This is a genomic window from Arthrobacter sp. D3-18, assembly GCF_054408525.1.
Window position 1 is genome coordinate 1,135,601 of record NZ_CP096440.1, and the last position, 115,343, is coordinate 1,250,943.

A 115,343-nucleotide genomic window follows, 5' to 3' on the forward strand; every position below is an offset into this window, starting at 1 on the left:
GGCGTAGATCACACGCCGGCCACGCCCGAGGTTCCTCCCGGAATCCGGGTCTTCCTGCAAATCAACAAGTTCCGCCGGCTATCCAAGGGGCTTCGTTGGGGGTGGACGACCGGGGGTTCAAGCACCACATCTAGTGGTGTTGAAAGGAACGAATAGAGATGCGAACTCGCTTAGTAGCACCCTTAACAGCAGTGGCACTTTCCGGAGCAATGCTCTTCGGCGCCACAGGCCCCGCCTCCGCTGCCCCGCCGCCCGCGGCCAGCGCTGTTCAGTTGGCCAATGTCACGGCCGTTATCAATGAAACCATTCCCGGAGTCGGCACCTTCGTTGGTTCCTTCACGCCTACACAGTTTGGCACCGAGAACGGCGCGTTGACTGTGACCGGCTTGCTGACGGGTACCTTCACCAGCGTCACTGGGGTGGTGACTCAAATCAGCCAGACAGTGACCACGACGGTCACCGGCGCTGCTACTCAGGCGGCCTGCCAGATCCTTAGCCTCGACCTTGGGCCACTGGACTTGGATGTTCTGGGCCTCGTAGTCGAACTGAACCAGGTGCAGTTGGACATCACGGCAGTTCCGGGGGCAGGAAACCTCTTGGGTAACCTGCTGTGTGCAGTAGCCGGCCTCTTGGATGGCAACGGCCTGACTGGTCTCGCCAATCTGCTGAACCGCCTGCTCGGCCTGTAACGGCAACCTACAGAACAACACCGCAATTCAGAGGCGCCCCCTCGGGGGCGCCTCGCTTTTTTCCCGGTCCTTCTCCTGTGCGGAGTCAGGGGCTTCCACACCACTACGGTGTTCTGCCCGGTGCAGCCCAGTGAGCATCATCATGATGACTCCCACCCACATCACGGCCGTCGCAAGGACAAAGCCCATCAGAACCAGAGCCTGCATGAGCGAATTCTATCCATACCCGTGGCTACAGACTATTCCGACATTCAGCCCGCGAAAAATCAAGGAAAAGAGCCGTCTTAGCAAGTAGCGCGCTCTCGGATGGGGCTAAAAGACGAGTACCGACTACTCGTGCTCGGGCAGTACCCAGAGGTCTTTACTGAATACAGCGGCTCAGGAACGACCACCAATAAACCCCCAATATTTGGCGGTTGCACGAACCGCGGGCCGGGGCCGGACAAGGTACCCAAATACAGTTGTCCGGCCCCTCGCCCTACCACAACAGGCAACGGCCTGGGGGCCCAAACAGAGGGCCTAGACGCGATCGTCCAACTCAGAGTTCCAGATCTGGTCTTCGTGCTCTTGGATGTGCATCCGAATATCCCACGCGCAGGATCGGTTTCTTCCGTCATTAGCTGCCATTTCGCGCGGGCTCGGTGCCGGGCGGGAAGCCTCCCAGTCAACGAGTTCACTGGTCACCCGGAGACTGGTCGCGGAACGGATCATTTTGTCGACCGCGAGCGTGAAGTACACGCCGCTGGAATCCACATCGAAAGGGTAGAGGCCTTGATCTTTGTAGAGGCGTCGGATCACCGCCATCTGCTTCCGGTTCGGGTAGAACGACTTGTACGCTGACGAGTCATCCGCCTGCATCCATTGCAGAATCATGAAAGCTGCTGTGTACTCGCGGACAGCCAACGGTGATCCCAACAACGTGGGCGTGGCCATCACGCTGATGTCGGTGCTTCCAGTCCCACCAGACGACCGTGACGGCAAGGCGAGAATGCCGAGTTCTTCCAGACCTTCACTGAGGGACGCACGGACTGGGTAGCTGCTGTAGCGCTTCAGGATCTCTTCGAATTCTTTTACGGCCAGGTCCCACGGCGTTGGCTTTACGTAGGGCTTGAAGCCTGTCACCGGGAAAATAGCGTCGGGGTTTGGATTGCCGGAGCCCGAGGGGTAGAGGGCATTGCCAATGGCGGGGTCGTCAACGCGTGGAACGCTGATATCGTCGCGCCCGGCCCTTGCCTCAGCCAGTGTGTACTTCTTCCCGCCCGAGCTCTTTCCGTCGTGAAGTAGCTCCACGATGAAAGCCCGTCCGTTGGGAACATAGAAGTCTTCCTCGAAGGGGTCCAGTCCCAGGTTGCGGCAGATGTGGACCAACGTCTCGTGGGGGAAGCAATCAAGGGCACGCGGCGCAGAATATTGCTCGACGTCTTCGAAGTCGTAGGGTTCTCCGCTGTGGTGGAACTTCCATGGTTCAGAGTGATAGAGACTAAGTGACCTCCGATGGCCGGCCTCATCGTAAACCTTAAGATCACGGCCTCCCCAACGCCCCCGAGCCATTTCGTCGGGAATGCGTTTCATGTTCTTCGGCTCGTCGTTCACCTCAATAGTGGGAATTCCATTGCCCTCCGAGAGATGGTGCCGCAGCTGGTAATCGAAATGCGCGTCGCCAGTGGTGTTCTCCATGACAGCAGTCCACTCCGGGTTCGCCGTCTCCAGCAGAAGCCAGCGCGTGCCATACCCCAAGGGCAGTAGTTTGCCGAGAAGTTCGGTCAAAGTGCCTTGGTGCTCGGTGACGCCAATGCCATCACGCGCCTGATAGGGGCTTCGTTGGACCCACTTCCGCCACTCGACGGCGGCCTGGTCCACCGGGCGCTTAACGAACCCGATCTTGTTGGTCACAGGCGCCCATTCGCCACCAAGCAGGAGCTTGGCGGCCAGTTTCTGGGCAGGGCTTTGGCGCGGTGGCATTCTTGGGTTCCTCTCCCGGCGGGTTCTGCCCGTAAAGCGTCCCACAACAGACTTCGCACAGGCGCTATCGCCCCGCGTCGGGGGCTACTTCGCCTGGGAGGCGTACGGCTTCGCGAGCAACGAGGGTGAAGGACGTCGGTTGTTGCCGAGTGTTAGGCTCAGCTCAAATTGGGGTATCTGGGCTGGGGGGATCATGGGAACTTTTCGTGCGTTGCGTTGAAATCAGCGGCTCTTGCCGTGTTGTTGGTGGGCTCAACAGCGGCGGGCGTAGCCCCGGTTACGGCTGAAGAGGGCGACGGTTCCATAGCATCAACCAGTGAGTTTGTGCCGTTGATGCACGGAATGCCCAACGTGGGATCAGAGCTGACAATAGGCAGATTCTTCACGCGTTCCTGCCCCGTGACGGAGGAGGCCCCGCATGGGTTCACCATGGAGTGGCTCAGCAACGGAGTGCCCTTGCCTGCCGAGCGACAAGGCGAATTCCTGAAACTCGTCCCGGGGGATCGCGGTAACCGCATCTCCCTCACTGCACAATCGTCTTGCAGGGAAGGAACGGTCTATCACAGCGCCGAAACACCGCCTATTGCTGCCTCCAACCGGGCCATGGGCTGGACAGGTCGCGGAAACCCTGAGCTCTTAGGCCGCACCGATGACGGTGACCTGGTCCTGTACCCCCGGACGTATGAGTCCACTTGGAGGTTCTGGGATATGTCCTTCGAGGGCCGCTATTACAGCAGCTACTGGGATGAACCGCGGGTAGTCGGAACGGGCTGGGACATCTTTGATGTTGTCTTCTCCCCGGGGGACTTCGACGGCGACGGCAACAACGACGCCATCGGCCGTGACCGCTATGGAAACCTTCACCTGTACCCCGGAGACGGAGATGGAGGCTGGCTGGCGCCCTCCCAGGTCGGCGCAGGCTGGAACATCTTCGATTCCATCGTGGGTCCCGGGGACTTCAACGGGGACGGAAACAACGACGTCCTCGCCCGCGACCGCTATGGAAACCTTCACCTGTACCCCGGCGACGGCGAAGGCGGCTGGCTGGAACCCTCGAAGGTGGGCGCAGGCTGGCAGATCTTCAACAAGATCATCGCTCCCGGGGACACCAACGGCGACGGAGCAGTGGATATTTTCGCCCGGGACCGCAGCGGTGTCCTTCAGCAGTACCCAGCAGACGGGCAGGGGGACTGGAAGTCCCCCGCCGTGGTGGGTGCTGGATGGGGTGCCATGAGCGAGATCAGCGGCGCCGGCGTGTGGGACCGGGACTATGTCGCCTACAATGCCGCCAATCCCGGGCGCGGACCGAGGAATGACGTCATCGCAATAGATCAAGAAGGCGACCTACGGCTGTACAGCGGCGCCTACCCCTACGACACCGGCCTCTACGAAGTTGGCGAAATCGGTGACGGCTGGGACATTTTCAAGGACCTGATCTGATTCCCGCGCACCCCCAAACTACTTAGAAAGTAGTACTCAAGTGAACACCTGGGGGTGACGCGCACGGCGCCTTTTCAGGCGAGGCTTGATACCGGGGGTGCACGGTGTGCCCTTGGAGAGGCACGGTTGAAGAGGTCTGTTAGGAAGTTGCTCGTGGGGGTCACGGCGGTTGGCGCCGTGCTGGCGGTCGGCTTGGCCACCTCCACCGTGGTGAATGCCGTGGCGAGCGAGGGGGAGAGCCACAGGATCGAGTCGTACGGGCGGCGGGTGTCCGTGGACGGTGGCGAGATGAACGTTCTGGTCACTGGGGCCGGGCAGGAGAACGTGGTGCTCTTGCCTGGATTCGGTACGTCGTCGCCCGTCCTGGACTTCGGGCCGCTGGTGACGGACCTCGCCACGGACCATCGGGTGATTGTGGTGGAGCCTTTCGGTTACGGCCTGAGCGATGGCACGGACGAGGAGCGAACCACGGCGAACATCGTGCAAGAGGTTCATGGCGCACTCGAGGCGCTGGACATTGATCGCTATACGCTGATGGGTCACTCCATCGCCGGCCTCTACGGCATAGAATATGCCGCCCGCTACCCGGAGGAGGTGACGGCGTTCGTCGGCATCGATACGAGCGTCCCCGGACAGCCGGGCATGGACACGCAGTTCCCCACGGGTCTGATGTCCGCTGCGAAGAACCTCGGCCTGCTCCGGATAATGAACGCTGCCTCCGCCGCCGGCGGCCTCGCAGACTACACCGACCACGCCCGTGAGCAGATGCAGATGCTCACCAACAAGAACTCGCTCTCACCCACCTACCTCAACGAGATGGGCAACATCAAGACCAACTTCGAGCGCGCACTGGGCACAGGCTTCCCCAAGGACTTGCCGCTGCTGCTGTTCGTGGTCGCGGAGAACGAGAAGACCCCGGAGTGGCTCGAGCTGCACCACCGCCAGGCCGCGAGCGTCACGAACGGCACCGTGGTGCCCCTCCCCGGCGAGCACTATCTCCACCACACGCACGCGGGGGAGATCGCGGATGGGGTCAGGGAATGGGAGGCGGGGCGGTCGTAGCGGAGCGGATAAAGCGGACGACGGCGGTGCTGCCGCAACTTCGGGCAGTGGCGTGTGTGGGCGGACCGCGGAGTCCTTCAACGCGCCACGCTCTAATTACCCCGGCGGGTGGTACTTGCAGATGATCCTGCACCCAGCACGGCGGCTCCGCGACCGCCTAAGCGCCGGGCCGCCGCAGTGTGCACAACGGCGAGGCCTAGCACCAATTAGTCGTTGAAGATTGACTTCAACATGACGTCGCGCCGTAGGTCGTCCTTCCCCATCGGGGAAAGATCCTCACGCATAGCTTCAAGAGTTCGACCAATTGACTGCTTCAACCATTCAGACTGCATCGGTGTGAGCGATCCATCGAATTGCGAAAGCAGGGTCTGCCAGTAGGCCAGCATGTGAACAGTCTCGGGACTCGCCCACAACGCCGCATGGGATCGTAGTTCGGCGTCCTTCCATAGGTCGTCCTTCCGCTGTTCGGGTGTGCGATCACGAGAAAGGAAGCGCTGCAACATGAATGTGGCTATTTCGGAGTAGACCTTTTCTCGACGTTCGAACTCCTTGGACTCGCGATCACGCTTCTTTTGTTCCTGCCAGCTGATGACGCCAAGCGAAGCGATCCAAGCCGTAAGTGCAACGGTTAGCAGCGTCGCTCCTGGGGCAAAAAGATCCTTTCCCCACCCCGTTGTCCAAACGGTGGCAAATCCGAGAACCACCAGAGAAAAACCTAGAGCACCGATTCCCAGACAAATGTGGGCAGGGCGAAGGGTCTTCAGATTCGCAGTCCATCCATTCACAACGCTCCCACCTTTGATTTTTTTCACTAGAAGATCCTATTGGAGCCCAGCCCCGACTGTTTGACGTGTGGAAGTATGCGCCCGCCGTGTTCTTGTCTGTGAGCTTTGCATGGGTTGCTGGTGTTATCAGTGCCCGGTTTGGCGACCGGGGCGTAATGCGCCCTGTATGCGCGCGCAGCGTCATGGTGTTCAATTGGCAAGTACCTTCGATGTTCGCCTAGGTCCTGCACTCAGACTGATGGAACTGGTGGACCTAACGACATCCCATATTGAGGCCGGATCGCCGTTTGTCCCGGGAAGGGTCTAGGATCTGATGTCCAAGAAGAGGTCCTAGACAACCTGAGCGAAGTGCCAGCATTTTTTCGGCAGCCATGGGAAGAGAGTCCGAGGGCAACATCCAGCAGGGTAAACGATGGCGGGCCTTTGACTATGGTGACGGGATAATCATCAATAGCCCTTATTGAGACGCTCTGTGGGAAGCCGCTCAAGGACGGATCGTTGGAAGCTTCATCCTCACAAGAGTTCTATTGACAGTTGACTTAGCGGTGGCGACTGAGACGCCGCAGGATTGGCTGCGGATCGTCCAAGCGACTTCAAAATAATTGAATCCGTCGTTCACCGTCGCTGCCAAGTCCTCAGAGTGGTTCCTGAGTCGGCCCCGAAATTGGGATGACTTGATAGCAACAGGTGTTAGTGCCCGTCGCGTTGCTCATCCGGATCCAAGAACTTGGACTGCTGGGGCGGGAAGACTTACGTGGTTTGGTAGGTCTCGGTGCCGTTGTGCTGGGCAAAGTGTGAGTTAAGCTGCGGGCGAGGCGTTGACGATGACTACTATTAGGCCCAACAAGTTGCTCAAAAGAGCGACGATGGCACCTACTGAGTATCCATATTTCCTTCTGGAAACGTAGTCAGCCGTTGACCTAGTTGCCACCATAACGTCAAGGCCGATAGCTAGCAGGACAACCAAAATTAGAAGGCTCATGTTTAGCCAGGTGGCGCCGTTATTAGATATGGTAAATACCGCTCCCACGATGGGCAGCAGGGTAGCTGGAAAAATCTGAACGGCATCTGCCGCGTATTCGATGTAATCGTTGATCGCTTTGGGTGACAGATGCGGAGGCACCTCGGCATCGGGAGATACGTTCCATCGGTCCCTGTCCTGAGTAATCTGCCCCTGAATGGTTTTGCTTACTCTCGTCACAATTTTCGGGGCAATCAGGATGAAAAAGATTGCGACAATGAACGGGCATGCGGTTGCTATCCAACTCACAGATGTCTCATCCCTGTGGGACTTTGGGCGGTCCCTCGGCATCGACTTGGACACTTACTGTGTCACTGGCAGAGTACGCAAACCCATCAGGTTGGGCGACCAAGACAACACTCACCACGACATCAACCGAGGTTCCTATGCTGGATACCTTGCAAGACCTCATCCCCGCACTTGGCCCACCGCGGCCCGGGCGACTGGGGACATGCATGGAGTCGCTCCATGATGAGAAGTCGCCCAACGGTGTGGAATAGCAGATTTCAGAGGACTCCCAGGTGCCCTTGATGCTAACGATGTATGAATGCAGGCTCCGATTTTTGGCACTGACCTCATGGATGCCTCCCTCTGCCTTTATCGTGTGAGGGGGTGAGCATACGATTGTGCTTTCCAGCCATAGTCCCGATGGCATGTTCGTTGATCTTTCAGAAACCCGTTTCATACCCGCGCCAATCCTTGAACGTCGTTGTTTCGGGTGTCTCCAATTTTGCTCTGGGGCCTGAAGCCGAATCAGCCGATCGATCGTGCCAGAGCTTCGCTAACTCCAGCACGTTGTCCACGACGCTGTGGAAGTCGATATGTGAGGTCCCCGTTAATTCAAGTAAGACGATGAGTTGTTGGGCTGCCTCGCTATGAGAACTTCCGTGTAGGCAGTCAGCTGTGTCTCCGAACCCGACCACAGATGCCCCGTTCGACAATCGTTCCCAAGCCACGCTCCGCGTTTTGGAAACATCCAGCCTGACTAAGTCCCACTTGGAAGGAACGGAGAGTTCTTCGTCTGCGGCCAAGGTCAGTAACTCCCCAAAATCAATCTCAATCACAGTGTTCGGCGTGCAGACAATCGCGTCGGCATCCTGATAGCTAGCAAGCGCAGCCGCAATGCCGATGAATTCCCGTGCTGAGCTGCCCGTAGTCCAATTGACGGTCAGAACTTCTGATGAGAGATCGACGACAGCAAGCTCTTCGCTGTCGAAGATAAGCTGCCGCACAAGACCCTCGGGGCGGTCCAGGTCCTTTACATCTTTTAGTGACATGTCTCCCTCAGTCAAGGTTGCTTAAGAGTGCCAGAGTTCTGGCGAGCACGGAAGAGACTTTGCGATGGCGTTTATCCCGCCTTATACGCCAGCGTTCTCAAAGACCGGCTTTTGGCTTGTCGCTTCACGTGTAGCCGGCCCTTCCTTACCCTGATGCCGGCTAGGAAGGGCCGGAGGGCGTGATGTTAGGGCTGAGCGGTAGGCTCACCGCATACAGCGGGTAGCGGTCTGTCTGCACCCGCCAAAGGAAAATCGTCAGGCAGGGCAAAAGGAGCATCAGCGAGAGGTGATGATTGAGTACGGGACCAAAGCGGGACGAAACTCAGAACGGCACCCAGAATCCGTTGCATGGGACGGGGAGCTTCGTGGACTCTCCAAGCGGTGTACCGGCAGTGGGCCGTGGGTGGTGCGACTGGGGAAGAATTCATTTCGGCAAGGCAACGAGCTATTCATCATCCCTATCGCCGCTGATGCCTTTCGGCTTCACTTCATCTGGCCGCCTGACACCGGCGGCTGACATCGATTTGATGTCTTTCCTTCATGACAAAGGTCGTCCTTAAGCAGACTGGTCACTCCATCGCCGGCCTCTACGGCATCGAATACGCCACCCGCTACCCGGAGGAGGTGACGGCGTTCGTCGGCATCGATACGAGCGTCCCTGGACAGCCGGGCATGGACACACAGTTCCCCACGGGCCTGATGTCCGCCGCGAAGAACCTCGGCCTGCTCCGGATAATGAACGCTGCCTCCGCCGCCAGCGACCTCGCAGACTACACCGACCACGCCCGTGAGCAGATGCAGATGCTCACCAACAAGAACTCCCTCTCACCCACCTACCTCAACGAGATGGGCCACATAAAGAGCAACTTCGAGCGGGCGCTGGGCACGGGCTCCCGAAGGACTTGCCGTTACTGCTGTTCGTAGTCGCGGAACGCGCGCGATACGGGATGAAGCGTACGACGGCGCTGCTACCGCCGACTTTGGCGGTTGGCGCTTGTCCGGGTTCGCGAAGGGAGAGCTCAAGCTCCACAGCGGCAGCAAGGACCGTTGGGTTCCTATGACGATACTAGAGATTCTCGGCTATCTCGCCGGCAGCTATCCGCTCAGCAGTAGTCAAGTAAGCCTGCTCAATGTAGTCCTCAAGATCCTTGGCACCGATACGCCAGATATTCCGCCCACCGAGCTGGAATCCACGCAACTCACCAGACTTCAACAACTGGCGGACAGTAGGAATCCCAACAGCTAGCTCCTCGGCTACCTGCTCGATCGTCAAGAATCTGGGGCGCGCCGCGTCATCAGTCACCTGACAACCATAACTAGAAGAGGACCCTAACCGCGGTATGGCAGCCCGGGAACAACGGCCTTGTCATGACTTCTCTGGCCAGCGGTCGTCGCGGACTGCCATTCATCGGCTCCTTCAAGGCGGATCTGCTGGCGATCGAGCTGGACAAGAACGTTTGGCAAGCAACAACGTTAGAGGCGTCGAAGGCCCCGTTTAAGTCCGCGCCTCCTACGCCAACGACACCTCCGGCTACACCGACCCACGGTGGTGCCCCTCCCCGGCGAGCACTACCTCCATCACACGCACGCGGGGGAGATCGCTGACGGGTTCAGGGAGTGGGAGGCGGGACGGGTGTAGGCCACACCTTCCGGTCACCGGCGAGGCGAGCGTACGCTGAGGCCATGGATTCCGAGGTCAGGACCGTCTCTTTGAACACCGGAATCAGCGTGCCCTGCTTCGTGCAAGGGAATCTTGAGCAGACAGCCGACGACGTCGACGCGCCACTGCTGCTTTTGCATGCGTGGGGTGAATCTTGGCGGAGTTTCGATCGTCTCATTGCCTCGCTTCCTGGGTTTGTGATTGTGGCGCCTGATCTGCGAGGTCATGGGGCGGCGGACAAACCCGAAAGCGGCTACGCTCTTTCCGAAGTTGTTGGGGATGTAGTTGCTCTACTGGAAGCCTTAGGCGTCAACCACGCACACATCGTGGGTTCATCCAGTGGTGGTTATGTTGCACAGCAACTGGCTGTCACTCATCCGGGCTTTCTTGCATCTTTGACGTTGGTAGGCGCACCACTGAGCCTGCATGGCAAGCCACCATTTGCGGACGAATTTGAGCGGTTGACAGATCCAATCTCAGAGAACTGGGTGCGCGAGTCCTTTGCGTGGTACAAAATGCTGCACGCCGTGCCGTCCTCGTACATCGAGGACCGAGTACGAGACGGTCTCGCCATGCCAGCCTCAATTTGGAAGGCTTCGTTGCTCGGATTCTATGAGGCCGTTCCTCCTACGGAGACCGGCGACATTTCCGTCCCAACCCTTATGCTCTGGGGCGCCCACGATCACCTTGTGCCGCGACAGCATCAAGAAACCCTGACTCGCCGTATCAAGGGCGCACGGCTGCAGATATACGAAGGAACCGGTCATCTGGTGCTATGGGAGTGCCCGGAGAGAGTTGCTGAGGATTTGACGAGCTTCCTGGGCGAGCTGATCAGGCGTCCGTAGTTTGAGGACCGTTTGGACATGGCCTTTCAACCGCGTTTCGACTGTACGGTCACCCACGTCGTATACCATCATTGCAACTTGCCCCCGGTCGCTCTCGCGGCCGCGATGACCTGGACTCCTTCACCAGGAAACCCTCTAGCCTAGCCATGCAACAAGTGTTATAACGAATGCCACACGGCTGGCTAGCTCCACGAAGCGATGCTATCGGCTGCGGTCTCTCCCTTCCCCGGGCGTGTGCGCCAGCATAGGACGCAGTTGGTTGGACACTCGGGAGCTTTCTCCCCGTCTCGGATATCTCCATTCCGGGCAGCCGGGCATGGATTCCAGTTCCCGACGGGCCTGATGTTCGCGGCCAAGATTTCGGCCTGGTTCGGCTGATGACCGCTGCCTCGTATGCCAAAGACACCTCCGGCTACACCGACCATGCCCGTGAGCAGATGCAGATGCTCACCAACAAGAACTCCCTGTCACCCACCTACCTCAACGAGATGGGTCACATCAAGACCAACTTCGAACGCGCGCTGGGCGCGGGCTTTCCGAAGGACTTGCCGCTGCTGCTGCTGTTCGTGGTCGACGAGAACAAGCAGACCCCGGAGTGGCTCGAGCTGCAGGACCGTCAGGTTGCGAGCGTAACGAACGGCACGCTCGGGAGATCGCGGAGGGGGTTAGGGAGTGGGAGGCGGGGCGGACGTAAGGCGGACGCGCTCACCGGAGGTCGCTCTCGCGGTCTGCGGTTCGAGCGTTCGACGGCGCGGCCGCGCTGCAGATCCGCCCCGATGGTGGCCGGCTCCAGCGCCTTGACCCAGCTCGTGCTCATCATCGACATAACCACCGACATAACTACTGTCCAATACATGGGCCGTCTGGCTGTAGGACTTGGATATCGCCCACGCAGCCAGCACGGCGGACAGTGCCAGCGTCAAAGCACGGTTATAGCCCCAGGTTGAAAACAGGACGTCCCAGATTCCCTGAATTGATACCAGCACCACCAGTGGAGCCCAACTACCACTAGCTTTGAAAATGGCCACAGCGAACAGAACTATCAACAGGATCGGCATAACAGCGGCAGGCAGGCCACCCTCCACCCAGCCCTCTCCAAGAAGCGAATGAACGGACACTCTGCCGTCCTTACGGACCCAAAGGTTCATGAAGTCAGCCGGGACCATACCCAGGCTATAGGCAATGTCAGCACCTGCACTCATGGTGTCATCGCCAATGGCATTGAGATTTCCCCAACCAAGCCATGGGCGTTCCGCAATGGCAGCAATAGACAGCGGGGGCTCGACGCGCCCCGCTAGGAGGGCTGGCCCGGTATCACCCAACTGAGCAATCGTTCGATTACGCACGGCATCACCAAACAAGCCGGACTCAATCGCTTTGGGGAGCAGTTCAGATAGCCCCCACAGCGCTACTGCGCCAAGGAGCCCTTTGAAGGTCTTGCTAGCTGGCCTGCTGCTACTTCCCCGGATCATAATAATGACTACGACTGCAAAGCAGACGAGCCCGTGGGAGCGGAAGCCGAGGAATAGGCTGGCGCAGCCTATGAGGAATAGAGCTGCCATGGGTACAGAGCGGCGCTGAGTCAGGGTGCAGAGGAACCATACTGCGACGGTGGCGACATAGGGGCCAACCCCGTACTTCCACATGTGCTCAAATGTGTCGGTGTTTGCTGGGCGGAATAGCACGTAAAACAATGCGCTCCCGATGGATGCATAGCCCAGCAATTGGGCAGCCGGTGCCTGACCGTTGGTGAGCTTCACGGCAGCGGTGACAAAAAGTGCCATAGCTGCGTAATGCAGGATGTTGCCACTGGTCTGTTCGCCTTGCAGTTGGGCGCTGACAACCAACGCGCCAACCCCAATAACGGACCACCAAACTATCGACTTCGCGGTCTTAGGCCAGCCCGCAAGCGGCTTCAAGAAGATAGCTGCAGCGGCTGGAATGGCGGCTAGCGAAAATGCAAAGCCATAGACCGGACTGGCAACCATGGCGCCTACCCCCATCAAGCGCCTAGCCAACATACGCGGCTGATGTGCACTGTCGCTTCTCGCCCCGGCAGCACTTTTTCTCAGCCGAGGAAGCTGCAGAAGCGCGAAGGGGAGGAAGAATGCGGCTGCCAAGCCGCCGACAAGCGTGCCGATCCCCAGCAGTGTATCTGTGAGAACGCCCAGAATAGTGAGGACAGCTACTGCGGACACGGCGACCGTAGCCCACAGACTGAATCGCGACATTCCAACGCCCCCAAGATCAGTTGTCCGCCACAATCAAATGAAACGGCTTCGGGCCAATATTATCTCAGCCCAGCTGGGTTACAGAGCCCCTGACCAGAACCTGCCTCACCCACGTCAAGCCTTCAAGTTCTTGCCGAGTGGTGCTGACACATTAGTTCGTGGAGTCACCGTTGCTATAACGTTTGGCTCATGTCGGGGGAAAAGTCGTTAAGAGTCACCAAGAAGCATGCTCATCTGAAGGCGCTCACTGGTCTGAGGATCATCGCCGCAGTCTGGGTTTTCGTGCACCATTTTGACGACGTGATAATTGGGTTGATGCCGGGGCTTTCATTTATGGATCCTCTATTCCATCAAGGCTGGCGAGGAGTGGATCTGTTCTTCATGCTCTCAGGATTTATCCTCGCATATCAGTACATGGACAGGTTCAGCCCAGGGGTGAGGCGGAAGGAGTACTTGCACTTCATCCGGGCTCGCATTGCTCGCATCTATCCTGTGCATTTCCTGACACTGCATACATCCGTCCTGCTCTTCACTGGGGCTGCATTGCTGGGCGTCCCTGTCCAATCTGGCCTTAGCGACAACACGTTCTGGACGTACCTTCAAAACCTGTTCCTAGTACAGGCTTGGTGGGGACATCCACTCAGCTGGAACGGCGTCTCTTGGTCGGTAAGCGCAGAATGGTTCGCATACTTGCTGTTTCCTTTCGCCGCCCTGGCAATCTATAGGGTGCGGTCTAGGCTCCTGGGTTCGATCATTGGGGCTGCTTCACTGGTTGTATTTACGGTTGCCTACCAGTCGGTGAACTCGTCAGCGACCGTCTCTACAGATGGGGACCTTTTCAGGATTGCAGGGTCATTCATCGCAGGGTGCTGCCTATTCAAGATTTATGCACTTACTCCTCAACTTGGTCGATTCTGGTCGTATGCCCCGGCTGCGGCGCTCCTGCTGGTTATCGGGCTTTCCTATTTGCCCGCGGAGACCTCAGTGCTCATGCTGCCGGTCTTTGGCATTCTGATCCTTGGTCTCGCGCGGGGCACGGACGGCATATCGCAACTTCTCTCAACTAAATTCATGGTCCACGGGGGCGCTATCAGCTTTTCGTTCTACATGGTTCATCAGCAAGTGCTGACGGTAGTGAGAAGTGTGGTCCCGGAGTCCTTGTACGGAGGGGGCATGTGGCCGATAGGTGCCTTAGTGATCCTCGGGACGCTGGGCTTCGTTTACCTTGCAGCCCACCTCGTGTTCCTTTTCGTAGAGGAGCCGTGCCGCAAACGCATCCGTGGCGGTCGCAGGACCGAAGAGGCATCGAAACCATCGGAGAATCTCGACGCCAAACGTGAACAGGAGCCGGCGATATAACCGGTGTTGTGCCCTGACAAGGAACACCTGTTCGGCGATGTGGGCTGGTCTGCCGGTAAGGGCTTCCGGAGGATCTGCCGCTACTGCCAGTTCGTCGTCTCTGGGAACTAGAACACCCCGGCCGGCTCGAGCGCGAGCGTCGCCAAGTCGCGAGTGCGCCCATCCGTGGCCTGCAGTACCTCACGCCACGGATACGCCTCTCCCCAAAACAGCCCTACATCGGCACCGCGGTAATCGCCGAGCGCCCCGCAGAGCAGAGTCCATTCCTTCCCGGGGAGCATTCCCGCTGCACCCAAGAAGAGGGAGGTTGCTAAAGGGCTGCGGGGTCGGACGGCACGGCTGTCCTAGTGGGCTGTCAATGCAAGAGCTACGATCGCAATCGTAACGATGAGAAGAATGGCTAGCGCTACAAAAGCACGCCACTTGGGCCCCGTTTTGAGGGGGTTGATGTCTATGTAAGGCAAGTGGTTTCGGGTCCCTTCAAAGAGCAACATTGCTATTTCTGGCGAGTAAATTTTGGGGTGGTACAGCTGTGCCCCAAGGGGATTGTTGGCAGCGGCACGCCCCTGTTTGGGCAACATTCGATTCGGGGCATGCCGCCTGCCTCATCATAAGGCTACTTGGCAAGATTCCAATATGTTTCATGACAATCGCTAAATATCACACGAGTTCCTGAGATCTAGGATCAGTGACCACGGAGACAGACCTTCATGCGCACACTTGGGTAATGAAATCCGAGGTCAGGTGTCGCACTACGTGCGGGAATTGCGGTCCTCTATCACGTCCAAGGACACCTTGAGCCAACGGCCAATGAGTGGCGCCTTGCCATTGCTCTTTTGCAGCCCTGGAGTGAATTCTGGCGAAGTTCCGATCGGATGCTTGGCGTTTCCTCCGTCTTGGTTCAGGACCGCCCTCAGGCTGGACCGCCTTGACCGTTGCCCTTTGGACGCTTCGTTGCGGGGTTACTACGAGGCTATCCCGCCCATGGAAGGGCCGTCATTCAGGCCCGCGATCACCCTGCGGGGTGTCCCTGATCATTTGATATCTCGAAAAACCACGAGGAGACCCTGGGCAGCCGCATCCTCGAATTACAGTCAAGGATCTATAGAGTGACAGGCCATAAAGTGCTTCGGGCGTCCCGGAGCGGGTCGCGGCAAAACTATCACGCGCATAGCTCCTTAAGGGTGCGAGATTTCGTGGATAGTCTGCACTTGCCCTTTTAACCGAGTCTCCTGTGCGCGGTTGCCCGCGTCGTAGAACCACCACTGTATGTTACCCTCTGTAGCCCTTGCGGCAACGATGACTTCTTCCGTTTCGAGTCCTGCGTTGATGACGTATTCCGGCATGTTTCCCCCTATGTGTGCAACGATCACTGATCTCATTATCCTGGTGTCTCCTAGACATTTAGTTGCTTCGCCGAAAGCAATGTCAGTAGCTGCTCAATTCAAACTTGGCCGGCGGCTCGATCCGGGGAGCCTCAGCCTTGGTAAGGAAGCTTGTTATGGCATGCTTAGTAGCCTGCACCCAATTTCGCAATTCAACCGCAGCTTTATAAGGTTTGTTCATGACTCAATGGGGGAACACTGTTAGAAAAGCTGTCATTCCTGCTGCGGGACTGGGGACTCGCTTCCTGCCTGCGACCAAGGCCATGCCAAAAGAGATGCTTCCGGTAGTTGACGCGCCGGCAATCCAGTACGTCGTTGAGGAAGCCGTCAATGCTGGCCTGACAGACGTTCTTATGATCACGGGCCGTAGTAAACGGGCGCTAGAAGACCACTTTGACCGCGCACCCGACCTCGAGCAGACCCTGGAAGCTAAAGGGGACGCGACGCGTTTGGGAGCCGTGCGATACGCCTCTGAACTTGGACCTATCCACTATGTTCGGCAGGGCGAGCCCAAAGGTTTGGGCCACGCTGTTCTGTGCGGCCGTCAGCACGTAGGGGACGAGCCATTCGCAGTTCTTTTGGGGGACGACCTCATCGATGAACGAGACGAACTCCTTACCACCATGATGGACGTACAAGCACGAACCGGCGGTTCGGTTGTAGCCCTAATTGAGGTTGACCCCTCGCAGATCAGCGCCTATGGCTGTGCCGACATCTCAGCAATCGACGACGAGGAGTTTGTGCGTGTGAATAGCTTGGTTGAAAAGCCTGCTGTTCAGGACGCTCCGTCCAACCTTGCTGTCATTGGGCGTTACGTGCTGCACCCGGCGGTTTTTGATGTTCTGGAAGCGACAGAGCGCGGCCGTGGGGGAGAAATTCAGCTGACGGACGCGCTGCAGACTCTGGCTGCCTCTGAGGGCGAGGGCTCAGGCGTTTATGGTGTGGTCTTCCGCGGCCGGCGCTATGACACTGGCGATAAGCTCAGTTACCTCAAGGCCGTGATTACCTTGGCTTCCGAACGGGCGGAATTCGGAGAAGACTTGAAGGCTTGGATGAAGAGTTTCATTGCCTAGGACTGCGATTCTGATCAAGTATGACTGAAACCCAAGCAGTCTGGGTGTAGTGTCCCGACAGGTTGATGTCACGGGGTTGGAATTGACGCAATAAAGAGGACCTTCGGGTGTTGTGTGAAGCTTGTCGAGAGCAAACACAATATCCGGGAGGTCTTCGTGTTTCAGTCTAACGCGGTCCATGCCCTGCTGGCCTGAAGTTGGCTGGCTGCGTTGTGGAGGATCGCTGGCCTTAGCACAGAGCCGCTGACGATGATCATTCCCGTACGTCTACTCGGAAATTCCTGCCCGACGAGAACCAGGAAACCGCCTCGTCATTCATGCGCAGCGCTATCGCGTCATCACTGCTCAAAGTGTGAAGATCCTACAGGTGATGATCGATAACGGATCCTGCTGCGGTCCCGCGCCTTTGCGCGCGTACTGACCAAGGCTGACATCAGCCACAAACGCACCAGGCCCTATCGGCTGCAAACCAAAGGCAATGTCGAACGCGCAAACCGCATCCAATTGGAGGAACGGGTCTACGTCCGGGCCAATACATCAGCAGTCGAGCATCGGAACTGTTACCCGGGCTACGTCGAGCGATACAATCACCACACGCCACACACCGCGCTCAAAGGCGCCCTACCAGCCAGCCGCGTTAAATGTACCTAGGCTTTTGCGAGTTTGAGGCTCCGATGCGAGCAAAGCAGGCGTGCGAGAGCAATCCCGAGGACAGCACCGCACGCATTTGTGACAATGTCTACGAGACTTGAAAACCGGGCAGAGATGAATATCAGTTGCCCAAACTCCATGCACAACGAGGCCAGCAACCCGATCGCGGCGACGTGCCACCAAGGCTTCGTGGGAAGGGCCATGGCAGCAAAAAAACCGAGTGGAATGAACATCGCAACGTTGGCTGAGGCCTCAATGAAATGATAGCCAAACCAGCTGGGCACACCGAGTCCATGGAGATACTTTAGGACAGTAGTAAGCGTGCCAAGTATGGGTTTATCTACGGTTGTAGGCCAGAATCCGATCAGCGCAAGGCCTGCCAAATATGATGTCATGGCTATTTTCCATGGGAGTGGGTTTTTCAAGCTCTCCCCTCAAGAGGTTCGAATAAGTGCCCAAGCACTGATGCCAACGGCCGCCACAGCCATTACGCCAAGTAGCGCATAGTGTGGGAATCCCGGGGGCAACTGAAGTCTCCGCATCCTGGGGATGCGTAGCTCGGAATGCCACCTTCGCCTTCTCCAATGTCGCCCCATGATTCCTATGAATACCATAGCGGCCGTTCTTAGGGAAAAATAAACAAAAAATAAGGGTGGTTTGCCAACAAGAATCTTGTTGGCAAACCACCCTCACGTGGTTCAGGCCTGTTAGGCAGTAACCTCGGTGCCCTTTGCGCGACGGCGAGCTACTACGACGGATGCCGTGCCGGCTGCCAATGCGCCTGCGCCCACGAGGGACCACAGGATAAGACTGGAGTCAGCACCAGTGTTGGCAAGCGGCACACCGCCGGTGTTTGCAAGCCCCGTTCCAGTGCCGGTGGTGGTGCCCGTGTTGGAGAGGGCAGCACCGCCGACAACCACCGTTACCGGTCCGACTGTAACGCCGGAGGAGTTGCCAGTAGCCGTCAGTGCATATGCACCGGGTTCGTTGATGACGATCGACGCGGCGAATGCGCCGTTTCCATCAGCTACTGTTCCCAAAGTGGACGGTGCCAGTGGAATACGTCCTGACACGGAGAGGCTGCCAGCGGAAACGCTGCCGCCGCTGGCTGCAGGCGTGCCCGTCGGTGTGATCGTGATAGTGATACCTTCGCCCGGGGTGAAGCCCGTGCCGCTGAAGATGAATGCTTCACCCGGTGCCACAGAAGCATCGGAAACTGCGACGCTTGTGTTCGGTGCCGGGTAGTTGGCGTTGTTAGCTACGGCCGGTACTGCGCCGAGAAGTGCAATGGAACCTGCGAGCGTAAGTGCTGCAAGAGATTTCCTCATGTGTGTCCCCCCTGAGACCCTAATTGGTACGACGTGGTGTTTGGAGATTTCCGAGACCCTACGAGACCGTAAGAGAAATCTCATGTGCTGCCCAGATAGAACTTACCATTCAATGCATGTAAGCAGCAAAGAAAATCCATACCCGTTACAAAGGATTAACGTGCACGTCTCGTTCTATTCACAGGAAGTCTTGTCTGTGGCCTGGATCACATCATTGACAAGCTGCGTTGTCGGCGTGACTACTAATTCTGGTTGCGCATGCTGGACGATGTGACCGAAATTGAACTCCAAGCTTGTGCTGGCTCCTGGTGCCAACTGGATTGTCGACGTACCGACTGATCTTTGGCCGTGGCGCTGAGCAGCGAACGGAATTTTTTCCCCGTCTTTGACAACCGTGTCAATATTGGATTGCGCGGGGCCATAGGCCACAACGTTCGTCTGCACGGTGCCGGGGGGGACCCCAAACACTCCTCCGCCGGTCACATATGGTGGCAATGATGAGGCGGCGTCCGTTGGCGCTGTGTTGGTACTAGTGACGCGCACGGCGATTTCTCTGTATCCATCCCGTGTGCAATCTTTGACAACCTGCACGCTGCGCTTAATCCAGTAGTCCATTTTTGCCCCGGTGCCGTCGTTGAAGTAGATGCCAAACTGGGCCGGTGAGACGGCGATGCCGGAAACCATACCGCTTAGAGAGTATTGTCCGATGATGCTCTGTTCTTCAGCTGCAGCCGACCACAGGAGCAAACGACGCTCCTTAGCGCCCTTCGTGAGGGCATCCATTAGTTTCTTGGGATCCGTTTTTCCTGATGAGACGGCCCCAAAGATCTCTTTAGCGGCTCCTGCAAAATAGGCATCTTGGAGCTTCGGCTCGTCGATCTGGGCGTAGGCATCCGACAACAACGTTTGAACTACGTTCTTCCCGGTTAGTTCACCCGGCAGGCCGCTGCCGATCTGCTGAACAGTGGGGTCTGTGATTTTCACGGGACCTGTAGCGTCCAAAATAAAGCTCAAAGCGACAGGATCCAGCGATACCACTCCGTCCAACCGCTCGCCCATACTTTTTTCCCACATGGCGTGAGCCGTACTTGCCGTTGTCGCGAAGTCAGGGGTGAGATTGACGTCCTGCATAAATCGGCCCACGCGCGCAGTGTAGATTGCCCGCTGTTCTGCATCGATCGCTATGGGAGGTACAAACGCTCCGAGTGCCGTCGCACTAGTTTGCGCTTCTAGTTTCAGGTTTCCCTTGTTAACGCTAAGTACTGCCAACGCACCAGGTATGCCTCCGGTAGCCCTGGATTCAGCGTTATTCTGCACGAGCAGCAAATATCGTCTCGGCCCGTCGGCACCCAACATCGATGGGGCCACACTGGCAGCATCGGCCGCAGATTCGAGATCTCCGCTGAGCTCAGAAAGTTCATTCCGTGCCTGCACCAAAGGTCCGGACACTTGGGGCAGCAGTGCATCGGAGTCTATTGAATGCAAGCGATTTGACGATTCCCTCACTGCATGGGCAGCTGCTTCTACGCTCGGCGCAGCAGCCTGAAGAGGCTGTAGGTCCATGCCTTCAGGGCCCGGAGTCAACGATTCCCATTTCAGTGACTGAAACGCCTTCACTAGCGGGGCGGCCCCGAGACGCGCGACGTCATCTGCAGAGGTTGCTACCTCGCTAGCAGCCTGAAGATTAGGCCCGAGCCCAGGGACCACAGACGCTACCTTCCACACAGGGTCGTTGGCAGCGTCGCGGGCCGCTCCAGTGTGCTGGACCAACGACTGAACTGTTGCGGCCGCACCAGTGGCGTCGTTGGCAGCCATTTGCGCCTTTAGAGTCGGAAGGAGATCTGTCGCGGCCTCCAGTTCGGACTTCACAGTAGCTGCCTTTGATATCGTCCATGCTGCCGATCCGACCAGGACGATAGAAAGAGCGAGTGTCCAAAGGCCTGCAATTAGGATTCGCCGACGATTACGGCGCTTGGATCTGCTGTGAGTTCCCGTTTTTCGGCTATTTGGACCGGATGCGGCTGTTTCTCCAGTGCCCACTGCCTATGGCCTTCCTAGCCCGCGATACTGCCAGCCGGCAGAACGCCATTTCCCCGAATCCAGAACGTTGCGACCGTCCAGAATACGAGGGGAGGACACAGTGTCTCTCAGGAGATGTGGATCTAGGTCGCGGTATTCCTGCCACTCCGTGAGAAGCAAGACCGCGTCTGCTTTATCAACGGCCGAATCAACGTTTTCTACATACTGAAGTTCAGGAAACCGTCTGGATGCGTTGGGTAGTGCTTTGGGATCCGTCACGGTTACCACCGCTCCCTGCAACTGCAGTTGCGCAGCGATGCTTAGTGCGGGGGAGTCGCGTACGTCGTCGCTTTCAGGCTTGAAGGCAGCCCCCAAGACGGCAATACGCATGCCGAGGAGGCTACCACCGCATAGTTCCCGGGTTAGCTCAACGACCCGGGTGCGACGGCGCATGTTGATGGCATCTACTTCGCGGAGGAATGTCAGAGCCTGGTCGGCACCCAGCTCGCCAGCACGGGCCATAAACGCGCGGATGTCTTTAGGCAGGCAGCCACCTCCGAACCCGATGCCTGCATTGAGGAACTTCCTACCGATTCTGTCGTCCATTCCGATGGCATCGGCCAAGCGTGTCACGTCGGCCCCTGCGGCTTCACAAAGCTCAGCCATAGCGTTGATGAATGAAATTTTAGTAGCGAGGAAGGAATTTGCGGCTGTCTTCACTAGCTCTGCCGTGGGCAGGTCAGTCACGAGGCGCGGTGTTCCACTTGACAGGGGAGCTGCGTAGACCTCGTCAAGGACCGCGACGGCCACGTGATCCTCAGAGCCACCCTCCACGCCATAGACGAATCGATCAGGATGAAGTGTGTCAGATACAGCATGTCCTTCGCGCAAGAACTCTGGATTCCAAACCAAGTGAGCCAATGGCTGTTGTTCAGCTACCAAGTCTGCTAGCCGTGCAGCTGTACCCACGGGAACGGTCGACTTTCCGACGATTATGTCGCCCGGATCCAAATAGGGAAGGAGACTCAGTGTTGCAGCGTCAACATAGGTCAGGTCGGCGCCGTTTTCTCCCTTTTTTTGCGGTGTGCCAACGCAGATAAAATGCACCTCGCTGTCCGCCGCGGCCGCCATGTCTGTCGTGAAGGAGAGTCTTCCCGTCTCTTGGACATCCTGGAGTAAAGACTCGAGCCCGGGTTCATAAAATGGGGCCGTCGCAGCCGAAAGATCGGCGATCTTGCGCTCGTCCACATCAATTCCAACGACTTCATGACCGAGTTTGGCCATGCAGGCGGCATGGACGGCGCCGAGGTAGCCGCAACCTATGACTGAGATACGCATGAAAGAGCCTTCCGATTACCTACACACTTAGGGCGACAGCTTGCCGGCCAGTTGAATTTGATTAGACCGCACCGCTGCTTGTGAAAACGGCCTTGAAAGTCTTGAAGAGAATCAGAACGTCGCCCATCAATGACCAGTTTTCGACGTAGTAGAGGTCAAGCCTGATGCTCTCCTCCCAGGTCAGATTTGAGCGGCCGCTGACCTGCCAAAGCCCGCTCATTCCCGGGCTGACGTAAAGTCGCCTGTGCGCCGCATCGTCATATAGGGCAACTTCTCCATGCCGCTGCGGGCGGGGACCAACCAGGCTCATGCTTCCGCCGAGAACATTCAGCAATTGCGGCAACTCATCGAGGGAGTACTTGCGCAAAACTCGGCCGATCGGAGTGATACGGGGGTCGTTCTCGACTTTGAAGAGGGGCGTGTCCGCCGTACCTTGAGCGTCAAGTAGGGCTTTCAATTCAGCATCGGCATTCGGCTTCATGGAACGGAACTTGAACATATCGAACGTTGTTCCGCGAAGACCAATCCGTTCTTGACGGTAGAAAATAGGACCTGGGCCGCTGAGCCGGACCAGTAAAGCAATGGCCAGAAGCAGAGGAGAGAGTACGAGCAAGAGTGATCCGGCGATCGCAATGTCGAATGTACGCTTTGCTACCCTTTTTCCACCCGTGAGTTTTGGGGTCGACACGTGAATTAGTGGTAGACCGGCGACTGGCTGCGTGTGGATACGAGGACCAGCCACGTCCGTCAGAGCGGGGGCCAAGATCATTCCGATGTCGCGAGCAGATAATTCCCAGCCTAGACGCCTCAAATCCTTGGGGTGAATATTGACGCCGGCGGAGATGGCGACCGCATCAACCTCAGCTTCAAGAATTGCCGTAAGTATCGCGTTGAAGTCGCTACCCACGCCTGTTAAGGGCACGCTTAGGCGTGATGCTGGATCCGAATCATACGAGGCCCCTGGGACATGAGCGGCAACGGGGAGGTACCCAGCATGAGGTGCGCCAAGCAGCGAACGAATGAGGTGCTGGGCAGAATGGGGTCCGCCGATTATCAACACGCGAGACATGCTCTTGCCCCGCTGTCGGTCAAGACTTAGGTGCTGACGAACCAGCCATCTTGCGGCAAGAAGGGTAATCGCGCCTGCCGGGAAAGCCAGGCCGACATAGCCCCTTGCCGTATCTATCTTGAGTGCATAGGAAAAAATGGCAACGAAACCGAACAACCAAGCCGAGGCTGCTATTACACGTTTGTACTCCTCGCTTCCAGAACCGAGGATTTTTGCTTCACGACTTCCCCAAATCTCCAGCATCAGCCACCATGCCACAGCCAAGACAGCTGAAAGAACAATGTAGTCAGTGTCTCTGACGTCTTGGGCACTGAGATCGCTGAAGCCAAAGCGGACGCCAAAAGCGCCAACCACAGCCCACGCGATGACCGCTGCGTCAACGAATCTGAGGCGCCTCGCATATCTACGGCGCCACTGAGGCAGTAGCCCCGTGGCCTGCTGGACAGACATAGTCTCTGACTTGGTCACGCCATCCCCCCATTCAAAAGCCGTTACTTAGTTTCTAACGTGACCGATGTTGCTTCTGTACCAGTCCACGGTCGAACGGATACCAGACACCAGATCAATACTGGCCGTCCAGCCTGACGCAGTCAGTTTGGATACATCGAGCAGTTTGCGTGGAGTGCCGTCCGGCTTCGATTTATCCCAATCAATGGCGCCCGTGTAGCCGACGGCTTCAGCCACAATTGTCGCCAGTTCCGTGATTGTGACGTCCTGCCCGGTTCCTACGTTGACCTGCTCAGGACCGTCATAGTTTTCCAGCAGGTGCAAGCAAGCTGAAGCCATGTCGTCGACATGCAGGAACTCTCTGCGCGGAGAGCCCGAGCCCCAGTTAGTGACTACGGGGGTTCCGGATGCCGCGGCTTCGTCGTAGCGGCGGATCAACGCCGGGAGGACATGCGACCCTGTGGGAGAGAAGTTGTCTCCGGGTCCATACAAATTGGTCGGCATGGCGGAAATCCACGGTAGACCATACTGGCGCCTGATGGCTTGCACGTGCATGATCCCTGCAATTTTGGCTATTGCGTACGCATCGTTTGTGGCTTCCAGATGGCCAGTGAGGAGAGATTCCTCGCGGATCGGCTGCTCGGCGAATTTGGGGTAGATGCACGAGGAACCCAGGAAGAGTAGCCGTTCGGTACCGTGTTCGCGGGCGGCATCCAATACGTTTACCTGGATGCGGAGGTTGTCGCTAAGAAAGTCGACGGGGTATGTACTGTTTGCCAGAATCCCACCAACCTTAGCGGCCGCCAGTACCACATACCGAGGTTTGTTGCTTGCGAAGAACGCAAAAACCGCGTCCCGATCCTTTAGATCAAGCTCTGACGATCCTCGGCCAATAAGGTTTGTAAATCCCTCAGACTCAAGTTTGCGCCAGATTGCCGACCCCACCAGGCCATTGTGCCCGGCGACATAGAACAGAGCCTCGCGGTCCAGAGGACTGGGCTGAAACTCGTTGGAAACAGTCATTAGTGCTTCCAACTCTCAAGATCGACGGAATCGATCCAGTGATTCCCTGCATGCTTGAGAGCCTCAATATCGGCGTCGACCATGATGCGAGCGAGTTCAGGTGTCTGGACTGTTGCCTTCCAACCCAACTTCTCGTGAGCCTTGGAGGCGTCGCCCACCAGAGCATCAACCTCGGTCGGTCGGAGATACCGCTCGTCGAACCGTACGTGCTTCTCCCAATCCAATCCTGCGTGCTCAAAGGCGATCTGAAGGAAGTCCTTAACGGTGTAGTTCCCGCCAGTCGCGAGCACGAAGTCTTCGGGTTCATCTGCCTGAAGCATTCGCCACATGCCTTCGACGTACTCCGCCGCATATCCCCAATCTCGTACGGCGTCAAGATTGCCCATGTAGAGCAGATCCTGACGCCCAGCCTTGATGGCAGCTACGGCACGCGTGATCTTGCGCGTTACGAAAGTCTCGCCACGGCGAGGCGACTCGTGATTGAACAGGATACCGTTGACGGCAAACATCCCATACGCCTCGCGGTAGTTTTTGGTAACCCAGTAGCTATAAACCTTGGCTGCCCCGTAGGGGGAGCGAGGATAGAAGGGAGTGTCCTCATTTTGCGGGGGTGGGGTCGCGCCGAACATTTCAGATGACGAGGCCTGGTAGAACTTGGTTTCGATTCCGGACATCCGAACAGCTTCCAGGAGCCGAATGGACCCGATGCCAGTTGTGTCACCGGTGTGCTCAGGCTCATCAAATGAAACGCGTACATGAGACTGTGCCGCAAGGTTGTAGACCTCGTCAGGACGGATTTCGGCCATCAGAGTCACGAGCCGAGCACCGTCACTAAGATCGCCATAATGCAGAAACAGCTTGGCAGAGGGATCGTGAGGATCAACGTAAAGGTGATCTATGCGAGCAGTGTTGAATGTTGATGCTCGACGAATGAGCCCGTGAACCTCATAGCCCTTTGCGAGAAGAAGTTCCGCGAGGTAGGAGCCATCCTGCCCTGTGATACCCGTAATGAACGCGCGTTTTGTCATTTTTTCCCCATGGTACGTAAGTGATGAATCGCGAGCCCAGCGGCTGCGCGTCGATGCCAGGCTTATATCGCAGTTATCATATGCCGTGGCGTGTGTGACTCGGAAATTTTGAAGGTCATGATGCGAGGGTTACTCGTTGTTGCGAAAGAGCGCCCGTATAGTCTAGGAATCCAATTAACTGACCCAATGAGGATCTGAAACTGCGTAGGATTCCCCAGCGCAGATCCTCAGCGTTGGCTGCCCCAACAGTTCTATGCATTTCGTTCTTGCCGGGCCACACGCTTGTATGCCACACGGATACTGGGGATAACTTGGATGACCAACATGGATGCAGCCATCGCAAGATACGGTGCGGCAGCGCCGAGGTGGGGCACGCTGAACACAATTAGCGTCACGGTGCTGGCGGCAACGAGAATGACACACGCCGCTTGGAACCACAACCCCCTTGTGTCGCTTAGCAGCATGGCACTGGGCTGGTGAACGGCCTGAATGAGTAGATAAGACACGGCACCCACGACGAGGAGGGTTGGGGGCGAAACTTGGCCGTCGGAGAGGATCGTCGCGGCTATTGGAGCGAGACAAAATAGGACTATTGCGAAACTTAGCCCAATAAAAGCAAAGATCACTAAGTGGTGCTTGAAGGCACTTCTTGTGAGGCTGTTCGCGTGCAGATCCTTCCGGTATCTCGCCCATAGATTCTGGCCAACGACACCTGTGATTGCCAGAAGCGGACCTAAGAATTGGGCCACCAACGAGTACTCAGCCACGTTCTGTGGCGTCCCGAAATGGGATAAAAGTACCCTGTGGCTTTGAAAGCCGATGGTCATTCCGACGGAGACAATGAGGAAGGGTGCCGCGGTACGCCAGAGTGAAGACCCTCGCACATCTGGCGAGAACAAGGATGCAAACGGAAGACTTAGTCGCAGCCCATACCGTCGTCGAGCGACCCAGTATCCTAATGCCGCCGTCGCAAGGTAGGCCGTTCCTGGGCCCCAGAAATAAGCGGACGCTGGTGCTCCTAGGATCATGAGCGGTATGTAAATGCACACCTGAACTATGGGCCCAACCATCCCAATGCGGACTACATCGATCATCCGTCCGAGGCCCTGAAGGACACGGCCACCCATTCCAAGCGGGATGGCAAACGCAATACACGCGAAAGTGTAAGCAGTTGCTTCCGGTATCCCGGGGGTATCAGCGAGGTTTCCAAGAAGGCCGTCGAACGAGAAGGCGTAGTACGCCAGGGCAGTTAGGCCGATTACCAGCAGCATAAGGATGACCATGAAGTCTCGCGCTTTTGAGACCGTCCGTCGATACTGTCCGCGTGTTAGCCGCGCAGCCGAGCGATCGGACGTGGCATTTACAATGCTGGCTCCAAGACCAAGATCAGCAAAGGGGAGGAGATTGACCAGCGACGCTACGATGGCAAAAGCCGCGTACGCCGAAGAGCCATGCTGACGTGACAACACGGCTATAGCCAGGACGTTGGCCCCAAAGCCGGCAATCAGTGCAATCAGACGGTAGAGGGCCACGCCGCCGAGATCGATCTCCCTTGCCCGTGCTAACAGAGCTGTCATATACAGTCCCTACTGCCTAATCGGGGCAGGACGCCGAAGGCGCTTCCAGAGCTTCCCCGGCAACAGCTTTGGGGAGGCCGCAACAGAACGAAGGATCCAGAGTGCAGCGCTGGTCTTCTGATTATTTGCCCATGCTGACCTAGCGGCTCTGGTGTAGGCCGCACCTTTGATTTCCGCCATTGTCATGAGCTTCGCGCTTGATCCGGTGGCGGTGGCGTAGTGCGTTCTAATTGCCTCTTTATCCGTGATGGCTGCTATCGGCGCGTGACTGGATTTGCCTGCATAGAGGCGGTATCTCGTTGATGGCTCATCGTGCATTCCAACTTGCCCCACCATGGAGAGGCGGATTATCAGTTCGTAATCTTCGGCATAGCGTGTTTCCAGAGGTGGAATGGAAAGGCTAACTGAACTGTCGAAAGCTGACCGTCGCATAACGGCAGCAGCCGGTGGCCATGGTCCGAAACCGGTGGTGATCAGGTCCTCTGCGGACACGGTCCGGTAGTGACGCTTGAGCAGCTGTTCGCGGCCGTTGGGATCGACTCCGATTACCCGTCCGCCTACGACACAGAGCTCAGGGTTTGACTGCAGCATTCGGAGTGATTCGGTTACGCCGGCAGGTATGAGTTCGTCGTCTGCATCTAGCAGGGCAATGAACTCTGTTGTACTGTGGCTGATTCCGGTGCGGCGGGCCTGGGATGCACCGGCGTTGGATTGCGCAATCACCTCAGCCCCTGCGTCTCGGGCGACGGATGCTGTCGCATCTGTGGACCCGTCGTCAACAACCAGGATTCGGCATCCTTGTATCGAGCGGCAGCTGTCGATTGCTCGACGAACCGTGTCCTGGGAGTTGTATGCAGGTATCACTACGGTGACTTCATTCACGGCGTTCACGCTGCGTTTCCGGTTAATTGCTTGGGTTCAGCCCGACGGAGGGGTCTCCGCAACAGGCGTTCAAGCATTGTGAAGCCAGCAAAGAATACGGACAAGGCGCTGTCGAGTCGGCTCGATCGGGTGACGCGGACATTCGCGACACGTCTAGCACGAATCATGTCCTTATAGTGAGCCCATGCATTTCTGGTGGAACCAGCTCCGAGCGCGTCGAAGTCGCACAGTACTTCAGCCCAGACCTCGGGCAAGGAGCGTATGGAGCACTCCATCATGAACAATTGATCAGCGGTCAGACCAAATTTAGTATCGTAGCCTCCGATCTCCCAGAAGAGCTTGCGCGAGAAAACCGTTGCCTGATGGGGGATAATACGTCCGCCAATTAGAAAACGTGCATGTTCAAAGGGGACTTGCCCCCCAACGCCGATAGAAGCGGATTCTCGAACAATATTACTAAGTCCGTAGCCCCATTCGAATTCATCCTCAATGAACTTAGCGGCGACAAATGAGGCGGATTCTGAAGAGTGAAAAATATCAGAAGAATGTAGGAACCAGAGTAGAGAACCGGTGGCCATATTTGCGCCCTTGTTCATTGCATCGTAGCGACCGTCATCTTTTTCACTTACCCACTTAATAGAACCATCTAGGCTGGCAAGATACTCAGAAGTACCATCGGTTGACCCGCCATCAATGACAATATGTTCGATTTCAGGCCAGGACTGGCCCTTCACGCTGGCAATTGTCTTCTTCAGGCCTTCGATATCGTTAAATGCGATAGTAATAACGCTAATTCTCATTGAGGTTCCTTTCCTGCCATTGGCCGTGCCCGCTGCTGATGCGCTCCTATGGCTGAGTCATATGCGCTCTCCAAGATTCGGCGGGCATCCTCCACGGAGTGTTTTCGAGCGACCGCCTCGGTCATTTCAGTTACGAGGCGCTTGTGGCTCGGATCTGAGAAGAAAGTACTGATGCTCTCGGCTATGCGGTGCGCGGGCTCCGCAACTGTGAAGTAGCCCAGGGAGCTCATAGTGGGGATAGCGCGTGCAATGACAGGTGTGCCAAGGGTGGCGGCCTCAATCGCAGAGATCGGGGCAGCTTCCCACGCCCCGGTATGAACGTAAAGGTGAGAGGCCGCTACTTTACGGCGAGCTTGCTCGGGACTTACCCATCCGCTAACCCTGACTCCGGCCTCAAGCAGTTGCTTCTTCATTTCGGGGTCCCCGTCACCCACCCAAAGGAAGTCAACTTCAGGCCCTACTAACTCGGCAACTTCCGCGAACAGAATGGGATCTTTTTGCCATCCGATTCGCCCCACCATGGTTACGCTGGGGCGTTCGTCTTTCGTAACCTCAGCGTTCATTTTGGGAATCACGTTGGGCACAAAGTGAACCGGCATGCGGGAGTTGAGCAGGGAACCCAGTTCAGCCTCGTGTGGACTGACAGCAACTAAGGTCTGTGCACGCACGGCCAAGACCTTTTCCGCGAGCCTTAGTGACATCTGCCAAACTCGTGACTTGTCGCGGCGCTCGAACGCATAGCAGTGTGGAGAGTAAATTAGGGGGCTCGTTGTAGGCGCCAGTAGACGTGCCAAGCCAGCGAAACTTGAGTGTATATGAACGACGTCCGGGCGTTCACTCTTCACTAGGGCACGAACCGCTAGCAAATAATTAATCAAAGAGCCGCTGTATTCAATAACGCGCGTGTTGGCACCAAACTCACCCGCAGATTCACCTTGTCGTGGCCGCCCGAAAACTATGTGGTTGTCCGACGACAGTAGGTGAGTGTATTTGGATATAGCATTTTGAACACCGCCACCCATGGCCTCTGTGACGTGTAGGACTTTCATGAAGTCTCCGGGGAGGTGGTGATTGGCCGCGGGGATCCGTTTACAACGGAAGAAATGACGTCGAGCAGATCATTCTCCATTAGACGGATCTCAGATTTTTTCGTCTCGATGAGACTCCAAAATGCATCTGGATCTGCAAGTATTCGCTTCATCAGCGCTTCTACTTGGGGCAGCGTCGCATCACGCGCGTTGAGTACAAAGTCATCCAAACCGATGTCTTCATACGCGCCCCACCCTTTTCGTTCATAGCTGAGGTGGATTGCAGGGAAGCCAGCGATCAAAGATGACAATGCGCCGTGGAGCCGGGTGCTAACCACGATGCGCGGCGATTCGTCGGCCAAGACTTCGGCCATGGGTCGGGGAGTGCCGGCGCCTAGGCGCTGAGTTAGGGGAAGATCGTCGTTTCCGCCTCCCGTGGATTGAAGGGCCCACTCGAATCGCTCGGATTTGCTGGCGTCATCGAGAAGGTCGTAGTACCCGCGAGGTGTCGGAAGTTCACGTGCGACAAGAACTGGGTCGTCTGCCAGCTGGGTGGAGACCACTGCGTCCCTGGGTTGACGAGCAAGTTCAAGGACGGCTAAGTCTGGCATTCTCGAAACGGACGCAACGCTTGAGAACTCCGACAGGGACCTGTCATCCCTGACGCAGACGGTCCGGATCTTTGCCAATTGACGCGCTACTGCACGCTTGTAAATTCCGCTAAAAGGCCCAATGCTCTGCGAAAGGTAGATAGCTTTGTGGCCATAGCGGGCAGCCAACTTTAGCTGGCCGTAGTGCGCGCCCCAGCTCTTGATGGCTGGGCCGATGCTACCGCCCCGAAGGTATCCTCCGCCGACTGCTACGATAAGATCCGCTTGTTCTGCCAGGTCTCTGATTTCGCTCGAGGGGCCAAGGAAGCCCGTTGCCAACATTGATGCACGACGGGGAATGTGTGCGGATTTGCTCAGCAAACGATCACGCCACTGGATGTACTCGTCACCGTCAAAAGCGCTTGCCTCTGAAGCAATTACGCGGAAGTCCGCGCTGCCCAACGCGCGCAGTACTGTAGCTTTTGCTAGCTCGACCAGTAGGCCATCACCGGAGTTCTTGGGGCTATAAGCGTGTAGCAAAAGGACTCGTGGTGAGCTAGCTTCCCAGGTAGTCAACAATTGAACTCCTCGTGTTCAGGTTCTGTGATGATTCCAGCGCGTCGTCAAAAGCCTTTACCCGAACGTCAGGTTGTGTTGCGAGCGTGGAGATGATTTTTTCGAACTCAAGCGCATCGCCAAACAGCCACATAGGGCCATTCTTTTCGAGGTCTTGGAATGCCTCGATGCGGCTTCCGATTGTCGCTCGTCCACGCGCGCGGGCTTCCCAAACGACCAACGGATTTAGTTCCCAGCGACTCGGCATAATCACTGCATCGGACCAGTCTAAATGGGATGTCACATCGTCTACGTGGGAAAGGACTTCGAAGGTATGGATGGGATTGAGATTTTTGTGCAGGTCCGTGACGCGCTGCTTTTCTTCGCCATCGCCAAGGCATCGGATATGAACCGGTACATTCACTTTTCCTAAAAGCTCCGGAAGGCGGTCAAGCCCCTTCTGCTTCGAGATTCTGCCTGCAAATACAAGTCGCACTGCTTCAAGGGTGCCGGTCCGAGGCGAAACTGGGGGCTTAGTCGCCAGTTTTATGATGTTGTGTTCGACCTTGACGTTCCGCGAATCCCCGAATCCAAATTCAATCAGTTCGTGCACGGCACGGTTGGAAGGTGCCGTGATCAGTCCGGCGCGCCGAACACCGCGCTTCACTAACACGTCTTCAACCTTGCCCTGCGTCCCGGATGAGTCTGTGGAGGGCAGTTGATGGAAACTCGCTGCGAGGCGTTTACCTGCAAAGGCTCGGGACGGAAGCAGGCCAAGCACGAGATGGCTGCCGCGCATGAGTGAATATATGCTGCTGCTGTCGCGGACGTACCCGCGTATCTGGAGCGCAGCTTTCAGTACTCCCAGCGGATTTCTTGGGAGGCCCAGTTCGACCGTTCTTGCGACCAGTTTCTTAACTGAATCGTGATTGCGGTTTCCTGAAAACAGGATTAGCAACGTCGAGTCTTGGGCCGGAAGCTGACCAAGAATTCCCTCCAAGGCACCTTGAGCACCCCCGCCTTCCAGCCAAGGCACTACGATAAGCGTTCGTACCTCTTTGGGCTGTTGTTTTTGTGCGCTAGGCATGATGGAGTCGCTTTCGTTTCACGTAGTCCCATGGACTAGCCACGCATGAACCTTGTTCGTTCTTGATGTTTTGCCCATGCCACGCGTAGGGCGGATCCGCAGTTAGCTGACGCTGGAACGCTTCGACTCTTGATCTGCGGCTATTGAGCCTTGGGGGCTACTAAGGTCGGAGTTGATGAGCGCTGATGGGAACACTTTGGAGCCTCGCATCGGAGCGGTCTCATCCATCGGGCGGTGGCTTTCGTAGTTCGTGTAGGAGTAGGCGTAAGCATCCGGCCCCTTGGTGGGAAGTCGATTGAGTACGACCCCGAGAATGTTCGCCTCCACGAGTTGCAAAGCAGCTAGCGACTTTGAAAGGTCCTGGGACCTCGTTTTCTGCGCTCCAACCACTACTACTACGCCTCCGGCGTGTTGAGACAAAACTGCCGCATCAGTTACTGGCAGCAACGGCGGCGCATCGATTATCAGCGTATCGAAGACGCTTTCTAGCCGCTCAATGAGGACTTTCATGTCATCGGAGCCCAGCAGTTCACTCGGGTTGGGAGGTATCTGTCCCGAGGCGAGTACGTAGAGGTCGTTTGCACCCCAGGGCTGAAGTAGGTCATTGACATCGGCTGAGCCCACCAATGCTGTTGTTAAGCCAGCGCTTCTCTCTAGGCCGAGATATTCGGCAACCATGGGTCGTCGGAGGTCGGCGTCGATCAGGCACACGCTTTGTCCAGCCTCAGCCAGGGCGATCGCAAGGTTGATTGCGGTCGTGCTCTTTCCCTCGCCGGGAAGGCTGGATGTAACGACGAAACTCTTGGCGTGACCGGAAACGTTCGCGAACTGCAGGTTTGTTCGCAGTTGACGGAAGGACTCCGCCCGAGGGCTTTGAAATGCTGCTTGCGTGAGTAGAGGTTTCTTTTCGGCATCGGCTTCGAATGCAATTCCGCCGAGCAGGGGCTCATCGCAAACCGCCCGAAGGTCGACCTCGCTTTTGATTCTCGTGTCGAGAAGAGACCGAAGAGCGGCAATGCCCAAACCGGAGACCAACCCGGCCAAGAGACCAACGGCAAGATTCAGTTTGGTATTGGGGCCGGAAGGCGAGGTCGGTGCAACTGCAGGCGAGATGACGGAAAGGCTGATCGGGGAAGTTCCTCCAGCCTTCGGTCGTTCAAGGGTGTCGACGGCATTGACAAGACTTGAGGAAATTGCTTGGGCAATGGCCGCAGCCTGAACCGGCGAGGAGTCTGATACTTCGATGTTGATCAGTACGGTGTTGAGATCAGAGGATGTCTTTACCCGCTGGCTGAGTTCCTTGGGAGTGATATCCAAGCCCAGCGTATCAATGACCGGCTGCAAGACTACCGGCGTTGCAACTGTCTTTACGTACGACTGAACACGAGCCTGACTGAAGGTGTTTCCTTGCTGCAGTTCCTGAACGGATCCGGAACTCTGGATGGCAACGAACAATTGAGTTTCGGCTGTGTAGGTTGGCTTCGCTGCTATGGAAACTCCGCCACCCACGGCTAGTCCCGCTAGCGACATGGCAACAACTAATATCCAGTTTCGGCGAAGGATTCTAAGATAGTCGCGAAGATCCAAACCATGGCCCCCTATTTCGCATTTATGAAAACCTGCCGTGAGGCATGTCCCCAGCACGGCATTTCCTGCGGTCCTCATGATTCTACCCGTTGAGGAGCTGGCCTAGCGTTCTCCTGTCGAGGATCACTTTCTGTTACGTACAGAACCGTCACTAGCCGAATAATGACTTTATCTCACACTTTCGTGACTGGCATCACACGAATGTGTCTTGAGTTCCACTAGCTACCCATCCGGAGACTGCCGTGGGATCAGTGCTACGGTGCCGCCTCCAGGGCCTCGGGCAGCTCGGCGTTGTTCCGCATCGCCAGCATGCGATGTGGCGGGTGTTCCTCCGATCCGCCCGTCGGGAAAGGCCAAAGCAGGCTTCCGCGGTTCAGAACACCCCAGAACTCCCCAGGCCACTTAGCACTCAGGCCGCACCCACACATCCAAGAGCCCACCCGTTTCCACCACGTACCGCCACACCCAAGCCGCGGGTGAAAGTTGCGGCTCGGTGCCCACCATGTGCACGTCGGCCGCGACGCATTGCTGCATCAGGGTGCCGGCTCGCTGCACGTGATAGTCGGACGTCACCACAGTCACTGACTTCCACCCTCGCTCCGCTGAAAGATCGCGGAGTCGGGCTGCCTCGCCCCTGGTGTTGAGCGAATCCGGACGGAAGCAGTCCAGGTGAGTGACGCCGTCGTGCTCTTCACAAAACTCGTCCGAACCGGCGTTGGCCGGCAAACCAGTGGTGACAACCACCAAATCTTGGATCGCTAATTGATCCCGCAACGCGAGCCCCACCGGGAGTCGTTCGTTGCTCATGCCGCCCAGGACCACAATGGCGTCGGTTCGCTGGGGAGTGGCGTGGGACGGGTTATGAAAGAGCTGGAAAGCAGCAATGAGCCAGAGGACACCCGATAGGACGCAGGCCACCAGAGTCCAGGCGAGCTTTCTTTTGAACGTCACCGGGTATCTACGTCCTCGAACACCAGGAAGGTTTGGGTGTCCAGGATGCCGTCCATGGATTGCAGTTGATCGAAGATGACACGGCGGAGATGGATGTTGTCGGTGGCGCGGACCAGGAGGATGACGTCGAAGTCGCCGCCCACCAAAGCGATGTGATGAATCTCCGGGATGGCCCGCAGCTGTTCCTTCAGCTCGCGCCACGAGTGCTGCTGAACCTTCAACGTCACATAAGCCGAAGACCGCAGGCCCGCTTTGATGGGATCCACCAGCGCCGTGAACTTGGTCAGCACGCCCTCGCCCGTGAGCCGGGCGATCCGGGTGTAGGCGTGGGCGCGGCTGATGTGGACGTTCTCCGCCACCTGCGTGATGGACATGCGCCCATCGGTGGTCAGCTCGCGGATGATGTCCCGGTCCACACTGTCCAGCGGTACGGCGGTCTGCTCCGCCTCGGCCTCGCTCAATGGCTCTCCAATTCGTCTACAGCACGGGCACGTTACCCAGCTCACAATTGCAATTCGTCTTTCAGAATACCCAGTTTAGGCAAGGGCTTCCATGATTCGGCGGAAAGCTGGATACGAAACAGAGCCGGGGAACATACTGGAAGCACATAGTGGCTAGAGAAGGACGGACCAATGACGATCCACGCAGACCACTCTGCGCCGGAAACGGCTGTAGAGGACCAAGCTGCTGACGTTCGGACAAAATTCGGCATCAGCGTTGAGGACTACATGCTCCCCGCCCGGCACCAGATCCAAATGGTGAACCCGGACGGCACCCTCCGCTCCCATGACGAGCAAGGCACCGAACCCGGCCACGAGTACCCCACGCCCAGCGACGCTGAACTGATGGCCGCTTACGAGCAGCTCGTCGTCGGACGTCGCGTCAACGACCAGAACTCGGCACTCGTCCGGCAGGGCCGCATGGCCGTCTACCCCTCAAGCCACGGCCAGGAAGCCTGCCAGGTTGCAGCTGCCATGTGCCTCAGCGAAGGTGACTGGCTGTTCCCCACCTACCGTGACGCCGTCGCCGTCATGACCCGCGGGGTGGACCCCGTTGAGGTGATGACCATCTTCCGCGGCGACTGGCACGGCGGGTACGACCCCAAAGAGCACAACGTCGGCATCCAGTGCACCCCGCTGACCACCCAGCTGCTGCACGCCGTCGGTGTCGCCCACGCCGCCAAGCTGCGCGGTGAGAACACCGTAGTGATGGCCATGTGCGGCGACGGCGCCACCAGCGAAGGCGACTTCCACGAGGCACTGAACTTCGCCGCCGTCTTCCACCTGCCCGTCATCTTCTTCGTGCAGAACAACAAGTACGCCATCTCCGTACCGCTCAGCCACCAGTCCGTGGCGCCGTCGCTGGCCCACAAGGCTGTTGGCTACGGCATGGCCGGTGAACGCGTTGACGGCAACGACCTCGTCGCGTTGCTCGCCGTGATGGACCGTGCCGTGAAGCTGGCCCGCGAAGGATCCGGGCCGTTGCTCATCGAGGCACACACGTACCGCATGCAGGCCCACACCAACGCCGACGACGCCACCCGCTACCGTCCGGACAGCGAAGTTGCTGAATGGCAGGCCAAGGATCCGCTGACGCGCATGAAGTCGTACCTCACGGACAAGGGACTGCTGGACGAATCCGCTTCGGAGCGCATTGCTTCGCATGCCGAGGCCGTGGCCACCCAGCTCCGCGAAGGCCTGGGGGAGGAAGTCCCGGTGCAGCCGCTGGACCTCTTTAAGTACGTCTTCGACAAGCAAACCCCGCAGCTGAAAGAGCAGTCCGAACTGCTCGCCAGTGAACTCGCCCGCGCCGAAAGCGCTAACACCGGATCGGAGAGCGCAAAATGACCGTCACCACCACCGCCAGCGGCACCACCACAGCCAACGTCAGCGCAGCCACCGCCAGCGCCGCCGCTTCCGCCGCGGCCACTGCCGAAGCCACCGGCCCGCAGAGCCTCACCATGGCCAAAGCGCTCAACACGGCTATGGCCGACGCCATGCGCGCCGACTCCTCCGTCCTGGTATTCGGCGAGGACGTGGGCATGCTGGGCGGCGTCTTCCGCATCACCGACGGCCTCATGGCCGAATTCGGCGAACAACGCTGCTTCGACACCCCGCTGGCCGAATCCGGCATCGTCGGCATGGCCGTGGGTATGGCCATCAACGGCATGCGACCCGTCATCGAAATGCAGTTCGACGCCTTCGCTTACCCGGCCTTCGAACAGATCGTCAGCCACGTAGCCAAAATGCACAACCGCACCAAGGGCAAACTCAAAATGCCCATGGTCATCCGTGTTCCCTACGCCGGCGGCATCGGGGGAGTGGAACACCACTGCGACTCCTCCGAGTCCTACTACGCCCACACCGCCGGCCTGAAGGTCTACACCCCGGCCACCGTGGCCGACGGCTACCGCATGCTCCGCGAAGCCATCGACTCCGATGACCCTGTCATGTTCATGGAACCCAAGAAGCTCTACTGGTCCAAGGACCAAGTGGACCTGGGTGCCCTGCGAGCAGAGCACGACGCCGGCACCTCCACAGAGGGCCGCGCAGCTGTTGCCCGTCCCGGCACGGACGCGACGCTCATCGCCTACGGTCCGTCCGTCCCCACCGCGCTCGCCGCAGCTGCAGCCGCCGCAGAAGAGGGGCGCTCGCTGGAAGTCATCGACGTCCGCACCCTCGTCCCCTTCGACGACGAAACCGTCTGCGCGTCCGTACGCAAGACGGGACGCGCCGTCGTGATCGCCGAAGCCCACGGATTCGCGTCCGTGTCCTCCGAGATCGTGGCCCGCGTCCAGGAACGCGCGTTCCACTACCTCGCAGCTCCGATTCTCCGAGTGACCGGCTTCGACGTCCCGTTCCCGTCTCCCAAGCTGGAGCACTACTACCTGCCAAGCGTCGACCGCATCCTCGACGCCGTCGACGACCTTCAGTGGGAGGACTGACCATGAGCTCAGATTTGCAGGTATTCAAACTGCCCGACCTGGGGGAGGGCCTTACCGAGGCCGAACTCGTCAACTGGCTCGTTGCCGTGGGTGACGAGATTGTGGTTGACCAGCCCATCGCCGAGGTTGAGACCGCCAAGTCCATGGTTGAGGTGCCCTCGCCTTACGCCGGCACCGTTGCCGAGCTGCACGGTGAGGCAGGTCAAACGCTCGACGTCGGCAAGCCGCTGATCTCGATCGCTCGCGCTGGTTCCGCTGCGGGTACGCCCGCTGCCGCTCCTGCTCCGGCTGGTTCTGTGGATCCTTCGCCGGTGTCCTCGGGTCTTGACGCTTCGCCGGCCGTGGAAGCTGCCGCCGAGACGTACCGGACGGAGGAAAAGGCCGGCTCGGGCAACGTGCTGATTGGTTACGGTACGCCTGGGGGAGTATCCGGTGGGCGGACCCGGCCGCGGAAGGCGAGTGGTTCTGCTGATTCTGTTTCTGCTCCGGTTGCCGTTGCTGAGCCGGTGATGGAACCGGCTGTGGCTGGGACGCGTATCCCCGGGAAGCTCAGTGCCGTCATCTCGCCGCTGGTCCGCAAGATGGCACGCGACCACGGTGTTTCCCTCGACGCGATTGAGGGCTCGGGTGCCAGCGGCTTGATCATGCGCCGGGATGTGGAGGCTGCTATTTCTGCGCCGGAGGCACCTGCTGCTCCTTCTGTTCCTGTTCCTGCTCCTGCAGCTGCTGTCTCTGGTGTTGCTGCTCCCGCTTCTGCTGATGCCGGTGCCGTCGATAGCCGGACTGGTTTGGCTGTCTCGGCGCGGACGCCTGTCCGTGGGGTCCGCAAGGCTGTAGCCGCGAATATGACCCGCAGCCGCTCGGAGATTCCGGAAGCAACGGTTTGGGTGGACGTGGACGCGACCGCGCTCCTGGAGATGCGCGCCGAGCTCAAGAAGCGCGCACCGCACGATACCCCCGGTCTGCTGGCCTTCATCGCCCGTTTTGTCACGGCCGGGTTAAAAAAGTACCCGGCCCTGAACACGCGCTTTGAGACTGCTTCGGATGGCTCGCAGGAAATCGTTGGCTTCGACGGCATCAACCTCGGCTTCGCTGCCCAGACCGACCGCGGACTCGTAGTCCCGTCCGTCCGGAACGCGCACCAGCTGAGTGCCCGCGAACTCGACGCAGAGATCCGCCGACTCACCGCCGTCGCGCGTGAGGGTAAGGCGACCCCCACGGAACTGGGCTCAGGCACCTTCACGCTGAACAACTACGGTGTGTTCGGTGTGGACGGCTCGGCCGCGATCATCAACTACCCCGAGGTCGCGATGCTCGGCGTGGGCCGCATCATCGACAAGCCCTGGGTGGTCAACGGTGAGCTGGCCGTCCGCAAGGTCACCGAGCTGACCCTGGCCTTCGACCACCGAGTGTGCGACGGCGAAACCGCTGCCGGCTTCCTCAGGTACGTCGCCGACGCAATCGAGAACCCGGGCGGCGCGCTCGCAGACATGTAACCCCCGACGCTCTCTCACATCCCTAGGGGTTTGGGCGGGTCGCTCGCTCATGTCCCTCGGGTTTGGACCGGACGCTCGCTCACGTCCCGAGGGTTTGGGTGGGTCGCTCGCTCACGTCCCTCGGGCTTGGGCGGGACGCTCGCTCACGTCCCGAGGGTTTGGGCCGGACGCTCGCTCATATCCCTCGGGCTTGGGCCCGACGCTCGCTCATGTCCCTCGGGTTTGGGCGGGTCGCTCGCTCATGTCCCTCGGGTTTGGGCGGGTCGCTCGCTCATGTCCCTCGGGCTTGGGCGGGTCGCTCGCTCAGGTAGCGTCACTCGCCGAGGGTTGACGTAACAATCTTCCTGACTCACCCTCGGTAAGCCCTCCGGTATTGGAGCTTAGGCTTGGCTAACCTAAAGTTCTTGAAGGAGATAGTCCCCAACATCCCCTCCTTCCCCAAGAAAGTAGCCCCCATGAAGTTCCGCAAAAACGCGCTGGCCGGAATCGCACTCGCCGCCACCGCAGCCCTCGGCCTCGCGGCCTGTGGCTCCAACGCCGGCACCGCACCTGCCGCCTCGGAAGACGCCGCTTCAGGCGAAGGCATCACGGTGTACAACGCCCAGCATGAGAGCCTGACCAAGGAATGGATCGACGCCTTCACCAAGGAGACCGGCATCAAGGTCACCCTTCGCCAGGGCTCGGACACCGAGATGTCCAACCAGATCGTGCAGGAGGGCGCAGCTTCCCCCGCCGACGTTTTCCTCACGGAGAATTCACCTGCAATGGCGCAGGTTGAGAACGCTGGCCTCTTCGCAGATGTGGATGCGGCCACTGTTGCTCAGGTCCCGGCAGAGTTCCGCCCGTCCACGGGTAAGTGGACCGGCATCGCTGCCCGCTCCACGGTTTTTGTCTATGACAAGAACAAGATCAGCGAAGACAAGCTCCCCAAGTCCATGCTTGATCTGGCCAACCCCGAGTGGAAGGGCAAGTGGGCAGCTTCCCCCACTGGCGCCGACTACCAGGCAATCGTTGCCGCGCTGCTCGAGCTCAAGGGTGAGGCCGCTACGGAGGCTTGGCTCAAGGGCATGAAGGAAAACTTCAAGGCCTACAAGGGCAACGGCACTGCCATGAAGGCTGTCAACGCCGGAGAAGTGGACGCCGCGCTGATCTACCACTACTACTATTACGGCGATCAGGCCAAGACCGGCGAGAACTCCAAGAACGTCACGCCGTACTACTTCAAGAACCAGGATCCCGGAGCGTTCCTCTCCATCTCCGGCGGCGGTGTTCTGAAGTCCTCCAAGAAGGCAGCCGACGCCCAGGCATTCCTGAAGTTCATCACGGGTAAACAGGGCCAGGAGATCCTCAAGACGGGGACCTCGTTCGAGTACGCCATCGCGTCGCAGGTTGATGCCAACCAGAAGCTTGTTCCCATTAAGGAGCTGCAGCCACCTGTCGTTGACCCGGCCAAGCTGAATTCCACCAAGGTCACCGAACTGATGACCGAGGCAGGACTGCTGTAATTCCGTGACCGCTCGACTTTCGGCTCCCGGCTCGCAGAGTCCGGAAAGCACGACGACGGCGGGTGGGGGCAAGCGCCCCCGCCCGCCTTTCGGCGTTTCCACCGTGTCCTTGCTGGCAGTGTTGATTGCACTGTTTTCGCTGGTGCCCTTGGGTTACGTCGTTTTTATGACAGCAGCGACAGGCTGGGACACCGCCGTCGAACTCATTGTCCGGCCGCGGGTCGGTGAGTTGCTGCTGAATACCATCATGCTGATGGTTCTGACAGTTCCGCTGTGCTTGGTTTTGGGTGTGGGCGGCGCTTGGCTGGTGGAGCGGACCAATCTCCGCGGGCACCGCTGGTGGGCTATCGCGTTGGCGGCGCCCTTGGCAATCCCTGCGTTTGTGAACAGCTACTCATGGGTTTCCGCGGTTCCTTCGCTGGAGGGCATCTGGTCCGGCGTGCTCATCGCCACGCTGTCCTACTTCCCGCTGGTCTACATCCCCGCGGCCGCCACTCTGGGCAGGCTGGACCCGGCGATCGAACAATCCGCCGCTTCGATGGGTCTTGGCCCGTGGGCCGTGTTCTTCCGCGTGGTGCTGCCACAACTTCGCATCGCCATGACCGGCGGTGCCCTGTTGGTCGCCCTGCATCTCTTGGCGGAGTATGGTGCCTTCGCGATGATCCGCTTCGATACCTTTACGACGGCGATCATGGTCCAGTTCCAGTCGACGTTCAACGGCACAGCAGGCAATATGCTGGCCAGCGTCCTGGTATTCCTTTGCCTCATTCTGTTACTCGCGGAGGTGAAGAGTCGCGGCACGGCCCGTTATGCACGCATAGGTTCCGGTGCTCAGGCCAACGCGACCCGGATCGCGCTCGGCCGTTATCAAGTGCCGGCGCAGCTTGGGGTGTTGGCGCTGACTGTCCTGGCGTTCGGGCTCCCGGTGTGGTTTGTGCTGCGCTGGACCATTGCAGGAGGGCCGGATGTTTGGGCAGCGGACGAGTTTGTCCCGGCGCTCCTTCAAACCCTCATGTACGGGGCAGCGGGCGCTGCGGTCACCACAGCGGTGGCCTTCCCCATGGCCTACCTGGCGGTCCGCCATCCGAGCTGGTTCAGTAAATTGCTTGAACTCTCCAACTACGTGACCAGCTCCATGCCCGGGATCGTGGTGGGCCTTGCCTTCGTTACTGTCAGCATCCGCGCCATTCCGGGTGTTTACCAAACCGCGGGTGTCCTAATCGCTGCTTACGTACTTCTTTTCGTGCCGAGGGCCTTGGTCAACCTCCGTTCCGGCCTGGCTCAGGCGCCCAAGGAGCTCGACGAGGCCGCCCAATCCCTCGGCAAGTCTCCGCTGGTGTCCTTCTTCAAAGTAACCCTGCGGCTGACTGCCCCTGCAGCAGCCGGGGGAGCGGCCCTGGTTTTCCTTGCCATCGTCAATGAACTCACGGCCACGCTTCTGCTTTCACCCAACGGCACCCGGACGCTCGCAACCGAGTTCTGGAGCAAGAGCAGCGAAATCGACTACACCGGTGCGGCACCCTACGCGCTGCTGATGATCCTGCTCTCGGCCCCCATGACATATCTGCTCTTCCAACAGTCCAAGAAAGTGGCCGGACAGTGACTACTCATTCTTCCCCGGGAATCGCGGCGCCGCGCGTTGCACCCTCTGTTGCACCAACCACGGACACTCACCTCGACATTGCCGGCGTCACAAAGAATTTTGGTTCGCAGACAGTGTTAAGGGGTGTACACCTCTCCGTCTCCAAGGGTGGCACCACGGCCATTGTGGGTCCGTCAGGTTCGGGCAAGACCACGTTGCTCAGGCTTATTGCCGGCTTTGAACATCCCACCAGCGGAGCGATCAGCCTCAACGGAACGTTGGTTGCCGGAAACGGCGTCCGGGTTCCCGCGCACAAGCGCCACGTTGGCTATGTGGCCCAAGACGGCGCCCTCTTCCCGCACCTTACAGTGGGGCAGAACATCTCTTTCGGTCTGGATGTTGGAAAGCTCGACGGCGGTCGTCGGGGCGTGCGGGCAAGGGTTGAGGAGCTGCTCGCAATGGTTTCGCTCGATGCGTCCATGGCAAAGCGCCGGCCGCATCAGTTGTCGGGCGGTCAACAGCAGAGGGTTGCTCTGGCCAGGGCTCTGGCCCGCGAGCCCGAACTGATGCTGCTCGACGAGCCATTCTCAGCCCTCGACGCCGGGCTACGCGTCGCGACGCGGAGAGCCGTAGCCAAGGTTCTGAACGAAGCAGGCGTGACCACCATCTTGGTAACCCACGATCAAGCCGAAGCGTTGTCCTTCGCGGACCAGGTGGCCATCATGCGTGATGGAACACTGGCCCAGATCGGCAATCCGTTCGTCGTTTACACTCGTCCCGCAGACCGTGCCACCGCAGAGTTCTTGGGGGAGGCTGTCATTCTGGACGCCTGGATGGAAGGCTCCCTGGCCACATGCTCGCTGGGCGGTATTCCCGTGAGGCGACCGCCTGCGCAGGGAAAGGTCCAGCTCATGCTGCGGCCGGAGCAAATCCGGATCGCCCCGGACGGCCCCATCCGTGGTGTCGTGGTGGACACCGACTACTTCGGCCCGGAAACCACCGTGCGCATCAAACTGGGTGCCTATTCTGCTCCCGACGGAGGAAGCTCCGGCAACGGCCATCGGTACCCTGGCGGCGGCGAAGTCATCACCATCAGGCACTGGAACGCATCCATCACCAAACCTGGAACGGAGCTCTGCCTTCGAGTGGTCGGCGAGGGCGTAGCGTTCCCTGCGAGCGCTTAGCCACGGTAATATTCGCGGCCCGAAGCATTATCCAGTTGAGTTAGGTTAGCTTTACCTTGTTCAATTTCGGATGTGACTATTCAGCCGGATTTGGCCGGAGTTTCGTTCGCCGCCAACCTGGCCGCGTTCGGAGACCGTACCGCCATCAGTATCGGGGAACGCTCAGTCAGTTACCTGGAACTTTCCCGCCGGGTCGAGGCCATGGCGCGGTCGTTCGGTCCTGCCCGATGCCTGATTGCTCTTGAGGCCGAGAACACCCTGTCGTCGCTGACCGTCTATCTCGCAGCACTGGCGTCCGGACATCCACTGCTGATATTGCCCCCGGGTGGCGGCCATGCTGCCGACTCGCTCATTGCCGCCTATGATCCCGACATTATCGCCCGTTCAGCCCCGGGCGACTGCGTCCTGGACGTCCGCAGGCTGGAGACCCGGCACCAACTGCATCCTGAGCTGGCACTCTTGGTCAGCACCTCCGGTTCCACCGGATCACCCAAACTTGTTCGCCTCTCCGGCGCCTCGGTGCAGGCCAACGCTGCTGCTATCGCTGAGTACCTGTACCTTCGTCCAAGTGACACGGCAGCCACCACGCTTCCTCTCTCTTACTGCTACGGGATGAGTGTGGTCAACAGCCACTTGTTGGTGGGTGCCTCCTTGGTGCTGACAGACCTTTCGGTGGTGGATCCGTGTTTCTGGGACTTGGTTCGGTCCCGGGGCGTGACGTCATTTGCCGCCGTACCGTACACGTTCGATCTTCTCGACCGGGTGGGCTTCGAGCACATGGACCTTCCAAGCCTGCGCTACATCACCCAGGCTGGAGGCCGTCTGGCACCGGAGCGCGTCCGTTCCTACGCAGAGTTGGGCCGGAAACGCGGTTGGGACCTTTTTGTCATGTATGGACAGACGGAGGCGACAGCCCGGATGGCCTACCTACCGCCTGACCAAGCGGTAGTCCACCCGCATGCAATCGGAGTGCCAGTACCAGGCGGGGCGTTCCGGCTTGAACCCGTTCCCGGGTTGGATGCCAGCGAACTCGTATTCACCGGCCCCAACGTCATGCTGGGCTATGCAGAGCGGGCCGAGGATCTGGCTCTCGGCCGCGAAATGACCGAGCTCCACACCGGTGATCTTGCCCGTCAAGGCCCGGGCGGCCTCTATGAAATCGTTGGCCGACGCAGCAGGTTCGTCAAAATCGTTGGGCTCCGGGTTGATCTGGGGCGCGTGGAACGGCTCCTTGCAGACCTTGGCCTTAGTGCCGCCGCTGCCGGCTCGGACGAGATGGTGGTGGCGGCAGTCGAAGGGGACCGTGACCTTGCCTTGGTGGCCAAAACATTGACGCAGGACCTCGGTGTGCCGCGTGCCGCCGTCGAACTTTATTCTGTGCCGTCCATTCCGCGGCTGGCCAACGGAAAACCTGACTACCCCGCCATTCTGGCGCTATCTGTCCGTCCGGAGCCGGCCCAACCGGAAGACGTTCTGCACGCAGACGACGGCAATTCGCCCGCGACGACGGATTCTGTGCAGAGAATCTTCGCAGATGCCCTGGAGCGCCAGGATGTTGCCATCACGGACAGTTTCGTTTCCCTGGGTGGAGACTCGCTATCTTATGTGGCGGTGTCCGTGCGGCTGGAGAAGGCTCTTGGCCGGATTCCCCAGGGATGGCACACGATGCCCATCTGCGAACTTGTTCCCGCGCCGGACTCGGCCCCCTCGGGAGACTTAAGGGAAGCGGGTGCTCCTGGCCCGGTTGGCCGTGCCGTGCAGAGGTGGCACAGCAAGCTAATCGCCAGCATGGAAACCGGGATCGTCCTCCGTGCTGTTGCCATCGTTTTCATCGTCGCCACGCACATCGATTTCTTCTCTTGGGAAGGCACCGCGCACGTGCTCATGGCCTTGGCCGGCTACAACTTTGCACGTTTCCAGCTCACGGGGTCCAAGATCGAGCGGCTTAGACGGCAATTACGGGCTGTTGCGCGGATTGTGGTGCCCAGCGTCGCGGTGATCGGTCTCGCGTTCGTCGTCACTGACGACTATCGCTGGCACAACGTCTTCTTACTGAATTCCTTGGTGGGCCCGCCGGGGTGGACTGACCTGTCGCGCTTCTGGTTCGTTGAGGTGCTGGTCCACATCTTGCTCGGATTGGCGATCCTTCTGGCCATTCCCGGTGTTGATAAGGCGCTGCGCAGATGGCCTTGGGCGTTTCCCTTGGTCCTGGCCGGGATCGATCTCTTGCAGCGCTTCGATGTCATTGACCTGCCCTACCCGGGACAAGGGCCTGTGCTGTGGCTCTTCGCCTTCGGATGGGCCGCGGCTGTGTCCCGGCAGTGGTGGCAACGAGCTGCCATGACGGCCCTGGCTCTGTTGACCATTCCCGGATCCTTCCCGGACGAATCCCGTAGCGCCACCATTCTGGTTGGTTTCCTCATTCTGCTGTGGATTCCTACCTTGCCCGTTCCCCGCGGCCTTCATCGCATCACGGCGCTGCTCGCGAGTTCATCCCTCTATATCTACGTCACCCACTGGCTGGTCTATCCGCACTTCGACGAGTTCAGCAAAGGCTTGGCTGTTGCGGCATCCCTTGTGGCGGGAGTGGCGTACTGGGCCTTGGCAACCCGTGCGATGGGCAACGCCGGACGGTGGCTTCGGGCCCGCAGTGGCGCTCGGCGTAATGATCAGAGAATTACGTCCTGAACGCTGGCTGCTCTCTTGGTCATTGGCCGGGCGCCTGCGTGTGTGCGGCATTAGCGCGCTGCTCCCGCAACCAGCGCCGTCGTTTTGCCGCGAGCCGGAACGCGTAAACGGACATCACTAACCCTCCGATGCCCACCGCGAACCCGAGCAGGATCACCTTAAGCTCACCGCCGGACGCTATGACGAGGAAACTCATCGCGAGCATGCCGACGGATATGAGCGTGAGGAAGACCGCCAAAGCTGTGATGAGTCCAGGGCTCTGGACGGGCGTGATGGCACCCATGGAGTACCCCTCCGGCACGCCGCCGGGGCCTACTGCTCCTGGTACTGGCGCACGTTGAAGCTGCTGGGGTCGTAGAGGGTGCCGTCAGGCCTGCGGAACTGCTTGTCTTGGCTGAACATCACAACGAATCCTATCCGGATGCTTCGTGCCGATTGCTTTACGCCTGTGATGCCTCCGTAGGCTGGTGCCATGGGGAACCACCGACGCACCGTCGACGCTGTCCGTGCTGAGATCATCTCTGCAATCGCCGAAGTGCGGTCAGTCGCGCAACTCGAGCACGATGTGCAGCGCCAGCGCACCGCCGATTGGCTCGACAAGCAGTTTGCTGACGTCGCGGACGCTCGAACCCTCCGCTCGGCTGCGGCCGATGCACTCTCGTTGTATGGCGGGAACGGATCCTTCTCCGATGTCGGAACAGCCGAGTCGGCGCGCGCTGTTGACCAGTTAGCAAGAGCCCTACGCCGGGGACGGACGCTGTTTTTCCCCAGCTCGTCGTGAACTAGCGGCTGGTGTCAGCATTATGACTGGTACAGGAACGGATAAGTGGCGGTAACCGTCTCTTCCGCATGACAAGAAGAACGACGCCGGAGGTCGGGTTGAAATTCAACCTGACCTCCGGCGTCGTTGTCTTGAGATGAACTAGCGCGTCATGGTGTAGACGACTTGGGTGTCAATCCATGAGCCCGCGCCAGTGGTGTCGTTGGCACGGACAAGGAGGGTGCGCGTCCTACTGTTGCCCGGCTCCGAGGCCCGCCAATCCAGGTAGAAGGCTCGGTACTGCCATTTCTCGCCGATGTCGAGAACGTTGTTAGCGTTCGAGTCGCCCCCTGTGTACTCATAGAAGTCGCTCGCAGGGTCCTCTTTGTCTGTCAGACCCTTTAGCGGCGTTGTGTTGGACGCCGTAGTTTTGGTGATCTCGAAGGTAACCACGGAGTATGGGGTGCCGCGGTCGGATGTGGCTACGTACGTGGACTGCAGATTTCCCACAGCAAGCGACGGAGCCGGCACCGGGTAAGCGCGCATGGACCCCGACACGTCCTTGGTGCTTCCGTCGGTGTACGTAACCCGAATCGAGAATTGGACGGTCTCAGGGGTTTTCGGTGACCACGTCAGCGTTGCCGGCATGGTAGGCATGCCGGGTGACAGCACCGTGTTGGGCAGCGGGCTCGAGATCCATTGGACCGAATCGACGTCACCGCCGTCCTGGGCCAACACTGCTTGGCCGCTCTGTCCGACGCGAACCGGCACCTGCGGAAGCGTTACGCCCGGGCCGGGTGGGTTAGTGGGCGTCGGGGTAGGCGTAGGCGTCGGGGTGGGGTTTGTTGGTGGCGGCTGGATGACAGTGGTGCCTTGGCAGGGGTTCGCGGTGAACAGTGGCCATGACTTGGTCACAGTGGCTTCCCACTCGCCCAGGTCGAAGCCCATGATCTCGATGCCTGCAGTCACACCGAGCCGGCCTTCGACGCCCAGCTCCAAGGGGCAGGTCCAGCTGAGGTCCTGCCCGCTGGCAGCGGTAACGGTGATGGTGGTAGTCGCGTACGGTCCCATTCCGAACGTGATCCCAGCGACGCCGTAAAGCTTGATCGTGGCATCAAAATCCAGTGACGCCCTTACCGTCAGAGACGCCGAGGCTTTGTATTGATTCTGGATCCCGGCTGTGGAGGGCTTGTCGTTGACCAGATTGAACGAGCCGTTTTTGTATTTGAAACCGTGACCACTGGAAACAGTCTGCGACGAGGAGAAAACCACCTGCGCATCCCCGTCCAGGGCGAAGTTCGCATTCATCTCGGCATCGGCGGTCACTGCCACGGGGACCGGCCCAACCCAGAACGTGAACCAGGCATTGAGCTCACCAAGTTTTGAGGTCACCTGGCCCTTCAACGACCCCTCGGCCGTGACGGAATGCTCGGCCTTCACCGACGGCGTCACTACTACGGAGGCTTCCTTCAACTGCAGGAAGCCGACGTCCAAAGTCATCTTCGCCGTGGCCTTCGCCGTCACCGACGACTTCAACGTCACCGAGCCATTACCGGTCAACGGCGCGTCGGGTTTGCCGAACTCACCCTTGACGGTCTTCTTGAAGGTCATCGACTTGTTGAACACCTCGGCCGAATTTTCCGCGAATGGTTGGGCCATGTCCGGTGACTGTTCGGTGCCGGGCCTTGTTGCCGTCGGTGCCGCGTCGGGTTCAACGACGACGTCGGGTTCGGGGATGAACTCTGACCTCACCGGGGTGCCGCTCACTTCGAGCAGCCCGCCGGTGGAGACCACGGCTTCGGGCAGGGTGGCAGGTTTGGTCTTGACCAGGGTGTTTCCGCCCGGGTCGCGGACTACCTGGACCACCCGGACCAGCAGCCCGTCCGGGGTTCCGGTGGTGACACCGGAGACCAGCACGTCGTTGGGTTTGATCTCCAGTGCCTGATCCGAGGGAAGGACCACCGTGTCCGCGCTTACCAGCGCTGTTTCGAGTTGGGATGGTTCAAGGACCTCGACGTCGGGGGCCACCGTTACCGTCCCCGCCGCAGGGTTCCCCGGGTCAGCGGGTGCTTTCTGGCCCGCGTACCGGTAAAGGAACGCAGCCATCGCATCACGGGCGATCCCGTTCAACGGCCTGTACTCACGGACCCCGTTACCCACATCCCAGCCCGTGGAAATCCCCGACGCTGACAACCAGGTGATCTCCGCATAGAACCCGCCACCAGCCGGAACATCCACGAAGGGAGACACCGCCGGGGCAGTGAACGCCGGCTTGTCCGCGTACCGGTACAAGAACGCGGCCATCGCATCACGGGCAATCGGGGACAACGGACGGTACTCCCGCTTCCCGTTACCGACATCCCAGCCCGTGGAAATGCCCTCCGCAGCCAGCCAGGTGATCTCCTTATAGAACGCAGCCCCGGACGGGACATCCGTGAACGGAGACTCTACAGGTGCCGTGAACGCGGGTGACCCGGCATGACGGTACAGGAACGCGGCCATCGCGTCCCGGGCAATGGACTCCAACGGACGATACTGCCGCACCCCGCCGACATCCCAGCCCGTGGAAATACCAGACGCCGCCAACCACGAAATCTCCGTCGCGAACTGCGACTCGGCTGGGACGTCAGAGAACGTCACCACGTTCTCCACCACCGGATCCGCAGCCACCGCCGCCGGCAACACCAACAACCCCGGCGCCACCACAAACAACACCACAGCAACCAACCACGCCACACCACGACGAAACACCGCAACCCCCACACACCGGTGACACCCAGAAAACACTCAGAAAGCTAACTACACGACATCCATCCCAAGCGAAGCAACAAAAAGCGCCCAAAAGTCGCGGAGATTGCTCAATATGGCGGCGAGGTGGCACTCCGCCAAGGCTGATGTCACGGGAAAGTACCCAACGCCCGTCCGGATAGTAAGGAACCTGCCTATAGTGGTGGCAAGACTCATAGGAGGAAACGGAGACATGTACCGGCGATGGAGAGTGGCCGTTCTGGCGGCGGCTGTCATTTTGCTAACCGGCTGCGGAGTCAGCGTCCCGGCTGACCCCCACGGCACCCTCGAGCGCGTCAGCGGTGGCGTGCTCAAGGTAGGTGCTAGTCCCAATGGCGACTGGGTGAAGCTCCCACCTTCCGGGGAGCCCGCTGGGACCGAAGCCGAACTGGTACGGAGGTTCGCCGCGCAACTGGATGCCAAGGTGGAGTGGAGCACGGGCACCGAACATATCCTGGCCGAACGCGTAGAGCACGGCGAACTTGACCTGATGATCGGCGGCCTGCGCGAAGACACGCCATGGGAAAAGCACACAGCGCTGACGCAGCCCTATACCGAATCCGTGGACGACACCGGGAAAAAGCATAAGCACGTGATGCTGGTCGCCAAAGGGGAGAACGGCTTCCTCCTAACACTGGATACGTTCCTCCAAGAGTCGGAGGGCACCAAGTGAAAGACACCGCCAGCCTCCCCGCGAAAGTGAACTCACGTTTCGGCCATACCGAATTGCCTGAAGAGCAGCACCAGGCGCTACGCAAAGCGATCCGCTTCGAGTGGATCACAGTGGCATTCCTGGCAGTTTCGACCGCCATGATCTATCTCTTGCTGGGAAACTCCCAAGCTATGAAGGCAGCGTGGCTTGAAGACGTCCTATCGTTCCTGCCGCCCCTGTCTTTCCTGATTGCCGCCCGCGTGATCCGCAAGCGCCCCACCGAGGAGCATCCTTACGGTTACCACCGTGCTGTTGGCGTAGCCCACGTCGTAGCGGCTGTGGCCTTGTCCGTCATGGGCGCGTACTTGATTGTGGATTCCGGCATCAGCCTTCTGACGGCGGAACACCCCACCATCGGAGGGTTCGACTTCTTCGGCCAGACAATATGGCTTGGCTGGGTCATGATTGTTGCCATGCTCCTCACCGCAGGCCCGCCCGTGTACTTGGGCCACGTGAAGATGAAACTCGCGAAGACCCTGCACGACAAGGTCCTCTATGCGGACGCCGACATGAACAAAGCAGACTGGCAGACCGCCGTCGCCGCTGCTGCAGGCGTTGCGGGCATCGGTATCGGTTGGTGGTGGGCGGACGCAGTCGCCGCGCTGGTCATCTCAGCGAGCATTCTGCACGACGGCATACACAACACCAAAGCAGCCATCACCGCCCTCATGGATAAGCGCGCCAGGACGTACGACGACGCCAAACCTCACTCCTTGGGCGATGAAATTGACGGCTACCTCAGCGGACTCGACTGGGTCGAATCAGCAAAATCCCGGATCCGGGACGAAGGCCACGTTTTTCACATCGAAACGTTCATTGTGCCGTCCGGGGACATGCCTACCCTGAAGCAGCTGGAAACAGCCCGTCAGGCATGCATTGATCTGGACTGGAAGGCAAAGGACATAGTCCTGGTTCCCGTTTCCACCCTGCCTGCAGAATTCCTCCCGGGCCTTTCAGGAGAACACTGAACCCTCATGCAGATGCAAAAACGGCCGGCACCAACTATGTGGTGCCGGCCGTTTCGCTTGATGGGGACTAGCCTGCGTTGAACTTCGCGTTGTAGCGGTACATGAACGCAGCCATCGCATCGCGGTTGACGGCGTTCACCGGACGGAACGCCTTACTGCCGTCTCCTTCTGTCCAGCCGGTGCTGATGCCCTGGGCTGCCAGCCAAGTGATCTCCTTGTAGAACTGGCTGCTGGTGGGGACATCGGTGAATGGCGAAGTGGCTGGGGGAGTGAATGCCGGTTTCCCTGCCAACCGGTACATGAACGCCGCCATCGCGTCACGGTTTACCGCCTGAACGGGACGGTAGGTCTTGCTTCCATCCGCTTCGGTCCAACCGGTGGAAACACCCTTGTCAGCGAGCCAGGTGATTTCCTTGTAGAACTGGCTGCTGGTGGGTACATCCGCGAAAGGCGATGCAGCAGGCGGAGTGAAAGCAGGCTTGCCAGCCAGCCGGTACATGAAGGCTGCCATCGCGTCACGATTGACGGGGGAGAGCGGTCGGAACGTCTTGGAGCCATCCGCTTCCGTCCAGCCGGTGCTGATGCCGGCTGTGGCCATCCAGGTGATTTCCGTGCTGAATTGCCCACCTGCGGGCACGTCAGCGAATCCTGTTCCGCCATTGCCCGCGGTGGCGAAGCTGAGCGTACCGATGTCGCTGTTGGTACCCACTGTGGTGGCTACGGTCGAGGCAGCCCCTTCGGTCTTCACGTTGCCGGAGAAGATGGTCCCGAGGGAACCCGAAGGCCGGGTGGGGATCATGTTGGCCGAGACGAGGTAGCTTCCAGTGCTGAGCCCTGTCACCTTGAACGTGCCATCGGCAATGGTGTTGGCACCGCGGGTGACCAGCGAACCATCCTTGGTGTAGACGCGGACAGGAACATTGTTCAACGGCTGACCATCTGTGCCCACAATCTTGCCCGTGAGCGTGCCACCCGCCTTCGCGGTGCTCGTCAGCCCGGTCTTGGCTTCACCTGTAGTCACAGTGACCTGAGTTGCCGAAGCGGCGCCCAATGACTCGGCCTTGTCCTTGTAGAAGGACGCTTCGGAGTTAGTGCTGACGCCGCTCGAACGGTTGAACTCGATGGAGTAGGTGCCCGCAGGCAGCTTGTCGAAGGAGAAGCTGTTGTTGCCGTCGACGTTGAGATAGCGGCTGAAACCGTTAGGGCCCACCAGAGACACTGATGAATTCTGGCCAGCCAAACTGGCAGGCAGTGTCAGTGAACCCGAAACGATTGCGCCGGGAAGGAGGCTCTCATTGGCAACGGTTAGGACTCCGCCGGCGGCAACGGTGACTGCCGTTGAAGCTGACGCGTCCAACTTTTGGCCATGCCACTGATGGAGGAGGTTCTGATTACTCGCAGAGTACTCAAGTTTGTAGGAGCCAGCTGGAAGTCCCCCGATGCTGAAAGCGCCTGTTCCATCGGTTTGAGCGCTGCCCATCCATCCCAGACCGTCAGGAGCTTTGGCCATGACGAGGATGTTGGCTGCGGAAAAGCCAGCGGGGACAGTGACTTTACCTTTGATTTTCGCTGCGGCAAGGAGCGTTTGGTTGATTCCCGTCACGGGTTGAACCGGCGGAACATTGACCAAAGTGGTTGTGTCCTGAGTGGCACCAGCGGGTCCGTAGTAGGTGTACAGCACTGGCGAGTCGTCGCCGCTCCAACCGAACGTCACCCTGTAGGAGGCCGGTACCAGCCCTCCTACGCTGAACTCCCCGTTTGCCTTTGGATTGGTGTATCCGCCCGGGTCTGCGGGCTTAGCGGCGTTGCTGAGATAGACAGACACTTTGGTCACGTCCACTCCCGCCGGTACAGTCACTTTCCCGGTCACGATTCCGGCCGGTGCCAAGGTGATGTTCTGGCCCGCAACGTTCCCTTGTTTAGGAACGTTTACCAAGGTGGCTGCAGGCCAGTTAACTCCGCCGAGGTAGCTGGAGATTATCGGGCTCGGAGGCGATTCCTGGCCAAATCCGGAGCCCCACGCGAAGTACAACCGGTACTGGCCCGCAATCATGTTGGTGAGCGAGTATGTACCGTCTGCGTTCAGCGAAGCCCTGTAGGAGCTGAATTCACCATCACGTGCCGCCTCGACGGTGATCTTTGTGGCATCGACGCCGGCCGGCACAGTAGCTTTGCCGCTAAGCGTCGCGCCTGTGTTCAGAACTGCAGAGACATTGGTCTGGGCTTGGCCCGCAGTCAGCGATATGGTCTGGGCCGCCGATGCCAGCTCTTTGTCGTTGTACCACTCCTGGACGTTGACTGGAGCACCCCCATTGGGGCCGTAGGCGTAAAACTTCAGCTTGTACGATCCCGGTTCCAAGCCATCGATTGTGTAGTTTCCCGAGTCACTCCAAATCGATGATCCATCAATGTATTGATCATCTTTGTAAGCGTCAACGTAAATCATGCTGGCACTGAGACCAGCCTGCATCTGCACGCTACCGCTGATGCTTGCAGTTCCCGCAGCGACGGCGGCCGGTGCACCGGAGAAGGATGCTGCGAGGAGTGATAAACCGGCCACGGGCACAAGTAATTGCCGCGAAAGTTTCGATTGTTTCAAGAGTGCCCCCATATATTTGATTTTCGACGCCGAGTCAAGTCAAGTTTGTTGCGTCAGCCACATGCTATTTCTTATACGGCGGGCCTGTCGATCATGGGGGAAAATAGTGCAATCATTACGCCGCATTTGGGAGCCGACTTTCGGTAACCGAATGGCGCTTCCCAGTGTGACCTTGTTGGTCGCAACACCTTTGATCATGCTGCCGGGCGGCCTCCACAGGTTTGTTCTCCCAAAACTTGCCATTCTGTTACTCGCGTTGTGCCTGGGTCTTCTTGCCCCGGCAACGTCAAGACTTGGGCGTCCTACGGTGCTGATTTTGGCAGCCATAGTGGGGACATATGTCATTGCAGCACTGAGTTCCGGCGATGTGTCAGCTGCCTTTGTTGGACGCTGGCCGCGGTACGAAGGCCTACCTGTCCTACTCCTATACGTGGGCTTGTTGGTGGTCGGAGTGCGTTTACTGGGCGGCTCGTCCGGCGCAAAGAGCCGACGGTTTGCGATCCATGGCCTGTCCCTCTGCATGCTCATTCTCGCGCCCATCGCAGTGGCCGAGGCAGCCGGTCTTCGGCCACTTGGTGGCGCTGAGGATATACGCCCCGGAGCGACGTTGGGTAATGCAACAGATCTAGGCTTGGCGGGCCTGGTCGCTTGCTTGCTGCTTCTGCCCCCGGCGCTCTGGACAAAGAACAGATTGGCACAAATAGGAGCGGCAGCGGCAGGGGTAGTCACCATCACGTCCGGTTCCCGCGCCTGCATCCTCGTTGTGGTTATTTGCGGAATTGTGCTCTTCGGATTCAAAGCATTCCAACTGTTCAAATCGGGAAAGCCCGTCCACGCGATCGCTGCCCTCGCAGGATTCATAGGTGTTGCTGCAGTTTTGTCATGGTCCATCCCTTCCGTTGCGGAACGCTTGTTCAGCATGGGAACAGTTACGGGCCGCGTATACCTCTGGGAGGCGTCCCTCCAGGCTCTGTCCGGCAACGCGATTCTGGGACTTGGGGCAGGGCAATTCGTGGACGTATTGCCTTCTCACCTATCCGACGCATTCGCCAAGAACGTGGGAACTGAGTTCCCGGCGGACAGCCCACACATGATCCTTCTGCAGCTGGTCAGCGCAGGTGGATTGTTCTTCCTGCTGTCCGTAGCCGCAGCTGTGTGCATGGTCATCGTGATCGGATTCAGGCGCGTCCGGGCCACACCGTTAAATGAGCACAAACTGTTCCTGATTGGTGCCCTGGCGGCAATTTGCGGCTACGGATTCGCACTCATGACTCACTTCACGTCACCGGGAACCACCGCGTTGGTTTGTGTCCTCGCTGGTGCCATTTTTGGCAATGCTCCCGTGAGGGAAAAAGCCAGTCCTCGCGATAGGGCTTCTAACATAGCTCGTCTATCAGCTGTTGGGCTGGCGCTGGTGGCCGCTATCGTCGCCGGTTTCGCCGCAAGCGCAGAGATACCCATGAAGTCAGGTACTGACTTGGCCGCCGCAGGCGATGTTCCGAAGGCGACTAAGGAGTTCGAACAGGCAAAGACCCTGAGGCCCTGGGACCAGGACATCGACCTTCTTGCCGCACAAGCGTTCGCTGTCCGTGCCGTCAAGGGCGATACAACAGCGGCAGTGGCCGCTACCACCTGGGCGAGGGCCGCCGTCGAACGCAACCCGTCCTCCATGGAGGCACTTACTGCACTGGCCATCGGACAACTGGGGACAGGTGACGTTCCAGCCGCCCAGAAGACGCTGGACACACAGATCGAGCGCTCGCCGTGGACATCGGAGCCCCACCTTCTACGGGGGCTCGCCAAAGCCAGCGGCCAGGATTTGGAGGGTGCCATTGCAGACATCGAACGTGCTGCGGCCCTGACCCCCAAACCGGAGAGAGCGTTGAACATTCTCTCGGAGCTATACGTTGTGTCCGGTCAGCCCGACAAAGCCGCTGACGTGGAGGAACGGCTGGCCCAAGCCCGTTAGCCCCCAAATTGGAGTAACCGGATAATAACGCTATCTTTTTGAATATCTATCAATCGGTAGATGAAAAATGGGGGCGGGTTTCCGCCAAAAAGCGCGGAAAGTAGCCATAAGTGCGCCAAAAATACAGACGAAGACTCAAAACTTCAGGGCTTAGCCTTGCCTTATCAGCCTTCATGATGGCCGGAATGATTCCGGCCAACGCAGCTCCGGTAACTCCCGTAGAGCCAGTGGTTGTCTCGGAAACCGCGACACAAACCCAGCCCACCGTCGTTACGGCCCAGGATAGTGGCCCGTCGTTCCCGGCTCCGACCACGTCTCCTTTTGCCGACGTCTCCACGTCCCAGCAGTTCTACGCCGAAATGGCGTGGTTGGCTGGCGCGGGCGTCAGTACTGGATGGTCCGAGGCCAATGGGTCGAAGACCTACAGGGCCTTGCAGGCGGTCAACAGAGACGCGATGGCGGCCTTCATGTATAGGCTCTCCGGCAGTCCAGGATTCGTTCCTCCGGCTGAGTCACCTTTCGCTGATGTGTCCACGTCCCAGCAGTTCTACAAAGAGATGGCGTGGCTGGCGTCCAAAGGCATCAGCACCGGCTGGACCGAAGCAGACGGTTTCACCAAAACCTACAGGGAACTACAGCCTGTAAATCGAGACGCCATGGCTGCGTTCTTGTACCGTCTGGCGGGCAGCCCCGATTACGTCGCGCCGGCAGTCTCGCCGTTCGCCGACGTCGCCACCTCCCAGCAGTTCTACAAGGAAATGGCATGGCTTGCCTCTACAGGCATCAGCACCGGTTGGACCGAAGCCAATGGCTCGAAGACGTACCGGGCGCTGCAGGCCGTAAACCGTGATGCCATGGCAGCGTTCATGTACCGCTTTCACCTGAACACAAGCCCGCTGACCATTGCGAGCGACCACTTGATGGATGGCATCGCCGGAGTCAGATACCTCGAACAGCTCACGGGGGCCGGCGGATTCGGCTCCTTGGTGTGGAATGCCACCGGCCTTCCCCAAGGTGTCACTCTTTCACCATCCGGTGTGCTGTCCGGTTCTCCAGCGGCCACAGGCGACTATCCGGTCATCGTCACAGCCACTGATGATTCCGGAATGACGCTATCGCGGACCCTGAGCCTGAACGTACCGGAAGCCGCACCCGAGGAATGCGTGGGCAAGCCCTGCGAGATCCTGGTGCCCCAGGAAAACACGGTTCACATCCCGGGGGACAACATCGTCGCCATCAACAGGGATCCTGAATCGAACGACATCACCTCCGTGGAGCTTACGGCCATCGATGTGGCCGTGGGCCAGGTACTGACACTCGACCCTTGGGCCAATCTCGAATCCGGTGCAATCCTCAACGTCAACGACGTCCAGATGACGGCTGAAGGGACGCTCCTGGTGTCGGTCTCCGCGACCAACCTTTCCGCGGCCTACTCCGAGGGCACCGTTCACTTCACGGATGAAGCAGCAGTAGCCACTTCCCTCGGAGAATCTGAAGCGCTCTCCACGCCCTTCGCTGCAAAGGAACCAGTCCCGGCACCGAAGAAAATTCAGTGTGAGGGTGGAGCGACCGCGGACCTCAAGGGCCTCTCTGTCACGCCGGATATGAAACCTTCGCTCTATGCCGATTGGAAGCCCTTCTTTGGGGGTCTTCACCAACTGCAGGCAAACATCGAAGGCTCCATCACAGTGAACCTGGGAGCGGCTGTTTCCGGGGAAGGTGTCTGTACAGTGGCGGGTCCCGAGGTCAAGGTGACCGTCCCCTCAGGCGCCGGTGCCATCGTCATGGTGGCCCAGCCGTCCCTGACGTTTGAAGTCAACGGCAAGCTGGACCTCAGCACTTCCGTGACCCTCAAATGCGGTTCGTCTTACCAGTGGCGGGACGGTCAGGAAAGCCGCGCCGCTACGTGTGGCACTGAGCACGAGCCGCTGGGCCTTTCCAGCGATTCGGGCATCGAAGCGACCCTCACGGGCGCAATCGATACACGCGTCACTTGGGTGGAGATCGTCGGAATTACCGGCCAGATTAATGCGTCCGTATCTGCCGCTTACCACCCAACCGAAGACCCCATGGCAGAGCTCAAGGGCCGGGTTGGATTTGAACTTGGTGCCTGCCTTATCTGCTTCTTCGACGGCGGTCCCAACGTGACCATCTACTCCGGCACGATCTACGAAAAGACCATCGCCTCCTGGTCCACGAAGCCCCCGGCACCGGGCGCTCCCGACGCAGAGGTGCCCCCGACGGTTGCACCACTGAAGGTGCTGTCTACTTCACTTCCCAGCGCGACTGTTGGGAAGGCATACAAGATAGGCCTCGCTGCCAAGGGCGGGACTCTGCCTTACACCTGGACGATTTCTCAAGGGACGCTTCCTTCGGGGCTCGCTCTGAATTCCGGAACCGGCATAGTTTCGGGTGTCCCCACTGCGGTGGCAACTGCCGAGATCACCGTTACAGCCACGGACAAGCAGGGCGTTGTTGCATCAGCTCCGTTGACCTTGGTTGTGAACCCCACCCCGCCACGCGGGGACAAGGTCCTCGTATACGCCGATGGTGACGAAGGGTTTGGCATAGCGAACGTCGCCAAAACTCTCCGCGACGCCGGTGCAGAGGTTGTGGAAGCGACCTCCCTCCCTGCTGACCTGAGCGGCTACAAGTCAATTTGGAACCCGTCACGCTACGGATGGAGCGATGCGGACGAGCGCCGTGTTGCCGGCTACGTAGCTGATGGTGGAGCGGCCTACCTCACTGGGGAGCGTCCATGTTGCGAGGCTCTGAATGCCAGCGTTCAGAATGTCCTCCGCCAGGTACTCACCGACCAGAACGTTGTGGTGGGCCAGATGGGCGATGTGCAGGGAACCTTCTCGTTCAATCCTGCCGCCAGCAACGAAATCACGAAAGTGCCCAACGTGCTCACCACTTTTGACCCCGATGCACCCGGAGCCATCAGCGGAATGGATGGTGTGGACGCCCGGAACGTCTTCGCTCGAAGTGAAAGTGTGGCCATCGGAGGCGTCTGGGCTGAAGGGGATATGAAGACCGGACGAGGACGCGTTGTTGTTCTGATGGACATCAATTACCTCGAGTACGACGCTAGAACGCCGATCATTCAAAACATCCAGCACTTCCTGTCCAAGACTCCCTGATTCACTACAGAGCGGCCGGCCTTGTAATACCAAGGCCGGCCGTTTTGTGCTGTTACGGGTTATTCGTGCCGCCACCATCCGCTTTGGGCCAAGAGAGTTTTTTGAAAGCGTAATGTGAGTCCGCAATTCCCCTTTCTGTTGCTTCGCTTGGGATGGATGCCGTGTAGTTAGCTTTCTGAGTGTTTTCTGGGTGTCGCCGGTCTGTGGGGGTTGCGGTGTTTCGTCGTGGTGTGGCGTGGTTGGTTGCTGTGGTGTTGTTTGTGGTGGCGCCGGGGTTGTTGGTGTTGCCGGCGGCGGTGGCTGCGGATCCGGTGGTGGAGAACGTGGTGACGTTCTCTGACGTCCTAACGGAGTCGCAGTTCGCGACGGAGATTTCGTGGTTGGCGGCGTCTGGTATTTCCACGGGCTGGGATGCCGGCGGGGTGCGGCAGTATCGTCCGTTGGAGTCCATTGCCCGGGACGCGATGGCGGCCTTCCTGTACCGTCATGCCGGGTCACCGTCGTTCAACGCTCCTGCGGTGTCTCCGTTCACGGATGTCCCGGCCGGGGCTGCGTTTTATAAGGAGATCACCTGGCTGGCTTCGGAGGGCATTTCCACGGGCTGGGATGTCGGGCCCGGGAAGCGGGAGTACCGTCCGTTGTCCCCGATCGCCCGTGATGCGATGGCCGCGTTCCTCTACCGGTATGCGGACAAGCCGGCGTTCACGGCCCCGGCGGTGTCTCCCTTCGTGGATGTTCCGGCTGGTGGCGGGTTCTATGCGGAGATCACCTGGCTGTCAGCGTCGGGCATTTCCACCGGCTGGGATGTCGGTAACGGGGTCCGTGAGTACCGGCCGTTGAACGGGATCGCCCGTGATGCGATGGCTGCGTTCCTTTACCGGTACGCGGGCCAGAAAGCACCCGCTGACCCGGAGAACCCTGCGGCCGGGACGGTCACGGTGGCCCCCGACGTCGAGGTCCTTGAACCATCCCAACTCGAAACCGCGCTGGTGAGTGCGGACACGGTGGTGCTTCCTTCGGATCAGGCGCTGGAGATCAAACCCAATGACGTGCTGGTCTCCGGTGTCACCACCGGAACCCCGGACGGGTTGCTGGTCCGGGCGGTCCAGGTAGTCCGCGACCCGGGCGGAAACACCCTGGTCAAAACCAAACCCGCCACCCTCCCCGAAGCCGTGGTCTCCACCGGCGGGCTGCTCGAAGTGAGCGGCACCCCGGTGAGGTCAGAGTTCATCCCCGAACCCGACGTCGTGGTTGAACCCGATGCGGCACCGACCGCAACAAGGCCGGACATGGCCCAACCATTCGCGGAAGCCTCAGCGGATATCTATTCAAGGTCATTCGCGTGGAAGAAGACGTTTAAATCCGAGTCGAAGTGGCCCAACTTGACCGGCACCGGATCCATGACAGTTGAGTCGGCCATCAAGGCATCAGCGAAAGCCAAGATGACGCTCGAGACAGGGTTTTTGAGTCTGAAGGAAGCCTCGGTGGTGGTGACGCCGTCCACGAGCGCGTCCCACTCGATCAAGGTCGGAGGCACACTGAAGGGCGAAATCAGTGCCCCGCTCGGCGAGTTGAACTCGGTATTCACGTTCATGGCTGGGCCCGTACCGGTGGTGGTGAGCACGGAACTGGGAGTTGCCGCCAACCTCACTGTTGAAGGGGAAGCTCAGATCGCCTTCAGTTCTTCCCAGACCGTCTCAAATGACCATGGTTTCAAGTACCGTGATGGTTCCTTCAATCTGATCAACACCAAACCAAGCTCAAATGGAGTAGAAAACACCGTCAAAGCCTCAGCCTCGCTTACCGCGAAAGCCTCTTTGGACTTTGATGCCAAGGTCAAGCTCTACGGCATCGTCGGCATCACTTTTGGTGCAGGCCCATTTGTCTCCGCTGCGATAGAAGTGACAAACTCCGGAGAAGGTTTCCAGTGGTCCTGCCCGATAGAGCTGGGCTTTGCTGCAAGGCTCGGCATTGCGGCGGGCATCAACATCATGGGCATCAACTTGGGTGAATGGACCGACACCACCACGACGGGCTGGACACTCCACGTGGCCAACCCTTGTGAGGGCAAACCCGTGGTGGCCCCGGAACCCGACCCGGAGCCCACGCCCACCCCGACGCCAACACCCACGCCAACCTCAACCTCGACCCCGGGGACGATCGATCTGGTGCACCTGACTCCAGCGGGAACGCCTGGTTCTGGTATGCCGTTCGCTCCGGTCGTTTCAGCAGACGGTCGATACGTAGCCTTCGTCTCCGCTTCTGCTGATCTGGTACCCGGAATGGATAGTAATGACCAGGAGGATTTGTTTGTTCGTGACATGGTGACAGGGGCAGTGCGGCTTGTTTCAGCCACGCCCGCAGGAAATGCAGCCAACGCATGGTCCCATGAACCCTCAATTTCCGGCGACGGACGATACGTGGCCTTCACTTCCAGTGCGTCCAACCTGGTAGCCGGAGACACCAACGGCGTCGACGATGTATTCATTCGTGATCTAGAAGCTGGCATTACAAGGCTGGTATCTGTGACGCCCAATGGAGCAACAGGGAGCGGGCGGTCTTACCAGGCTTCTGTATCCGCTGACGGTCGCTTTGTTGCATTTACTTCGAATGTTGGATCTTTAGTGAGCGGAGACGCCAACAACTCAGTGGACGTTTTCGCCCGCGACATGAACCTTGGCTCCACCGTTCTGGTTTCTGCCACCTCTGCAGGTACGGTCGGAAATGGCAGCTCGTCGGGTGCAAACATTTCGGCTGACGGGCGTCACGTAGCCTTTAGCTCGACCGTTTCCGGCATCACCCCACACGCAACAAACAAGATTGGCAACTTGTTTGTGCGCAATCTGGCCACGCAGACCACGCAACTCGTCTCCGTCTCCACTGACGGCGTCCCAGGGGACAACCTCTCACACAGCCCTTCGTTGTCCGCGGACGGTCGATTCATTGCGTTCGGTTCCTACGCGTCCAATCTGGTCCCGGGAAAGTCTGGAGGTGCGAATGGTGTGTTGTTGCGGGACATGACGACTGGCACTACCAGCCTTGTTTCAGTTCCCCCATCAGGGAGTCAGGGAAATGAGTGGTCGCATAGTCCATCGATCTCGTGGGATGGTCGCTTTGTCTCATTCATCTCGATCGGGACCGACATGGTCACCGGCGAGGTGCGCGAGGCTGAAGATGTTTATGTCCGCGACATAAATGCGGGGATCACGAAATTGGTGAGCGTCACGCCGTCCGGTGCTTCCCTCGACGAGTGGCACATCATGCAATCGATCTCAGCCAACGGGCGATTTGTGGTGTTTTCGGTGTTTGGGCAGGAACTTTTATCTCCCGGTCAGCCGATCGGCGTGGGCGTGTTCCGGTCGATGATCGGTTGACCCGAGTTCAAGCGGAGCCGCTGTGTTGAACTGCCCGCGACAAGACCCGGTACGCTGAAAGCTGCCCTTTTCGTCCTAACACCGGAGTGTCGTGCGAGTTGTAGTTCTGGGAGATATTGGTCAGCCCGTTTATCACGTGGGTGACGAAGCCATGACCCATGCCGTGGTGGACGAACTACGCGCCAGGGGAGTTTCTGACATTGTCCTGCTGTCCCGGGATCCGGAGCAGAGCACTCGAATTTTCGGGACTTCCTCGGTCAAGACACTGGAATTCCCGTGGCCTCCGCACCGGCGGGAGACGTACCTCCGTGAAATCCGTGCCATCCTCGCGGGCGACATGTCTGCCCTCCCCGCTGATGATCAGGTTCACGCGCTCATCGAGACCATGAAGACCTGCGACGGCGTGGTGATCGCCGGCGGTGGGAACATGACTTCCCCCTACGGTTGGCTGCTCTACGAGCGGGCAGCCGTGGGAGCCATTGCCAACGCCTTGGCTAAGCCGCTCGTCATTTCCGGACAGACCGTAGGGCCTGTCCTCACGGGGCCCGACTACGACACAGTGGTCGAGCTTTTCCGTTCAGCGACGCTCACCAGCGTCCGCGAGCAAACCTCGTGGGAACTGATGCGGAACGCGGACGTGCCCGCAGGCTTGACGCTCGACGACGCGAGCTTCTTTGAGGTGGACCACGCCCTTCCCGCCGCCCTCGAATTGGATCAGGTCACCTACAAGCCCCAACCGGGCCGACCATTCCTGGTAGCCACGTTCGCGCCCGGTACTGGCGCAATGGATAGGGACGCTTTCAACCAGCGCATCGCTGAGGTGCTGGACAGAATCGCCGACGCCGGGAACCTGGACGTTGTGATGATTCCGCACATGTCCCAACCGGGCGAGGCGGACATCGACATCGAAACCCACCAGGACATCCGGCAGAGGATGCGCACGGAGAACGTGGTGGTCTGCGGCCAGCTGTCCGCTGAGGAATCCGCGTCGCTGACAATGCAGGCCGCGTTTGTGGTGGCGAGCCGGTACCACCCGATTGTCTTCGCACTGTCAGCGGGCGTTCCTTGCCTGGGCATCGCGGTGGATTACTACGGCGAGGTCCGCATTGGCGGCGCACTGGCCAACTGGGGCCTCGGCCACACCATGCGTTCCCTGCGGCACCTGGCCACTCCGGAATTCGATACGTACGTAGATCAGTTGTGGGGCCGCCGCGACGACATCAGTGCCTACCTTAACCAACTCAGCCCGACGCAAGGTGACTTCCAGCGCGCCTGGTGGGACGCCGTCGTCGAAACCCTGAAGGGGGCCCGGCCAGAGGCGCCGGTCCTTGTCAGCCCGGAACCGACGTTCCTGGAACTCGCGTCCGGTGAGCATCCGTCCGTGGCCAAGCTGACGGCCAACAATGAACTGCACATCGGCCACCAGTCGGTTGAGCTCTTCGGCCTGACCCACGTCTTGGAAGACACCCGTGGAAGCCTCGGCGCAGTGGAAATGGAGCGGGACCAGCTGCGGGGCGAACTGAATGAACGCACGGAAGCGCTCGCGGCAAGGGAGTCCGAACGCGAGCAACTCCGGAGTGAGCTTCAGTCGCTGAAGTCCTCCTTGGTGGTACGTGCTGGCCGAAAGCTCAGGCTGCTCCGGCGATAAACCGGCAGGATGGTTCATGATGGAGCTCATGGGGGCACTTCATGAGCGGCATTGACGATCTCAATTCGGCGTCGAACGATCGCTGGGCTAAGGCACGCCGGCGAGCACAAGGTCTGGCGGACCACGGCGTTGGCGATGCCCTGAAGGTGTACTACACGCGCTACTTTCCTGCAGGCTTCATTCTTCTGACGGCAGTGGGGACGGTAGTCGCACGCTGGGCATTCGGTGATTCAGTCCGAAGCTGGGTCCAGTACGTCCTGTTCGGCAGCTTGCTGGCCTGCCTGGGTGCCTTCATTGGGGCTTTCGTTTACAACGCGAAGAGAATTTCCCCACGGATTGAGTCCGGGACCTTGGGCGTTCTGATTTCGTTGGAAAGCAGTGAACAGAAGTATATTCGGCGTCAGATCTCCGGCAGGGTTCCCCTGAATGACGAGCACCTCGTTGTGGCACGTGGCGCGGCGGTCCAACTGCGCAAGAACCTGGCTTTCCAAGTTTTGCTGTTACCGGTAAACACGCTGATCCTTTTGCCGCAGTGCATCAACTTCTCATTAGGGGAAGACACGGTGTTGGCGTTGATATTCGCGATTGCTGTGATCATTGGCGCAGTAGGGGCGGCTTTCACGATTCGCGAGTTCGTTCAGACGGGACGTTTTCTGGAATCCACGGCAGCAAAGATGCAGGACAATACGGACTCGGATTAAGGGCCCGAATCCGCCAGCCTTCCAGCGTTCGTACGGGTTCCGTGGGTAGAGTAGAGGCCTGAACATCGCCGGATTGCAGTGGATACGGAGCACGAATTGTCAGCTTGGCTAGAACTCGGACCGGACAACTACGTCTTGGAAACCGAGGGATCGTTACTCAACACCGGACTTGTGGTGGGCTCTGAGCTCGCCATGGTCATCGACACAGGCTGCGGTCCGCGCCAAGGCCGCGAGATCCTCGCGGCAGTCCGCGAAAAGACCCAGCTTCCGCTGGTCGTGGTGAACACCCACGCGCACTACGACCACTTCTTCGGCAACGCAGTATTTGCCGACGACGGCGTCACGGAGTTTTGGGCGCACGCCAACTGTGCGGCGACTATCGAACGCGACGCCGACAACCAGCGACGCTTCGTGGCCACCAACGAACCTGAGATGGCAGCGGGGGAGGGCGACGCCGTCGACATCGTTGTCCCCAACGCCTTGGTCCACGACCAGCCGGTCCTCGTTGACCTTGGCGGCATCACCGCCACCCTTTTCTACCTGGGCCGCGCGCACACCGACGGCGACCTCCTCGTTGGCACCAGCTCCACGCTGTACGTGGGGGACTTGGTTGAACAAGGTGCGCACCCGTCGTTCGAGGACTCCTATCCGGAGGAGTGGGCCGACGCGCTGCGGCACATCTCGGCCCTGCGCCACCGCTACGAGTTCCTGGTCCCGGGCCACGGCAAGCCCGTCAGTGATGAGTTCGTGAAGACCATGGCGGACACCATGAGCACCGCGGTCCGGCAGGCAACGCAGTCCATTCGCGACATGCCTTCCGACGCCACCAAGGCAATTCCCGTGCTGCCTTATGGACCGGAACAATCCCGTTGGTTTATCAAACGGCTTCAGGAAACCAATGCCCAGGGACGTTCATCATTGGGTACTCCGGACTTTGGACCCGGTAAAACGGGTTCCTACCCTTCTTAAACAAGGTTCCTTACAAATTTGTCATCTTGTTTACTCTCAGCCATGGACTAATGGCTTAGTCCCGTCCTAGGATGAAGGCGACCATTGGTTCGCGACTACCTGGGGGTGTCGAGATGAGGGGTTCACGCGTTTTCCCGCGTGCTACCAGCATTCTCCGCTCTGTCATGGTCGCGGGCGCCGGTACCGCAATCTGGATGGCCCTCTCCGCTTCGGCCGCGAGTGCTGACGCCGGAACTTCCGACAAAACCCTTTTGGGCAGTGTCGCGACCTCCAGCTCCGTCAACATCCCGGTGCCGAACGTACCCCTGCCGAACCTGGTCAAAGGATTAGTTCCAACCCAACAGATCAACGTTCATGTGCCGGCGGTGACACCCTTGGTGGAACATGTTGGTGGCACTGTTGATCACGTGGTTGCCGAGGCTCCGGTAGTCAACCAAGTGGTTCCTCCGAACACTGCCGGAACTGTGGTGAACACTGTTGTGGTTCCGGCCACGGACACCGTGGATCACACGGTCAACGTTGTTGTTCCGCCGGTAAATCAGGTGCTGGAACCCGCTCGATTGGAACCCGTTACAGACGCGGTAAACCCGATCGTGGAACCAATTGTCGGCGTTGTGGACAGCGTTTTGGCACCCGTCGAAGCAGTGGTTCCGCCGGTAACGGTCCCGCCTCTTACCGTCCCGCCCGTTACCGTGCCGCCCCTGGTCGTGACGCCTGTTGTTGACCCCGGGACCGCGCCGGTGGCCGGGATCCCGAGCATGCCAGGCAGTGACCTTTCAGTTGTCCCCGCTACGGCGGACGCCGGCGCCCTGGCGACTACCGGCGTCGTAAGTTCAACGGACGCAACGCTTCCTGAGCCCAGCAAACTGGACGTTCACGCGAACCATTCAGGGGTGGCCGCTGATGCTCCAGCGTTCCTGACACCTACCCGCAATTTTGGTCCTACAGGGATAACCGCGGTGCTCGGCGGCACCTCCTCAGCCGCCGATCCCGAGGCGCCCTCAAGGTTGCCCAATGACCCTGCGACTGCACCCGCAGGCCTCACGGGTGCCGGGTCCGGCAACTCCCAAAACGGTCCGCCCAGCCCGGCGGCCGCCTTCCTTCACGACGCACTGATCATTCCCGTAGACGCTCTTCCCGGCCTGGAATCGGCCGATGCTGAACAACATCCAAAGCCGGTATGCTTCGATCCCGGCTCCTCTCCTGACTAGTTCCCCAGCCAGCCGCGCAGCACTTCGCGGCAGACGGTCATTCGGGCGATCCGTCACTCGGACGTCCTTGGGAACAAGGCCTTCAGGAGAGAATCAAAATGAACACGACCATACGCAAGTGCCTCATTGGCACATGCTTTGCCGGGGGCATGATCGTCCTCAGCGCTACTGCGGCAAACGCCGCGGATACCACCAGCGGCAAGGACGGGCTCCTTTCCGGAACGCAGGTGGTAGCGCCAGTAACAGCGCCGGTCAGCCTCGGCGGAACATCACTTGGACTGTTGGGGGATTCAGCAGCTACGACGTCCGCGCCGGCACCTGCTGCAGGTTCAGGTTCCGCTGCAGCGCCGGCCGCCAGCACCAACGGCACCAACAGCATCGGCTCCGGAACGCAGGTAGTCGCTCCGGTGACGGTGCCCCTAAACCTGGGCTCGTCGTCAGTGGGTCTGCTGGGGGGCTCCACTGCGGCGAGCTCAGCCACACCTGCCGCTCCTGCAGCACCTGCTGCGGCGGCAAGTTCGACGCCGGTAGCCAGCACGAGTGGTTCCGACGGTATCGCTTCGGGAACCCAGGTTGTCGCACCGGTGACGATCCCCATCACGGTGGGGTCGACGTCGGCCGGTGTACTTGGCGACTCGGCTGCCACTTCGGCAGCACCAACACCAGCACCAGCACCAGCTCCTGCTCCGGCCCAAACGCCGGCGCAGGCAACGACGTCGGGGGGAGAGGGTATCGCGTCCGGCGCTCAGGTAGTGGCTCCGATTTCGGTCCCTGTTAACATCGGGGCCACTGCCGTGGGTGTTGGTGGGGACTCGTCCGCAATATCGGGTACTTCGGGTTCTTCCAGCTCGTCTGGTACTTCGGCTCCGGCTACGTCGGGTGCTTCCACTTCGGGTTCGGATGGTGTTGGTTCGGGGACTCAGGTAGTTGCTCCGATTACGGCTCCGCTGAACCTTGGTTCGACCTCGGCTGGTTTGTTGGGTGACTCTTCGGCCACGAACGCCGGCACCGGTTCTTCCGGTACTTCGGCTCCGGCTACGTCGGGTGCTTCCACTTCCGGTTCCGATGGGATCGGTTCGGGGACTCAGGTAGTTGCTCCGATTACTGCTCCGGTGAACGTTGGTTCCACCTCGGCTGGTTTGTTGGGTGAATCTTCGGCCACGAACACCGGCACTGGTACGTCCGGGACTTCGGCTCCGGCTACGTCGGGTGCTTCCACTTCGGGTTCGGATGGCATTGGTTCGGGGACTCAGGTAGTTGCTCCGATTACTGCTCCGGTGAACGTTGGTTCGACCTCGGCTGGTTTGTTGGGTGAATCTTCGGCCACGAACACCGGCACTGGTACGTCCGGGACTTCGGCTCCGGCTACGTCGGGTGCTTCCACTTCGGGTTCGGATGGCATTGGTTCGGGGACTCAGGTAGTTGCTCCGATTACTGCTCCGGTGAACGTTGGTTCCACCTCGGCTGGTTTGTTGGGCGAATCTTCGGCCACGAACACCGGCACTGGTACGTCCGGGACTTCGGCTCCGGCTACGTCGGGTGCTTCCACTTCGGGTTCGGATGGTGTTGGTTCGGGGACTCAGATAGTTGCTCCGATTACTGCTCCGGTGAACGTTGGTTCCACCTCGGCTGGTCTGTTGGGTGACTCTTCGGCCACGAACACCGGCACCACCGGCGGAACTGCTCCGACGGGTACGACGCCCGGCAGCACCACTTCAGGCAACGGAGGGCTTCTCTCCGGAACTCAGCTGGTTATCCCGATCACGGCTCCTGTCACCGTCGGTTCCACCTCTGTGGGAATCGGCGGTGGCTCAACCGGCGCCGTGACCCCGCCAGTTGTGAACCCGCCGGTCGTGAATCCTCCTGTTGTCACTCCTCCGGTTGTGAACCCGCCTGCCGTCAACCCGCCTGCTGGCGATGGCAGCCCTAGCGCTGGTGGAGAAACCGGCATCGACGCCCCCGTCGCGGGATCAAACAGCACGACTGTCGGCGTACAAGCCAGCACAGCTGTCGGCACTCAAGCCAGCACAGTCGTCGGCACCCGAGCCGGCACCATTGCAACCGCTGGTAACACCCAGGGTGCCTTGACCGCGGCAGTCTCCACCGCCGTCGGGAGCGCCAACACTTTGGCCAAGACGGGACTGAACGGAACTTGGGTTCTCTGGGCAGGTGCCATGCTGCTGATGGGGTTCCTGCTCGCAGCAGCAGGTCGCCGGAAGGCAGCAGCTAACCACCGCTAAGCCCGGGAAGTAATCTCACTTCGCATGTAGCTGTTGCGGCTCCGGCTTCCCGGAGCCGCAACAACTGCGACCAAGTAGCGGTCCGGAGCGCACCCGTACCCGCCGATCGCCCCTGTTACCTCTGGTGCGATTGGCGTGAAGTGGTGCGGGTCTGACCACGAGGGGGAGCGCCGGGCAAGGGGTGCGCAGCGCGGAAAGCGGTGCGAGCCAGCTAGGCGGGCTGGATCGCACCCGTACCCGCCGGTCGCCCCTGTTACCTCTGGTGCATTTGGCGTGAAGTGGTGCGGGTCTGACCACGAAGGGGAGCGCCGGGCAAGGGGTGCGCAGCGCGGAAAGCGGTGCGAGCCAGCTAGGCGGGCTGGATCGCACCCGTACCCGCCGGTCGCCCCTGTTACCTCTGGTGCATTTGGCGTGAAGTGGTGCGGGCCTGACCACGAAGGGGAGCGCCGGGCGGCAACGGGTGCGCAGCGCGGAAGCAGTGCGAGCCAGCCAGCTGGACTTGAGCGCACCCGTACCCGCCGATCGCCCCTGTTACCTCTGGTGCGATTGGCGGGAAGTGGTGCGGGCCTGACCATGAAGGGGAGCGCCCGGCGGCAAGGGGTGCGCAGCGCGGAAACCCATGCGAGCCAGCTCTCCCCGCCGACCACCCGGCGTCGACGGTCATAGGATGAAAGGGATGACCACCACCCAAGCAGACAAAAACTTCAGCCTCCGCAGCGTCGCGCTACCGGCATTCGGGCCAGCTGTGCTTTTCTGTCTCGGTGAGGGGGCTGTCCTCCCGGTCATTGCGCTCTCCGCCCGCGACCTCGGCGCATCGGTGGCGGTATCGGCGTTGATCGTGACGCTGATCGGTCTGGGTTCCTGGTTCTTCAATATCCCGGCGTCCATCATCACCGAGAAGTTCGGCGAACGGTGGTCGATCGTCGGAGCCGGTGCTGTAGGCGCGATCGCCCTCGGCGCGGCAGCCTTTGCACCGCAAATGGAACACGGACTTTGGCTGTTGGCCGCCTCCATGACCTTGGTGGGTATGTCTGCCAGCGTCTTCAACCTCGCTCGGCAAAAATTTCTGACCGAGGCCGTCCCTGTCATGTTCCGCGCTCGAGCCCTCTCGACCTTGGGCGGTGTCACCAGGATCGGCCTCTTCATCGGACCATTCGTCGGTGCCGGCGTGATGCAGTTCGCCGGAATCAGCGGCGCATACTGGGTGGGCTTCGGGGGCATGATGGCGGCCGCTGCATTGTCGCTCACCATCCCGGATCTGGTCGCCCCGAAAGCGGCCGACGGCGGTCCGCCACCTCCCGCGTCCACCTTGCGGAGCGTCGCGGTTTCCCATGCCGGAGTGTTCCTGACGGTCGGCTTCGGCATCCTCCTGCTGAGCGCGTTGCGTGCTTCGCGACAGGTGGTCATCCCGCTGTGGGCCGACCATCTGGGACTTGACGCCACCCACGCTTCGTTGATCTTCGGCTTGTCCGGGGCGATCGACATGCTGGTGTTCTACCCTGCCGGGAAGCTCATGGATAAGAAGGGGCGGCAATGGGTGGCCATCCCGTCCACTGTCATCATGGGGTCGGCCTTGATCTTGGTTCCGTTGACGGCCGGGTTCGTCCCCCTCCTCCTGGTCGCCTTGCTGATCGGTTTCGGCAATGGGATCAGTTCAGGGCTCATCATGACGCTGGGAGCTGACTTTTCGCCGGACAACGGGCGGAGTCACTTCCTGGGGATATGGCGATTCATGGCCGACTCCGGAGCCACAGGTGGACCTGTGCTGTTGTCCGCGTTGACGGCTGCAATCTCGTTGTCGGCGGGTATCTGGGCCACAGGTGTACTGGGGTTCGCAGCGGCAGTGGTGTTCGCCGTCGCAATTCCACGTCTGAAGCACCGGCGTAACTATTAGCTCGTTTTTGGGGTGGCTTCCAGACCTCTTTTGGCTGTCCAAGAGGGTTTCTGAAACCTAAAGAAGTTGGATTGCTGCTGTGTCCATCTTGAAGTGGGTCAAGCCGCCTCGCCCCAAACGATGGAAGACTCACAGGCAATTCGCAGGAAAGTCCAAACTGTGGCTAAACTCATGCTGGCCGCACTCTTGCGGCCATTTTTCCGCGCTCTTGGGGGCGTCTGAGCAGAGGGCGCTGTTTTTATGCAGATCCGACGGAGAGCCAGTGTGCGCTCTCAAGTAATTATTGCGGGCGTTATCGCCATGGTTGGAGCTGCCCTCCCGGCGCTCCCGGCCTCAGCGGATGAAACGCCGGCGCCTGCGCCGAGCGCAGCACCGCGGCCCATGTCCACCGACTCCTCGGTTCTCCCGACGGATCAATTCATCGTGAAGTTCAAGGAACGCGCAAGCATCCAATCACTGGATCGGAAGTCGTCCCTGAATCGCGCCGCTGGGACAATTGGTGTACCTGTCCAAGCCGTGCGCACCCTAACAACGGGTGAAGAAGTGGTGAAAACGGACAAGAAACTCGGTGCTGAAGAAGCCAATGAGCTGGTGTCCGCCCTGGCCGCTGACCCCAGCGTCGAGTACGCCGAACCCGACGTCATCATGCGGCCTTTCGCTTCGCCTCCAAATGACCCCTTGTACCCATACCAGTGGGCACACAGCAGCACCGACAGCGGCGGGATGCGTGTCCTCGGGGCGTGGGACGTTACCCGAGGGGCGGGAAGCGTGGTGGCGGTCATCGATACCGGCATCACAAACCACACGGACTTGAGCGCCAACATCTTGCCTGGCTTTGACATGATCCATGATCCCCTGGTTGCCGGTGACTCGAACGGACGCGATTCGAATCCTGCTGATGAGGGCGACGCCACCTACTACGGTGAGTGCGAGCCCGGATGGCCCGGATATTCTTCTTCGTGGCACGGGACACATGTGGCCGGCCTTGTGGCCGCTGTTGCAGGAAACAGCAAGGGCGTGGCAGGCGTGGCTCCCCAAGCGAAGGTTGTTCCGGTGCGTGCGCTGGGCATCTGTGGCGGATACGCCTCCGACATCGCAGACTCGATCGTGTGGGCGGCGGGCGGAACTGTGGCAGGAGCCCCAGTCAACGCGAATCCAGCGAACGTCATTAACTTGAGCCTCGGCGGCCTTGCGACTTGCTCCACCCTTTACCAAAAAGCCACAGACTTTGCCCGAAGCCAGGGCTCATCCGTGGTGGTGGCTGCAGGCAATGAGGGCATCGACGCATCAAAGGTCAGCCCCGCCAACTGCAAGAACGTGCTGGTGGTTGGTGCGAGCACCCGCAACGGACTCAAGGCGTCGTACTCCAACTTCGGCGTAAACGTGGATGTCGCAGCTCCCGGCGGAGACATGACGAGCGTCGGTACCGACGGAATTTTATCCACACTCAATGACGGCTGGGACACTCCTAACTCCGAGGACTACTACTTCATGGAGGGCAGTTCCATGGCCGCTCCCCAGGTAGCAGCAGTTGCAGCCATGATGTACTCGAAACTGCCTGCCCTGACGCCCGCTGATGTTGAGCAGAGGCTAAAGGCCTCCGCTCGGCCGATCAACGGCTGTGGCTGTGGCGCCGGTTTGGTTGACGCTAACGCCACTCTCACCAAGGTGGCTGCCGAGGCTGCGCCAATCACGGCGGGCACCCCCACAATTTCCGGTGAGGCTGCGGTAGGTAAGACGTTGACCGCTGCACCCGGTTACTGGGCCAACACGTATGAAGCCACTTGGAAGTATCAGTGGAACCGATGGGGAACACCCATCGCTGGCGCAACGGGCACCACGTACACGTTGACCGAGGATGACCACCAGGCCGCCATCACGGTCACTGTAACGGCAACCAAGAAGTTCGCACCGGCTGTCTCCGCAACGTCGGAACCTACGGCTCAGGTGGCTTCCGGAACTTTGTCGGGTGGCACGCCGGTCATCGTAGGCTCGGTCTACGAGGGAAGCACCCTGACCGCCAACCCGGGCACCTGGGGCCCGGCTCCCGTGGACTTGACCTATCGGTGGACCCGCAACAAACCAGGCACCACCGGAGAGCACGTATCCAGCGCGCCTACCTACACCCTGACGAGCGAAGACGTCGGCAACACCCTCTCCCTGCACGTCATGGGATCCAAAACCCCGTACTCGCTTCTGGAGATGTCCAGCCAGCCGACACCTGTTGTAGTTACCGCTGACAAGGCAGTCACCCCCGAAGCAGTGGCGTTCACCGAGGCTTCGTACATGGCCGACGATCGATACACGGTTCCGGAGTCAGAGACCGTGGATTACCAAGTTGGCGGCAAGACGCTCCAAGCCGGAACCTACTCCGCGCGAGGACAGGCCCACATCACGGCCGTTCCTAAGGGCGGCTATGCGGTTCTCAACGGAGCAACATCTGAGTGGAAGGCCTACTTCAGTGCAAAGGGGCCGGAATTTACGGCACCTGCTGTTTCACCCTTTAGGGACGTGCTGACCACTCAGCAGTTCTATAAGGAAATGTCTTGGCTCGCTGACCGGAAGATCTCTACCGGTTGGGTGGAGGCGGACAAATCCGTCTCGTATCGACCTGTGACTGCCATCAACCGTGACGCCATGGCGGCATTCCTGTACCGCATGGCCGGTTCGCCGGACTACACCCCTCCGGCGCAGTCCCCGTTCAAGGACGTTGCAACCACGCAGCAGTTCTACAAGGAGATGTCATGGTTGGCAGACCAGAAGATCTCCGAAGGGTGGACCGAGTGGGATGGTTCAAAGACTTATAGGCCTTTGACTCCGATTAATCGCGATGCCATGGCGGCTTTCCTGTACCGCCTGGTGAACAAGCCGGATTACACGGCGCCGGCAACTCCGCCCTTCAAGGACCTGAGCTCGAACCAACTCTTTTACAAGGAGATGGTCTGGATGAGCGTCACAGGGATTTCGACGGGTTGGAAGATCGCCGACGACAACTACTGGTACCAGCCAACGCAGCCCATCAACCGCGACGCCATGGCAGCATTCCTGTACCGCATGCCATAGCTGCTCGTTGAGGTCACTGCTTGGTGACCCTCTTTGAACCAACAACGGCCGCCGAACAACCTGATCAGGTTGTTCGGCGGCCGTTTGGCTTTCAAAGAAGTTCAGGAAGCCACGGATCCCGTCGAGAGAGTCCGCGGAGTCTTCCACGCCCGGTCCGGAACCTTGCCGGACACCAGAGCCACGGCGATCATCAGCAGCACGAGCCCCCACGTAGCATTCGTAACGTCCAGCGCCGACCTCATCACCACGAACGGCGGGATGATGGCCAGGACAGTTCCGGCAACGATGCGCCACATGGCCGGCCGTAGCGCGCCGGCAGCCAGCGCTGTGCTGGCGAGTTCCAGCCGGACCAGAGGGGTGGAAGCCAGCAGCACCAGTGCCCATGCCGCCACATAAAACAGGGGTCGGCTGAGCCACCACTCGGTGCCTGCGGGTTCCGGGAACGGCAGGCGAAGGACCAGCGCGATGCCAAACATTGCGATGATCAACGGCAAGTGCCACAGGTAGATGGTCATCGCCCGGCTACCCACCACGAACATCACCTTCTGCACCCAGCCGACGCGAACGCATCGCTGCAACACCCGATAGACGGCTTTCACCAAAAGAATGTGAGCCAGTCCCACCAGGATCAGCGGGTACATGGGCGGGTTTTGGCTGGTCAGCATGTCCACCGGATAGGGACCGGCATGCGTCAGCGGAAACATCGTGGCGTAGCAGCCACCAGCAGCCAGAACGAGCTTCCACTTGGCGAACCTGTCAAAGAAGCCGTCGGCGTAGAAAAACCCGAGCTGCTGCAGAAGTCCCCACACGAACACCATGTTCAGCAGACCGATCGGGTTCGAATCGAAGCCCCACGGATTGCGCTCCAAACCCAAACGAAGGACATCGACGACGACGGCGCCCGCAGCCAGCGCTGCGATGGTCCTGTAGGGCGCTGCCTCGTGAAACTTGGCCATAGTAGGAACCATGGCCTGGCAGATCAGGTACGCAGCGAGGAACCACAGCTGCACGCCAGCACCCGCAGCGATAACGGCGAGCAAATCAGCGGGGACGCCGGCTGCCGTCGCGCTCCACAACGCAACGGCGAGGAAGATGTAGAGGGCGACCGTGGGCCGGACCAGTCGCAGCACCCGGTTCCTGAGGTAGTCGCCGGCGTCGCCGCCCTTGCGTTGCAGGCTGCGCCATGACGTAAGCGAAGCAAAGCCGCCCACTACGAAGAAGAGCGGCATGACCTGGCCGAACCATGTCCCTTGGGCAAACCAGCTCAGGGATGTCAGGGGATTGCCCACACCGATGCCGGACTCGTCCACACTGATCCCCATCATGAGCAAGTGAACGGCGACGACGGCAAACATGCACGCGACGCGGATGAAGTCGACCACTAAATCGCGGGAAGCCGGGACGGCGAGGCCTTGAGCGTTGCTTCGGTGCGAGGCGGATCTGAGGGTAGATGACATGGGAGCTCCTGGGATTAGCCACTGTTAGTCCATCGATTGGAATAACTGTAACGCATGACGGACGGCCAGTCGACGTAATCCTCAGAAACCTTGCGGCATCCGGGTCAGGATGGGCATGGCCGGGCGTAGCCTTGAAGAGGGCCCCCGCCCCCGATCACCCGAGCGTTTCACCGGCGCGCATGGCGCATTCCATGAATCCACCTCCACCAATGAAGGGCAGTGCTGATCGTTGTGCACATCAAAGAATTTTGGGACCAGCTCTCACCGGACACCCAGCAGTGGCTCATCGACAATCCGGGAACCATGATTGTGCCCCGGACGGTCACTGCGATCATCAACAGTGAAACGGGGGAGAGCGATGGCGTCGACGGCCATGGTGGCACGCACCTCACGGATGAGGATCGGCACTTCATCCATGAGCAGGCGCGGGCGCGTGGATCTGCTCCTACGGAAGAGCCCAAGTTCTTCGACGCGGTAGGGCCCACGGACTAATTTCCCGGGACTGCGCGCCCTTTAGCGCCGACCGCCCCCGTAACCACTGGTGCGTGGGGCGCGTACGGGTGCGCCGCCGTCGTGTTTGTGGTGCGTGGGGCGCGTAGGGGTGCGCCGCCGTCGTGCCACTGGTGCGTGGGGCGCGTAGGGGTGCGCCGCCGTCGTGCCACTGGTGCGCCGGGCGCGAAGGGGTGCGCCGCCCCGGTAACCACTGGTGCGTGGGGCGCGAAGGGGTGCGCCGCCCCGGTAACCACTGGTGCGTGGGGCGCGAAGGGGTGCGCCGCCGTCGCAATCAGCGCGCTAGCCCTTACGTGCCGCCAGACCGAACAGCCACGTGCCGCCGAGTGCGGACAGGTATCCGGCGATCACAATGAAGGCGGACCCGGCCCAGAAGTAGTCAATGGTGCTGTCTGTGCTGAGGCCCGGCATGACTTGCAGCAGCGAGTAGGCCGCCACGAAGCCAGCGATCATGAGCGCCGCAACGGTGAGCCAGACCCACAGGCGCGACGCTGCCCAATGCTCGCCATACCCCTTCCATACATTCCAGCTGTTGCCGGTGCGGAGGATGAGCCAACCTGCCGGGAGCATGACGGCGGCCACCACCAGAAAAGCGGCAACGACGTCGGCAGGGCGGTGCCACTGATTGATGAGCGTGGAGACGCCGGTGGCCACTGCGAATGTGCTGCCGAGGAAGCCTGCCAAGGGACGCCAGCGGGGCGAAACCATGAGGAACACTGCAGCCGCAGCTGATGCGGCCAGGGTGGTATGTCCGGAGGGGAGTGAGTTCAGTTCCAGGGTCTGGACGCCGCGGTCGGGCCTGTCCGGAATGAGGAGCTTGAGGATCTGCGTGGCCGCGTTGGCGGCGATGCATGCTGCGACTGCGATTCCGGCGGCGGTCCAGCGTCGACGGGCGACAGTGACGAACAGGACCATGATCGCGGCGATGGCCAGCGAGAGCATGGGAAGCATGTCCAGGAATTCGGTGGAGGCTCTGCCGGCTGTTCCGCCCAACACGGTGGCTTCGACCAGTGCGGACTCATCGATGAACTGGCCCGCGGTGGTGCGCACAAAGAAGTAGTACGTTGCAGCCAGTCCAATGGCGCTGGCGATCGTTGCGAGGCAGAAGAGGAGGCCGGTGCCGGCGCCTGCCGGGCGTCCTTGAAGCGGCCGTTTGCTCGACCTCCCGCTGGTGCGGAATTGCTGGGAACTCATTCTGACTAGACTGCCACAGTTCTCTGGACGGCTCGTGTGAGTCTCCCTTGAGCGTGGCGGGTCTTGGTGAGACGTCGGCAACATTCCTGTGACGCTTGACACGTGTTAGGCCGCAGGTTTAGGCTTCCTAACACGTGTTAGGGAAGGGAAATCTACATGTCGGGAACCAATGGGGCTTTGCGCGAATTCACACGTAGAAGTGCCCTCACAGCCCTCGGCGTCGGAATTGTTGGAGTCACCGCGGCGTCGTGGCCCCGCCTGACCGGGTCCGACATTCCGGGCCGGGGAGACAACAGCCTCAGCATCGCCATCATGGGCACCGCCGCGGACGCCGCAGCCCGTCAGAAGGTCATTGACGCTTTCGCTAAAGTCCACCCCGAAATCAAGGTTAAGGTTCAGGCGATCCAGGCCGTGGACTGGAAGGACTTCTTCACCAAGATCCTCACCATGGTTGCAGCAGGGACCCCACCGGACGTGGTGTACGTGGCAACGGAAGGCGCCCAACTCTTCGCCGAGAAACTGGCCCACCCGCTGGACGAGTACCTGCGCCGCGACGCAGACCATATGAAGGAATACTTCGAGGACGTCCACCCCAGCCTGGTTGAAGCGTTCATGTACAAAGGCAGCCTGTTCCAGCTCCCCATCGACTGGAACGCAGCCAACATGTACTACAACACCGCATCGCTCCGCTCGGCAGGCCTGGAAAGGCCCTCCGATAACTGGACGCACACGGACTTCCGCAGCACACTCGCCGCGATGAAGAAGGCCAAGCCGGCCGACTTCACCCCTTACTACTGGACCAACCGTCTCTTCGGCGGAGTGGTGCCGTGGCTGTACGCGAACGAAACCAGCTTCCTCAAGGAAACCAAGTCCCCGGGCGGCGACTGGCTGTGGGACGGCTTCTACGCCAACGACCCCACCCGCAACCTCCGCTCCGGCGGCTACCAGTGGCTCGAACCCAACGCCGATGATCCCCGCGTCTTCGAATCCTTCGACTACCTCCGCGGACTCGTGAAGGACGGGCTGGGTGTCCGGCCGGAGGAAGGCGGCGGCAGCGCGCTGATCGGCCTCTTCGCCTCCAACAGGATAGGCACGACGCCGGCAGGCGGCTATTGGGTGCAAGGCCTCCACGAGGCGGGGATGACAGAGAACGATTTCGACGTGCAGTTCTTCCCGAAATGGCGGACCCAGCGCCACCAGTTCGGCACGGCAGGCTACGCGATCATGAAGACCGCCAAGGATAAGGACGCAGCCTGGGAATGGGTGAAGTTCAGCTCCAGCCGGGAAGCCATGCAGATCGTGTTCCCCACGCCGAACACCACGCCTGCCCGGCGCTCCATGGTCAACGAGCAGCTCTACGCAGGAACCGGCCCGCGGAACTGGAAGGTCTTCTACGACACCCTGGACAAGTTCCCCACCACAGGTCCCATTCCAGCACCACCCCAGCAGGCCGCCGTCGAAACCGCCCTGATGAAAAACGTAAGCCTGGCCGTCAGTGGTGACGAGCGGCAACTCAAGGACGCCCTCAGTTCCATGCAGCGCGACCTTGAACTGGCCTTGAGGAGGCAGCCATGAGCACCGCAACCAGTACACCTACGGGGACGGGCAGCGAGCCGGGCCGCCGCCAGGCAGCCCACAAGAATGGACAGGGCGCCAAGCGCGGACGCATGCAACAACGGTGGCTGCCCTGGGCCTTCCTGGCGCCGACCATCGTGGGCATGGGTATCTTTACCCTGCTGCCGATCGTCGCGTCCATCGCGCTCGCATTCTTCCGTTGGGACATCATCTCAGCGCCAACGTTCGTGGGCTTCGACAACTTCGCTGAGGTAGTCCAGGACCCCACCGTCCGGGTGTCGTTCCTCAACACCATCGTTTTCGTGGTGGTAGCAGTTGCCCTCCAGCTCGGCCTGGCGCTGGGCCTGGCCATCATGGTGCAGGAGAAGCTCCCGGCGTGGCTTAGGGTTTTCTTCCGCTCAGCATTCTTCTTCCCGTTGATCCTGTCCGCGGCATCGGTATCGATCTTCATGCGGTACCTCTTCAACGAACAATTCGGCGTCGTGAACTGGTTGCTGTCCCTTGTTGGCATCCCAGCGGTTCCGTGGCTGACGACGCCGACTGGCTCGGCCGCCGTCGTGATTCTTGTCTATGTGTGGCAGAACTTCGGGTTCTCGTTCCTGCTGTTCATCGGCGGGCTTGCCTCTATTCCCGTGGAGACGTACGAGGCCGCGTCGATCGACGGCGCGACGGGTTGGCGGAAGCACTGGTTCGTCACCTTGCCGCTGCTGAGCCCCACAACACTGGTGGCCTCGGTCATGGCGATCATCAACGCGCTGCAAGTGTTCGACCAGCCCTACGTTCTCACCCGCGGTGGACCCGGCGACTCGACACGCACGGCCGTGATGGTGATCTTCGAGTCCGCGTTCCAGCGCCTCGAGTTCGGCCAGGCCTCGGCGATCGGCGTGATCCTGACGCTCATCATCATGGCCATCACAGCCGCGCAATTCCGGCTCAGCAAACGATTCGTCTTCTACCAGTAAGGCCCGCCATGACTACCATCCAAGAACGTGTCACCACCACGGCGCCTGTAGTGAAGCGGAAGAAACGCGACTGGTCAGTGGCCGTCCGTGTCATCGTCTTGCTGATCGCGTCCGTCTTTGTCCTGGGGCCCGTGTTGTGGACCCTATCCACCTCGCTGCGTCCGCCGTCGGAATCCTTCCAGCTGCCGCCCGCCTTCCTGCCGCTGAACCCGGACCTGACCTCTTACGAGCAAGTGTTCAAGCAGCTCAACATCGTGGCGCTGGTGGTGAACAGCGCGCTCGTAACGGGCCTCATTGCCGTAGGGCAGATGCTTACCGCCGCACTGGCCGGTTACGCGTTCGCGCACCTTAAGTTCCGCGGACGTGGCGCGCTGTTCTCCATCGTGCTGGCAACCATGATGGTGCCCGCGCAGGTCACGATCGTTCCCGTGTTTATGCTGATCCGCGGCGTGGGGCTTTCGGACACACTGCTCGCACTCATCATTCCGGCCATCCCGACGGCGTTCGGCACCTTCCTGATGCGTCAGTACTTCATGGGGTTGCCGGGTGAGCTCGCTGAAGCGGCCGCGATCGACGGCGCCTCGCCGTGGCGGACGTTCCGTTCCGTGTACGCGCCGCTGGCCATGCCGGGCCTGGCGATCGTGGGAATCCTGGCGTTCAACTTCCACTGGAACGAGTTCTTCAGGCCACTCATCATGACAATCTCCGAGCAGAACTTCACCCTGCCGCTGGGCTTGGTTTCCCTCCAAGGAAACCTCGGCACCGGAAGCATCTCCGTGGTCCTGGCCGGCGTTGTCCTCTCCATGATTCCCGCGCTGGTGGTGTTCATGTTCGGCCAGCGCGCGCTGCAGGACGGGCTCACCGCAGGCACTGGCAAGTAACTTTTTTGAAAGGGGTTCCGTTGACGGACCTTGCACTCTCTTCCTCCCTGTCCATGGCGGCGACGCACCCGGACCCGGCGTTCCCGCGCTTCCACCCACGTCCGGCACAAGGCTGGATCAACGATCCCAATGGCATCAGCTACATCAACGGCCGGTACCACGTGTTCTTCCAGTACAACCCTTTGTCCGCGCGACATTCGCAAATCCAGTGGGGGCATGTGAGCTCTGGTGATTTAGTGCACTGGGAAGAACACCCCGTGGCACTGTCGCCGCAGCCCGGTGGGCCGGACTCCGCCGGGTGTTGGACCGGTGTGGTGACGTTGGATGGCTTTGTTCCGACCGCTTGTTATTCGGGTGTCCAGGACCACGGCGGGCACTCGCAGGTTGTGATTGCCCGCGGTTCGGCCGATTTGGTGACGTGGAAGCAGGACGGGCACGTTGCTGCGTCCATGCCGGCTGATCCGCTGGTAACCGCTGTGCGCGATCCCTTCATCTTCCACTTCAACGGCGCCCGCTACGCCATGCAAGGTGCCGGCCTGGCCGATGGTCGCGCGGCTTTGCTGCTGTACACGGTGGAGTCCCTTGACGACTGGAAGTACCAGGGGATTTGGCTGACCTCCGCCGATCCCGTTGCAGCGGCTCATACACCGGCCGAGATCTGGGAATGCCCGCAGCTGGTGCAGGTACCTGTCTCTTCGGGCGGCTCGGCCTGGGTCATGATGTTCTCCCTCTGGCTCTCGGGCGACGACCACGAGCACGCCAACGGGGTGGGGCACCTGATCGGGTCCTTGTCCTCGGACCCTTTGTCCGGGTTGCCGGTATTTACCCCATCCTCCGGTGGGAAGTCCGACCTTGGCCGCGACTTCTACGCGCCGCAGATCGTGCAGCTCTCTTATGGTTCGGCTGATTCTTCTCCTGCGGCGCTGCTATGGGGGTGGGCCAATGAAGGTCCGGGGCGCGACGGTCGGCGTGGCCGCACCCAGGAAGAAATCGACGACGCCGGGTGGTCGGGTGTGTTGACGCATCCCCGCGTCTTGTCGGTGGTTGACGGCGCGATGGTGGTATCTCCTGCGCCCGAGGTTGAAGCGTACCGGGGTTCTTCTGTGGTTGTGGGAGCTGCTGGTTCTGTTGTGGTTCCGGGGTACGCAGAGGTGTTGGTTCGGGGTGGTGCTTCTGCTGGTGCTGGTGCTGGTTCCGTGGAGCTGGTGCTTGGTTCGGGAGCCGATGCTCAAGTGGTTTACTCGGGTTCCCTGGCAGCGGGCGAAGAGTTGCGAATCTTCATCGATGCATCCCTTGTAGAGGTGTACCGCTCAGGCTCCGTCGCCACTACCCTTCGGGCCTACCCGGCTCCGGGGGAGGAATGGCAGCTTACCTTGCCCGACGGTGCGACTGCCGACGCCTGGGAGTTGGCGCTTCCAGCGTAGGCGGCAGGCCGGCGTCGTCCGTGTGTTGTGAGGCCCGTTGTGCATGCTTGGGGGGTGTTTTAGGGCGCGGAGTGGGCCTCGCAACGTGGGGTGGGTTCGTTGTGCGGCCCGTTGTGCGTCCTAATGGCCTTAGACGTTCTGAACCCGCTATTCCTTCGCTGGGCAGCAACGGAATAGCGGGTACACGACGTGTGTCAGCGGGTGGGTGCGGGGCCGGTAGACTCTCGCACGACAAGGCGGCAGGGGACCATCGTTTCGACGGTGGTTCCCTTTCCTGCGTCCGCACCTTCGATTTCGTCCGAACCCTCGATCGTGTCCAACAACTTGGTCATGGCGGCCCGGCCAATTTCGCGCAGGGGCAGAGCCATGGTGGTGAGGGAAGGAACCATGGTGTCGGCGATCCGGGTTTCGTCGTCGTAGCCCATGATGGACACGTCCTCGGGAACGCTGAGTCCCAGGCGCGCCGCGGCAAGGGCCACGCCGACTGCGAGGCGGTCGTTCGCGCACATGATGGCCGTGGGCCGATCAGCCGGGGACACGCCGTCGAGCAGTTTCATGGTGCCCCGATATCCGGCGTCGATATCCCACCCGGCCATGAAGATGCGGTCTTCACGGACGGGGACGTCGGCCGCGGCGTGTGCGTCCCGGTAACCCTGAACGCGCAAGGGAGCTGCCGGCGAATCCTCCGACCCGGCCAGCAGTGCGATGTCCCGGTGGCCAAGCTCCAAAAGGTGCTCTGCGGCCTCCCTGCCACCAGTGGCTTCATCCGGAATGACGTGATGCAACTGAGGCTGGGCGTGGTTGTCATAGCAGTTGGCAAGGATCGACGGGACGCGAAGCATCCCGTGTGGGACCTCGATGGGTTTCAGACCAACGGTCACGTACATGAGTCCATCAACCTGCCGGTCCAGGAGGGTTTCGATGGCGCTCGCGTCCCTTGCGGCATCGAGCTCTGTGTCCATAACAACGGTGACGAATCCGCGGCTCCGGGCCACGTCATCTGCGCCGCCGATGATGTTGCCATCGAAGGGGCTGACCACCACTTCATCGGACACAATGCCGATCACGCGCGACCGCTGGTTCCGCAGGCTCAGGGCAATTGCGTTGGGGGAGTAGTTGAGCTCCTCAGCCGCCTGCCGGATCCGGTCCTGGCTTTCCTTGGCCACGTTCCCGTCGCCGCGCCCGTTCAGAACCAGCGACACCGCGCTTCTGGAGACGCCCGCCCTTTTGGCAACGTCCAGTGCGGTGGCCTTGCGGTTCATGGGAAGTCCTTCCGTACTTTATTGTCAGCAGTCTACCTAACGCGTGTGAGGCTGAGGGTCAGGCCGGGTAACCCAATTGATCAAACGCAGCCCTCATGAAGGCCAGGCTTTTGATGGTCCCCGCCACGTAGTAGAGTCCCCACGCTGAGAAGATGACCACCAGCGGCCAAAGGCCTCGCCGTGGGGCCACCTTGTGGGTCACCACTATCCGCCCAATGACGTAGGGAATGCCTCCCAGGAAGGACCAAGCCCAATGGAATGGCCGGACGACGCCCGATTGCACCAACCGTCGGGTATCAAACCGCGCCAGCACCACAGTGGAGCAGTAGGTGAAGACCAACCCGCCCCAGATCAAGAAGTAGCCAGTGGTGAAAATCGTCGCGGGGTCCAGAGTGAGGGTGCCGTTCCTGGTGTAGGTGCGAATCTCCAGATGCCACGTGAGCATCAGTACTCCCGGCAGGAACGGCAGGCAGGCAATAATCCAGATGTACGGATTCACCACGCTCGCGTCTTTGGGAAGCATGGGACGCCGGTTGGCTGGACCCGCGGCCACTGGCGGCCCGAGATGGTCTACCCACTCGGTACCATTCCACCATCGGAGGCTGTGTGGGTCCCGAGCATCCGGATACCACCCGGGCGCGGTCATGTCGAGACCGAGTAGCCAAACTGGGAGTACATCGACTGCATGAAGTTGGACATCCAGATGCCGGTGACCACCATGCTGATAACAAACACGGCGATGGTGGCCCACACCGGCCACAGTCCCCGCTTGGGCGCCACTTTGTTGACGATCACAGAGCGACCGATCACGTAGACAAGCGCGCTAAGGAAAGCCCAAGCCCAGTGGAAAGGACGCACGACGCCGGACTTGAGAAGGCGTTGACGGTCCAGGAAAGCGAAGAACACCGAAAGCCCGTAGAGCAGGAAGCTTGAACCCATCAGCAGGAAATAGGCGGGGGTGTACATGGAGAAGGGGTCCATGGTGGTAACCCCCTGCCGGGTGGTGATCATCTTGAACTCCGGCTGCCAGGTCAAAAGGAGCAGGATGGAGACCAGCGGCATCAAGGTGATTGCCCAGATGAACGGGTTGTACACCGGCGTCTCCGGGCGGAGCTCAGGACGAGGCACCGGGACCGGTGCTCGGAATTGAGCGGGTGCCTGGAATTGAGCGGGCGCTTGGTGCGCTGTCCAGGCGCGTCCGTCCCACCACCGGACGAAACGCGGGTCCGAAGGATCCGGGTACCAGCCGGAAGGCGTAGTCGAACCGGGCATTGGTTGAGTCATTATTCCCCCACTTTGAGTCGTGCTTCTGAGAATATCGCGATTGGTACCTCTCGCTTGCCAGGAGCCTCTCCCCAGTCACCATGTGGCGGTGTAAGGATGGAGCATGAGCTTCTTCGACGACCTCCCCGAGCAGCCCGCGCGGCCCCGCCAACCGCAGCCTGTCCAGCCCGGATGGTACGGCCCGCCGTCGGACGAGCTGCCTGGCGTAGCGCGCGTTGGTGGGTTTTTTCACAAGAGCCAGCGGATGGTGGTCGCGCTGAAACTGGTGGAGGTGTACTCCACTGGCTGCCTGTTGGAACTGGCGTGGTCCGTGCTGCGGGGCAACGAATCGGACCAGGAATGGCGGGAGATCGTGGAGGAGAGCTACAACCACCCGCGATCCAGCCTGGACACCAGGACGGGGCTCGAATTAGGTGTCGCTTTTGCGGATGGACGCAAGGCTGTCGCAGCCATCCACGGACCGTCGTCCTTCCAAGAGGCCGAAGCCGTCACTGGCCCTGTGCTCACAACCTTGGGCGGCGGTGGGGGGAGCAACAACGACGAGTATGTCCAGTTCACGGGTCGCTATTGGTTGTGGCCGTTGCCGGTGGAGGAGGACACGACGCTGGTGGTGCGGTGGCAAGCATTGGGGATACCTGAGAGCTCGCTTGGCCTGCCGGGGGAGCAGTTGGCTGAAGCGTGGGGACGACTGTTGAACTACTGGAACGAGTAGCTTTTCCACATAGCCGAATTGGCCTGCAGAAGGGGCCGGAGGCCGCCGGTACAGTGGCAATATGCCTGCACTTCCCTCCCTCGAAGAACTCCTCGATTCCGCCCACGTAGTCTCGCTGCCCATGCGCGTGAAGTTCCGCGGCATCATGGAGCGCGAGACACTCCTCTTGCGGGGACCGCTCGGTTGGGGTGAGTTCTGTCCTTTCCCCGAATACGACGACGACGAATCCTCCCGCTGGCTGGCCGCAGCCTTGGAAGGGGGCTGGCTAGGTTTCCCCACGCCTGTCAGGGACAAGATCCCGGTCAACGCGACGGTGCCAGCCGTTTCGGCAGAGCGAGTCCCGGAAGTGCTGGCACGCTTCGGGCGGGTGGATGCGGTCAAGATCAAAGTTGCCGAGCGGGGGCAGTCGTTGGGGGAAGACGTTGCGCGAGTACACGCAGTAAGGGAGGCCCTTCCCAACGCCGCCATCCGCGTGGACGCCAACGGGGGATGGGACATCGACCAGGCCTTGGAAGCCCTGGGCAAGCTTTCTGCCGTTCAACTCGAATATGCCGAACAACCTGTTCCCACCATTGAGGGCCTGGCGCAGGTCCGTCGTCGACTCGCTGCCGCCGGAACGCCAGTCCTTATCGCCGCGGACGAGAGCGTACGCAAGGAAGACGATCCCCTGCGTGTTGCCCGGGCTGGTGCAGCTGACCTCATCGTGGTCAAGGTCGCGCCACTTGGGGGAGTCGCGCGGGCACTGGACATTGTGCAGCAGGCCGGGCTGCCCGCCGTCGTGAGTTCCGCGTTGGACACCTCGGTGGGCATACGTGCCGGGCTGGCGCTCGCAGCCGCCCTGCCCTCCCTTCCCTATGCCTGCGGACTTGGCACCGTTTCGCTGTTCGCTTCGGACATCACGTTGGACCCGCTGGTGGCCGACGACGGCGCCATTCAGTTACGCGAAACGGTGGCCGATCCAGGGCTGCTTGAGCAGTATGCGGCGCCGGGGGAGCGCCAGGACTGGTGGCGGGACCGACTCCGCCGGGTGCACTCGGTACTGGCGCGAAACCAGCACGGTTTGTTCACCGGGTCTTAACCAGAGCGACCTCTCAATTTCGATTTCCGCTGAAAGGCTCAGCGGGAACCTCGTACATCTCTGGAAGGTCTTCCCCCATGTCTGAAACCACCGGACGCACGTTTCCGCTGCTCCCCATGCTCGGCCACACCAAGGGCAAGCGCAGCGCGGTCACCTGTGCCTTGAAATGCGACAACGCCTGCTCGGGCGATGTCTGCAACACCAGCGCCAACGGATACTTCCGCGACATCGCTTCAACAGCTATGTCCCGCCGCGCAGCCTTGGGGCTCGGCGCCGCAGGAGCGCTCGCCATCGTCCTTGGTGGTGCCGTGAGTGGTGGTGACACCGCCGTGGCCGACTCCGGCAACGGACTGTCTGATGCCGCCAAGAAGGGCTTCGACAAGTCCAAGCTCAAGTTCACCGCCATCAAGCCGGTAGACGCTGCAGTAGACGCCTTCACAGTGCCCGAGGGATTCGACTGGAAGCCGATCATCCGCTGGGGCGACCCCCTCTTCGCCGACTCGCCGGCTTTTGACCTCAACGCGCAGACCGCCGCAGCCCAAGCTCGCCAGTTCGGCTACAACAACGACTACACGGATATTCTGCCGATCCCCGGATCCAAGGATCGCCGTGCTGTGCTCTTCAGCAACCACGAGTACACCAACGAGAACATCATGCTCCCGGAAGGCTTCGACCCCGCCGAGGCGCGGGCAATTGGCCGCGCCGGTCACGGGCTGGCCGTGGTGGAACTCGAGCGGAAGAACAAGAACAAGCCGTGGAACTACGTCCAGGGCGCACCCCTGAACCGACGCTTCCTTACCGACACTGTCTACGAGCTGACCGGAGCCGCAGCCGGCACCAACCTGGTCAAGACCATTGACGACCCCGCCGGCCGGTGGATCAAGGGCACACTGGGCAACTGCGCAGGTGGAACCACCCCCTGGGGAACCATCCTCTCCGGCGAAGAGAACTTCAACGGCTACTTCGCTGCCCCAGGCACCAGCGACGGTGACAAGCGCTACGGAATTTCTTCGAAGGCAACCACTCGTCAGTGGGAACTTGATGAACCGCGCTTCGACACCCGCAACTCCGGCTACGCCAACGAAACCAACCGCTTCGGCTGGATCGTGGAAGTGGACCCCTTTGACCCCACCTCCACTCCCAAGAAGCACTCCGCCATGGGCCGCTTCAAGCACGAGGGCGCCAACGTCATCGTCGCTCCTTCCGGACACGTAGTGGCTTACATGGGCGACGACGAGCGCTTTGACTACCTCTACAAGTTCGTTTCCAAGGGCAAGTATCAGGCCGGTGACTCCAAGGAAGCACGTAAGAACAACATGAGCTTGCTTTCCGAAGGCGACCTTTACGTGGCTCGCTTCACGGGTGACTCTCCGGCAGACATTGACGGTACCGGCAAGCTTCCCGCAGACGGTGCCTTCGACGGCACCGGCGAATGGCTGCCGTTGGTGGCCAACGGCACCTCGGCTGTGCCGGGCATGACCGTGCCGGAGGTTCTTGTCTACACCCGCATCGCCGCTGACAAGGTTGGCCCCACCAAGATGGACCGTTGCGAAGATGTTGAGCCCAACCCGCGCACGGGCAAGGTCTACGTCGCCTGCACCAACAACACCGATCGCGGCAAGACAGGCAAGGAAGGCGCCACCGAGGTCAACCCGCGCAACCTGAACCGTGACGGCCACGTCGTGGAAATCACCGAAGGTCCCGAGCAGACGGGCACCAAATTCAACTGGAACCTCCTGTTGGTGGCCGGTGATCCCGCCAAGAACACCTCCACGTACTTCTCCGGATTCCCGGACGACAAGGTATCGCCCATCTCCTGCCCGGATAACGTGGCCTTCGACTCCGTGGGCAACCTCTGGATCTCCACGGACGGCGCGCCCGGTACCATCGGCTACGCGGACGGCCTGTTCAAGGTCACCCTCGAAGGTCCTGAGCGCGGCAAGGTGGAGCAGTTCCTCGCCGTTCCCCGCGACGCCGAAACCTGTGGTCCCATCATCCACGACGAAGAGCGCACCGTGTTCGTCGCCGTGCAGCATCCAGGTGAGGACGGCTCGTTCGCAGCACAAAACTCTTTCTTCCCGGACTACGTCCCGGCCGGAGCCACCCCAGCAGCGGGTGCTGCAAGGGCTCCCCGCCCCTCGGTGGTGCAGGTCTTCCGCAAGTAACGCTTGCCTTTCGCGATTCTGACGAATGCTCTCCCGCCCGGCTCCCCGGGAGGGGGAGCATTTCGTCTCCCCGAACCTTCTCTCACATCCCGCGTGTTTGGGGCGGTCGCTCTCGCACATCCCGCGTGTTTGGGCCGGTCGCTCCCTCAAACGAGCGCCGGGTCAAAATACGTAAGGTGCCTAGGACGTTGTCTGCTGTGTCACGATTCACAGGCAGTGGATCAGCCTCGGCCTACCAATGCCATACTGTCGCGTTGAGGGAGCCCCTAGTGCAGGGCGGTCTGACACCGATCGGTTCGCCCAGCTTCGAACGTTTCGACCCCCTTCAAGCCCTGATTCCTGCGCCGTAACGAGGTAGTTCTGGACGTCAAGGAACCCCAACGGCACACGCGTGAGAGACGGTTGGCCGGAAGGGCTAGGGATGTGAGAGACGGTTGGCCGGAAGGGCTTAGGGATGTGAGAGACGGTTGGCCGGAAGGGCTAGGGATGTGAGAGACGGTTGGCCGGAAGGGCTAGGGATGTGAGAGACGGTTGGCCGGGAGGGCCGGGATGTGAGCGAGCGTTTGGGGCGTGGAGCGCCAATAGACTGGAATGGTGACTTTCCAGGACTCTCTGACATCCATCGGCGCCGCCCGGATCGCCGTTACAGCGCTGCTCGACGGCGGTGTGCGGCACGTGGTGGTGGCGCCGGGTTCGCGTTCAGCGCCTATGGCCTACGCCTTGGCGGAAGCGGAAGCTGCGGGCCGTGTCCGGCTTCACGTGCGCATCGACGAACGAGACGCCGGGTTCACAGCCCTAGGCCTGGCGCTTTCCACCGAGGCGCCGGTGGCTGTGGTCACCACCTCCGGTACAGCGGTGGGCAATCTCCTGCCCGCTGTCATGGAAGCCAACCACTCGGCTGTCCCCGTGATCATCATCTCGGCGGACCGGCCCGAAGAACTTCACGGAACCGGGGCCAACCAGACCACCATCCAACTGGACCTTTTCGGCGAGCACGTGCGATTCGCCGTCGACGTCCCTGCCGGAGATCATCCACAGAAGGCCGTTGCCACCGCGCTTTATGCAGCGACCGGCGCCCTCGAAGACACCCCTCCGGGCCCTGTCCAAGTTAACCTTGCCTTCCGCGATCCGTTGGTACCGGCTGACGGCGACTCCCTCCCGGCCACCGTGGGACACGGCGTGTTCCATTACGACGCCGGCCCCCAAGCACTGGATCTTCCGGCAGCATCCAACCAACTCTCCGAGCGACGCACAGTGGTCCTCGCGGGCCACGACGCCGGCCCTGTCGCTGAGGCTTTTGCCCGCGCTCATGGCCTTCCTTTGCTGGCGGAACCTTCATCGAACGCACGCTTCGGGCCGAACGCGGTGGGGCCGTACCGGGTACTTCTGGCGCACTTCGGACCTGATTCGCCCACGCCGATCGAACGCGTGGTCCTGTTCGGCCGGGCCACTCTCTCCCGCCCGGTGGCCGCCCTCTTGGCGCGTGACTCTGTTGAATCCGCCATTTACCAGCCCGTCCCGGTGGCCTGGTACGAGGCTGGCCGGCGGCGTGAAACCCCCATCGAAACCCTGCCCGAGCTTGCCGAATTTGCCGGGCGTGGCTCCGCCGAGTGGCTTGATTCCTGGCTTCTCGCAGGCGCTGCCGCCCAGCACGGTCTCGATGGTGTCCTATCGGGGGAGAGCCTCGCGAACGGACCATCAGTCGGGGCCACCGTCTGGGAGCATTCCCGCGGACAGCTGGTGCTCGGTTCCTCCAACGGCATACGCGACGTGGACCTCGCCGGGCATCCTCACAACGACCCCATTGCCACGGTTTACGCGAACCGCGGCCTCGCCGGCATCGACGGCACCATCGCCACAGCCACTGGAATCGCTCTGGGCAGCGGCCGCGAAACCACTGTCCTCCTGGGCGACGTCACCTTCCTCCATGACGCCGGCGGACTGCTCCTCGGCCACGGCGAGCCCGTGCCGGACCTCCGCATCGTGGTGCTCAATGACTCCGGCGGTGCCATCTTCAGTCTCCTCGAGCACGGGGTGGTTGAGGACTCAGGCGCCTACGGCACCGCCGTCGAGCGCCTCTTTGGCACCCCGCACTCAGTGGACATCGCGTCACTCGCCGCGGCGTACGGCGTCGGACACAAAGCGGTGAGCACGACGGCGGAACTCGCCGCGGCCCTGAAGTCGCCGCTGAAGGGTCGCACCATTGTGGAGGTGCGCGTGGATCGGGCGGGCCTCCGCGAGCTCCATGCGAGGATCAAGAACGCCATCTCTGCCGCAGTGGGCCAAGTCCTGGCGGCGGGCTAGTCCCTCGCACCTGTTGCCGCCGATCGCTCCCGTAACCGCTGGTGCGAATGGCGCGAAGGGGTGCGACGCCGGCAAACGTGTGGTGCGCTGGGCGGCAAAGGGTGCGCCTGTCGGGTGAGGGTGCGGTGCCGCATGGCTGAGTTGGGGTGGGTTGCTCGCATCTGTTGCCGCCGATCGCCCCCGTAAGCGCTGGTGCGAATGGCGCGAAAGGGTGCGACGCCGGCGAACGTGTGGTGCGCGGGGCGGCAAAGGGTGCGCCCGTCGGGTGAGGGTGCGGTGCCGCATGGCTGAGTTGGGGTGGGTTGCTCGCATCTGTTGCCGCCGATCGCCCCCGTAAGCGCTGGTGCGAATGGCGCGAAAGGGTGCGGTGCTGGCGAACGTGTGGTGCGCGGGGCGGCAAGGGGTGCGCCTGTCGGGTGAGGGTGCGGTGCCGCTTGGTTGAGTTGGGGTGGGTTGCTCGCACCTGTTGCCGCCGATCGCTCCCGTAAGCGCTGGTGCGAATGGCGCGAAGGGGTGCGACGCCGGCGAACGTGTGGTGCGCGGGGCGGCAAAGGGTGCGCCTGTCGGGTGAGGCTGCGGTGCCGCATGGCTGAGTCGTGGTGGGTTGCTCGCATCTGTTGCCGCCGATCGCTCCCGTAACCGCTGGTGCGAATGGCGCGAAAGGGTGCGACGCCGGCGAACGTGTGGTGCGCGGGGCGGCAAAGGGTGCGTCCGCGCGGAAAAGTCGCAGAACGCAAAAAGGGGGTGCGACACCCGAACAGGTGTCGCACCCCCACTGGCACGAATAAAGGAGTTAGGCTTCCTCAACTCCAATGTGCGTGGGGTCGAGGACGCGGCGCAGGAATTCCTTGGTGCGGGGCTGGGTGGGGGCGCTGATGACGTGTTCCGCCGGCCCTTCTTCCACCACAACGCCGGCGTCCATGAAGACCACGCGGTCGGCAACTTCGCGGGCGAAGCCCATCTCGTGAGTGACCACCAACATGGTCATGCCTTCCTGGGCCAGCTTGCGCATGACGGCCAGGACGTCGCCCACGGTCTCGGGGTCGAGAGCAGAAGTGGGCTCATCGAAGAGCATGAGTTGCGGGTCCATGGACAGTGCACGCGCAATGGCGACGCGCTGCTGCTGGCCACCGGAGAGCTGGTCCGGGAAACGGTCGGCGAGGTGTCCCAAGCCAACGCGTTCCAGGTTGTGGCGCGCCACCTCAGAAGCCTCGGACTTGGACCGCTTCAGGACCTTTGTCTGGGAGATGGTGCAGTTTTCCAGGACGCTGAGGTGCGGGAAGAGGTTGAAGTGCTGGAACACCATTCCCACGCTCTGGCGCATTTTGTTGAGGTCGACGTCGGGGTCGGTGGCTTCAAACGAACCCACGTTGATGGTGCCCGCGTTCGGCTGCTCAAGCAGGTTGACGCAGCGAAGGAGAGTGGACTTGCCGGAGCCGGAAGGTCCGATCAGGCAAACGACCTGGCCCGGTTCAACCGTCAGCGAGATGCCTTTGAGGACCTCATTGCTGCCGTAGGACTTGCGCAGATCCTTGATATTCACGCCAGCGGCGCGAACGGTGGCCGTGCTCCCAGTGGAGTTATTCATGACTGTCCTGCCTATCGCTTGGTCCGCGCGGAGCGGCTTTCGAACTTCCGTGCCAGGAGGCTCAAGGGGATGGTGATGACCAGGTAGAAGGCACCCGCCACAAGCAGCGGCGTGAGGCCGGCACCGAGGCTGGAGATGCCGTCGCGGCCAAACTTGGTGAGCTCGTACTGGGAGGCGGTGAGGCCCAGGACGTAGATCAGGGAGGAGTCCTTGGTAAGCAGGATGATCTCGTTGGTCAGCGGCGGAAGGACGATCTTGAACGCCTGGGGGATGACGATGGAAACCATCGCCCGCCAGTGCGGCATGCCCAGCGAACGGGCGGCTTCCATCTGGCCCTTGGGCACCGCCTGAAGGCCGGCGCGCAGGGTTTCAGCGATGTACGCCGCAGCGACCATACCCAGCGACACCATCACGATGATGTTGACGTCCCACTGGATTCCGAAGGCCAGGGGAACGCCGTAGCCGAACGCGATGAAGACCAGCAGGGCCGGAACGCCGCGGAAGAACTCGATGTAACCGGTGGCGAGCCAGCGGTACAGCGGGAAGGACGAGAGCTTCATCAGGGCGAGCAGCAGGCCGCCGGACAGGCCCACAATAAAGCCGAGGGCCGTGTAGATGAGGGTGTTCTTGAGGCCCACCAGGAAGATATCCGGGAACATCGGGCCGATCTTAGCGAAGTTGAAGACGCTGGTGCCTACCGTCTTCCAGTCCACGGCAATAATTACGGCGGCCACTGCCACAACAAAGATTCCGGCCTGGACGTACAAACTGACTTTGGCTCGTTGACGTGCAGTCATTGCCATGGGGTTCTCACATTCATGTTGCGCAGGTGGGGCCCCGAAAGGACCTGAACAGATCGCTTCGGGGCCCGCCTGCGTGGATCTCGGGGAGCCGGGGCTCGGACTACTTGGTGGCTTCGCCGAACCAGGTGGTCTCGAACTTCTTCAGGGTGCCGTCGTCGGTGATGCGCTTCAGCGTGGCGTTCACGGCATCCGTCATGGCGGTGTTGCCCTTCTTGATGGAGATGCCCAGCTTCTCGCCCGTTGCGTAGTCTTCAACGCGCTTGAGGTTGGAATCGTCCTTGATGGCGTAGCCGAGGACGGACTGGTTGCCGACGGCGGCGTCGATGGTGCCGGCCTTGAGGGCCTGGACCAGGAGGCCGGAGTCTTCGAACTGCTGGGCGTCGATTCCCTTGTCCTTGGCGTACTGGGCTCCGGTGGTGGCCTGCTGGACGCCCACCTTCTTGCCCTTTGCGCCGTCGAGGTTCTCGATGCCGGAGGCGGACGTGGCCACGAGGGTCAGGTCGTCGTCCAGGTAAGGGGTGGAGAAGTCCATGACGTTCTTGCGGACGTCGGTGATGGAGATCGAGGAGATGGAGACGTCGCAACCGGTCAGTGCGGTGCCGGTCTCGATCGCTTCGAAGGAGCTGTCCACCACGTTGAGCTCGGCCTTGACGTCCTTTGCGAGCTCCGCGGCGATGTCCATGTCGAAGCCGACGATCTTGCCGTCCTTCTGGAATTCGAAGGGCTCGTAGGGAACGTCCGAGCAGACCGTGAGCTTGCCGGCGTTGATGAGCTTGAGGCCCGACTCTGAGGAGGCGGCGGGGGTGGAGGAACCACCACAGGCGGTCAGGGCAAGGGCGCCGGCTGCCAGGACGGCGGCAATCTTGGTGCCGGACAGAACCGAACGGGAGATCTGCATGTTGTTTACCTTTTGTTGCGGTGGATGCTGAACTGAGTCGGTTTTAGTGTAGCGCCGAACGTGAGATGTGCATCACAGGAAACGAAGTTTCACTATTGGATAACAAGTTTACCCACTTATCAACCACCCCAGAAGCTCACGTGTCTGGAATCCCGGATTCAGCGCTTGATACCCAGCGCTTCAAGCATTGGCCGGAACTTAGCCCACGTTTCGGCCAGTTCTGCCTCCGGCTGGGAGCCCTCAACGATGCCGCAACCCGCGTACAGGCGCACCGTGTTCGCATCTTCGATGACCGCGCCGCGGAGCGCAATACCCCATTCACCGTTCCCTGCAGCGTCGAGCCAACCCACTGGTCCGGCGTACGGGCCGCGATCCAAATGTTCAAGTTTGCGGATCAGCGCACCAGCTATGAGCGTGGGCGTTCCGCAGACCGCCGCGGTGGGGTGCAAAGCGTTGATCAGGGCCAGGCAGGTGGGGACGTGTCCCTCGATATCCGCCAGCTCAGCCTTCACGTCCGAGGCCAAATGCCACACATTGGGCAGCTCCAGAATGAACGGTTCGCTGTGGGAATTCATCGCCTCCGAGAAAGGAGCCAGCTGCCGTGTCAGCGAATCGATGGCGATCTCGTGTTCATGCCGCTGCTTGTCGGAACCGGCCAAAACCCGTTCCGCGTATTCCATGGGGGAGCCGTCCATGCCGTCGGCATCCCGGCGATCCAGGGTTCCTGCCAGCACGCGGGCCTGTGCAGTGCGGCCCTCCACCTGAATCAGCATCTCCGGCGTAGCACCTACCAGTCCGTCCACGCCGTACGTCCAGCATTCCCGGTACCTTGCGGCGAGTTGGCGAAGCACCTCTGCAGCGTTGACTCCCTCAGGGAGGCTGGCCACGACGTCGCGCGCCAACACGAGCTTCTCCAGTTTCCCGGCGCGGATTTCCTCCACGCCGTTGGAAACGGCCTGCATCCAAGCGGCCTCACTCAGGGAACCGCGGCTGAGGGAACCGCGGCTGAGGTGACCAGCGGAACCGTCCGCAGCAACAGCCTCCGGTGAGAGCCCGACGTCGGATCCTCCTGCCGCTGAACCGTCGCCGTTTGGCTCCGGCTCAGTGAGCCAACGCTCCACGGAAGCGCGGACGCCCGCTTCGGTGAGGGGGCCGTCGTCGAACGTTAACTGGGTGGCCCAGGCGCGGCCGTCGCGAATGCCAATCACCAGCTCGGGAAGGATCAAGCGGGAAACGTGCGGGGAGGTCTTGGAGAAGGCGAACGAGCCGAAAGCCACCGGACCAGTGCCCGGGATCTCCACGTGATCCGTGATCTCCGCCTCAAGAATGAGGTGCCGCCACCAGATATCGGCCTCAAGGAATCTGTCGGGGCCGGTGGCATTGAAGCGCGTCAGCTCGCCATAGCCCACCAGGCCGGCCTCGCGGCGCGACCAGCAAAGGACGTCGTCCCGCACCAGAAACGACGGCAGCCCCCCGGAGGATGATTCAACATCGAGGGGGACTGTCAAGGTACGGAGCGTGCTCGTCATGATGGAACAACAGTACTCCCGCCTGCAGCCAGAATCTGAGCCGACTTCTACAGCGCAGCAAAGTCGGTTGAATGTCTGAGACAATTACAGGGTGAACCGAGCATCCTTGGAAAAGCGTCCGGACGAAGTTGCGACGATGTTTGATGATGTCGCCCCAAAATACGACGTCGTCAATGATGTCCTGTCCATGGGACAGACGCGGCGTTGGCGGCGGATCGTGGTTGACGCCATGGATGTGAAGGTAGGCCAGAAGGTCCTTGACCTCGCTGCCGGCACAGGAACTTCCAGCGAACCCTACGCCGATGCAGGCGTGGACGTAGTGGCCTGCGACTTCTCCCTGGGCATGCTCAAAGTGGGCAAGCGCCGCCGCCCGGACATCGACTTCATCGCCGGTGACGCCACCAACTTGCCGTTCGCTGACAACAGCTTCGATGCTTCCACCATTTCTTTCGGCCTTCGCAACGTGGTGGAACCACGCAAGGCCCTCGAGGAAATGCTGCGCGTCACCAAGCCCGGCGGCCGCCTGGTCATCGCCGAGTTCTCCCATCCCGTGGTTCCGTTGTGGCGCAACCTCTACACCGAGTACCTGATGCGTGCACTCCCGGCCATCGCCACCAAGGTCTCCTCCAACCCGGACGCCTACGTGTACCTCGCCGAGTCCATTCGGGCCTGGCCGGACCAGGACCACTTGGCCCAGTGGCTCAGTGACGCCGGCTGGACGGACATCACGTACCGCAACCTCAGCGGCGGCATCGTTGCTGTCCACCGTGCACAGAAGCCCGGCGAGCACCGCGAAAGTGTTCCCGTGGCCAAGCTTCGCCGCCAGATCAAGCCGCGCCACCAAGCCGGCTAACCAGCGCTGCCTTTTGAATTAGGACGTCGTGAAAGTACTGATTGTTGGCGCGGGCCCGGCCGGGTCCACTGCCGCGTATTACCTCGCCCAGCAGGGCATCGATGTCACGGTGCTGGAAAAGACTTCCTTTCCCCGTGAAAAGGTGTGCGGCGACGGCCTGACTCCGCGTGCCGTCCGTGAGATCCAGAAGCTCGGACTGCCCCACGCGGTCTCCGAAGGGTGGAGGCGCAACAAGGGCCTCCGTCTTATTGCCGGTGGTCGCACCATTGAACTTCCCTGGCCCGAGGTAGCTGACTTTCCCACGTACGGCCTGATCAGGACCCGCCTCGGTTTCGACGAGGACCTGGCCCGTCACGCCCAGTCCGTTGGCGCCGTCGTTCTTGAACGCCACAGCGTCACCTCCGCGTTGACGGCTGAAGATGGCCGCGTCATTGGCGCCCGGGCTTCCATCCTGGACGAGTCCGGACGCAAGACGGGCGAAACGCGCGACTTCCACGCCGACGTCGTCCTCGCCGCTGACGGCAACTCGACGCGAACCGCGGTGTCGCTGGGAATGCACAAGCGTGACGACCGTCCGCTGGGCGTCGCGGTGCGCACCTACTTCACCTCGCCAAGACACGACGACGACTGGATGGAAGGCTGGCTGGAGCTTCCCGGGAAATCCGGTAAGCCGCTGCCCGGGTACGGCTGGGTGTTCGGTGTTGGCGACGGCACGTCCAACGTGGGCCTCGGCATCCTGAACTCGTCCAAGGAATTCGGCAAGCTCGACTACAAGCAGGTACTCCGCGAATGGACCGCCGGCATGCCCTCCGAGTGGGGCTTCACGCCGGAAAACCAGGTAGGGGAGATCCGCGGCGCCGCGCTGCCCATGGGCTTCAACCGCACACCGCACTACTCACCCGGGCTGCTGCTGCTGGGCGACGCCGGCGGCATGGTGTCCCCGTTCAACGGCGAGGGCATTTCCTACGCGATGGAATCGGCCCGGTTCGCGGCGGAGTTTTTGATTGACGCTTCTTCGCGCTCGGCTTCTGCCGGTTGGTCCACGCACGACGCCGATGCCCACCTTTCGCGGTACGCGGACTATGTACGGGACCAGTGGGGATCGCACTTCACGCTGGGCCGGATGTTTGCGTCCTTGATCGGGAAGCCTGCCGTGATGAAGCTTGCACTGCGCACAGGCATGCCAATTCCTGTGCTCATGCGATTCGTGGTGCGAATGCTCGCGAACCTCACGGATCCGTCCGCGAAGGGCTTCGAAGACCGCGTGATCCGGGTCCTCGAGATGCTGGTTCCGGCTACGTCCAACACTTCCTCTGCCAGCGCCCTTACGCCGGCAGGCACCGACTCCGCGGTTTCCGCAACAACTAGTTAGGGTTAACCCGTGACGAACTCTGCCGAACACAGCTGGACGCATGCCGGGCACGGCTTGCCGCAGGCTGTTGAGCCTGCACCCAACACCACCGCGATCGCAACAGGGCTCCAGCTGCCCGCCGGATTCGCCGCCATTGCGGGCGACGCCGAGCTCGGCCCTGCCATCACCACCAACCTCGCCCGGGTGGAGAAGAAGCTTCGCGAAGCCATTTCCAACTCGGACCCCTTGGCTGACGCGACGTCGCGTCACCTGGTGGAAGCCGGCGGCAAGCGCATCCGGCCGCTGCTCACTCTTCTGTGTGCCCACCTCGGCGATGCTTCACGTCCCGAGGTGGTCCAGGCCGCTGTTGTGGTGGAACTGACGCACCTTGCCACGCTCTACCACGACGACGTGATGGACTCAGCTCCCTTCCGCCGCGGTGCTCCCACCGCCCACGAAGTATGGGGCAACTCGGTGGCCATCCTTACTGGCGACCTCATCTTCGCCCGCGCTTCCATCCTGGTGTCTGAGCTCGGTTCGCGTGCCCTTGGCATCCAGGCCCGCACGTTTGAGCGCTTGTGCCTTGGCCAGCTGCACGAAACGGTGGGCCCGCGTGAGGACGAAGATCCCGTAGAGCACTACCTGTCCGTCATTGCTGACAAGACCGGCTCACTGGTTGCAGCGTCCGGCCAGCTCGGCGCGATCTTCGCCGGTGCCGACGAGTCCTTCGAGGACCTGCTGGTGGAGTACGGCGAGAAGGTCGGCGTCGCCTTCCAGCTGGCCGACGACGTCATCGATGTCACCGGTGTGAAGGTCAAGTCCGGCAAGTCCCCGGGCACCGATCTCCGTGAAGGTGTTCCCACGTTGCCTGTCCTGCTGCTTCGCCGTGATGCTGCCGCCGGTGATGCCTCAGCCAGTGCACTGCTGGAACTTGTGGACGGCGACTTGTCCTCCGACTCGGCTCTGGCTGAGGTTGTTGCCGGCCTGCGCGAGCATCCTGTCACCGAGGAGTCCTGGAAGATCGCCCGCCAGTGGTCCGCCGAGGCAGTTGCCGCCCTGGCCCCGCTGCCCGAAGGCGTCGTGAAGGCCTCGCTGACCAACTTCGCCCACGCAGTGGTGGACCGCAGCAGCTAGGCTTTCCTTCTTTTGGCGGGCGTCCGGACTTTCTTAGGCCGGGCGCCTGCTTTTTGTTGCCCACATTTTGCGCCCTGGCCTTGGGATCTCGTACCCTCACCACCCACTTTGAGCTTGCGAGCGTGGTGACACGCCGGTGGTTGCGGGTGTCGTGCCGTCGGTGGAATCAAAGCCGGTGGTGGCCGTACGCGCCCAAACTTTTAGTCTCCTGGAAAAACGGAATGGCCCCGGCTCGCTGCAACGTTACGAGTCATACGCTGCACCGAACCGGGACCACAATCTCCGTTCGCATCAGACCCACCGGAGGCATTTAGTGGATCCGTGAAAAGCTTATGACAATCCTGTCACATATGCAACTCCGCGGGTCAATGGTTTGCTCGGTCCCGCAGCGCGATTTACAGCAAAGAGTCGATCGCCCACCACCAACTTTGGATATTAGAAGTGAGGGACTCGCCGGATTTGGGGCGTGTCACAACCTCAGGGCCGCCAAACCAAGTGATGGAGATGCACGGCAGTTATCCACATACGGAATTTTGCGGGCATCGCAGGGTCCCCGCCGAACTCAGCATGGCTATATGGACATCGACAATTTCCTCCGAAGCCGACGTGGAGTAGCAACCACGTCCACCCTGATGACTGCCGGCTTTACTCGCCGCATGCTCGCAAAGGCAGTGAGGGACGGAGTAGTCAATCGCCTTCATCGCGGCGTCTACACGTCCCGGGCATCAGACCCCGACGTCGTTGCAGCCTTTCGAGCCGATGGCTTACTTACCTGCATCTCGGCAGCGCGCTTCTATGGTCTGTGGACCCTGCGAGGCGTAGACGCTCTCCATCTCAGCTGTAGCACGGGACAAGCGAGACGGGGCGTAGTCCACCACGGAGCCTGCCTGCATCCAGTTCATTCGTATCTACCTATAGCGGGGGTGGCCGATGTCCTGATCCACGCCCTCCGATGTTTGCCTGAACTGGAAGCGCTCGTCATGGTGCAGAGCGCGGTCAGCTTGGCGCTCCTTTCCCAGGATTTCCTGAAATCAAGGCTTCCGGGCAACAGGAATGGCAGGGTTCGGGAAACCTTGGACTTGGTTCTGCCTCGGGCCGACTCACTCTTGGAAGTACTCGCGCACACCCACTTCATCAGGGCAGGTCTTAAGGTCCAGATGCACGTGGACGTCCCGGGGGTAGGGGAGGTGGACTGCTTGGTTAACGAATGCCTGATCGTTGAACTCGACGGCGGCACGCACCTTGAGGGAAACCAGGTCAAGAAGGATCAGTATAGGAACAACGCAGGCATGCGCAGAGGGCTATTGACCCTCCACTACTACTACGTCGACGTCGTTCATCACCCGGAGAGGATGGTCGCCGAAGTCATAGCGGTTCTGCGCAATAGGGAAGTTGGCCGCTACGCGCCGGCGAGGTACGCGCCCGAATGGGTTCCGCCGTCGTGAGTTCTGAAATCGCTAGTCCCGCCTCCACCTACTTTGACCCCAACTCACTGGCAACACACCCGCGAAGCGGCGCGTCAGGGCAGTTCCAAAATCAAAGTGGGTGGTGGCCGCGCAGGCCGCCAAAGAAAAGCAGCCCCTTCCCAACCCGGAAGGGGTGAGAAGGGGCTGCCCGAAACCTGGAAGTTAGTCTTCGTCGTCGTTGAATGCCCACTCGAACATGTCGAACACGAACTCGGAGAACGTGCCCTCTTCGCTCTTCCACTGGCCGCGGGCGTTGTTGCGGCGCCAGACGATGGGGTCCGGGATGCTGAGGTCGGCGGTGCGGAAGCCCCAGGTGAACTGTTCTTCCTCATCCTCAAGGAACATAAGGAAGCCTTCGTCGTCCACTTCGAGTTCCTCGGGGTCCCAGAAGTAGTGGTAGGCCTCCATGAGGTCCTCGCAGCCGCCGATTGCGAGGTAGAACTCGCGCAGAACCAGCGGGATGGTGAAGGAGTGATCGGCGAGGGCGTCGTCCAGTTCGGCCGGCGTAAGGCCGTCTTCTTCCTGCCATTCATCCTCGAGATACTTTGGGACCAGCGCGCGGAACTTCTCGAGGAACATGTCAGTCATGCTCTTATCCTAGCTAATCCCGGGCACCCGAAATTGCGCCCCCACCGGTGCCGGCGCGGTGCCACCCACGCACAGCCAGGGGCACATACCAGCCGCGGCGCCAAGCAGTCACCCGGAAGGCGAAAACAACACCGGCAATGACACAGGCCGTAAGCCCGCTGAACAGGCCAAGGTGCCACAAAAGCGTGGTGAGTCCCGCACCAACGAAGGCAGGCAGCGCATAGATATCGCGATTGTTGAACAGGGTGGGGACTTCGTTGGCGGTGATGTCACGGAGCAGACCGCCGCCCACTCCCGTGGTGACGCCCAGGAGGATCGCAGCCACCGGGTTCATGCCCGCGCTGATGGCCTTCAGCGTGCCGGTGATGCAAAACAACGCCAAGCCGCCGGCGTCGAACAGCGTCAAAAGGGAAGTGAAGCGCTGCACTGACGAGAAAAGGTAGTAAACCAGCAGGGCAGCCAGCACGGGCGGGGCCAGGTAGGCAGGATTCGTGAAGGCGATCGGGGGGCCGGCGTTGATCACGATGTCTCGGATCACCCCGCCGCCCAGCGCCGCGATGGAAGCAAGCAGCACCGAACCAACAAAGTCGAACTGCTTCCGGGCGGCCAACAACGAGCCCGACACAGCAAAAAAGAACACGCCGATGAGGTCCAGCCAAAGAAGAACAATGTCAAACGAAATCAAGTGGACTGGTTCTTTCTTAAAGTGCTTCACAACAGGTGCTGGCTCAACGTTACGCTAGCTCCCATGAACAGCCCCGTTTTGATCGCTTGCGCCCATGGAACCCGCAACGCCGAAGGCCAGGCTGCCATCCGCCGCGTGATGGCAGAAATCGAAGCTCTCCGCCCCGGCTTGCGCGTTGTTGAGGCGTACGTTGACGTTCAGGAACCCGAGTTGGGCGGCGTGGTGGAGGGCCTGCCTCAGGGGACTGCCGCCGTCGTCGTACCGCTTTTGCTCTCTACCGGCTTCCACATCAAGGTGGACGTGCCCAAAGCCATCAAGAGCCGGCCCGAGGTAGTGGCGGCCAGGCCGTTGGGTCCGGATCCGCGGCTGGCTGAGCTGCTGGCCACCCACCTGCGTGCAGCCGGGCTGCAGGAGAACGACGGCGTGCTGCTGGCTGCCGCGGGATCGTCCCTTCCGGACGGCTCGGTTGACTCGGAAGAGCAGGCGCGACTCCTCGGCGAGTTGCTGCCCAACAAGGTGCGCGTCGCCTATGGCGCCAGTGCCCAGCCAACAGTGCCCGACGGCGTCGCCTCCTTGCGCGAAGAACTCGCCGCCGACGGTGGGACAGGCAGGGTCTTCATAGCTTCGTACCTGCTGGCAACCGGCTATTTCCATGACCAGTTGGCGAAGGCGGGCGCGGACATTGTTGCGGCTCCGTTGCTGCCGTCGAAGGTGCTCGCCGAGATCGCGCTGGAAAGATACGACGCAGTGTTGGAAAGGCTCTCCTAACCTTTATTCACGCGGGAAAAGCGCCAAATGGACCTGCACAAAACAGGTCCTTCGGACAAGGCCGCTGGCGTGTTCGTGACGAAATGTTTCCCTAGGTGACTTCGCGTTTCCGGACCTTTGCTGGCGAAAACTAGCCAGACCTACAGTCGATGTATGACAGATACAGCTGTAGCCGGTGCGTCCTCGGACACCGCAGTCCCCTCGCGTCCGGCACGCACCCGCCCTGCCGCCAAGCCCCACGGCCAGTGGAAGGTTGACGGCACCGCTCCACTGAACGCCAACGAAACCTGGAAGCAGGAAGACAACGGGCTGAACGTCCGTGAGCGGATTGAGTCTGTCTACTCCAAAGAGGGCTTCGATTCGATCGACGGAACGGACCTTCACGGCCGCTTCCGCTGGTGGGGCCTCTACACGCAGCGCAAGCCCGGGATCGACGGCGGCAAGACGGCAACGCTTGAACCGCACGAGCTCGAAGACAAGTACTTCATGCTGCGCGTGCGCATCGACGGCGGTGCGCTGACCACCGAGCAGCTTCGCGTCATCGGCCAGATTTCCGTGGACTTCGCCCGCGGCTCGGCTGACCTCACGGACCGCCAAAACATCCAGCTGCACTGGATCCGCGTTGAGGATGTGCCGGAGATCTGGCGCCGCCTCGAAGGCATTGGCCTGTCCACCACTGAAGCTTGCGGCGACGTTCCCCGCGTCATCCTCGGCTCCCCGGTTGCGGGCATCGCCAAGGACGAGATCATCGATCCCACTCCGCTGATCCACGAGCTCGCCGAGCGTTTCATCGGCGATCCCGAGCTGGCCAACCTGCCGCGCAAGTACAAGACGGCTATCACGGGCCACCCGTCCCAGGACGTGGTGCACGAGATCAACGACTTCGCCCTGGTGGGCGTCGTCCACCCCGAACTCGGCGTGGGCTACGACCTCTGGGTTGGTGGTGGCTTGTCCACCAACCCGCGCCTGGCCGAACGCCTGGGCGTGTTCGTCTCCGCTGACGTGGCCGCTGAAGTATGGCTCGGCGTCACCAGCATCTTCCGCGACTACGGTTACCGCCGCATGCGCACCAAGGCCCGCCTGAAGTTCCTCATGAACGACTGGGGTCCGGCCAAGTTCCGCCAGATCCTGGAGGACGAGTACCTCGGCTTCAAGCTTCCCGACGGACCTGCCGCTCCCAAGCCCACAGCTCCCGGCGACCACATCGGCGTTCACGAGCAGAAGGACGGCAAGTTCTTCATCGGCGTGACCCCCACTGTGGGCCGCACGTCCGGCGAGGCACTTGTCACGCTGGCGGACACCTTGGAGAAGCACGGCAGTTACCGGCTCCGCACTACTCCTCACCAGAAGCTGGTCATCCTGGACGTGGCCAAGGAGCAGGTTGAGCCGCTCATCGCCGAACTGGACACTTTGGGCCTCTCGGCTCGTCCCTCCGTGTTCCGTCGCGGCACCATCGCTTGCACGGGCATCGAGTTCTGCAAGCTGGCCATCGTCGAAACCAAGGTCACGGCAGCTACGGCCATCGCTGAGCTGGAGCGCCGCCTGGCCGACCTCGTGGAAACAAAGCAGCTGCCCTCCGCACTGTCCCTCCACATCAACGGCTGCCCGAACTCCTGCGCCCGTATCCAGACGGCCGATATCGGCCTGAAGGGCATGATGTTGCCAACGCCCGACGGCGACCCCACCCCGGGTTTCCAGGTCCACCTCGGTGGCGGGCTGGCTAACAACGAGCGCGAGGAAGCCGGTTTGGGACGTACCGTCCGCGGCCTCAAGGTCACGGTGGAAGACCTGCCCGATTACGTGGAGCGTGTGGTCCGTAAATTCGTCGCCGTGGGCGCCGAGGGCCAGACTTTCGCGGAGTGGGCACACTCGGCAGATGAAGGAGATCTCCAATGACAGATCCCGTCACCATAACCAACCTCGCCAGCGCAGCAGCCCGCCCGGCACTGCGTTCCCATGAAGAGCTCAAGGCCCTGGCCGAACAAGGCGCTGCTGAGCTCGGCTGGAACGCCCCCGCCCGCGATGTCATCGCCTGGGTAGCCCGGAACTTCGAGCTGCCCACGGTGACGGTGGCCTGCTCCATGGCCGACGCCGTCCTGCCGGCTTTGGTCGCGGACCAGCTTCCCGGCGTCGACGTCTTGTTCCTGGAGACCGGCTACCACTTCAAGGAAACGTACGAGACCCGCGACGAAGTCGCAGCGAACCTACGCGTCAATGTGGTGGATGTCCTTCCGGAGAACACCGTGGAACAGCAGGACCGCCTGCTGGGCAAGGACCTGTTCGCCCGCGACCCCGCACAGTGCTGCGCGCTGCGCAAGGTCCAGCCGCTGCGCCGCTCTCTTGCCGGTTATGAGGTGTGGTTCACCGGTGTCCGCCGCGACGAAGGACCCACCCGGACCAACACGCCCGTGGTCACTTGGGACGAGGGCTTTGGCCTGGTCAAGGTGAACCCCATGGTCGACTGGACCTTCGATCAGCTGATCGAGTACTCCGAGGACAACATCCTTCCCGTCAACCCCCTCCTGAGCCAGGGCTACCCGTCCATCGGCTGCCAGCCCTGCACCCGCAAGGTGGCCCCGGGCGAAGACCCCCGCGCCGGCCGCTGGGCAGGATCCGACAAGACAGAATGCGGACTACACACATGAGCACCTACACAACGTCAACGGACGCCTACGCAGCAGATGCCGCCCCCGCCCCTTCGCTGGACGACAATGCTGCAAGCAGCATTGCGTCCAGCTTCGACAGGCCCGATGCCACTCCCGGGGCGGCATCTGCTGCTTCGGCTCTGCGTCCGGCTCGCCTGAGCTCACTGGACACCCTCGAGTCCGAAGCGATTCATATTATCCGCGAGGTTGTTGCCGAGTTCGAGAAGCCTGCACTGCTGTTTTCCGGCGGCAAGGACTCTGTGGTCATGCTGCACCTGGCCACCAAAGCGTTCTGGCCGGGCAAGGTTCCCTTCCCCGTCCTGCACGTGGACACGGGCCACAACTTCCCGGAGGTCATCGACTTCCGCGACCGCACGGTTGAACGCCTCGGCCTGAAACTGGTTGTCGGCTCGGTGCAGGAGTTCATCGACCGCGGCGAATTGGCCGAGCGTGCCGACGGTACCCGCAACCCGCTGCAGACCGTCCCGCTTTTGGACGCGATCCAGCGCAACAAGTTCGACGCCGTATTTGGCGGCGGCCGCCGCGATGAGGACAAGGCCCGCGCCAAGGAGCGCATCCTGAGCCTCCGTGACGAGTTCGGCCAGTGGGATCCGCGCAACCAGCGCCCCGAGTTGTGGAACCTGTACAACGGCCGCCACACGGTAGGCCAGCACGTCCGTGCGTTCCCCATCAGCAACTGGACCGAGCTGGACATCTGGCGCTACATCGAGCGCGAGAACATCGAGCTCCCTGGCCTTTACTACGCCCACGAGCGCGAAGTCTTCGCCCGTGACGGCATGTGGCGTGCGGTTGGCGAGGTTTCCCAGCCGCTGCCCAACGAGGACGTCATCACCAAGCTGGTGCGCTACCGCACGGTAGGCGACATGTCCTGCACCGGTGCTGTGGAATCTGATGCCCGCACCGTGGCCGACGTCGTTGTTGAAGTCGCTGCCTCCACCCTGACCGAACGTGGCGCCACCCGAGCAGATGACCGCATCTCCGAGGCCGCCATGGAAGACCGCAAGAAGGACGGCTACTTCTAAATGAGCACCGAGACATTGGCTGCCGGGCTGGAAACAGCCCTGCCCACAACCCTGTTCCGCTTCGCCACCGCCGGGTCGGTGGACGACGGAAAGTCCACTTTGGTGGGCCGCCTCCTTCACGATTCCAAGGCGATTCTTGCTGACACGCTCGACGCCGTTGCCCGCACCTCAGCGGACCGCGGCTTCGGCGGCGAAAAGGGCGGGATCGACCTCGCCCTCCTGACCGACGGCCTCCGGGCCGAGCGTGAACAAGGCATCACCATCGATGTGGCTTACCGTTACTTCGCTACGGACCGCCGGAGCTTTATCCTGGCGGACTGCCCCGGCCACGTTCAGTACACCAAGAACACGGTGACCGGCGCGTCCACTGCGGATGCCGTCGTCGTACTTATTGACGCACGCAAGGGTGTGTTGGAGCAGACCCGCCGGCACCTGTCCGTGTTGCAGCTGCTGCGCGTCGCCCACGTGATTGTTGCCGTGAACAAGATCGACCTCGTCGATTTCAGCGAGCAGGTGTTCCGCGACATCGAAGCGGACGTGCAGAAGGTTGCGCGTGAGCTTGGCCTAGGTTCCGATGGCGTTGCTGACCTGCTGGTAGTTCCCGTTTCCGCCCTTGATGGCGACAACGTGGTGGACCGCTCCGAACGTACCCCCTGGTACACCGGTCCTGCGCTGCTTGAGGTCCTCGAAACCCTCCCGGCCGCTGACGAGCTCGAGGCCGAACTGGAGAGCTTCCGCTTCCCGGTTCAGCTGGTGATCCGTCCGCAGGGTGCCCTGGCTCCGGATGCTGTTGCTGCAGGGCTCGATGTGGAGGCCTACCGCGATTACCGTGCTTACGCCGGCCAGATCACTGAGGGCTCCATAAAGCTCGGCGACGAAGTTTCCGTCATCAGCCCGGGTCATGAGCCGCGCACCACCACGGTGATCGGCATCGACTTCGCCGGTCAGTCGCTGGAGGAGGCCGCTGCACCGCAGTCAGTGGCCATCCGCCTGGCCGACGAAATCGACATCGCACGTGGTGACACCATCGCTGCTGCCGGGACGGTCCGCGAAAGCACTGCTGACCTGTACGCGTCGCTGGCATGGCTCTCGCCCAAGCCGCTGCGTGAAGGCCAGAAGGTCCTGGTGAAGCACGGTACGCGCACGGTCCAAGCCCTGGTCCGCAACGTCACCGGCAAGTTGGACCTGGCTACGTTCAATGTTGAGCCGGCCTCCAACCTTGAGCTCAACGACATCGGGCACGCACAGCTCCGCTTGTCCGCTCCGTTGCCGCTGGAGAACTACCTGCACCACCGCCGCACCGGCGCGTTCCTGGTGATCGACCCCATCGATGGCAACACCCTTGCCGCCGGTTTGGTCAAGGACCACCCGGGCGACCACGAAGACGAACGTTACGTCATCTAAGGTCATACGTAGTCACAAAACCGCAGCTTGTTCGCGACTCCTCACGTTGTACGGCGGGAATTTCGAACAGGCTGCGGTTTTCTTTTTGGGAAGGACCCATGCCACAGAACACCACGCTCAGCACTCATTTGGCCTCCGGCAAGGACCTGGTCCTGGACGGCGCCTTGGCCACGGAGCTGGAGGCTCACGGCTGCGATTTGGAGGACGCGTTGTGGTCGGCCAAGGTCCTGCTGGAGCAGCCGCACCTGATCAAGCAGGTCCACCGCGACTACTTCGACGCCGGTGCCTCCGTTGCCATTACGGCCAGCTACCAAGCGACGCCACAGGGATTTGCGCGGCGTGGGTTGTCAGTTGATGAGTCCTTGGAGTTGGTGGCTTTGAGTGTCCGTTTGGCGGACGAAGCCCGCCAGGAAGCCTTGGCGGAGGGCTCTGCGCGTGGGCCGCTTTTGGTGGCCGGATCCGTGGGTCCCTACGGCGCCTACCTCGCTGATGGCTCTGAGTATCGGGGCGATTACACGCTTTCCGCCGCGGAATTCCGGGACTTCCACCGGCCCCGCATTGCCGCTCTGGTGGAAGCCGGCGCGGATTTCCTGGCCTGCGAGACGCTGCCGTCCTACGCTGAAGCGGAGGCGCTGTTGGCGCTCGTGGCGGAGTTCGACGTCGAATCCTGGTTCACGTTCACGCTGCGGGACAGCGACCACATCAGTGACGGAACACCGATTGCGGACGTGGCAGCGCTGCTCAGCGCTGAACCGCGGGTGGCCGCCGTCGGCGTTAACTGCGTGCCGCTGGAGCTGGTGACGGACGCACTCGGCACCTTCAAGCAGTCCTCGAACACGCCACTGGTCGCCTACCCGAATTCGGGGGAGACCTACGATGCCGTAACCAAAACGTGGGGTCCGTCGGAGGGTGTTCAGGGCAACGGAACCTTGGCTGGCAACGCCGCTGACTGGCAGGACCGGGGCGCCCGTCTCATAGGTGGCTGCTGCCGCACAACTCCGCGCGACATTGAAGGCCTGGCGGCGAATATGACGCCACGTGAACCTGCGTGAACCTTGATTTCTACGGGATTGAAGCCGAAATATGACAGTCCCTACTGTGAAGGCATGACCTCTTCGGAATGGTCCTTGCTTGCCCTCGACGGGCGATGTCACGGGGCCTGATCTTCGCCCCCTTCGCATCCCACATCTCCTAAGGACCAAACCTCATGTCGAACACCCCCGAGTCGCCCAACACCGGCACCACCCGCATCGTTGCTGGTGAGACTGCTTCCAAGCCCAAGCGCCGCCGCACAGTTGAGATCGCCCTGGCCGTGGGCTTGGTGTTGCTGATCGGTGCGGGCGCCGCAGTTGCTTCCGCTGTTTCGCAGAACAACCAGGCCGCCCCGGCACCCACCACGTCCCCGGCCGCTGAACTCAAGCTCGGTTACTTCAGCAACGTGACCCACGGCCCGGCGCTGGTAGGTACCAGCAAGGGCCTGATCGCCAAGGAACTCGGCGATACCAAGCTCAGCACCCAGGTCTTCAACGCCGGCCCCGCCGCGATCGAAGCCCTGAACGCCGGCGCCATCGACGCCACGTACATCGGCCCGAACCCGGCCATCAACTCCTACGTCAAGAGCAACGGCGAATCCATCAGCATCATCGCCGGTGCAGCTTCCGGCGGTGCCCAGCTTGTGGTCAAGCCGGAGATCAATTCAGCAGCCGACCTCAAGGGCAAGGTCCTCAGCTCCCCGCAGCTCGGCGGTACCCAGGACGTGGCCCTGCGCGCCTGGCTCGGTGACCAGGGCTTCAAGACCAACACTGATGGCAGCGGCGACGTGAACATCAACCCCACCGAGAACGCCCAGTCGCTGAAGCTCTTCACCGACGGAAAGCTCGACGGCGCGTGGTTGCCGGAGCCGTGGGCCTCCCGCCTGGTGCTTGAAGCCGGAGCGAAGGTCCTGGTGGATGAGAAGGACCTGTGGGAGAACGGTGACTTCACCACCACCATCCTGATCGTGAACAAGAAGTTCGCCGCAGAACACCCCGAAACCGTGAAGGCACTGCTGAAGGGCCACGTGGAATCCGTGAACTGGCTCAACTCTGCCTCGGCTGAGGAGAAGGCGACCACGATCAACGCGGTCCTGAAGGACACGGCGGGCAAGCCGCTTCCGGCGGATGTTATTGAACGGGCGTTGCAGAACATCAAGTTCACCACCGACCCGCTCGCCGGAACGTACAACAAGCTCCTCGAAGACGGCGTCAAGGCCGGCACCACCAAGCAGGCCGACATCAACGGCATCTTTGACCTCCGCACCCTGAACGAGGTCGAAGGCAAGAAAACCTCAGCCGCAGGACTTGGCCAGGACTAAGCAGTAACAGGCTGGTCCGCTTCCCTCCCATCTACCGGGGAAGCGGGCCGGCCTTTGGCCACATCAGCTCTACCAATCAACATGAAGGACGGGACCATGCCAGTCGTACTCGAGAACCTGGGCAAGCGCTTCGGCGACGGCGCCCCGGTGCTGGACGACGTCAACGCCACCATCGCTCAAGGCGAGTTCGTCGCCCTCCTCGGTGCGTCCGGCTGCGGAAAGTCCACCCTCCTGAACATCATGGCGGGACTGGAACCGCCGACGTCGGGCGCTCTTGAAGTACCCAGCGACGGCGCTGCCTTCATGTTTCAGGACGCAGCCCTGTTCCCATGGCTGACGGCGAGGGGCAACATCGAGCTGGCTTTGCAGTTGGCCGACAAGTCCAGCACGAAGGCAAGCCGACGTGCACGCGCCACCGAATTGTTGGAACTGGTGCACTTGGGCGGCGCAGGGGACAAGCGTCCCCACGAGCTGTCCGGAGGCATGAGGCAGCGCGTTGCGTTGGCCCGTTCCTTGGCTCAGGACCGGCAGCTGCTGTTGATGGACGAGCCGTTTGCCGCGCTTGATGCGATCACCCGCGACCTTCTGCACGACGAACTCGAACGGATCTGGAAGGAAACGGGCCGGACCATCGTGTTCGTTACCCACAACGTGCGCGAGGCCGTCCGTCTGGGGCAGCGCGTACTGCTCTTGTCCTCGCGTCCCGGCCGAGTGGTGGCTGAATGGGATGTCACCGAGGAGCACCGTACCGATGCCGGCAGTGCTGGGGAGCTGACCGGAGTTATTACCCGCCGTCTTCGCGAGGAGATCCGCCGCCATGCCAAGTAACCCCATCACCACCGAAGAGCGGACCCTTCCCGTGACTGAATCCAAAGAGCACATCACTTCGCCGTCGCTGAAGGGCAACGCCTCCGAGCTCCGGGACCTCGAAGCCGGCCTGGACAACCTCCAGTCGGACAGCCGACGCAAGGCCGGCATCGACTGGAAGCGGGTGCTGCTGCCCGTTGCCGCGCTGTTGGTCCTGATCCTCGCGTGGCAGTTCTACGTTTCACTTGAGTTCAAGCGGCGCGACCTCGTTCCAGGGCCGCTTGATGTCCTCACCCAGTTCGTGACGATGTGGGGCGAAGGCAAAGTCCAGGAAGCAGTGTGGACATCGCTGCAGCGCGGTGTGATCGGCTTCCTGATTTCGGTGGTCATCGCTACTCCGGTGGGATTGATCCTGGCTCAGGTGGCTCCGCTGCGTCGCGCGTTCGGGCCGCTGATTTCCGGGTTGCAGGTGCTCCCTTCCGTGGCGTGGGTTCCCGCAGCGATCATCTGGTTCGGCCTGACCGACGCCACTGTGTACTTTGTGGTGTTCATGGGGGCCATCCCGTCCATCATCAACGGGCTCATTTCCGGCGTGGACCAGATCCCGCCGCAGTACCGCAGCGTGGGCACAGTGCTGGGTGCGAGCCGACTCCAGATGGCACTCCAGATTGTCCTGCCCGCAGCACTTCCCGGCTACATCGGAGGTCTGAAGCAGGGCTGGGCCTTCTCCTGGCGCTCACTCATGGCCGCGGAAATCATCGCGGTGGGCGGCACGATTGGTTTCGGGCTGGGCTCATTGCTGGACCAGGGCCGACTCCTTTCCGACATGACGATCGTGATGTCCGCGATTCTGCTGATCCTGTTCGTGGGCATTCTGATCGAGATTCTGGTCTTCGGGCCGATCGAGAAGCGTTTGCTGCAGCGCCGGGGTTTGTTGGCGGGCAGCAGTCGGTAAGTGCTGGCGGGTCGGCGCACCTGTTTGCGCCGGGCGCACCCTTTTGGCGCCGAGCCCGCACCCTTTCGCGCCGTTTGCACCCGCGGTTACGGGGGCGCTTGGCGGTAACTGGTGCGGGTGCCCAACGCAGTGCAGCCCGCTCGACGGCGACCGCCCGCTGCTAAGTTCTGGCGGGCCGGCGCACCTGTTTGCGCCGGGCGCACCACTTCGGTGTGGAGTCCGCACCCTTTCGCGCCGTTTGCACCAGCGGTTACGGGGGCGATCGGCGGTAAGTGGTGCGACAACAAAACGCACCGCCGACTGCACGACGGCGGCCGCCCCCGCCGCTTAGTCTTGGCGTGCGCACCTGTTTGCGCCGTTTGCACCACTTCGGCGTGGAGTCCGCACCTTTTCGCGCCGTTTGCACCAGCGGTTACGGGGGCACTTGGCGGTAAGTGGTGCGGCCGCCCAACGCAGTGCTGGCAGCTCGACGGCGACCGCCCGCTGCTAACTCTTGGCGTGCGCACCCATTTGCGCCGTTTGCACCACTTCGGCGTGGAGCCCGCACCCTTTCGCGCCGTTTGCACCAGCGGTTACGGGGGCACTTGGCGGTAAGTGGTGCGGCCGCCCAACGCAGTGCTGGCAGCTCGACGGCGACCACCCGCCGCTTAGTCCTGGCGGGCCTGCGCACCCGTTTGCGCCGTTTGCACCACTTCGGCGTGGAGCCCGCACCCTTTCGCGCCGTTTGCACCAGCGGTTACGGGTGCGATTCGCGGTAAGTGGTGCGGCCACCCAACGCAGTGCTGGCAGCTCGACGGCGACCGCCCGCTGCTAACTCTTGGCGTGCGCACCTGTTTGCGCCGGGCGCACCACTTCGGCGTGGAGTCCGCACCTTTTCGCGCCGTTTGCACCAACGGTTACGGGGGCACTTGGCGGTAACTGGTGCGACAACTAAACGCACTGCAGCCCCGGACCACGGCCGGATCTGGTTTCCCGTCGGGCAAACTGCTACGTTTCCACCAGCCTTTGCAATTGGGGGAGGCGGTTCCCGGGAATCGTGTGAAGGGTGGCAATTCATGATCATGCAGCAAAGAGCGATGGTGTCTGCTGCGGTGGTTGCTCTCCTGGCAGTGTCCTCGTGCGCAGCACCAACCCCTCAGCTGGATGCTGAAGCGAAAGCCAACATTCAGACCCTCATTGAGCGGGCAATCGACCGCAGGAATCATCAAATGGTCAGTGGATTCTCGTCCACCAGGGAAGAAATCACGCAGGATTTCGTGCCGGACGCCGTGGAGCGCACTGAGCTGGAATACGGAAAACTCCGTCAACGCAGGGACGCGCTGGCACCCCATGGTGTTTTCTTAACGGCCAGCGGCTCGGAGATCACCCTCAAGGAACTCACCGTCACGGATAGTGGCGCCACGGTAGAACTTTCTGAGCAGACACATCTGGAACACTCGCCTGTAAGCGGCGTGCAGGGTCCGGACGAGGGCTACGTCTACGGTCAGAAAGTTGACCTTGCCAAGACCGAAAACGGTTGGAAGATCGTCAGTATCGCCCCTCTTAATCCGATCAAACCGTTCCCGACAACAGTGATTGATCCAACCACTCTTTAGGGCTCGCGCACTTTGTGCGCCAACAGACCGAACAGGCAGAGGCCCGACGGCGACCTCCCGCCGTCGGGCCTTCGCGTCACCAAACCGTGAGGTTAGAGTCCGGCCAGAAGATCCCGCATTTCCCGAATCTCGGCTTCCTGGGCAGCGATGATGTCCTTGCCGAGCTGAACGGCCTCGGGATTCTTGCCTTGGCTGGTCTCGGTTTTGGCCATGCTGACGGCGCCTTCATGATGCGCGATCATCTGGGTCAGGAAGAGCTTGGCCGCTTCCACGCCTTGGGCGTCCTTGAGTTTCTGGAGGTCAGCGTCGCTCAGCATGCCGTCCATGCCGTGAGCGTCATGGCCGTCCGCGGGCATGGTGGCGTCCTCGTTCCAGCTCTTGAGCCATGCCGTCATCTTCTCGATCTCGGGTGCCTGAGCTTCCTTGATCTTGACGGCCAGGTCCATTACCGCCGTCGGGATGTCAGCCTTCGCCAGCATGGCGTCGGACATCTCTACCGCCTGGGCGTGATGGGGAATCATCATCCGGGCGAACATCGTGTCTGCTGCATTGTGCCCTGCGTCGCTGCTGTTCGCTGAAGGGCTGGCGGAAGTGCCCGAACTTCCGTGGTCCATGCCGGGCATGGAATCGGATCCGGAGTTGCTGGCACAACCGGCCAGCGCAATCAGGCCTGCGACAGCGGCTCCGGTAAAAGTGAAGTGCGTCCTGTTCATCAGAAAAAGGTCCTTTGCCAATTCAGGCGGCCGTCTGTCAGCCGCCAAGGGGTAAGCAGATGGTGAAGGGTTAACCGGCCCACGTCGCGGGCCGCCAGTGCTTACGTACGGCTTATACAGAGCTGCAAGGGTGTAGGACCCAGGGGTTGGTAGGACCAGAAACCGGGAAGACCGTGAAGTTCCAGTGGGACAGGGACTACGCCGGCAGCAACGGCTGGAGGCGGTGCGGCCAAGGAACCTGTTTTTAGGGCGGGGATGCAGTTGGTGGTGGCCGCCTGGGTGCAGGACCAGCTCCCAGACGTGCACTTGTCCGCTTCAGTAGGCGAACCCCCGGGATGCTGGACAGTGTCGTGTACGTGGAGCGCAGGTTCGGTAGTTACCACGGTTGGCAGGGAGTTCGCAGAGTGGATGCCATGACTTCCACTGACCACGTGCATTCCGAAAATGCCCGCAATGACAGCTGCTATCAGAAGCAGGAGCGAGGCCCGCCCGACGACGGTAAGTGGTTTCACGACGCTCCACTACCTCCTTCGTGGTCCTACTTTTATGAATGTCCGGACAGCACGAGCATACCCCGGGTGGGTATGCATTTCGATAATGTTCTACTCTATGCTCATTCGCCGTCCAAGCCTAGAATCGTCGGATGGGCCTTCTAACGTTCAGCATCAACGTCACGCTTGATGGTTGCGTCGACCATCGGGAGGGCATCGCCGACGACGAGACGCACGCCCACTTCACCCACCTCCTGGACCAGAACGGCGCCATGCTCTGGGGCCGTACTACCTACGAAATGATGGAGGTCTACTGGCCGTTGGTTGCACGCGGTGAGGTGGACGCGCCGCCGGCCTTGCTTGAGTGGGCGATCAAGCTGGAGGCCAAGCCCAAGTACGTCGTCTCGGCAACGCGGAGCGACTTCCCATGGACCAACAGCCATCACCTGGTCGGTGAGTTGCGAACGGCGGTGCAGGAACTCAAGGACAGGACTCCAGACGGGGTGCTTGTGGGCAGCGGCAAACTTGCTACGGAACTGGACCGACTGGGTCTGATCGACGAGTACAAATTCCTCGTCCACCCCATGATCGCCGGTCACGGCCCCACGCTGTATCAGGGCGGACTGCCCGGCACCCGACGACTGGAGCTGATTTCGGCGGAGCCGCTGAGCAACGGCGCG

General features: G+C 60.8%; 92 protein-coding genes and 1 pseudogene (1 of these 93 cut by a window edge). 52 read left to right on the forward strand and 41 right to left on the reverse strand.

All coding sequences use genetic code 11. The annotated features are described in order from the left end of the window. Positions 1-158 precede the first annotated feature (158 nt). Complete coding sequence (locus M1D89_RS07375) at positions 159-689, forward strand: ABC transporter substrate-binding protein (RefSeq protein ID WP_498649413.1); 531 nt, start codon at positions 159-161, stop codon at positions 687-689. Between the two features lie 27 nt (positions 690-716). Here M1D89_RS07375 and M1D89_RS07380 read toward each other — a convergent pair whose 3' ends face one another. After that, positions 717-896 carry a hypothetical protein gene (locus tag M1D89_RS07380; RefSeq protein ID WP_498649416.1) on the reverse strand — a complete coding sequence of 60 codons (180 nt, stop codon included), beginning with the start codon at positions 894-896 and terminating at the stop codon, positions 717-719. A gap of 312 nt (positions 897-1,208) precedes the next feature. Further along, positions 1,209-2,651 (reverse strand): hypothetical protein, encoded by a 1,443-nt coding sequence (locus M1D89_RS07385; RefSeq protein WP_498649418.1) that lies wholly within the window; start codon positions 2,649-2,651, stop codon positions 1,209-1,211. Positions 2,652-3,080: 429 nt separating this feature from the next. Between M1D89_RS07385 and M1D89_RS07390 the strand changes: the two genes are divergently transcribed. Both M1D89_RS07390 and M1D89_RS07395 read left to right on the forward strand, forming a co-directional pair. Further along, a complete protein-coding gene (locus tag M1D89_RS07390) occupies positions 3,081-4,091 on the forward strand; it encodes an FG-GAP repeat domain-containing protein (RefSeq protein ID WP_498649420.1) in 1,011 nt (336 codons plus the stop codon). Between the two features lie 153 nt (positions 4,092-4,244). Further along, on the forward strand, positions 4,245-5,153 hold the full coding sequence (locus M1D89_RS07395) for an alpha/beta hydrolase (protein ID WP_498649422.1): 909 nt from the start codon (positions 4,245-4,247) through the stop codon (positions 5,151-5,153). 206 nt (positions 5,154-5,359) lie between these two features. Here the strand turns inward: M1D89_RS07395 and M1D89_RS07400 are convergent, their stop codons facing one another. The 3 genes from M1D89_RS07400 to M1D89_RS07410 all read right to left on the reverse strand — a co-directional run bounded on the left by M1D89_RS07400 (position 5,360) and on the right by M1D89_RS07410 (position 8,236). Next, positions 5,360-5,965, reverse strand: a complete 606-nt coding sequence (locus M1D89_RS07400) for a hypothetical protein (protein WP_498649424.1) — start codon at positions 5,963-5,965, stop codon at positions 5,360-5,362. 772 nt (positions 5,966-6,737) lie between these two features. After that, on the reverse strand, positions 6,738-7,208 hold the full coding sequence (locus M1D89_RS07405; protein ID WP_498649426.1) for a hypothetical protein: 471 nt from the start codon (positions 7,206-7,208) through the stop codon (positions 6,738-6,740). A 419-nt stretch (positions 7,209-7,627) separates the two neighbouring features. After that, the gene (locus tag M1D89_RS07410; RefSeq protein WP_498649428.1) at positions 7,628-8,236 is read right to left on the reverse strand and encodes a hypothetical protein; all 609 of its coding nucleotides are present in this window, start codon (positions 8,234-8,236) and stop codon (positions 7,628-7,630) included. 540 nt (positions 8,237-8,776) lie between these two features. Here M1D89_RS07410 and M1D89_RS07415 point away from each other — a divergent pair. Continuing rightward, a complete protein-coding gene (locus M1D89_RS07415; protein ID WP_498649429.1) occupies positions 8,777-9,160 on the forward strand; it encodes a hypothetical protein in 384 nt (127 codons plus the stop codon). Between the two features lie 142 nt (positions 9,161-9,302). On the opposite strand, the gene M1D89_RS07420 is transcribed toward M1D89_RS07415, so the two are convergent. Then, complete coding sequence (locus tag M1D89_RS07420; RefSeq protein WP_498649430.1) at positions 9,303-9,539, reverse strand: helix-turn-helix domain-containing protein; 237 nt, start codon at positions 9,537-9,539, stop codon at positions 9,303-9,305. Positions 9,540-9,919: 380 nt separating this feature from the next. Here M1D89_RS07420 and M1D89_RS07425 point away from each other — a divergent pair, with 380 nt between their 5' ends. Then, positions 9,920-10,741 (forward strand): alpha/beta fold hydrolase, encoded by an 822-nt coding sequence (locus tag M1D89_RS07425; protein WP_498649432.1) that lies wholly within the window; start codon positions 9,920-9,922, stop codon positions 10,739-10,741. A gap of 665 nt (positions 10,742-11,406) precedes the next feature. Here M1D89_RS07425 and M1D89_RS07430 read toward each other — a convergent pair. Further along, the gene (locus M1D89_RS07430) at positions 11,407-12,729 is read right to left on the reverse strand and encodes a hypothetical protein (RefSeq protein ID WP_498649433.1); all 1,323 of its coding nucleotides are present in this window, start codon (positions 12,727-12,729) and stop codon (positions 11,407-11,409) included. A gap of 432 nt (positions 12,730-13,161) precedes the next feature. Here M1D89_RS07430 and M1D89_RS07435 point away from each other — a divergent pair, with 432 nt between their 5' ends. Then, complete coding sequence (locus M1D89_RS07435) at positions 13,162-14,331, forward strand: acyltransferase family protein (protein ID WP_498649435.1); 1,170 nt, start codon at positions 13,162-13,164, stop codon at positions 14,329-14,331. A gap of 107 nt (positions 14,332-14,438) precedes the next feature. On the opposite strand, the gene M1D89_RS07440 is transcribed toward M1D89_RS07435, so the two are convergent. After that, positions 14,439-14,627, reverse strand: a complete 189-nt coding sequence (locus M1D89_RS07440; protein WP_498649437.1) for a hypothetical protein — start codon at positions 14,625-14,627, stop codon at positions 14,439-14,441. Positions 14,628-15,895: 1,268 nt separating this feature from the next. Between M1D89_RS07440 and galU the strand changes: the two genes are divergently transcribed. Further along, on the forward strand, positions 15,896-16,789 hold the full coding sequence (galU, locus tag M1D89_RS07445; RefSeq protein WP_498649439.1) for a UTP--glucose-1-phosphate uridylyltransferase GalU: 894 nt from the start codon (positions 15,896-15,898) through the stop codon (positions 16,787-16,789). Between the two features lie 432 nt (positions 16,790-17,221). Further along, complete coding sequence (locus M1D89_RS07450; protein ID WP_498650914.1) at positions 17,222-17,440, forward strand: integrase core domain-containing protein; 219 nt, start codon at positions 17,222-17,224, stop codon at positions 17,438-17,440. Here the strand turns inward: M1D89_RS07450 and M1D89_RS07455 are convergent. From M1D89_RS07455 to M1D89_RS07530, 16 genes are all read right to left on the reverse strand, one after another. After that, positions 17,437-17,835 (reverse strand): VanZ family protein, encoded by a 399-nt coding sequence (locus M1D89_RS07455; protein ID WP_498650915.1) that lies wholly within the window; start codon positions 17,833-17,835, stop codon positions 17,437-17,439. The two genes, M1D89_RS07450 and M1D89_RS07455, sit on opposite strands and share 4 nt — an antisense overlap. Positions 17,836-18,147: 312 nt before the next feature. Then, a complete protein-coding gene (locus tag M1D89_RS07460; protein ID WP_498649442.1) occupies positions 18,148-18,768 on the reverse strand; it encodes an LPXTG cell wall anchor domain-containing protein in 621 nt (206 codons plus the stop codon). Positions 18,769-18,942: 174 nt separating this feature from the next. Beyond that, a complete protein-coding gene (locus tag M1D89_RS07465; RefSeq protein ID WP_498649443.1) occupies positions 18,943-20,253 on the reverse strand; it encodes a DUF4012 domain-containing protein in 1,311 nt (436 codons plus the stop codon). A 558-nt stretch (positions 20,254-20,811) separates the two neighbouring features. Further along, entirely contained in the window at positions 20,812-22,125 is a 1,314-nt protein-coding gene (locus M1D89_RS07470; protein WP_498649445.1) for a UDP-glucose dehydrogenase family protein, read from the reverse strand. Positions 22,126-22,186: 61 nt separating this feature from the next. Further along, positions 22,187-23,644 carry a sugar transferase gene (locus M1D89_RS07475; protein WP_498649446.1) on the reverse strand — a complete coding sequence of 486 codons (1,458 nt, stop codon included), beginning with the start codon at positions 23,642-23,644 and terminating at the stop codon, positions 22,187-22,189. Positions 23,645-23,689: 45 nt separating this feature from the next. Beyond that, complete coding sequence (locus M1D89_RS07480) at positions 23,690-24,664, reverse strand: GDP-L-fucose synthase family protein (protein WP_498649448.1); 975 nt, start codon at positions 24,662-24,664, stop codon at positions 23,690-23,692. Further along, entirely contained in the window at positions 24,664-25,692 is a 1,029-nt protein-coding gene (gmd, locus tag M1D89_RS07485) for a GDP-mannose 4,6-dehydratase (protein WP_498649451.1), read from the reverse strand. The genes M1D89_RS07480 and gmd overlap by 1 nt, the downstream gene beginning before the upstream one ends. Positions 25,693-25,943: 251 nt before the next feature. Continuing rightward, positions 25,944-27,269, reverse strand: a complete 1,326-nt coding sequence (locus M1D89_RS07490; RefSeq protein ID WP_498649453.1) for a lipopolysaccharide biosynthesis protein — start codon at positions 27,267-27,269, stop codon at positions 25,944-25,946. Between the two features lie 9 nt (positions 27,270-27,278). Further along, on the reverse strand, positions 27,279-28,151 hold the full coding sequence (locus M1D89_RS07495; RefSeq protein WP_498649455.1) for a glycosyltransferase family 2 protein: 873 nt from the start codon (positions 28,149-28,151) through the stop codon (positions 27,279-27,281). A 5-nt stretch (positions 28,152-28,156) separates the two neighbouring features. Beyond that, a complete protein-coding gene (locus M1D89_RS07500; RefSeq protein WP_498649457.1) occupies positions 28,157-28,951 on the reverse strand; it encodes a glycosyltransferase family 2 protein in 795 nt (264 codons plus the stop codon). Then, positions 28,948-30,000: a glycosyltransferase gene (locus M1D89_RS07505; RefSeq protein ID WP_498649459.1), complete on the reverse strand. Its 1,053-nt coding sequence runs from the start codon at positions 29,998-30,000 to the stop codon at positions 28,948-28,950. The genes M1D89_RS07500 and M1D89_RS07505 overlap by 4 nt, the downstream gene beginning before the upstream one ends. Next, positions 29,997-31,145, reverse strand: a complete 1,149-nt coding sequence (locus M1D89_RS07510; protein ID WP_498649461.1) for a polysaccharide pyruvyl transferase family protein — start codon at positions 31,143-31,145, stop codon at positions 29,997-29,999. The genes M1D89_RS07505 and M1D89_RS07510 overlap by 4 nt, the downstream gene beginning before the upstream one ends. Further along, entirely contained in the window at positions 31,126-32,211 is a 1,086-nt protein-coding gene (locus tag M1D89_RS07515; RefSeq protein ID WP_498649463.1) for a glycosyltransferase family 4 protein, read from the reverse strand. Before M1D89_RS07515 ends, M1D89_RS07510 begins: the two co-directional genes overlap by 20 nt. Positions 32,212-32,313: 102 nt before the next feature. After that, a complete protein-coding gene (locus M1D89_RS07520) occupies positions 32,314-33,855 on the reverse strand; it encodes a tyrosine-protein kinase domain-containing protein (RefSeq protein ID WP_498650916.1) in 1,542 nt (513 codons plus the stop codon). 345 nt (positions 33,856-34,200) lie between these two features. Next, positions 34,201-34,749 carry a YdcF family protein gene (locus tag M1D89_RS07525; protein ID WP_498649465.1) on the reverse strand — a complete coding sequence of 183 codons (549 nt, stop codon included), beginning with the start codon at positions 34,747-34,749 and terminating at the stop codon, positions 34,201-34,203. Continuing rightward, the gene (locus M1D89_RS07530; protein ID WP_014922530.1) at positions 34,746-35,210 is read right to left on the reverse strand and encodes an Lrp/AsnC family transcriptional regulator; all 465 of its coding nucleotides are present in this window, start codon (positions 35,208-35,210) and stop codon (positions 34,746-34,748) included. Before M1D89_RS07530 ends, M1D89_RS07525 begins: the two co-directional genes overlap by 4 nt. 171 nt (positions 35,211-35,381) lie before the next feature. Between M1D89_RS07530 and pdhA the strand changes: the two genes are divergently transcribed. The 7 genes from pdhA (at position 35,382) to M1D89_RS07565 (ending at position 46,148) form a co-directional block, all read left to right on the forward strand. Continuing rightward, complete coding sequence (pdhA, locus tag M1D89_RS07535; protein WP_498649468.1) at positions 35,382-36,596, forward strand: pyruvate dehydrogenase (acetyl-transferring) E1 component subunit alpha; 1,215 nt, start codon at positions 35,382-35,384, stop codon at positions 36,594-36,596. Beyond that, positions 36,593-37,693 carry an alpha-ketoacid dehydrogenase subunit beta gene (locus tag M1D89_RS07540; RefSeq protein ID WP_364306699.1) on the forward strand — a complete coding sequence of 367 codons (1,101 nt, stop codon included), beginning with the start codon at positions 36,593-36,595 and terminating at the stop codon, positions 37,691-37,693. The genes pdhA and M1D89_RS07540 overlap by 4 nt, the downstream gene beginning before the upstream one ends. A 2-nt stretch (positions 37,694-37,695) precedes the next feature. Continuing rightward, positions 37,696-39,189, forward strand: a complete 1,494-nt coding sequence (locus M1D89_RS07545; RefSeq protein WP_498649471.1) for a dihydrolipoamide acetyltransferase family protein — start codon at positions 37,696-37,698, stop codon at positions 39,187-39,189. 455 nt (positions 39,190-39,644) lie between these two features. Then, the gene (locus tag M1D89_RS07550; protein WP_498649473.1) at positions 39,645-40,694 is read left to right on the forward strand and encodes an iron ABC transporter substrate-binding protein; all 1,050 of its coding nucleotides are present in this window, start codon (positions 39,645-39,647) and stop codon (positions 40,692-40,694) included. A 4-nt stretch (positions 40,695-40,698) separates the two neighbouring features. Then, positions 40,699-42,297, forward strand: a complete 1,599-nt coding sequence (locus M1D89_RS07555; protein WP_498649475.1) for an ABC transporter permease — start codon at positions 40,699-40,701, stop codon at positions 42,295-42,297. Next, complete coding sequence (locus M1D89_RS07560) at positions 42,294-43,460, forward strand: ABC transporter ATP-binding protein (RefSeq protein ID WP_498649476.1); 1,167 nt, start codon at positions 42,294-42,296, stop codon at positions 43,458-43,460. The genes M1D89_RS07555 and M1D89_RS07560 overlap by 4 nt, the downstream gene beginning before the upstream one ends. 72 nt (positions 43,461-43,532) lie before the next feature. Continuing rightward, positions 43,533-46,148 (forward strand): AMP-binding protein, encoded by a 2,616-nt coding sequence (locus M1D89_RS07565; protein WP_498649478.1) that lies wholly within the window; start codon positions 43,533-43,535, stop codon positions 46,146-46,148. Positions 46,149-46,167: 19 nt separating this feature from the next. Here the strand turns inward: M1D89_RS07565 and M1D89_RS07570 are convergent, their stop codons facing one another. Then, positions 46,168-46,431, reverse strand: a complete 264-nt coding sequence (locus M1D89_RS07570) for a hypothetical protein (protein ID WP_498649480.1) — start codon at positions 46,429-46,431, stop codon at positions 46,168-46,170. Between the two features lie 189 nt (positions 46,432-46,620). Here M1D89_RS07570 and M1D89_RS07575 point away from each other — a divergent pair, with 189 nt between their 5' ends. Continuing rightward, on the forward strand, positions 46,621-46,929 hold the full coding sequence (locus M1D89_RS07575) for a DUF6966 domain-containing protein (protein ID WP_498649482.1): 309 nt from the start codon (positions 46,621-46,623) through the stop codon (positions 46,927-46,929). Between the two features lie 141 nt (positions 46,930-47,070). On the opposite strand, the gene M1D89_RS07580 is transcribed toward M1D89_RS07575, so the two are convergent. After that, positions 47,071-49,659 carry an S-layer homology domain-containing protein gene (locus M1D89_RS07580; protein WP_498649484.1) on the reverse strand — a complete coding sequence of 863 codons (2,589 nt, stop codon included), beginning with the start codon at positions 49,657-49,659 and terminating at the stop codon, positions 47,071-47,073. A gap of 229 nt (positions 49,660-49,888) precedes the next feature. Between M1D89_RS07580 and M1D89_RS07585 the strand changes: the two genes are divergently transcribed. Together M1D89_RS07585 and M1D89_RS07590 are read left to right on the forward strand one after the other, a co-directional pair. Further along, positions 49,889-50,368 (forward strand): transporter substrate-binding domain-containing protein, encoded by a 480-nt coding sequence (locus M1D89_RS07585; protein ID WP_498649485.1) that lies wholly within the window; start codon positions 49,889-49,891, stop codon positions 50,366-50,368. Then, complete coding sequence (locus M1D89_RS07590; protein ID WP_498649487.1) at positions 50,365-51,375, forward strand: cation efflux transmembrane domain-containing protein; 1,011 nt, start codon at positions 50,365-50,367, stop codon at positions 51,373-51,375. The genes M1D89_RS07585 and M1D89_RS07590 overlap by 4 nt, the downstream gene beginning before the upstream one ends. A gap of 67 nt (positions 51,376-51,442) precedes the next feature. Here M1D89_RS07590 and M1D89_RS07595 read toward each other — a convergent pair whose 3' ends face one another. Continuing rightward, positions 51,443-53,941, reverse strand: coding sequence for a carboxypeptidase regulatory-like domain-containing protein (locus M1D89_RS07595; RefSeq protein ID WP_498650917.1), 2,499 nt, complete (start codon positions 53,939-53,941; stop codon positions 51,443-51,445). A 340-nt stretch (positions 53,942-54,281) separates the two neighbouring features. Here M1D89_RS07595 and M1D89_RS07600 point away from each other — a divergent pair, with 340 nt between their 5' ends. The 10 genes from M1D89_RS07600 to M1D89_RS07645 all read left to right on the forward strand — a co-directional run bounded on the left by M1D89_RS07600 (position 54,282) and on the right by M1D89_RS07645 (position 74,186). Then, positions 54,282-55,943, forward strand: coding sequence for a polymerase (locus M1D89_RS07600; protein ID WP_498649489.1), 1,662 nt, complete (start codon positions 54,282-54,284; stop codon positions 55,941-55,943). A gap of 173 nt (positions 55,944-56,116) precedes the next feature. Then, on the forward strand, positions 56,117-59,086 hold the full coding sequence (locus tag M1D89_RS07605) for an Ig domain-containing protein (RefSeq protein ID WP_498649491.1): 2,970 nt from the start codon (positions 56,117-56,119) through the stop codon (positions 59,084-59,086). A gap of 215 nt (positions 59,087-59,301) precedes the next feature. Next, a complete protein-coding gene (locus M1D89_RS07610) occupies positions 59,302-62,460 on the forward strand; it encodes an S-layer homology domain-containing protein (protein WP_498649493.1) in 3,159 nt (1,052 codons plus the stop codon). 91 nt (positions 62,461-62,551) lie between these two features. After that, positions 62,552-64,108, forward strand: a complete 1,557-nt coding sequence (locus M1D89_RS07615) for a polysaccharide pyruvyl transferase family protein (RefSeq protein ID WP_498649494.1) — start codon at positions 62,552-62,554, stop codon at positions 64,106-64,108. Between the two features lie 41 nt (positions 64,109-64,149). After that, entirely contained in the window at positions 64,150-64,809 is a 660-nt protein-coding gene (locus M1D89_RS07620) for a hypothetical protein (protein WP_498649496.1), read from the forward strand. A gap of 96 nt (positions 64,810-64,905) precedes the next feature. Beyond that, positions 64,906-65,778, forward strand: a complete 873-nt coding sequence (locus M1D89_RS07625) for an MBL fold metallo-hydrolase (protein ID WP_498649498.1) — start codon at positions 64,906-64,908, stop codon at positions 65,776-65,778. Positions 65,779-65,891: 113 nt separating this feature from the next. After that, positions 65,892-66,989 (forward strand): hypothetical protein, encoded by a 1,098-nt coding sequence (locus M1D89_RS07630; RefSeq protein WP_498649499.1) that lies wholly within the window; start codon positions 65,892-65,894, stop codon positions 66,987-66,989. A 98-nt stretch (positions 66,990-67,087) separates the two neighbouring features. Next, entirely contained in the window at positions 67,088-69,229 is a 2,142-nt protein-coding gene (locus M1D89_RS07635; RefSeq protein WP_498649501.1) for a beta strand repeat-containing protein, read from the forward strand. 676 nt (positions 69,230-69,905) lie between these two features. Next, a complete protein-coding gene (locus M1D89_RS07640) occupies positions 69,906-71,123 on the forward strand; it encodes an MFS transporter (protein ID WP_498649502.1) in 1,218 nt (405 codons plus the stop codon). Between the two features lie 240 nt (positions 71,124-71,363). After that, positions 71,364-74,186, forward strand: a complete 2,823-nt coding sequence (locus M1D89_RS07645; protein WP_498649503.1) for a S8 family serine peptidase — start codon at positions 71,364-71,366, stop codon at positions 74,184-74,186. A 101-nt stretch (positions 74,187-74,287) separates the two neighbouring features. Here M1D89_RS07645 and M1D89_RS07650 read toward each other — a convergent pair whose 3' ends face one another. Then, on the reverse strand, positions 74,288-75,643 hold the full coding sequence (locus M1D89_RS07650; protein WP_498649504.1) for an acyltransferase family protein: 1,356 nt from the start codon (positions 75,641-75,643) through the stop codon (positions 74,288-74,290). A gap of 219 nt (positions 75,644-75,862) precedes the next feature. Between M1D89_RS07650 and M1D89_RS07655 the strand changes: the two genes are divergently transcribed. Beyond that, the gene (locus M1D89_RS07655) at positions 75,863-76,135 is read left to right on the forward strand and encodes a hypothetical protein (RefSeq protein ID WP_498649506.1); all 273 of its coding nucleotides are present in this window, start codon (positions 75,863-75,865) and stop codon (positions 76,133-76,135) included. Positions 76,136-76,435: 300 nt separating this feature from the next. Here M1D89_RS07655 and M1D89_RS07660 read toward each other — a convergent pair whose 3' ends face one another. Beyond that, a complete protein-coding gene (locus M1D89_RS07660) occupies positions 76,436-77,449 on the reverse strand; it encodes a phosphatase PAP2 family protein (RefSeq protein WP_498649507.1) in 1,014 nt (337 codons plus the stop codon). Between the two features lie 54 nt (positions 77,450-77,503). Between M1D89_RS07660 and M1D89_RS07665 the strand changes: the two genes are divergently transcribed. The 4 genes from M1D89_RS07665 to M1D89_RS07680 are packed head-to-tail and all read left to right on the forward strand — an operon-like array spanning position 77,504 to position 82,189. Further along, the gene (locus M1D89_RS07665) at positions 77,504-78,922 is read left to right on the forward strand and encodes an extracellular solute-binding protein (protein WP_017197179.1); all 1,419 of its coding nucleotides are present in this window, start codon (positions 77,504-77,506) and stop codon (positions 78,920-78,922) included. Continuing rightward, complete coding sequence (locus M1D89_RS07670; protein ID WP_498649508.1) at positions 78,919-79,884, forward strand: carbohydrate ABC transporter permease; 966 nt, start codon at positions 78,919-78,921, stop codon at positions 79,882-79,884. The genes M1D89_RS07665 and M1D89_RS07670 overlap by 4 nt, the downstream gene beginning before the upstream one ends. A gap of 8 nt (positions 79,885-79,892) precedes the next feature. Next, positions 79,893-80,765: a carbohydrate ABC transporter permease gene (locus M1D89_RS07675; RefSeq protein ID WP_498649511.1), complete on the forward strand. Its 873-nt coding sequence runs from the start codon at positions 79,893-79,895 to the stop codon at positions 80,763-80,765. A 20-nt stretch (positions 80,766-80,785) separates the two neighbouring features. After that, on the forward strand, positions 80,786-82,189 hold the full coding sequence (locus M1D89_RS07680) for a glycoside hydrolase family 32 protein (protein ID WP_498649513.1): 1,404 nt from the start codon (positions 80,786-80,788) through the stop codon (positions 82,187-82,189). 194 nt (positions 82,190-82,383) lie between these two features. Here M1D89_RS07680 and M1D89_RS07685 read toward each other — a convergent pair whose 3' ends face one another. The 4 genes and pseudogenes from M1D89_RS07685 to M1D89_RS07700 form a co-directional block, all read right to left on the reverse strand. Next, positions 82,384-83,451, reverse strand: a complete 1,068-nt coding sequence (locus tag M1D89_RS07685) for a LacI family DNA-binding transcriptional regulator (RefSeq protein WP_498649515.1) — start codon at positions 83,449-83,451, stop codon at positions 82,384-82,386. Positions 83,452-83,509: 58 nt separating this feature from the next. Next, positions 83,510-83,974: a DUF2510 domain-containing protein gene (locus M1D89_RS07690; RefSeq protein WP_498650918.1), complete on the reverse strand. Its 465-nt coding sequence runs from the start codon at positions 83,972-83,974 to the stop codon at positions 83,510-83,512. Between the two features lie 27 nt (positions 83,975-84,001). Further along, positions 84,002-84,097 (reverse strand): annotated as a pseudogene (locus M1D89_RS07695) (DUF2510 domain-containing protein); the annotation flags it as partial. Next, positions 84,094-84,723 carry a DUF2510 domain-containing protein gene (locus tag M1D89_RS07700; RefSeq protein ID WP_498649516.1) on the reverse strand — a complete coding sequence of 210 codons (630 nt, stop codon included), beginning with the start codon at positions 84,721-84,723 and terminating at the stop codon, positions 84,094-84,096. The pseudogene M1D89_RS07695 and the gene M1D89_RS07700, both read right to left, overlap by 4 nt. A gap of 115 nt (positions 84,724-84,838) precedes the next feature. On the opposite strand from M1D89_RS07700, the gene M1D89_RS07705 reads away from it, so the two are divergent. The 4 genes from M1D89_RS07705 to menD all read left to right on the forward strand — a co-directional run bounded on the left by M1D89_RS07705 (position 84,839) and on the right by menD (position 90,994). Then, the gene (locus M1D89_RS07705) at positions 84,839-85,447 is read left to right on the forward strand and encodes a hypothetical protein (RefSeq protein ID WP_498649518.1); all 609 of its coding nucleotides are present in this window, start codon (positions 84,839-84,841) and stop codon (positions 85,445-85,447) included. A 61-nt stretch (positions 85,448-85,508) separates the two neighbouring features. Beyond that, positions 85,509-86,525 (forward strand): o-succinylbenzoate synthase, encoded by a 1,017-nt coding sequence (locus tag M1D89_RS07710; RefSeq protein WP_498649520.1) that lies wholly within the window; start codon positions 85,509-85,511, stop codon positions 86,523-86,525. 77 nt (positions 86,526-86,602) lie between these two features. Next, entirely contained in the window at positions 86,603-88,690 is a 2,088-nt protein-coding gene (locus tag M1D89_RS07715) for a PhoX family protein (RefSeq protein ID WP_498649521.1), read from the forward strand. A 591-nt stretch (positions 88,691-89,281) separates the two neighbouring features. Continuing rightward, positions 89,282-90,994 (forward strand): 2-succinyl-5-enolpyruvyl-6-hydroxy-3-cyclohexene-1-carboxylic-acid synthase, encoded by a 1,713-nt coding sequence (gene menD, locus M1D89_RS07720; protein ID WP_498649522.1) that lies wholly within the window; start codon positions 89,282-89,284, stop codon positions 90,992-90,994. Between the two features lie 793 nt (positions 90,995-91,787). Here menD and M1D89_RS07725 read toward each other — a convergent pair. The 4 genes from M1D89_RS07725 to M1D89_RS07740 form a co-directional block, all read right to left on the reverse strand. After that, entirely contained in the window at positions 91,788-92,582 is a 795-nt protein-coding gene (locus tag M1D89_RS07725; RefSeq protein WP_402934604.1) for an amino acid ABC transporter ATP-binding protein, read from the reverse strand. An 11-nt stretch (positions 92,583-92,593) separates the two neighbouring features. Further along, entirely contained in the window at positions 92,594-93,385 is a 792-nt protein-coding gene (locus M1D89_RS07730) for an amino acid ABC transporter permease (protein WP_017197162.1), read from the reverse strand. Between the two features lie 100 nt (positions 93,386-93,485). Then, positions 93,486-94,283 (reverse strand): ABC transporter substrate-binding protein, encoded by a 798-nt coding sequence (locus M1D89_RS07735; protein WP_017197161.1) that lies wholly within the window; start codon positions 94,281-94,283, stop codon positions 93,486-93,488. Positions 94,284-94,441: 158 nt separating this feature from the next. Further along, positions 94,442-95,812 (reverse strand): isochorismate synthase, encoded by a 1,371-nt coding sequence (locus M1D89_RS07740; RefSeq protein ID WP_498649527.1) that lies wholly within the window; start codon positions 95,810-95,812, stop codon positions 94,442-94,444. Between the two features lie 91 nt (positions 95,813-95,903). Between M1D89_RS07740 and M1D89_RS07745 the strand changes: the two genes are divergently transcribed. The 4 genes from M1D89_RS07745 (at position 95,904) to M1D89_RS07760 (ending at position 100,595) form a co-directional block, all read left to right on the forward strand. Beyond that, a complete protein-coding gene (locus M1D89_RS07745) occupies positions 95,904-96,665 on the forward strand; it encodes a demethylmenaquinone methyltransferase (protein WP_017197159.1) in 762 nt (253 codons plus the stop codon). Positions 96,666-96,693: 28 nt separating this feature from the next. After that, positions 96,694-98,037 carry a geranylgeranyl reductase family protein gene (locus M1D89_RS07750; RefSeq protein ID WP_498649528.1) on the forward strand — a complete coding sequence of 448 codons (1,344 nt, stop codon included), beginning with the start codon at positions 96,694-96,696 and terminating at the stop codon, positions 98,035-98,037. Between the two features lie 9 nt (positions 98,038-98,046). Next, the gene (locus M1D89_RS07755; RefSeq protein WP_498649529.1) at positions 98,047-99,150 is read left to right on the forward strand and encodes a polyprenyl synthetase family protein; all 1,104 of its coding nucleotides are present in this window, start codon (positions 98,047-98,049) and stop codon (positions 99,148-99,150) included. Positions 99,151-99,725: 575 nt separating this feature from the next. Then, on the forward strand, positions 99,726-100,595 hold the full coding sequence (locus M1D89_RS07760) for an endonuclease domain-containing protein (protein WP_498649531.1): 870 nt from the start codon (positions 99,726-99,728) through the stop codon (positions 100,593-100,595). Between the two features lie 183 nt (positions 100,596-100,778). Here M1D89_RS07760 and M1D89_RS07765 read toward each other — a convergent pair whose 3' ends face one another. After that, entirely contained in the window at positions 100,779-101,204 is a 426-nt protein-coding gene (locus M1D89_RS07765; protein ID WP_402934584.1) for a hypothetical protein, read from the reverse strand. Between the two features lie 13 nt (positions 101,205-101,217). After that, positions 101,218-101,889, reverse strand: coding sequence for a trimeric intracellular cation channel family protein (locus tag M1D89_RS07770; RefSeq protein ID WP_498649532.1), 672 nt, complete (start codon positions 101,887-101,889; stop codon positions 101,218-101,220). Between M1D89_RS07770 and M1D89_RS07775 the strand changes: the two genes are divergently transcribed. From M1D89_RS07775 to M1D89_RS07820, 10 genes are all read left to right on the forward strand, one after another. Continuing rightward, on the forward strand, positions 101,890-102,657 hold the full coding sequence (locus M1D89_RS07775; RefSeq protein ID WP_498649534.1) for a sirohydrochlorin chelatase: 768 nt from the start codon (positions 101,890-101,892) through the stop codon (positions 102,655-102,657). Between the two features lie 153 nt (positions 102,658-102,810). Further along, positions 102,811-104,553, forward strand: a complete 1,743-nt coding sequence (locus M1D89_RS07780) for a nitrite/sulfite reductase (protein ID WP_498649535.1) — start codon at positions 102,811-102,813, stop codon at positions 104,551-104,553. Next, on the forward strand, positions 104,550-105,302 hold the full coding sequence (locus M1D89_RS07785) for a phosphoadenylyl-sulfate reductase (protein ID WP_498649539.1): 753 nt from the start codon (positions 104,550-104,552) through the stop codon (positions 105,300-105,302). The genes M1D89_RS07780 and M1D89_RS07785 overlap by 4 nt, the downstream gene beginning before the upstream one ends. Then, entirely contained in the window at positions 105,299-106,345 is a 1,047-nt protein-coding gene (gene cysD, locus M1D89_RS07790; RefSeq protein WP_498649542.1) for a sulfate adenylyltransferase subunit CysD, read from the forward strand. Before M1D89_RS07785 ends, cysD begins: the two co-directional genes overlap by 4 nt. Beyond that, a complete protein-coding gene (locus M1D89_RS07795; protein WP_498649544.1) occupies positions 106,346-107,749 on the forward strand; it encodes a sulfate adenylyltransferase subunit 1 in 1,404 nt (467 codons plus the stop codon). A gap of 98 nt (positions 107,750-107,847) precedes the next feature. Continuing rightward, positions 107,848-108,801, forward strand: a complete 954-nt coding sequence (gene mmuM, locus M1D89_RS07800; RefSeq protein ID WP_498649546.1) for a homocysteine S-methyltransferase — start codon at positions 107,848-107,850, stop codon at positions 108,799-108,801. A gap of 155 nt (positions 108,802-108,956) precedes the next feature. Further along, a complete protein-coding gene (locus tag M1D89_RS07805) occupies positions 108,957-110,102 on the forward strand; it encodes an ABC transporter substrate-binding protein (RefSeq protein WP_498649548.1) in 1,146 nt (381 codons plus the stop codon). Between the two features lie 96 nt (positions 110,103-110,198). Then, positions 110,199-110,930 carry an ABC transporter ATP-binding protein gene (locus tag M1D89_RS07810; RefSeq protein ID WP_498649550.1) on the forward strand — a complete coding sequence of 244 codons (732 nt, stop codon included), beginning with the start codon at positions 110,199-110,201 and terminating at the stop codon, positions 110,928-110,930. Continuing rightward, positions 110,920-111,864, forward strand: coding sequence for an ABC transporter permease (locus tag M1D89_RS07815; RefSeq protein ID WP_498649552.1), 945 nt, complete (start codon positions 110,920-110,922; stop codon positions 111,862-111,864). Before M1D89_RS07810 ends, M1D89_RS07815 begins: the two co-directional genes overlap by 11 nt. 1,055 nt (positions 111,865-112,919) lie before the next feature. Beyond that, positions 112,920-113,459 carry a hypothetical protein gene (locus M1D89_RS07820; protein WP_498649554.1) on the forward strand — a complete coding sequence of 180 codons (540 nt, stop codon included), beginning with the start codon at positions 112,920-112,922 and terminating at the stop codon, positions 113,457-113,459. Between the two features lie 92 nt (positions 113,460-113,551). On the opposite strand, the gene M1D89_RS07825 is transcribed toward M1D89_RS07820, so the two are convergent. Together M1D89_RS07825 and M1D89_RS07830 are read right to left on the reverse strand one after the other, a co-directional pair. Beyond that, positions 113,552-114,172 carry a DUF305 domain-containing protein gene (locus M1D89_RS07825; protein ID WP_498649556.1) on the reverse strand — a complete coding sequence of 207 codons (621 nt, stop codon included), beginning with the start codon at positions 114,170-114,172 and terminating at the stop codon, positions 113,552-113,554. A 101-nt stretch (positions 114,173-114,273) separates the two neighbouring features. After that, entirely contained in the window at positions 114,274-114,684 is a 411-nt protein-coding gene (locus tag M1D89_RS07830; RefSeq protein WP_498649560.1) for a hypothetical protein, read from the reverse strand. A 131-nt stretch (positions 114,685-114,815) separates the two neighbouring features. Here M1D89_RS07830 and M1D89_RS07835 point away from each other — a divergent pair, with 131 nt between their 5' ends. Further along, positions 114,816-115,343 carry the 5' portion of a dihydrofolate reductase family protein gene (locus tag M1D89_RS07835; RefSeq protein WP_498649561.1) on the forward strand. 30 nt of this gene lie beyond the right edge of the window, so only the first 528 of its 558 coding nucleotides appear in the window; the start codon lies at positions 114,816-114,818; its stop codon lies off the right edge, out of view.

Coding starts and splice junctions, on each gene's coding strand:
- M1D89_RS07435 (WP_498649435.1), top strand. CDS start 13,162: ATGTCGGGGGAAAAGTCGTTAAGAGTCACCAAGAAGCATGCTCATCTG.
- M1D89_RS07670 (WP_498649508.1), top strand. CDS start 78,919: ATGAGCACCGCAACCAGTACACCTACGGGGACGGGCAGCGAGCCGGGC.
- M1D89_RS07645 (WP_498649503.1), top strand. CDS start 71,364: ATGCAGATCCGACGGAGAGCCAGTGTGCGCTCTCAAGTAATTATTGCG.
- mmuM (WP_498649546.1), top strand. CDS start 107,848: ATGCCACAGAACACCACGCTCAGCACTCATTTGGCCTCCGGCAAGGAC.
- M1D89_RS07820 (WP_498649554.1), top strand. CDS start 112,920: ATGATCATGCAGCAAAGAGCGATGGTGTCTGCTGCGGTGGTTGCTCTC.
- M1D89_RS07650 (WP_498649504.1), bottom strand. CDS start 75,643: ATGTCATCTACCCTCAGATCCGCCTCGCACCGAAGCAACGCTCAAGGC.
- M1D89_RS07715 (WP_498649521.1), top strand. CDS start 86,603: ATGTCTGAAACCACCGGACGCACGTTTCCGCTGCTCCCCATGCTCGGC.
- M1D89_RS07455 (WP_498650915.1), bottom strand. CDS start 17,835: ATGACATCATATTTGGCAGGCCTTGCGCTGATCGGATTCTGGCCTACA.
- M1D89_RS07700 (WP_498649516.1), bottom strand. CDS start 84,723: ATGCCCGGTTCGACTACGCCTTCCGGCTGGTACCCGGATCCTTCGGAC.
- M1D89_RS07710 (WP_498649520.1), top strand. CDS start 85,509: ATGCCTGCACTTCCCTCCCTCGAAGAACTCCTCGATTCCGCCCACGTA.
- M1D89_RS07730 (WP_017197162.1), bottom strand. CDS start 93,385: ATGGCAATGACTGCACGTCAACGAGCCAAAGTCAGTTTGTACGTCCAG.
- M1D89_RS07585 (WP_498649485.1), top strand. CDS start 49,889: ATGTACCGGCGATGGAGAGTGGCCGTTCTGGCGGCGGCTGTCATTTTG.
- cysD (WP_498649542.1), top strand. CDS start 105,299: ATGAGCACCTACACAACGTCAACGGACGCCTACGCAGCAGATGCCGCC.
- M1D89_RS07410 (WP_498649428.1), bottom strand. CDS start 8,236: ATGTCACTAAAAGATGTAAAGGACCTGGACCGCCCCGAGGGTCTTGTG.
- gmd (WP_498649451.1), bottom strand. CDS start 25,692: ATGACAAAACGCGCGTTCATTACGGGTATCACAGGGCAGGATGGCTCC.
- menD (WP_498649522.1), top strand. CDS start 89,282: ATGGTGACTTTCCAGGACTCTCTGACATCCATCGGCGCCGCCCGGATC.
- M1D89_RS07505 (WP_498649459.1), bottom strand. CDS start 30,000: ATGAAAGTCCTACACGTCACAGAGGCCATGGGTGGCGGTGTTCAAAAT.
- M1D89_RS07630 (WP_498649499.1), top strand. CDS start 65,892: ATGAGGGGTTCACGCGTTTTCCCGCGTGCTACCAGCATTCTCCGCTCT.
- M1D89_RS07675 (WP_498649511.1), top strand. CDS start 79,893: ATGACTACCATCCAAGAACGTGTCACCACCACGGCGCCTGTAGTGAAG.
- M1D89_RS07685 (WP_498649515.1), bottom strand. CDS start 83,451: ATGAACCGCAAGGCCACCGCACTGGACGTTGCCAAAAGGGCGGGCGTC.
- M1D89_RS07480 (WP_498649448.1), bottom strand. CDS start 24,664: ATGACTGTTTCCAACGAGTTTCAGCCCAGTCCTCTGGACCGCGAGGCT.
- M1D89_RS07765 (WP_402934584.1), bottom strand. CDS start 101,204: ATGACTGACATGTTCCTCGAGAAGTTCCGCGCGCTGGTCCCAAAGTAT.
- M1D89_RS07705 (WP_498649518.1), top strand. CDS start 84,839: ATGAGCTTCTTCGACGACCTCCCCGAGCAGCCCGCGCGGCCCCGCCAA.
- M1D89_RS07825 (WP_498649556.1), bottom strand. CDS start 114,172: ATGAACAGGACGCACTTCACTTTTACCGGAGCCGCTGTCGCAGGCCTG.
- M1D89_RS07665 (WP_017197179.1), top strand. CDS start 77,504: ATGTCGGGAACCAATGGGGCTTTGCGCGAATTCACACGTAGAAGTGCC.
- pdhA (WP_498649468.1), top strand. CDS start 35,382: ATGACGATCCACGCAGACCACTCTGCGCCGGAAACGGCTGTAGAGGAC.
- M1D89_RS07635 (WP_498649501.1), top strand. CDS start 67,088: ATGAACACGACCATACGCAAGTGCCTCATTGGCACATGCTTTGCCGGG.
- M1D89_RS07575 (WP_498649482.1), top strand. CDS start 46,621: ATGGGGAACCACCGACGCACCGTCGACGCTGTCCGTGCTGAGATCATC.
- M1D89_RS07390 (WP_498649420.1), top strand. CDS start 3,081: ATGGAGTGGCTCAGCAACGGAGTGCCCTTGCCTGCCGAGCGACAAGGC.
- M1D89_RS07380 (WP_498649416.1), bottom strand. CDS start 896: ATGCAGGCTCTGGTTCTGATGGGCTTTGTCCTTGCGACGGCCGTGATG.
- M1D89_RS07425 (WP_498649432.1), top strand. CDS start 9,920: ATGGATTCCGAGGTCAGGACCGTCTCTTTGAACACCGGAATCAGCGTG.
- M1D89_RS07375 (WP_498649413.1), top strand. CDS start 159: ATGCGAACTCGCTTAGTAGCACCCTTAACAGCAGTGGCACTTTCCGGA.
- M1D89_RS07725 (WP_402934604.1), bottom strand. CDS start 92,582: ATGAATAACTCCACTGGGAGCACGGCCACCGTTCGCGCCGCTGGCGTG.
- M1D89_RS07490 (WP_498649453.1), bottom strand. CDS start 27,269: ATGACAGCTCTGTTAGCACGGGCAAGGGAGATCGATCTCGGCGGCGTG.
- M1D89_RS07810 (WP_498649550.1), top strand. CDS start 110,199: ATGCCAGTCGTACTCGAGAACCTGGGCAAGCGCTTCGGCGACGGCGCC.
- M1D89_RS07500 (WP_498649457.1), bottom strand. CDS start 28,951: ATGAGAATTAGCGTTATTACTATCGCATTTAACGATATCGAAGGCCTG.
- M1D89_RS07780 (WP_498649535.1), top strand. CDS start 102,811: ATGACAGATACAGCTGTAGCCGGTGCGTCCTCGGACACCGCAGTCCCC.
- M1D89_RS07815 (WP_498649552.1), top strand. CDS start 110,920: ATGCCAAGTAACCCCATCACCACCGAAGAGCGGACCCTTCCCGTGACT.
- M1D89_RS07740 (WP_498649527.1), bottom strand. CDS start 95,812: ATGACGAGCACGCTCCGTACCTTGACAGTCCCCCTCGATGTTGAATCA.
- M1D89_RS07415 (WP_498649429.1), top strand. CDS start 8,777: ATGACAAAGGTCGTCCTTAAGCAGACTGGTCACTCCATCGCCGGCCTC.
- M1D89_RS07570 (WP_498649480.1), bottom strand. CDS start 46,431: ATGGGTGCCATCACGCCCGTCCAGAGCCCTGGACTCATCACAGCTTTG.
- M1D89_RS07475 (WP_498649446.1), bottom strand. CDS start 23,644: ATGTCTGTCCAGCAGGCCACGGGGCTACTGCCTCAGTGGCGCCGTAGA.
- M1D89_RS07460 (WP_498649442.1), bottom strand. CDS start 18,768: ATGAGGAAATCTCTTGCAGCACTTACGCTCGCAGGTTCCATTGCACTT.
- M1D89_RS07760 (WP_498649531.1), top strand. CDS start 99,726: ATGGACATCGACAATTTCCTCCGAAGCCGACGTGGAGTAGCAACCACG.
- galU (WP_498649439.1), top strand. CDS start 15,896: ATGACTCAATGGGGGAACACTGTTAGAAAAGCTGTCATTCCTGCTGCG.
- M1D89_RS07515 (WP_498649463.1), bottom strand. CDS start 32,211: ATGCCTAGCGCACAAAAACAACAGCCCAAAGAGGTACGAACGCTTATC.
- M1D89_RS07640 (WP_498649502.1), top strand. CDS start 69,906: ATGACCACCACCCAAGCAGACAAAAACTTCAGCCTCCGCAGCGTCGCG.
- M1D89_RS07430 (WP_498649433.1), bottom strand. CDS start 12,729: ATGGTTGCCAGTCCGGTCTATGGCTTTGCATTTTCGCTAGCCGCCATT.
- M1D89_RS07540 (WP_364306699.1), top strand. CDS start 36,593: ATGACCGTCACCACCACCGCCAGCGGCACCACCACAGCCAACGTCAGC.
- M1D89_RS07385 (WP_498649418.1), bottom strand. CDS start 2,651: ATGCCACCGCGCCAAAGCCCTGCCCAGAAACTGGCCGCCAAGCTCCTG.
- M1D89_RS07785 (WP_498649539.1), top strand. CDS start 104,550: ATGACAGATCCCGTCACCATAACCAACCTCGCCAGCGCAGCAGCCCGC.
- M1D89_RS07470 (WP_498649445.1), bottom strand. CDS start 22,125: ATGCGTATCTCAGTCATAGGTTGCGGCTACCTCGGCGCCGTCCATGCC.
- M1D89_RS07550 (WP_498649473.1), top strand. CDS start 39,645: ATGAAGTTCCGCAAAAACGCGCTGGCCGGAATCGCACTCGCCGCCACC.
- M1D89_RS07605 (WP_498649491.1), top strand. CDS start 56,117: ATGATGGCCGGAATGATTCCGGCCAACGCAGCTCCGGTAACTCCCGTA.
- M1D89_RS07545 (WP_498649471.1), top strand. CDS start 37,696: ATGAGCTCAGATTTGCAGGTATTCAAACTGCCCGACCTGGGGGAGGGC.
- M1D89_RS07795 (WP_498649544.1), top strand. CDS start 106,346: ATGAGCACCGAGACATTGGCTGCCGGGCTGGAAACAGCCCTGCCCACA.
- M1D89_RS07690 (WP_498650918.1), bottom strand. CDS start 83,974: ATGCTTCCCAAAGACGCGAGCGTGGTGAATCCGTACATCTGGATTATT.
- M1D89_RS07620 (WP_498649496.1), top strand. CDS start 64,150: ATGAGCGGCATTGACGATCTCAATTCGGCGTCGAACGATCGCTGGGCT.
- M1D89_RS07735 (WP_017197161.1), bottom strand. CDS start 94,283: ATGCAGATCTCCCGTTCGGTTCTGTCCGGCACCAAGATTGCCGCCGTC.
- M1D89_RS07805 (WP_498649548.1), top strand. CDS start 108,957: ATGTCGAACACCCCCGAGTCGCCCAACACCGGCACCACCCGCATCGTT.